The 112,359-nt window shown below is 72.6% G+C and carries 113 protein-coding genes and 2 rRNA genes (2 of these 115 only partly in view); 46 read left to right on the top strand and 69 right to left on the bottom strand.

Going from position 1 to position 112,359, the window contains the following annotated elements; translation table 11 throughout:
- The 5 genes in view from JOF41_RS10665 to JOF41_RS10645 are tightly spaced (at most 44 nt apart) and all read right to left on the bottom strand, a layout consistent with a single transcriptional unit that may run on beyond the window.
- Positions 1-58, bottom strand: partial view of a PAAR domain-containing protein gene (locus JOF41_RS10665; RefSeq protein WP_189226455.1) — the 5' portion only. The gene continues 257 nt to the left of window position 1, outside the view; only the first 58 of its 315 coding nucleotides appear in the window; its start codon is at positions 56-58; the stop codon falls past the left edge of the window.
- A 44-nt stretch (positions 59-102) separates the two neighbouring features.
- Positions 103-1,806, bottom strand: a complete 1,704-nt coding sequence (locus JOF41_RS10660; RefSeq protein ID WP_307867363.1) for a VgrG-related protein — start codon at positions 1,804-1,806, stop codon at positions 103-105.
- On the bottom strand, positions 1,803-2,531 hold the full coding sequence (locus tag JOF41_RS10655; protein ID WP_209618203.1) for a CIS tube protein: 729 nt from the start codon (positions 2,529-2,531) through the stop codon (positions 1,803-1,805). The genes JOF41_RS10660 and JOF41_RS10655 overlap by 4 nt, the downstream gene beginning before the upstream one ends.
- Positions 2,532-2,550: 19 nt before the next feature.
- Positions 2,551-2,976 carry a phage tail protein gene (locus JOF41_RS10650; RefSeq protein ID WP_189226457.1) on the bottom strand — a complete coding sequence of 142 codons (426 nt, stop codon included), beginning with the start codon at positions 2,974-2,976 and terminating at the stop codon, positions 2,551-2,553.
- Positions 2,973-3,968: a hypothetical protein gene (locus JOF41_RS10645; RefSeq protein WP_209618200.1), complete on the bottom strand. Its 996-nt coding sequence runs from the start codon at positions 3,966-3,968 to the stop codon at positions 2,973-2,975. Before JOF41_RS10645 ends, JOF41_RS10650 begins: the two co-directional genes overlap by 4 nt.
- 829 nt (positions 3,969-4,797) lie before the next feature.
- Between JOF41_RS10645 and JOF41_RS10640 the strand changes: the two genes are divergently transcribed.
- A complete protein-coding gene (locus JOF41_RS10640; RefSeq protein WP_209618197.1) occupies positions 4,798-5,241 on the top strand; it encodes a hypothetical protein in 444 nt (147 codons plus the stop codon).
- A gap of 646 nt (positions 5,242-5,887) precedes the next feature.
- Here JOF41_RS10640 and JOF41_RS10635 read toward each other — a convergent pair.
- The 8 genes from JOF41_RS10635 to JOF41_RS10600 all read right to left on the bottom strand — a co-directional run bounded on the left by JOF41_RS10635 (position 5,888) and on the right by JOF41_RS10600 (position 15,306).
- Positions 5,888-6,046: a DUF6760 family protein gene (locus tag JOF41_RS10635; protein WP_189226460.1), complete on the bottom strand. Its 159-nt coding sequence runs from the start codon at positions 6,044-6,046 to the stop codon at positions 5,888-5,890.
- Positions 6,043-6,507: a hypothetical protein gene (locus JOF41_RS10630; RefSeq protein WP_189226461.1), complete on the bottom strand. Its 465-nt coding sequence runs from the start codon at positions 6,505-6,507 to the stop codon at positions 6,043-6,045. Before JOF41_RS10630 ends, JOF41_RS10635 begins: the two co-directional genes overlap by 4 nt.
- On the bottom strand, positions 6,504-6,944 hold the full coding sequence (locus JOF41_RS10625) for a phage tail protein (RefSeq protein WP_189226462.1): 441 nt from the start codon (positions 6,942-6,944) through the stop codon (positions 6,504-6,506). Before JOF41_RS10625 ends, JOF41_RS10630 begins: the two co-directional genes overlap by 4 nt.
- Before the next feature lie 41 nt (positions 6,945-6,985).
- Entirely contained in the window at positions 6,986-8,515 is a 1,530-nt protein-coding gene (locus tag JOF41_RS10620) for a phage tail sheath family protein (protein ID WP_189226463.1), read from the bottom strand.
- Positions 8,516-8,699: 184 nt separating this feature from the next.
- Complete coding sequence (locus JOF41_RS10615) at positions 8,700-10,751, bottom strand: ATP-binding protein (RefSeq protein WP_209618195.1); 2,052 nt, start codon at positions 10,749-10,751, stop codon at positions 8,700-8,702.
- A complete protein-coding gene (locus JOF41_RS10610; RefSeq protein ID WP_189226465.1) occupies positions 10,748-11,449 on the bottom strand; it encodes a Pvc16 family protein in 702 nt (233 codons plus the stop codon). Before JOF41_RS10610 ends, JOF41_RS10615 begins: the two co-directional genes overlap by 4 nt.
- Positions 11,450-11,477: 28 nt before the next feature.
- Positions 11,478-14,570, bottom strand: coding sequence for a hypothetical protein (locus JOF41_RS10605; protein ID WP_307867362.1), 3,093 nt, complete (start codon positions 14,568-14,570; stop codon positions 11,478-11,480).
- 109 nt (positions 14,571-14,679) lie between these two features.
- The gene (locus JOF41_RS10600) at positions 14,680-15,306 is read right to left on the bottom strand and encodes a helix-turn-helix transcriptional regulator (protein ID WP_209618189.1); all 627 of its coding nucleotides are present in this window, start codon (positions 15,304-15,306) and stop codon (positions 14,680-14,682) included.
- A gap of 188 nt (positions 15,307-15,494) precedes the next feature.
- Between JOF41_RS10600 and JOF41_RS10595 the strand changes: the two genes are divergently transcribed.
- On the top strand, positions 15,495-16,799 hold the full coding sequence (locus JOF41_RS10595) for a COG1470 family protein (protein ID WP_209618185.1): 1,305 nt from the start codon (positions 15,495-15,497) through the stop codon (positions 16,797-16,799).
- Between the two features lie 63 nt (positions 16,800-16,862).
- Here JOF41_RS10595 and JOF41_RS10590 read toward each other — a convergent pair whose 3' ends face one another.
- The 5 genes from JOF41_RS10590 to JOF41_RS10570 all read right to left on the bottom strand — a co-directional run bounded on the left by JOF41_RS10590 (position 16,863) and on the right by JOF41_RS10570 (position 20,484).
- Positions 16,863-17,684 carry a carbohydrate ABC transporter permease gene (locus JOF41_RS10590; RefSeq protein WP_209618182.1) on the bottom strand — a complete coding sequence of 274 codons (822 nt, stop codon included), beginning with the start codon at positions 17,682-17,684 and terminating at the stop codon, positions 16,863-16,865.
- Between the two features lie 3 nt (positions 17,685-17,687).
- A complete protein-coding gene (locus JOF41_RS10585; RefSeq protein WP_209618179.1) occupies positions 17,688-18,578 on the bottom strand; it encodes a carbohydrate ABC transporter permease in 891 nt (296 codons plus the stop codon).
- A gap of 10 nt (positions 18,579-18,588) precedes the next feature.
- Complete coding sequence (locus JOF41_RS10580; RefSeq protein WP_209618176.1) at positions 18,589-19,848, bottom strand: extracellular solute-binding protein; 1,260 nt, start codon at positions 19,846-19,848, stop codon at positions 18,589-18,591.
- Positions 19,849-19,972: 124 nt separating this feature from the next.
- Entirely contained in the window at positions 19,973-20,134 is a 162-nt protein-coding gene (locus tag JOF41_RS10575; RefSeq protein WP_189226471.1) for a hypothetical protein, read from the bottom strand.
- Positions 20,131-20,484: a hypothetical protein gene (locus JOF41_RS10570; RefSeq protein ID WP_189226472.1), complete on the bottom strand. Its 354-nt coding sequence runs from the start codon at positions 20,482-20,484 to the stop codon at positions 20,131-20,133. The genes JOF41_RS10575 and JOF41_RS10570 overlap by 4 nt, the downstream gene beginning before the upstream one ends.
- A 221-nt stretch (positions 20,485-20,705) precedes the next feature.
- Between JOF41_RS10570 and JOF41_RS10565 the strand changes: the two genes are divergently transcribed.
- Positions 20,706-24,365 (top strand): ATP-binding protein, encoded by a 3,660-nt coding sequence (locus tag JOF41_RS10565; protein WP_307867361.1) that lies wholly within the window; start codon positions 20,706-20,708, stop codon positions 24,363-24,365.
- 88 nt (positions 24,366-24,453) lie between these two features.
- On the opposite strand, the gene JOF41_RS10560 is transcribed toward JOF41_RS10565, so the two are convergent.
- Positions 24,454-24,591, bottom strand: coding sequence for a hypothetical protein (locus JOF41_RS10560; RefSeq protein WP_209618173.1), 138 nt, complete (start codon positions 24,589-24,591; stop codon positions 24,454-24,456).
- The gene (locus JOF41_RS10555; RefSeq protein WP_189226473.1) at positions 24,588-25,466 is read right to left on the bottom strand and encodes an oxidoreductase; all 879 of its coding nucleotides are present in this window, start codon (positions 25,464-25,466) and stop codon (positions 24,588-24,590) included. The genes JOF41_RS10560 and JOF41_RS10555 overlap by 4 nt, the downstream gene beginning before the upstream one ends.
- A gap of 232 nt (positions 25,467-25,698) precedes the next feature.
- Here JOF41_RS10555 and JOF41_RS10550 point away from each other — a divergent pair, with 232 nt between their 5' ends.
- Positions 25,699-26,568 carry a helix-turn-helix domain-containing protein gene (locus JOF41_RS10550; RefSeq protein ID WP_189226474.1) on the top strand — a complete coding sequence of 290 codons (870 nt, stop codon included), beginning with the start codon at positions 25,699-25,701 and terminating at the stop codon, positions 26,566-26,568.
- A gap of 9 nt (positions 26,569-26,577) precedes the next feature.
- On the opposite strand, the gene JOF41_RS10545 is transcribed toward JOF41_RS10550, so the two are convergent.
- From JOF41_RS10545 to JOF41_RS37710, 7 genes are all read right to left on the bottom strand, one after another.
- Positions 26,578-27,339 (bottom strand): phytanoyl-CoA dioxygenase family protein, encoded by a 762-nt coding sequence (locus tag JOF41_RS10545; protein ID WP_209618169.1) that lies wholly within the window; start codon positions 27,337-27,339, stop codon positions 26,578-26,580.
- Between the two features lie 7 nt (positions 27,340-27,346).
- Complete coding sequence (locus JOF41_RS10540) at positions 27,347-28,405, bottom strand: ABC transporter ATP-binding protein (protein WP_209618166.1); 1,059 nt, start codon at positions 28,403-28,405, stop codon at positions 27,347-27,349.
- Positions 28,405-29,226: a carbohydrate ABC transporter permease gene (locus tag JOF41_RS37715; RefSeq protein ID WP_189226477.1), complete on the bottom strand. Its 822-nt coding sequence runs from the start codon at positions 29,224-29,226 to the stop codon at positions 28,405-28,407. The genes JOF41_RS10540 and JOF41_RS37715 overlap by 1 nt, the downstream gene beginning before the upstream one ends.
- Entirely contained in the window at positions 29,223-30,104 is an 882-nt protein-coding gene (locus tag JOF41_RS10530; RefSeq protein WP_189226478.1) for a carbohydrate ABC transporter permease, read from the bottom strand. The genes JOF41_RS37715 and JOF41_RS10530 overlap by 4 nt, the downstream gene beginning before the upstream one ends.
- Entirely contained in the window at positions 30,091-31,503 is a 1,413-nt protein-coding gene (locus JOF41_RS10525) for an extracellular solute-binding protein (RefSeq protein WP_209618162.1), read from the bottom strand. Before JOF41_RS10525 ends, JOF41_RS10530 begins: the two co-directional genes overlap by 14 nt.
- 108 nt (positions 31,504-31,611) lie before the next feature.
- Positions 31,612-31,815: a DUF2795 domain-containing protein gene (locus JOF41_RS10520; protein WP_189226480.1), complete on the bottom strand. Its 204-nt coding sequence runs from the start codon at positions 31,813-31,815 to the stop codon at positions 31,612-31,614.
- Between the two features lie 17 nt (positions 31,816-31,832).
- Positions 31,833-31,967: a hypothetical protein gene (locus JOF41_RS37710; RefSeq protein ID WP_268248859.1), complete on the bottom strand. Its 135-nt coding sequence runs from the start codon at positions 31,965-31,967 to the stop codon at positions 31,833-31,835.
- 183 nt (positions 31,968-32,150) lie between these two features.
- On the opposite strand from JOF41_RS37710, the gene bla reads away from it, so the two are divergent.
- Positions 32,151-33,074 carry a class A beta-lactamase gene (bla, locus tag JOF41_RS10515; RefSeq protein WP_307867360.1) on the top strand — a complete coding sequence of 308 codons (924 nt, stop codon included), beginning with the start codon at positions 32,151-32,153 and terminating at the stop codon, positions 33,072-33,074.
- 53 nt (positions 33,075-33,127) lie between these two features.
- Here bla and JOF41_RS10510 read toward each other — a convergent pair whose 3' ends face one another.
- Positions 33,128-34,840 (bottom strand): alpha/beta hydrolase, encoded by a 1,713-nt coding sequence (locus JOF41_RS10510; RefSeq protein ID WP_229796175.1) that lies wholly within the window; start codon positions 34,838-34,840, stop codon positions 33,128-33,130.
- A 167-nt stretch (positions 34,841-35,007) separates the two neighbouring features.
- Here JOF41_RS10510 and JOF41_RS10505 point away from each other — a divergent pair, with 167 nt between their 5' ends.
- The 3 genes from JOF41_RS10505 to JOF41_RS10495 are packed head-to-tail and all read left to right on the top strand — an operon-like array spanning position 35,008 to position 37,324.
- Positions 35,008-35,463: a hypothetical protein gene (locus JOF41_RS10505; protein WP_209618157.1), complete on the top strand. Its 456-nt coding sequence runs from the start codon at positions 35,008-35,010 to the stop codon at positions 35,461-35,463.
- Positions 35,464-35,468: 5 nt separating this feature from the next.
- Entirely contained in the window at positions 35,469-36,677 is a 1,209-nt protein-coding gene (locus JOF41_RS10500; RefSeq protein ID WP_209618154.1) for a sensor histidine kinase, read from the top strand.
- Positions 36,678-36,679: 2 nt separating this feature from the next.
- Positions 36,680-37,324 (top strand): response regulator, encoded by a 645-nt coding sequence (locus JOF41_RS10495; protein WP_209618151.1) that lies wholly within the window; start codon positions 36,680-36,682, stop codon positions 37,322-37,324.
- On the opposite strand, the gene JOF41_RS10490 is transcribed toward JOF41_RS10495, so the two are convergent.
- Positions 37,317-37,778, bottom strand: a complete 462-nt coding sequence (locus JOF41_RS10490; protein ID WP_189226485.1) for an RDD family protein — start codon at positions 37,776-37,778, stop codon at positions 37,317-37,319. The two genes, JOF41_RS10495 and JOF41_RS10490, sit on opposite strands and share 8 nt — an antisense overlap.
- 118 nt (positions 37,779-37,896) lie before the next feature.
- A complete protein-coding gene (locus tag JOF41_RS10485) occupies positions 37,897-39,621 on the bottom strand; it encodes a cellulase family glycosylhydrolase (protein WP_307867359.1) in 1,725 nt (574 codons plus the stop codon).
- A 295-nt stretch (positions 39,622-39,916) separates the two neighbouring features.
- Here JOF41_RS10485 and JOF41_RS10480 point away from each other — a divergent pair, with 295 nt between their 5' ends.
- Both JOF41_RS10480 and JOF41_RS10475 read left to right on the top strand, forming a co-directional pair.
- The gene (locus JOF41_RS10480) at positions 39,917-40,306 is read left to right on the top strand and encodes a TerB family tellurite resistance protein (protein WP_189226487.1); all 390 of its coding nucleotides are present in this window, start codon (positions 39,917-39,919) and stop codon (positions 40,304-40,306) included.
- A gap of 32 nt (positions 40,307-40,338) precedes the next feature.
- Positions 40,339-41,349, top strand: coding sequence for an LLM class flavin-dependent oxidoreductase (locus JOF41_RS10475; protein ID WP_209618145.1), 1,011 nt, complete (start codon positions 40,339-40,341; stop codon positions 41,347-41,349).
- 4 nt (positions 41,350-41,353) lie between these two features.
- On the opposite strand, the gene JOF41_RS10470 is transcribed toward JOF41_RS10475, so the two are convergent.
- On the bottom strand, positions 41,354-42,070 hold the full coding sequence (locus JOF41_RS10470; protein ID WP_307867358.1) for an MOSC domain-containing protein: 717 nt from the start codon (positions 42,068-42,070) through the stop codon (positions 41,354-41,356).
- A gap of 223 nt (positions 42,071-42,293) precedes the next feature.
- On the opposite strand from JOF41_RS10470, the gene JOF41_RS10465 reads away from it, so the two are divergent.
- Complete coding sequence (locus JOF41_RS10465; RefSeq protein ID WP_209618138.1) at positions 42,294-43,034, top strand: SDR family NAD(P)-dependent oxidoreductase; 741 nt, start codon at positions 42,294-42,296, stop codon at positions 43,032-43,034.
- Positions 43,035-43,040: 6 nt separating this feature from the next.
- Here JOF41_RS10465 and JOF41_RS10460 read toward each other — a convergent pair whose 3' ends face one another.
- Positions 43,041-44,732 carry a hypothetical protein gene (locus JOF41_RS10460; protein ID WP_209618135.1) on the bottom strand — a complete coding sequence of 564 codons (1,692 nt, stop codon included), beginning with the start codon at positions 44,730-44,732 and terminating at the stop codon, positions 43,041-43,043.
- Positions 44,733-44,992: 260 nt separating this feature from the next.
- On the opposite strand from JOF41_RS10460, the gene JOF41_RS10455 reads away from it, so the two are divergent.
- Positions 44,993-45,181 carry a hypothetical protein gene (locus JOF41_RS10455; RefSeq protein ID WP_189226491.1) on the top strand — a complete coding sequence of 63 codons (189 nt, stop codon included), beginning with the start codon at positions 44,993-44,995 and terminating at the stop codon, positions 45,179-45,181.
- 171 nt (positions 45,182-45,352) lie between these two features.
- Here JOF41_RS10455 and JOF41_RS10450 read toward each other — a convergent pair whose 3' ends face one another.
- Complete coding sequence (locus JOF41_RS10450) at positions 45,353-46,489, bottom strand: AI-2E family transporter (protein ID WP_189226492.1); 1,137 nt, start codon at positions 46,487-46,489, stop codon at positions 45,353-45,355.
- Positions 46,490-46,583: 94 nt separating this feature from the next.
- Entirely contained in the window at positions 46,584-47,324 is a 741-nt protein-coding gene (locus JOF41_RS10445; RefSeq protein ID WP_244989557.1) for a polyprenol monophosphomannose synthase, read from the bottom strand.
- A 119-nt stretch (positions 47,325-47,443) separates the two neighbouring features.
- Between JOF41_RS10445 and JOF41_RS10440 the strand changes: the two genes are divergently transcribed.
- Positions 47,444-47,644, top strand: a complete 201-nt coding sequence (locus JOF41_RS10440; protein WP_209618132.1) for a helix-hairpin-helix domain-containing protein — start codon at positions 47,444-47,446, stop codon at positions 47,642-47,644.
- A gap of 279 nt (positions 47,645-47,923) precedes the next feature.
- On the opposite strand, the gene JOF41_RS10435 is transcribed toward JOF41_RS10440, so the two are convergent.
- From JOF41_RS10435 to JOF41_RS10425, 3 genes are all read right to left on the bottom strand, one after another.
- On the bottom strand, positions 47,924-48,856 hold the full coding sequence (locus tag JOF41_RS10435) for an NADP-dependent oxidoreductase (RefSeq protein WP_189226541.1): 933 nt from the start codon (positions 48,854-48,856) through the stop codon (positions 47,924-47,926).
- A gap of 209 nt (positions 48,857-49,065) precedes the next feature.
- Positions 49,066-49,887 carry a protein phosphatase 2C domain-containing protein gene (locus tag JOF41_RS10430; RefSeq protein WP_189226495.1) on the bottom strand — a complete coding sequence of 274 codons (822 nt, stop codon included), beginning with the start codon at positions 49,885-49,887 and terminating at the stop codon, positions 49,066-49,068.
- Between the two features lie 143 nt (positions 49,888-50,030).
- The gene (locus JOF41_RS10425; RefSeq protein WP_209618128.1) at positions 50,031-50,435 is read right to left on the bottom strand and encodes a VOC family protein; all 405 of its coding nucleotides are present in this window, start codon (positions 50,433-50,435) and stop codon (positions 50,031-50,033) included.
- A gap of 86 nt (positions 50,436-50,521) precedes the next feature.
- Here JOF41_RS10425 and JOF41_RS10420 point away from each other — a divergent pair, with 86 nt between their 5' ends.
- The 4 genes from JOF41_RS10420 (at position 50,522) to JOF41_RS10405 (ending at position 53,283) form a co-directional block, all read left to right on the top strand.
- Positions 50,522-51,463, top strand: a complete 942-nt coding sequence (locus tag JOF41_RS10420; protein WP_209618125.1) for a helix-turn-helix transcriptional regulator — start codon at positions 50,522-50,524, stop codon at positions 51,461-51,463.
- A 287-nt stretch (positions 51,464-51,750) separates the two neighbouring features.
- Positions 51,751-52,518: a transglycosylase SLT domain-containing protein gene (locus tag JOF41_RS10415; RefSeq protein WP_307867357.1), complete on the top strand. Its 768-nt coding sequence runs from the start codon at positions 51,751-51,753 to the stop codon at positions 52,516-52,518.
- 136 nt (positions 52,519-52,654) lie between these two features.
- Positions 52,655-53,011 carry a YidH family protein gene (locus JOF41_RS10410; protein WP_189226498.1) on the top strand — a complete coding sequence of 119 codons (357 nt, stop codon included), beginning with the start codon at positions 52,655-52,657 and terminating at the stop codon, positions 53,009-53,011.
- Positions 53,008-53,283, top strand: coding sequence for a DUF202 domain-containing protein (locus tag JOF41_RS10405; RefSeq protein ID WP_189226499.1), 276 nt, complete (start codon positions 53,008-53,010; stop codon positions 53,281-53,283). The genes JOF41_RS10410 and JOF41_RS10405 overlap by 4 nt, the downstream gene beginning before the upstream one ends.
- A 4-nt stretch (positions 53,284-53,287) precedes the next feature.
- On the opposite strand, the gene JOF41_RS10400 is transcribed toward JOF41_RS10405, so the two are convergent.
- A complete protein-coding gene (locus JOF41_RS10400) occupies positions 53,288-54,448 on the bottom strand; it encodes an SdrD B-like domain-containing protein (protein WP_189226500.1) in 1,161 nt (386 codons plus the stop codon).
- Positions 54,449-54,569: 121 nt separating this feature from the next.
- Between JOF41_RS10400 and JOF41_RS10395 the strand changes: the two genes are divergently transcribed.
- Together JOF41_RS10395 and JOF41_RS10390 are read left to right on the top strand one after the other, a co-directional pair.
- Positions 54,570-54,854 (top strand): Rdx family protein, encoded by a 285-nt coding sequence (locus JOF41_RS10395; RefSeq protein WP_189226501.1) that lies wholly within the window; start codon positions 54,570-54,572, stop codon positions 54,852-54,854.
- Positions 54,855-54,936: 82 nt separating this feature from the next.
- Positions 54,937-55,698, top strand: coding sequence for an SGNH/GDSL hydrolase family protein (locus tag JOF41_RS10390; protein ID WP_189226502.1), 762 nt, complete (start codon positions 54,937-54,939; stop codon positions 55,696-55,698).
- Positions 55,699-55,729: 31 nt separating this feature from the next.
- Here the strand turns inward: JOF41_RS10390 and JOF41_RS38205 are convergent, their stop codons facing one another.
- Positions 55,730-57,337 carry a hypothetical protein gene (locus tag JOF41_RS38205; protein ID WP_209618119.1) on the bottom strand — a complete coding sequence of 536 codons (1,608 nt, stop codon included), beginning with the start codon at positions 57,335-57,337 and terminating at the stop codon, positions 55,730-55,732.
- 200 nt (positions 57,338-57,537) lie between these two features.
- Here JOF41_RS38205 and htpG point away from each other — a divergent pair, with 200 nt between their 5' ends.
- The 5 genes from htpG (at position 57,538) to JOF41_RS10360 (ending at position 63,114) form a co-directional block, all read left to right on the top strand.
- Positions 57,538-59,412 carry a molecular chaperone HtpG gene (htpG, locus tag JOF41_RS10380; RefSeq protein WP_209618117.1) on the top strand — a complete coding sequence of 625 codons (1,875 nt, stop codon included), beginning with the start codon at positions 57,538-57,540 and terminating at the stop codon, positions 59,410-59,412.
- A gap of 214 nt (positions 59,413-59,626) precedes the next feature.
- Positions 59,627-60,277, top strand: coding sequence for an ABC transporter permease (locus tag JOF41_RS10375; RefSeq protein WP_189226505.1), 651 nt, complete (start codon positions 59,627-59,629; stop codon positions 60,275-60,277).
- Positions 60,267-61,379, top strand: a complete 1,113-nt coding sequence (locus JOF41_RS10370) for an ABC transporter ATP-binding protein (protein WP_189226506.1) — start codon at positions 60,267-60,269, stop codon at positions 61,377-61,379. The genes JOF41_RS10375 and JOF41_RS10370 overlap by 11 nt, the downstream gene beginning before the upstream one ends.
- Positions 61,376-62,131, top strand: coding sequence for an ABC transporter permease (locus JOF41_RS10365; protein WP_189226507.1), 756 nt, complete (start codon positions 61,376-61,378; stop codon positions 62,129-62,131). Before JOF41_RS10370 ends, JOF41_RS10365 begins: the two co-directional genes overlap by 4 nt.
- A complete protein-coding gene (locus JOF41_RS10360) occupies positions 62,128-63,114 on the top strand; it encodes a glycine betaine ABC transporter substrate-binding protein (protein ID WP_209618114.1) in 987 nt (328 codons plus the stop codon). The genes JOF41_RS10365 and JOF41_RS10360 overlap by 4 nt, the downstream gene beginning before the upstream one ends.
- A 142-nt stretch (positions 63,115-63,256) precedes the next feature.
- Here the strand turns inward: JOF41_RS10360 and JOF41_RS10355 are convergent, their stop codons facing one another.
- From JOF41_RS10355 to JOF41_RS10330, 6 genes are all read right to left on the bottom strand, one after another.
- Complete coding sequence (locus JOF41_RS10355) at positions 63,257-64,597, bottom strand: sensor histidine kinase (protein WP_189226508.1); 1,341 nt, start codon at positions 64,595-64,597, stop codon at positions 63,257-63,259.
- On the bottom strand, positions 64,594-65,265 hold the full coding sequence (locus JOF41_RS10350; protein WP_209618111.1) for a response regulator transcription factor: 672 nt from the start codon (positions 65,263-65,265) through the stop codon (positions 64,594-64,596). Before JOF41_RS10350 ends, JOF41_RS10355 begins: the two co-directional genes overlap by 4 nt.
- Positions 65,266-65,366: 101 nt before the next feature.
- A complete protein-coding gene (locus tag JOF41_RS10345) occupies positions 65,367-65,714 on the bottom strand; it encodes a hypothetical protein (protein ID WP_189226510.1) in 348 nt (115 codons plus the stop codon).
- 246 nt (positions 65,715-65,960) lie between these two features.
- A complete protein-coding gene (locus JOF41_RS10340; RefSeq protein WP_504739836.1) occupies positions 65,961-68,009 on the bottom strand; it encodes a HelD family protein in 2,049 nt (682 codons plus the stop codon).
- 173 nt (positions 68,010-68,182) lie between these two features.
- Entirely contained in the window at positions 68,183-68,335 is a 153-nt protein-coding gene (locus JOF41_RS10335; protein ID WP_189226511.1) for a hypothetical protein, read from the bottom strand.
- A 147-nt stretch (positions 68,336-68,482) separates the two neighbouring features.
- On the bottom strand, positions 68,483-69,103 hold the full coding sequence (locus JOF41_RS10330) for a TetR/AcrR family transcriptional regulator (RefSeq protein WP_209618108.1): 621 nt from the start codon (positions 69,101-69,103) through the stop codon (positions 68,483-68,485).
- A gap of 108 nt (positions 69,104-69,211) precedes the next feature.
- Here JOF41_RS10330 and JOF41_RS10325 point away from each other — a divergent pair, with 108 nt between their 5' ends.
- The 3 genes from JOF41_RS10325 to JOF41_RS10315 all read left to right on the top strand — a co-directional run bounded on the left by JOF41_RS10325 (position 69,212) and on the right by JOF41_RS10315 (position 72,142).
- The gene (locus JOF41_RS10325; RefSeq protein ID WP_209618105.1) at positions 69,212-70,327 is read left to right on the top strand and encodes an NADH:flavin oxidoreductase; all 1,116 of its coding nucleotides are present in this window, start codon (positions 69,212-69,214) and stop codon (positions 70,325-70,327) included.
- Positions 70,328-70,514: 187 nt separating this feature from the next.
- Positions 70,515-71,306, top strand: coding sequence for a GNAT family N-acetyltransferase (locus JOF41_RS10320; RefSeq protein WP_209618101.1), 792 nt, complete (start codon positions 70,515-70,517; stop codon positions 71,304-71,306).
- A gap of 101 nt (positions 71,307-71,407) precedes the next feature.
- Complete coding sequence (locus JOF41_RS10315; RefSeq protein WP_189226515.1) at positions 71,408-72,142, top strand: GAF and ANTAR domain-containing protein; 735 nt, start codon at positions 71,408-71,410, stop codon at positions 72,140-72,142.
- A gap of 29 nt (positions 72,143-72,171) precedes the next feature.
- On the opposite strand, the gene JOF41_RS10310 is transcribed toward JOF41_RS10315, so the two are convergent.
- Positions 72,172-73,212: a glycosyltransferase family 4 protein gene (locus JOF41_RS10310; RefSeq protein WP_189226516.1), complete on the bottom strand. Its 1,041-nt coding sequence runs from the start codon at positions 73,210-73,212 to the stop codon at positions 72,172-72,174.
- 95 nt (positions 73,213-73,307) lie between these two features.
- On the bottom strand, positions 73,308-73,739 hold the full coding sequence (locus JOF41_RS10305; protein ID WP_189226517.1) for an ATP-binding protein: 432 nt from the start codon (positions 73,737-73,739) through the stop codon (positions 73,308-73,310).
- Between the two features lie 94 nt (positions 73,740-73,833).
- Between JOF41_RS10305 and JOF41_RS10300 the strand changes: the two genes are divergently transcribed.
- From JOF41_RS10300 to JOF41_RS10290, 3 genes are all read left to right on the top strand, one after another.
- A complete protein-coding gene (locus tag JOF41_RS10300) occupies positions 73,834-74,208 on the top strand; it encodes an MmcQ/YjbR family DNA-binding protein (RefSeq protein ID WP_189226518.1) in 375 nt (124 codons plus the stop codon).
- 63 nt (positions 74,209-74,271) lie between these two features.
- Entirely contained in the window at positions 74,272-75,555 is a 1,284-nt protein-coding gene (locus JOF41_RS10295) for an erythromycin esterase family protein (RefSeq protein ID WP_209618099.1), read from the top strand.
- 2 nt (positions 75,556-75,557) lie between these two features.
- Positions 75,558-76,208: a phosphoribosyltransferase gene (locus tag JOF41_RS10290; RefSeq protein ID WP_229796179.1), complete on the top strand. Its 651-nt coding sequence runs from the start codon at positions 75,558-75,560 to the stop codon at positions 76,206-76,208.
- A gap of 7 nt (positions 76,209-76,215) precedes the next feature.
- Here the strand turns inward: JOF41_RS10290 and JOF41_RS10285 are convergent, their stop codons facing one another.
- Positions 76,216-76,758: an SPW repeat protein gene (locus tag JOF41_RS10285; RefSeq protein ID WP_189226520.1), complete on the bottom strand. Its 543-nt coding sequence runs from the start codon at positions 76,756-76,758 to the stop codon at positions 76,216-76,218.
- 105 nt (positions 76,759-76,863) lie between these two features.
- Positions 76,864-77,607: a metal-dependent hydrolase gene (locus JOF41_RS10280; RefSeq protein ID WP_189226521.1), complete on the bottom strand. Its 744-nt coding sequence runs from the start codon at positions 77,605-77,607 to the stop codon at positions 76,864-76,866.
- 129 nt (positions 77,608-77,736) lie between these two features.
- On the opposite strand from JOF41_RS10280, the gene JOF41_RS10275 reads away from it, so the two are divergent.
- Together JOF41_RS10275 and JOF41_RS10270 are read left to right on the top strand one after the other, a co-directional pair.
- Positions 77,737-78,102: an MmcQ/YjbR family DNA-binding protein gene (locus JOF41_RS10275; protein ID WP_189226522.1), complete on the top strand. Its 366-nt coding sequence runs from the start codon at positions 77,737-77,739 to the stop codon at positions 78,100-78,102.
- A 144-nt stretch (positions 78,103-78,246) separates the two neighbouring features.
- Positions 78,247-79,773, top strand: a complete 1,527-nt coding sequence (locus JOF41_RS10270; protein ID WP_209618096.1) for a glycoside hydrolase family 43 protein — start codon at positions 78,247-78,249, stop codon at positions 79,771-79,773.
- Between the two features lie 179 nt (positions 79,774-79,952).
- Here JOF41_RS10270 and JOF41_RS10265 read toward each other — a convergent pair whose 3' ends face one another.
- Entirely contained in the window at positions 79,953-81,068 is a 1,116-nt protein-coding gene (locus tag JOF41_RS10265; protein WP_189226524.1) for an endo-1,4-beta-xylanase, read from the bottom strand.
- Positions 81,069-81,284: 216 nt separating this feature from the next.
- Between JOF41_RS10265 and JOF41_RS10260 the strand changes: the two genes are divergently transcribed.
- Positions 81,285-82,040: a ZIP family metal transporter gene (locus tag JOF41_RS10260; RefSeq protein ID WP_209618092.1), complete on the top strand. Its 756-nt coding sequence runs from the start codon at positions 81,285-81,287 to the stop codon at positions 82,038-82,040.
- 37 nt (positions 82,041-82,077) lie between these two features.
- A complete protein-coding gene (locus JOF41_RS10255) occupies positions 82,078-82,296 on the top strand; it encodes a DUF6343 family protein (protein ID WP_189226526.1) in 219 nt (72 codons plus the stop codon).
- A gap of 5 nt (positions 82,297-82,301) precedes the next feature.
- Here JOF41_RS10255 and JOF41_RS10250 read toward each other — a convergent pair whose 3' ends face one another.
- The 3 genes from JOF41_RS10250 to JOF41_RS10240 form a co-directional block, all read right to left on the bottom strand.
- On the bottom strand, positions 82,302-83,759 hold the full coding sequence (locus tag JOF41_RS10250; protein WP_209618089.1) for a peptide MFS transporter: 1,458 nt from the start codon (positions 83,757-83,759) through the stop codon (positions 82,302-82,304).
- A 139-nt stretch (positions 83,760-83,898) separates the two neighbouring features.
- Complete coding sequence (locus tag JOF41_RS10245; protein WP_229796180.1) at positions 83,899-84,426, bottom strand: general stress protein; 528 nt, start codon at positions 84,424-84,426, stop codon at positions 83,899-83,901.
- 78 nt (positions 84,427-84,504) lie between these two features.
- Positions 84,505-85,818 carry a nucleotide disphospho-sugar-binding domain-containing protein gene (locus JOF41_RS10240; protein ID WP_209618085.1) on the bottom strand — a complete coding sequence of 438 codons (1,314 nt, stop codon included), beginning with the start codon at positions 85,816-85,818 and terminating at the stop codon, positions 84,505-84,507.
- 154 nt (positions 85,819-85,972) lie between these two features.
- Between JOF41_RS10240 and JOF41_RS10235 the strand changes: the two genes are divergently transcribed.
- Positions 85,973-86,788 carry an aminoglycoside 3'-phosphotransferase gene (locus tag JOF41_RS10235; RefSeq protein WP_209618082.1) on the top strand — a complete coding sequence of 272 codons (816 nt, stop codon included), beginning with the start codon at positions 85,973-85,975 and terminating at the stop codon, positions 86,786-86,788.
- 45 nt (positions 86,789-86,833) lie between these two features.
- Here JOF41_RS10235 and JOF41_RS10230 read toward each other — a convergent pair whose 3' ends face one another.
- From JOF41_RS10230 to JOF41_RS10220, 3 genes are all read right to left on the bottom strand, one after another.
- Entirely contained in the window at positions 86,834-87,502 is a 669-nt protein-coding gene (locus JOF41_RS10230) for a TetR/AcrR family transcriptional regulator (protein WP_307867356.1), read from the bottom strand.
- A gap of 137 nt (positions 87,503-87,639) precedes the next feature.
- Positions 87,640-88,992, bottom strand: a complete 1,353-nt coding sequence (locus JOF41_RS10225; protein ID WP_209618079.1) for a glycoside hydrolase family 10 protein — start codon at positions 88,990-88,992, stop codon at positions 87,640-87,642.
- A gap of 230 nt (positions 88,993-89,222) precedes the next feature.
- On the bottom strand, positions 89,223-89,582 hold the full coding sequence (locus JOF41_RS10220) for a winged helix-turn-helix transcriptional regulator (protein ID WP_189227751.1): 360 nt from the start codon (positions 89,580-89,582) through the stop codon (positions 89,223-89,225).
- A 156-nt stretch (positions 89,583-89,738) separates the two neighbouring features.
- Here JOF41_RS10220 and JOF41_RS10215 point away from each other — a divergent pair, with 156 nt between their 5' ends.
- Positions 89,739-90,692: an NADP-dependent oxidoreductase gene (locus JOF41_RS10215; RefSeq protein WP_209624106.1), complete on the top strand. Its 954-nt coding sequence runs from the start codon at positions 89,739-89,741 to the stop codon at positions 90,690-90,692.
- Between the two features lie 51 nt (positions 90,693-90,743).
- On the opposite strand, the gene JOF41_RS10210 is transcribed toward JOF41_RS10215, so the two are convergent.
- Together JOF41_RS10210 and JOF41_RS10205 are read right to left on the bottom strand one after the other, a co-directional pair.
- Entirely contained in the window at positions 90,744-91,820 is a 1,077-nt protein-coding gene (locus tag JOF41_RS10210; protein ID WP_209618075.1) for a peptidoglycan recognition protein family protein, read from the bottom strand.
- Positions 91,821-92,023: 203 nt separating this feature from the next.
- Positions 92,024-92,575: a hypothetical protein gene (locus tag JOF41_RS10205; RefSeq protein ID WP_209618072.1), complete on the bottom strand. Its 552-nt coding sequence runs from the start codon at positions 92,573-92,575 to the stop codon at positions 92,024-92,026.
- Between the two features lie 550 nt (positions 92,576-93,125).
- Here JOF41_RS10205 and JOF41_RS10200 point away from each other — a divergent pair.
- Both JOF41_RS10200 and JOF41_RS10195 read left to right on the top strand, forming a co-directional pair.
- Complete coding sequence (locus JOF41_RS10200) at positions 93,126-94,745, top strand: outer membrane protein assembly factor BamB family protein (protein ID WP_209618069.1); 1,620 nt, start codon at positions 93,126-93,128, stop codon at positions 94,743-94,745.
- A gap of 252 nt (positions 94,746-94,997) precedes the next feature.
- Positions 94,998-96,095, top strand: coding sequence for an RICIN domain-containing protein (locus tag JOF41_RS10195; RefSeq protein WP_209618066.1), 1,098 nt, complete (start codon positions 94,998-95,000; stop codon positions 96,093-96,095).
- Between the two features lie 275 nt (positions 96,096-96,370).
- Here JOF41_RS10195 and JOF41_RS10190 read toward each other — a convergent pair whose 3' ends face one another.
- Together JOF41_RS10190 and JOF41_RS10185 are read right to left on the bottom strand one after the other, a co-directional pair.
- Positions 96,371-96,742 carry a DUF302 domain-containing protein gene (locus JOF41_RS10190; RefSeq protein WP_306344715.1) on the bottom strand — a complete coding sequence of 124 codons (372 nt, stop codon included), beginning with the start codon at positions 96,740-96,742 and terminating at the stop codon, positions 96,371-96,373.
- A gap of 175 nt (positions 96,743-96,917) precedes the next feature.
- Complete coding sequence (locus JOF41_RS10185; protein ID WP_189227745.1) at positions 96,918-97,202, bottom strand: metal-sensitive transcriptional regulator; 285 nt, start codon at positions 97,200-97,202, stop codon at positions 96,918-96,920.
- Between the two features lie 328 nt (positions 97,203-97,530).
- Here JOF41_RS10185 and JOF41_RS10180 point away from each other — a divergent pair, with 328 nt between their 5' ends.
- Genes JOF41_RS10180 through JOF41_RS10170 form a run of 3 tightly spaced genes read left to right on the top strand, consistent with a single transcriptional unit; the run spans position 97,531 to position 100,306 of the window.
- Positions 97,531-98,943: an MBL fold metallo-hydrolase gene (locus tag JOF41_RS10180; protein ID WP_244989554.1), complete on the top strand. Its 1,413-nt coding sequence runs from the start codon at positions 97,531-97,533 to the stop codon at positions 98,941-98,943.
- Positions 98,940-99,533: a rhodanese-like domain-containing protein gene (locus JOF41_RS10175; RefSeq protein WP_209618062.1), complete on the top strand. Its 594-nt coding sequence runs from the start codon at positions 98,940-98,942 to the stop codon at positions 99,531-99,533. The genes JOF41_RS10180 and JOF41_RS10175 overlap by 4 nt, the downstream gene beginning before the upstream one ends.
- Complete coding sequence (locus tag JOF41_RS10170; protein WP_189227742.1) at positions 99,530-100,306, top strand: sulfite exporter TauE/SafE family protein; 777 nt, start codon at positions 99,530-99,532, stop codon at positions 100,304-100,306. The genes JOF41_RS10175 and JOF41_RS10170 overlap by 4 nt, the downstream gene beginning before the upstream one ends.
- 103 nt (positions 100,307-100,409) lie before the next feature.
- Here the strand turns inward: JOF41_RS10170 and JOF41_RS10165 are convergent, their stop codons facing one another.
- On the bottom strand, positions 100,410-100,637 hold the full coding sequence (locus tag JOF41_RS10165) for a helix-turn-helix domain-containing protein (protein ID WP_209618060.1): 228 nt from the start codon (positions 100,635-100,637) through the stop codon (positions 100,410-100,412).
- A 1-nt stretch (position 100,638) separates the two neighbouring features.
- Here JOF41_RS10165 and JOF41_RS10160 point away from each other — a divergent pair, with 1 nt between their 5' ends.
- The gene (locus tag JOF41_RS10160) at positions 100,639-100,875 is read left to right on the top strand and encodes a hypothetical protein (RefSeq protein WP_209618058.1); all 237 of its coding nucleotides are present in this window, start codon (positions 100,639-100,641) and stop codon (positions 100,873-100,875) included.
- A 25-nt stretch (positions 100,876-100,900) separates the two neighbouring features.
- Here the strand turns inward: JOF41_RS10160 and JOF41_RS10155 are convergent, their stop codons facing one another.
- Positions 100,901-101,881 (bottom strand): hypothetical protein, encoded by a 981-nt coding sequence (locus JOF41_RS10155; protein ID WP_209618055.1) that lies wholly within the window; start codon positions 101,879-101,881, stop codon positions 100,901-100,903.
- A gap of 250 nt (positions 101,882-102,131) precedes the next feature.
- Here JOF41_RS10155 and wrbA point away from each other — a divergent pair, with 250 nt between their 5' ends.
- Positions 102,132-102,749: an NAD(P)H:quinone oxidoreductase gene (wrbA, locus tag JOF41_RS10150; protein ID WP_189227739.1), complete on the top strand. Its 618-nt coding sequence runs from the start codon at positions 102,132-102,134 to the stop codon at positions 102,747-102,749.
- Here wrbA and JOF41_RS10145 read toward each other — a convergent pair.
- Positions 102,712-103,236, bottom strand: coding sequence for a MarR family winged helix-turn-helix transcriptional regulator (locus JOF41_RS10145; RefSeq protein WP_189227738.1), 525 nt, complete (start codon positions 103,234-103,236; stop codon positions 102,712-102,714). The genes wrbA and JOF41_RS10145 overlap by 38 nt on opposite strands.
- 98 nt (positions 103,237-103,334) lie before the next feature.
- On the opposite strand from JOF41_RS10145, the gene JOF41_RS10140 reads away from it, so the two are divergent.
- Positions 103,335-104,189 carry an SDR family NAD(P)-dependent oxidoreductase gene (locus JOF41_RS10140; protein ID WP_189227737.1) on the top strand — a complete coding sequence of 285 codons (855 nt, stop codon included), beginning with the start codon at positions 103,335-103,337 and terminating at the stop codon, positions 104,187-104,189.
- Positions 104,190-104,216: 27 nt separating this feature from the next.
- On the opposite strand, the gene JOF41_RS10135 is transcribed toward JOF41_RS10140, so the two are convergent.
- From JOF41_RS10135 to JOF41_RS10120, 4 genes are all read right to left on the bottom strand, one after another.
- The gene (locus JOF41_RS10135) at positions 104,217-104,753 is read right to left on the bottom strand and encodes a hypothetical protein (RefSeq protein ID WP_189227736.1); all 537 of its coding nucleotides are present in this window, start codon (positions 104,751-104,753) and stop codon (positions 104,217-104,219) included.
- Between the two features lie 157 nt (positions 104,754-104,910).
- Complete coding sequence (locus JOF41_RS10130; protein WP_189227735.1) at positions 104,911-105,282, bottom strand: SRPBCC family protein; 372 nt, start codon at positions 105,280-105,282, stop codon at positions 104,911-104,913.
- Between the two features lie 104 nt (positions 105,283-105,386).
- Complete coding sequence (locus tag JOF41_RS10125; protein ID WP_189227734.1) at positions 105,387-105,773, bottom strand: STAS domain-containing protein; 387 nt, start codon at positions 105,771-105,773, stop codon at positions 105,387-105,389.
- Between the two features lie 60 nt (positions 105,774-105,833).
- Entirely contained in the window at positions 105,834-106,730 is an 897-nt protein-coding gene (locus JOF41_RS10120; RefSeq protein ID WP_209618052.1) for a VOC family protein, read from the bottom strand.
- Positions 106,731-106,803: 73 nt separating this feature from the next.
- Here JOF41_RS10120 and JOF41_RS10115 point away from each other — a divergent pair, with 73 nt between their 5' ends.
- Together JOF41_RS10115 and JOF41_RS10110 are read left to right on the top strand one after the other, a co-directional pair.
- Positions 106,804-107,382 carry a TetR family transcriptional regulator gene (locus tag JOF41_RS10115; protein ID WP_189227732.1) on the top strand — a complete coding sequence of 193 codons (579 nt, stop codon included), beginning with the start codon at positions 106,804-106,806 and terminating at the stop codon, positions 107,380-107,382.
- A gap of 401 nt (positions 107,383-107,783) precedes the next feature.
- Positions 107,784-110,963 carry a S8 family serine peptidase gene (locus tag JOF41_RS10110; protein WP_244989553.1) on the top strand — a complete coding sequence of 1,060 codons (3,180 nt, stop codon included), beginning with the start codon at positions 107,784-107,786 and terminating at the stop codon, positions 110,961-110,963.
- A 74-nt stretch (positions 110,964-111,037) separates the two neighbouring features.
- Here JOF41_RS10110 and rrf read toward each other — a convergent pair.
- Together rrf and JOF41_RS10100 are read right to left on the bottom strand one after the other, a co-directional pair.
- Positions 111,038-111,154 (bottom strand): 5S ribosomal RNA (rrf, locus tag JOF41_RS10105).
- A 107-nt stretch (positions 111,155-111,261) separates the two neighbouring features.
- A 23S ribosomal RNA gene (locus tag JOF41_RS10100) occupies positions 111,262-112,359 on the bottom strand (it continues 1,981 nt past the right edge of the window).

The raw sequence follows: 112,359 nt of genomic DNA, 5'->3' as shown, positions 1-112,359 counted from the left end.
GCGGGGCGAGGGTGCCCCCGTGGGAGGTCTTGTCACCCAGGCGGGCGGCGGGGGGCATGGCGGGTTCTCCTGACGTGTCGTGGTGGTCGGGGCGGGCGCGCTTCAGTTGAGCCGGATCAGCCTGCCTTTGATCTGCACCAGGCCGTTCTTGGCGTCGAGGGTGATGCCGGTGCTGTTCATCAGCAGCGAGCTGAGCACCCGGCGACCGCCCGGTCCGCGCACGGTGAGCTCCAGCCTGCCGCGCTTCTCGTCGATGTTGACCTCCAAGCGCTTGTCGCCGCTGACCAGCCGCACGCCCGAGGTCCTGGTGCCGTCGAGCAGCTCCAACCGGTTGCCCTCGCGGGACACCAGCGAGCGGCGGTTGACCTTGCCGCTGCGGCGGTCGACCAGCGGCTGGTCGTGCGGCGACGGCTCGTCCACCCCGTTGTAGAGCCCGCCCAGCACGTAAGGGCGGTCGAGGCTGCCCTGCTCGAAGCCGACCAGCACCTCGTCGTTGACGTCCGGGCTGAACACACCACCACCGCCCACGCCGCCGAGCTGCACGGTGCGGACCCAGTCGGTCACGTACTTGTCGTCCAGCCACGGGAACTTCAACTTCACCCAGCCGCGCTGGCCGCCCGCTTCCTTGATGTCGGTGACGATGCCGGTGGCCAGACCCGGCATCCGGGTGCCGCGCGCGGGCACACTCGCGCCCGCGACGAGGCCGGCCAGCGAGCGGTCGTGGGAGGCGCTGACCACGACGGTGGTCCGGTAGCCCGCGTCGGGTTCGAGCACGTGCGTCACGGCGGTGGCCGTGTAGCGACCGCTGAACGCCGCGCCCACGCCCGCGAGCGCCACCGGCACGCCCGCGCGCAGCATCGGGTTGCCCTCCACCACGGCCTCCAGCTCGCCGAAGCCCGCGCCGACCGACGCCTCCAGCGACCGCGCCGCCGCGAGCACCTCGGCCTGGGTCGCGTACGGCGTGTCCACCACCAGCGCCCGCGCCTTGGTGCGGAAGCTCTTGCTCGCGGTCAGCGCGGACAGACCGGGCTTGACGGTCTTGCTGGCCGTGGTGCTCTGCTTGGCCACGAACGGCTTCTTCTTGGCCACGTCCCAGCCGCGCACCTCGACGCCGTTGGCCTGCTCCGCGCTGCCCAGGGCGGCCCGCAGCACGAACAGGTTCTTGCCGTACTCCAGCACGCGGGGGTCCTGGTCGGAGGAGGTGCTCGGGCTGGGCGCCGTGGCGGCGGGCTTGAGCTTGGTGAACTCCAGCCGCCCCTTGTCGTCGACCCGCACCAGGGCGCCGTGCTCCTGGGCGAGCATCTGCAGGAAGTCCCAGTCCGACACACCGGGCTGGCTCAGGTGCTTGTAGGTGATGCGCGAGGTCTCGACCCGACCGACGGACAGCCCCGCGTTGCGGGCGACCTTGCGCACCACCGCGGAGGCGGACATGTTGGTGAACGCCTCCACCCGCTGGCCCCGGAACAGCCGGTGCGCCCTGCTCGTGGCCCGCACCACGGTGAAGGTGCCGGAGCTGTCCACCTCCATCTCCACCGCGGTCACCTCGCCGCTGAACAGCAGTTCCCTGGCACCGGTCCGCACGGTCGAGGCGTAGACCTTCAGCACGGTGCCGATGGTGATGCCGGTCGAGGACAGCAGCTCGCGGTCGGCGTCGTTGTAGGTCAGCACGGCGGTGTCGGGCACCCCGACGCTCTCGTCCACCACGCAGCTGACCAGCTCCCGGTCCCAGGGCGCGGGCACCTCGTTCGGCGCCATCACCACGGGGGCCGCGGCGAAGGAGCGCCCGGCGGCGCGGGCGGCGCTCACCGGCTGCCCTCCGGCTCCGGCACGCCGTCCTCCAGAACGGGCACGACCAGTCGGGTGCCGGGCCGCAGCACCAGCGGGTCGTCGATGCCGTTGGCCTCGGCGATGACCCGCCACGCGGTCGCGTCCCCGTACTCGCGCCAGGCCAGCTGCGGCAGGCTGTCGCCCGCGACCACGCGGTGCGTGCGGCTGGCCTCCAGCGCGCCGGAGGTCGGGTTCTGGCCGGGTGTGTCGACCCCCGCCTCCTCGATCGACAGCGAGCAGGTGGCGCGCAGCGGTTTGCCGTCCACGTCGAACAGCGAGTAGTCCACCGACAGGCTCGACAGCACGCCGTCGAAGGACACCGACTTGGCGGTGCCCCACTCGAAGCGCACCCACGGGCTGGCGGGCTTCTTCTTCTGGATGCTCTTCTTGGTGGGCACGCAGGCCACCATCAGCTTCTCCACACCCGTTTCCACGGAGTTGTCGTGGGTGGCGGTGGCGTCGAGGAACACGTCCACGCTCAGCGTGCGCGGCCCGCTGCCGACGAACTCCGGCAGCGACGCCTGGCCCGCCATGCGCGAGGGCTTGCGCCGCCACTCAGTGTTCTTGGCCAGCGCCAGGGTGCCGGGGTTGAACTGGAACTGGACGGTGGACAGCTTCGCCCCCGGTTTCGCGCCGACCTTGGCGGGCGGCTCCATGATCACCAGGCGGGCCTTGACCAGGCTCGCCCCCGGTTTCTTCGGCACGAGGTGGTTCTCCTTCCGATCAGGACGCCTGGAGCCCTTCGTGGGCGAACTCCAGGGTCTCCGTGGCGACCTGCGAGCTGCTGGGGTCGAAGCTGGGGCCCTGCCAGCGGATCGGCACGATGCCCAGCACCTGCCACCGCACGATCGGCGTCAGGTCCGGCGCGAGCGCGACGATCTCGCCGTCCTTGCGCTCGACCTGCTGGAGGGTGTCGTTGAACCAGGCGAGGACCTTGGCCGAGTCCGCGGTGACCGGGCGGGTCATGGTGATGTTGGACCAGCTGATCCGCGAGGGCAGCTGCCAGGTGAACCCGTTGTTGCCGCCCTCGGTGAACTGCTCGACCTCCACCTGCGCGCCCAGCCCTTCGCAGGAGTGGAACGCGCCCAGGTCGTTGCCCGCGATGGTGAGCTGGAAGAAGACGCTGCTGGCGAAGACGGTGCTGGTCATCGGGTGCTCCTCCGGTCGTGCGGACGGCCGAAGCGCTCCCGGCCGTGGCGCAGCTCGTCGCGCAGCTGCCTGCTGATCGACTCGTGGAGCCTGCGCGCGAGGGCGTCGACGTCCAGCGAGGCCGTGCCGTCGTTCGGGGTGTCGGTGGCGGACTTGGCCGCTCCCGGCCGTGCTGTGGTGTTCTCCCTCGGTTCCGCCGGGGCCTCCCGGCGCTGCGCGGTGGTCGGGTTGGCGACCCGCAGCGTGCTGGGCGGTCGTGCGGGGGTCCTGTCCATCTGCACGGTCTTCCAGGTCACCGGCACCGCGCCGGTGGGGGTGCGCGGTGCCGGTGGGCTCCGGTGGGCGCCGGGCGGCACCGGGGTGGTGGACGGGCGCGGCGGCACGACCGGCCGGGCCTGCCCCGCACCGCCGCCGAGGGGTCGCGGCGGTGCGGGCTTCACCGATCGCTGGACCGGCGAGTCCTGCTGCCGCGCGCCCGACCAGCGCGGCCGGACCACCGGCTTGGCCGCGCGGTGGACGGGCGCGGGCGCGGTGCTGGGGGTGCTGGTCATCAGCGGGCGGTTCAGCAGCAACGGGGCCACCGAGGCGGTCGGCTGGTCCGGGTTCCCGCGCGGGAACGGTGGGCGGTCCAGCGCGACAACGGGCAGCGCGGCCCGCCGCCCCCCGGTCGGCTCCGGCCTCCCGGTCGGCTCCGGCCTCCCGGTCGGCTCGGGCACCCCGGCCCGAGGCCGCGCCGGGCGTTCCGCCGACACCGCAGGGGAAGCCGGGCGGCGGCGCGGCGGGCCTTGGCCCGCCGGGGCCGCCGTGGCCGGGACCTCCCGGAGCGGTTCTCCGATGCCGAGCACCGCTTTGCGCTGGACGACCGGGTCCGGTCGCCGTGCGACGGGTGCGCCGGGGGTGGCTCCCGGTGCCACGGCGCTCGCGGGCAGCCGCGTCAGCGGCTCGCCCAGGACTGGAGCGGTCCGCGCCCTGGTGTCGGCTTGTCGTTGCACGACCGGTGAGGCACCCGCAGCCCCGACCGCTCGAGCTGGTGGCAGGCCGGTCCCCTCCCTCTCCGGTGGCGTCGTGGTGCCCGACGACCGCACCGCGGGTACCGGGCGGAGTGGCAGGTCGGGCTGTCGGGCCACGGTCATCGGCGACCCGATCTCGTTGAGCCGCACCGGTCGGCCGGGCGCTGCGGGGGGTGGTGCGGGCGCAGCGGGCGTCGAGCGCTGCACCGGCACCACCGGGAGGCGAGTCGGAGGGTTGGTCGAACGCCTCGGGGGCACAGGGGTACCGGGCGATCCGGCCGCGGTCGCCGGAGATGCGGGCGGAGCGACCGGGTTTCCGGCCGGGGCACCCAGAATCGGCCTTGTCGACGTACCCGTCGAACGCTGCACCGGGCCGCTCGCGGCCGACTGGGCCGCGGTTGTCCCCGAGTGCTGCGCCGAAGGCTTCGGAGCACGGCCCGCTGCCGGTCGGGCCGACGGCTCGGGCGCACGCCGCTCCGGGGACGCCGCCGGAGCAATCGTGGAGCCACCTGCCGCTCCAGCCGAAGGCGCTGCCGCACCACTGCCGAGCGATTCCCCCGACGACGTGGGCGAGTGCCGCGCCAGAGGCAACGCCGAGGGCGCGGCGGGCCCGCTCGTCGGTGAACGCCTCGGAGACTCCTGCGAGCGCTGCACCGAGAGCTCCGCCGCAGACCCCACCAGCGGAGCCACCGGAGACGGCACGGACGGCCGCACGGACGACTGTAGAGATGACTGCGCCGATGACTGCGCCGATGACGGCGCCGTGACATCGGTGGCACCGCCTGTGGTCCGCTCAGTCGAAGAACCTCTCGTGCTCGACGCCGAAGACGCAGGCGGAACCGCCGAAGAGGACGCCGCCTCGACCCCGGTCGAAGACCGCGACGAGCGCTGCACCGAGATCCGCTCCGAGGGCACCACCGGCAGTTCCGGTGAACCAGCTGCCGGGGACTCCGGCGGAGACACCGTCGCGTCCTTGACGGAACCACCCGCCGAACGGTTACCTGGAAAGTCCACAGAGGACTGCCTTGAACGCTGCACCAGAGGCGCAGTCGAGGGCCGCGAAGAACCAGCCGCCGGGGAACCCGTCAACGGCACCACCGAAGACGGCGCCGCCGGGATCACCGGAAGCTCGGGAGAACCAGTCGCCACCGGTTCCGCCGAACCCCGCACCGGGGACACCGCTGCTGTTCCGGCTCCGGTGGGCCGCCGCACCCCGGACACCGCATGGGGATCGGCAGCGCTCCGCCCTGCCTGAGGTGGCACCGAGCGCTGCACCGCGAGTTCCGGCGAAGACCCCGGCGGAACGGCCGAGCCCCCGCCCGCCAGGGATTCCGCCGAGCGCTGCACCGAGCGGTGTGGCTCACCGCCCGGAGCGGACACCGGTGAACCGCCTGCCGACGACGCAGCCGACGACCCCACCGAGGGCTTGGTCGAGGATCTCCGCCACGGCAGCCAGGAAGTCCTCCGTGGAGGCCCCGCCGGGACCTGCGGCGAGGACGGTCGCGCGTCCCGCCCGGTCCGCGCCGGGGCGTCCGGGCCGGACGGGGCCGCGGGCTCCTCGCCGTTCCCCCGCCGCAGCGCCACCGGCAGCGGCCCACCGCCGGAGTACTCGCCACGCCGCACCGTGCGCTGCACGGCCACACCGTGCACGAGCCCCGCCGGGGCGGTCGGGCTGACCGAGTGCCCGAGCCCGGTGCCCAGGGTGTGGTCCTGCCAGGAGGCCAGTCCGTCCCGGAACCGCGTCCCGTCACCGACCGCCGGGTTCCCACCCGGCAGCACCCCGCCCCACGGCGCGACCGCGCGCCAGCCGCCGTCCCAGGCGGGCCGCGCCGGGCGCGCGTGCGGCTCGGCCCCGGCGGCGCGACCGCGTCCCAGGAGCCTGTCCCAGAACGGCACACCGATCACCTCCCCTCGTTCACCCTGGTGTTGATCCGCGCTATCTCCCCGACCCACCGCTGGCGCTCGTGGTGCTCCAGGTCGAGGATTTCCTCGCGCGGCCAGTGGAAGTGGTAGGCCACGTACGCGACCTCCTCGAGCAGCCGTTCGGCCGCGTACGTCACGATTCCCCCAGGCGACCACCGGCGAGGTCCACCTCGAACGCGGTGCCGCACGACGGGCAGGTCACGCCCGCGCGGGTGTGGCCCTCGCTGTTGATGCGCCGGTAGAAGTCCTGGAGGAACGCGATGTCGGTGGCGTACATCTGCTCCACCACGCCCGCGTGCACCTCCCCGACCGTGCCCAGCTCGGTGATGACCTGGCTGAGCAGCACCACGCTGAGGTAACCGGGGTTCTCCTTGACCCGCAGGTCGATCTGCGGTCGCAGCTCGTCCCGCGCGGTGGCCAGACGCATCCGGCCACGGCGGTGCACCACGCCGTCGGCGTCGACGTAGCCGCGCGGCAGCTCGAAGTCGAACACCGTGCGCAACCCGCCCGCCGCGACGGCGGCGGGCCGCTCCGGCTGCGGCTTGGTCTCCTCGACCAGTTCGTCGAGCTGGTCGATGCTGATCGCCCGGCGCCTCATTCGACCTTGATCTCCTCGAACACCAGGGTGACCTTCTCGGTGGCCGCGCTGGACTCACCGGCCTTGAGCGAGGGGCCCTCCCACTTGCTGGCCCAGCCGTTGATCAGCTGCATCCGCCGGACCGAGTTGCCCTCGGTGTCCTTGACCTCGATGGTGATGTTCTGCCTGGCCGCGGTGACCGCGCCCTTCTCCAGGGTCTCCTTGAGCCACTTGGTGAACTCCTCGCTCTTGTCGAGCCCCCTGGTGATGGTGACCTCGCCGCCCTTCTGCGCGCCGGGCTGCTTGCGGATCAGCGGCTTGCCGGTGGAGGTCACCTGGAAGACCTCGACCACGTCCTCCTCGACGGTCAGGCCGCTGACCTCCTGCAGCGACTCGACCATGAACCCGCCGAGCTGGACGCCGAAGATGTGTGTGGAGAGGGCATCGCCTTCTGCCATGGGTGCTGTCGCCTTTCTGGTTCACGCGCCCCGCGAGGGGCTCATTCGCTGACGAGGCTGGTGCTGTCGGAGAACTGCGACAGCCGGAAGATCACGAACTCCGCGGGCTTGACCGGCGCCACGCCGATCTCGCAGACGACCTGGCCGAGGTCGATGGACTCCTGGGGGTTGTTGTCCCGGTCGCACTTGACGTAGAACGCCTCCGCCGGGGTGCGGCCGAACAGCGCGCCCTGTCGCCACTGCTCGGTCAGGAAGGCGGTGATGTTGCGCCGGATGCTGGACCACAGGCGGTCGTCGTTGGGCTCGAAGACGACCCACTGGGTGCCGATGAGGATCGACTCCTCCAGGTAGTTGAACAGCCTGCGCACGTTCAGGTAGCGCCAGGCCGGGTCCGAGGACAGCGTGCGGGCGCCCCAGATGCGGATGCCCCGACCGGGGAAGGCGCGCACGCAGTTGACGCCGATCGGGTTGAGCAGGTCCTGCTCGCTCTTGCTCAACCGGTAGTCCAGGTCCACCGCGCCGCGGATGACCTCGTTGGCAGGTGCTTTGTGCACGCCCCGCTCGGTGTCGTTGCGCCCCCACACCCCCGCGATGTGGCCGGAGGGCGGCACGACGGTGTTGCGGCCGGTGGCCGGGTCGAAGACCTTGATCCAGGGGTAGTACAGGGCCGCGTAGCGGGAGTCGTAGCCCGCCTCGTCCATGCGCCATGCGCGCACCTGCTGGGCGGACAGGCCGGGCGGGGCGTCCAGCACGGCGACGCGATCGCCCATCTGCTCGCAGTGGGAGATCATCGCCAGCTGCACGGTCTTGACGCCTTCGAGGTCGATCATGCCGCGCTGGTAGGCGCTCATCAGGTCGGGCGTGACGACCATGGTGACCTCGTCGATGCTCTCCAGACCGCCGAAGCCGGTGCGCGCCTCCGGGTCGCCGAGGTACTCCTGCGCGTCGAGCTTGGCCGGGGCCGCCGCCGCACCGCCCGCGCCCGCCGCGGGCAGCGCGACGGACTGCTTGTCCGGCCGGGCCAGCGCACCGCTGGACTGCTCGGTGACCCCGATCAGCTTGGAGCGCTCGGACACCTGGGTCACGACGTAGTTCTTGGCGTTCTTGCGGGTGGAGACGTCGTAGCTCTCCGCGATCTTGCCGCCTTGGCGGACCAGCAGCTTGAAGCGGTCCTCGGGCGGGTTCTCGCCGTCGGCGTCGGTCACCTCGACCGCGATGTCCGCGCCCGCGCCCGGCAGCGCGGCGATCCTGAGGCCGCCCAGCCGCACCGGCTCGGGAGCGGGCGGCTCGGGCTCGCCGTCGGTCGCCGCGCCGCCCACGCGAACGACGTACGCGGCGCCGCCGCCGTTGGCGAAGTAGCCGTACACCGCGTGCGGCAGGTAGGCGCCTTCGGTGAAGCCGCCGAAGTTCTGCACGTACTGGTTCCAGTTGGCCACCAGCGTCGGCCGGTGGAAGGGACCGTTCTCGGCGAAGCCGACGAAGGCGGCCACCGCCGTGCCGACGCCCTCGATCGGCCGCGCTCCGGACTGGACCTCCTCCACGTACACGCCTGGCGAGAGGTACTGCGGCATGGTCGCTCCTGTCTGGTGTCCGCTGCTGCCTGCACCAGCCTGCTGCCAACCCTCGCGCGCGGGCAGGTCCTGCGGACCTCGACCGGGGGCAGTGCCGTTGCCTCTAGAGGCATCCGCCGCGGCACACGGCGAAGCGCCCCGGTGCCGATGGCACCGGGGCGCTCGGTTCACGGTGTTGTCGGGGTCACCCCGGCACCGCGAACCACGGCCCGAACTCGCTCTCCAGCACGAGCCTGCCGAGCTTGCGGTACTCCTGGCGCACCGAGGTCACCAGGTCGGCCATGGTCACCGGGCGGTCCGCGGCGGCGGCCAGGTACGCCGCGGTCACCGCGCACGCGCGGATCGACCCGCCCGCCAGTTCGAAGCGCTCGGCGCAGAACTCCAGGTCCAGGTCGTCCGCCCTGGGCAGTCCCGGTCCCAGGCAGCGCTCCCACAGCGCCCGGCGCTGCTCGACGTCGGGCATCGGGAAGTCCGCGATGACGTCGATGCGCCGGGTGAACGCCTCGTCCACATTGGAGCGCAGATTAGTGGTCAGCACCGCGATCCCGTCGAAGGACTCCATGCGCTGCAACAGGTAGGCGGACTCGACGTTGGCGTAGCGGTCGTGGGCGCTCTGCACCTCCGATCGCTTCCCGAACACCGCGTCGGCCTCGTCGAACAGCAGCACGCCGTGCACCCCGGCGGCCTCGGTGAAGATCCGCTCCAGGTTCTTCTCCGTCTCACCGACGTACTTGTCCACCACCGTGGACAGGTCCACCACGTACAGGTCCATGCCGACCTCGGCCGCGACGACCTCCGCGGACATGGTCTTGCCGGTGCCGGACTCGCCCGCGAACAGCGCCACCACACCGCGCCCGCGCCCACCGCCGGGGCGCATCCGCCACTGCCCCAGCACCCGCTCCCGGTGACGCGCCCGCACGACCAGTTCGGCGAGCTGGCTGCGGGTCCGCTCGGGCAGCACCACGTCGTCCCAGCCCACCCCCGGCACCACCCGCCTGGCCAGTCGGTCCAGCCCGGCCGCGTTCTGCGCCCGCACCCCGGCCCGCACGTGGTCCAGGCCGACCGGCCTGCCCTCCAGCGTCGCCAGGCGGGTGGCCACCGCCACCGCCCGGTCGATCTCCGCCGAGCCCAGCCGGTAGCCCGCCAGCTCGGCGGAGAAGGCGGGCTCGCCGCCGAGCGCGCGCGCCCACCACGCCGCGCGGGCGGCGGGCGGCGGCGATGCCAGCGGCACCGACAGCACCGGCCGCGCGGTCCACCTCGGATCCCAGTGCTGCCCGCTGTGCAGGACCACCGGCACGTCACCCGCGACCGCGTCGAGCTCGCGCACCAGCCGCACCCGCGCGGGCACCAGCGGTTCCAGCGGGCCGAGCACGATGCCCGCGCCGCGCAGCCTGGCCTCGCGCACGACGGCGGCGAGCACGGCGGGCAGCTCGGCGTCGTCCCGCTCGGCCAGCGCCGCCACGTCCAGCACCACCGCGGCCCGGCCCGCGGCGGCCAGCGCCGCGACCGCCGCGGTCCCCGCGTCGCCGCCGGTGTCGCGCAGGTGCACCGGGGTCACCCCGGCGCGCAGTCCCGCGCCGAGCCGTTCGGGCAGCTCCCCGTCCGGGGGGTGCGCCCGCGGCACGATGCGCGCCAGCCGGGCCACCACCGGGTCGGGGGTGTCGTCCCCCAGCAGGTGCGCCACCACCCGGTCCGGCACGCCCAGCACCCGCGACAGCGCGGGGGCCGTCGGGTCGCGCACCTCGACCAGGCCGCCCGCCACCAGGGGCGCGGTGGCCGCGAGGCGGAAGCGCCCCGGTCCGGCCACCGACGCGCCGCACAGCCGCAGCGCCAGCCCCACCGTCGGGCGTCGTCGGGTCACGTCGTCGTTGAGGTAGCCGTAGAGCTTCTCGAAGCGCGCGTCCACGTCCGGGGCCATCGCCACGAGCAGGAACTCCACGTCGAGGGGGGTGAGGCCGAAGTCGCGGGCGAGCGCGACGAGCCGGGGCTCGGGGCCGCTGTCCGGTCCGGAGCCCGGTTCGGGGTGCTCCAGCGGCGGCTGCCGGGGCTCGGCCAGCACCCCCTGCACCGCTTCGGGCGTGAGGTAGAGCCCGCGGTAGGGATCGCCGGGATCGGGGTCGTCGGCCAGCCGCGCGTCCACCGCCCGCCGCACCCGCGCCTCCACCGCGCCGAGCCGGGCCCACAGGTAGCGCAGGTCGGCCTCGCGCCGCGGATCGGTCCGCTCCGGGTCGGTCATCGGATCGGTCCGCCGCCGCGGGGGCGGCGCCCGGTGGGCAGCGGTCGGGGCCTGGTGACCGCGAACCCCTCGCCCTCGGCGGTGGTCGGCCCCTCGTAGCGCAGCCTGCGCGCCGCCTCTCCCGCCGCGTGCTCGGGCAGCGCCCGCAGCACCACGCCCTCGGTCACCGGCGGACCGGCGGGGGTCCACTCGCCCGCCAGCGGCGAGGTCACCTTCAGGTCGATGGCGGGCTTGAGCTCGCCGCCCAGCGCGGACCACAGGTCGGCGACCGCGCGGCCCTCCGACACCGGTCCGGCCGCCTCCAAGGCCACCGACAGCCCCAGCTCGGCCAGCGAGCCGGTCAGCCACCGGGAGGCCAGCTTCTCCGTGCGCACCAGGCAGGTCAGCGCCTGGGACAGCAGGCGGTGCTCGTCCTGCGGTCGGTTGGTCCACGCGGTGACCAGGTAGGACAGCACGAACCAGCGCGTCGGGCCGCGCCAGCCCAGCAGCACGCCGTCGTCGTCGTGCACCTCCAGCGAGCCGGAGCTGCGGCGGGCCCGGTCCTCGCGGATGTCGTAGAGGAACACGCTGACCGCCGGGGCGGTGCGCCGCGCGGTCCACTCCTTGGTGGGCGGGTCGAACGCCAGCTCGCCACCACCGCCGGGCACGCCCGCGTCCACCAGCAGCCTGCGGATGCCCTCGTCCACCTCGTGGATCACGGGCGCTCCTCCTCCTTCGTCCTCGGGATCACCGGCGGGCCACCATGTCCGGCGGTCCGATGGAGCCGGGCACCACCAGGAACGGCGTGGTGGCGGGGCGGAAGCCGAGGCCGGCGGCGGTGATCGTGCGGGGTCCGGTCTGGTCCTTGGGCAGGATGAGCAGCTGCGCGGTGAACCCGCCGTCCGCGCGCGGGACCGTCGGCGCCGCGGCCGCGGTGATGCCGGGCGACCAGGTCAGCCGGACCGGGACGCCGGGCGGGAAGTCCACGCCGCGCACCGAGGTCACGAAGCCGGGCTCGCCGATCGGCGGCACGGCCACGATGCGCGGCAGCAGCACCCGCATCGGCGCGCTCGCGGCGTTGTCACGGGGGTCGGCGTCGGTGCCGGTGGTGCGCAGCGCGCCGCGCACGGTGGTCTGCAGCGGCGCGTCGGGCGCGAAGAGCACCTGCACCACCAGGGACGCGCCGGGCGCCAGGTCGGGCAGCGCGCAGCCCGCCGCCGAGCACCCCGGCGGCAGCGCCGCCACCGGCACCCGCTCGGGCAGCTGGAAGTCCAGCCGCAGCCCGGTGGCCAGGCCGCCGCCCCCGTTGCGCACGGTGTAGGTGGCGGTGGCCCGCCCGCCGACGTAGGAGGGGTCCGGCTGCACCACCACGGCCACGCCGGGGCCCGCCGCAGGAGGCGGAGGGGGCGGCGGAACGGGTTGGGACGGGGTGGGCTGCGGGGACGGGGAGGGCTGGGGCGGGTCGGTCACCGGTTCGCGCACCGGGACCTCGGTCCGCGCGGCGTTGTCCGAGGGCCGCACGTCCAGCACGCCGCCGGTCACCGACCAGGTGACCCGGTCGCGGCCGGGCACCAGGCCGACCAGGTCCACGGCGACCCGCGCGCTCGCCCCGTCCTCCAGCGCGCCCAGGTCGCAGCGCAGCGCGGTCGCGTCGCAGGAGCCCCGGTCCGGGCGCAGGTCGGCCACGCGGACGCCGCCGGGCACCGCGATGGTCAACGCCGTGCCCGGCGAGGTCGCCGGGCCGCGGTTGAGCACCGTCACGGTGGCGGTGGTGGTGGCCCCGGTCTCCAGCTCGGGCACGGCGGGCGGCGCCTGCACCGCCAGGTCCACCGACGGCTGCCAGGTGGGCTCCTTCTGCCTGCCCGGCAGGGTGCGGGTGATGCTGCCCAGCTCCCCGGTGGTGGGGTCGAGCACGCCCAGCTCCTCCGGGGAGCGCACGTCGCCCACGCGGCGGGCGGTGACCGCCAGCCGGTCGCCGTCCGGGGCGAAGGCCGCGTCCCTGGGCTGGAACGGCCCGGTCGGCGGCGCGGTCTGCGGCGTGGCGCAGGTGCCCGGCCCGGTGGGCAGCACGACCCGGCACGCGCCGTCGGGCAGCGAGACCTCCAGCAGGCCGTCGAACTCCCGGTTGAACACCAGCGCGCCGCCGTCGGGGCGGAACGCCGCGCTGTCGTCGGTGACCTCGCAGTCGAACCCGCACACCTGTCGGGACAGGTCGCGCTGCTGGTCGAGCTCGCCCGCGCGAGCGGTCCAGATGTGGTTGTCGCGGACCTCGCCCTCCGGCCCCTGCGTCACCAGTCCCCTGGTGAAGGCCAGGGTGGTGCCGTCCGGGGACCACGCGGGCTGGGTGTCCTCCAGACCGGCGGCCTCGGGCGGTGGGCGCAGCTGCCCGACCACCGCGCCGGTGGCCACCTCCACCACCACGATCCGGCTGTTCCCGGCGTTGGGCGGCACGCCGCCGGGCGAGCGGCGGGCGAAGGCGATGAACCGGCCGTCCGGCGACCACGCCGGGTCGAACTCCCAGTCCGCGACCTCCCGGTCGGCCACCGGGAGCCTGCGCGGGTCGCCCCCGTCCGCGTCGACCAGCCACAGCCGCTGAACTCGGGTGTCCTCCACGTTCTCGAACCGGGTCACCACGATGCCGCGCCCGTCCGGGGAGTACGCCTGTCGCTGGGTCCACGGGTCGAATCCGGGACGCGGGTGGAACAGCAGGTTGGGGTCGTTGACGCTCTCCGGGTCCTCGCGCAGCACGGGCAGGCCGAGGTCGCGCGGGTCGCCGCCGTCGGGGCGGATGTCCTGCAGGGTGGCCGTGGAGCGGGTGGGCGCGGTGGTGCGGGAGACCAGCAGCCGCGGCGGTGTGCCCGCCAGCCATGCCGGGGAGCCGACCTGCCGGTCCTCGGCCAGCAGCAGGCCGGGCGGGGCGGTCACCGGCAGCCCCGGCGCGGTGTCGGCCAGGTAGACCTTCTCCACGTTCGGGTCGGCCGGGCAGCTGCACACCTGGTCGTGGCTGAGGAACAGCAGCCCCGCGCCGTCGGGCTGCCACACCGGCCAGCGGCTGCGCCACCCGGCCTGGTCGCCGCCCAGCAGCGGGGTGGCGGCGCCGTCGCCGTCGAGCACCCGCACCTGGGCGGGCGCGTCCGCGCCTCGGTCGAGGGTGTAGGCGATGCGGCCGTCGCGCGGGTTCCACGCGGGTTCCACCGCCGCGCCGTCGGGTTCGTCGGTCAGCCGCACCGCCGCGCCGCCCGTGACCGGCTGGCGGTACAGCTCCGGGGCGCCGTCGCGGTCGGCGGAGAAGGCGATCTGCGCGCCGTCGGGCGAGAACGTCGGCCAGGTCTCGTCGGCGGGACCGGTGGTGAGCCTGCGCGGGGCGGTGCCGTCCACGCCCACCAGCCACAGGTCGCGCTGCCCGTCCTCGGCGGAGTCGAACACCACCGTGCGCAGGTCCGGCGACAGCTGCGGGTGGCCCGCGTCGTGGTCCTCGGTGAGCCTGCGCACCGAGCCGTCGGCGGCGCGCAGGTAGACCTGGGGCCGCGGCCCGTCGCGCAGGCTGGTGAACACCACCAGGCCCCCGCGCGCCGAGACGTGGTCGTCGAAGTGCGCGAGTCCGGCGCCCATCAGCGGCTCACTGGGGTCGAGCCGGTCGGGCACCGGATCGGCCACCGCGCCGATGCCGCGGTGGCCGGTGCCCGCGTAGGCGATGCGGCCCGCGACGGCGGGCTCGTCCTGGCGTGCCGCCGCCGGGGCCGGTGCGCTCACGTCGCGCACCACGACCACAGCGCACAGCACGGCCAGCGCGGTGGCCGCGGCGACGCCTCGGGTTCTCGCCCTGATGGACAACTTCACACCTCCGGTGGCGGGTCTGCCCGGAATCGTGGCCGCCGCGCCGGTGCGGTGCCGAGGTCCGCGCGGGCAGCACCGGGGAAAGGCACGGGGGACGTTCGGGCAGGCCGCGTCAGATCAGGCCGTGCCGCATCACGTAGCCCACGGCGTGGGCGCGGTTGCGCAGGTGCAGCCGCGTGGTCACCTCGTGCAGGACGTTCTTGACCGTGCGCTCCGAGAACGACATCTTCACCGCGATCTCGGAGGTGTCGAACCCCTCGGACACCAGTCGCAGCATGTCCGCTTCCCGTGCGGTGAGAGTGGACAGCGTGGGCGCGTCGGGGTCCAGCACGCTGCGCTGTAACCTGCCCACGTGGTCGAGCAGCGTGCCCAGCAGGTCGCCGGGTAGCACCGCTTCTCCTTTGGCCACCGCGACCACGGCGTTGACCAGCCGGTCCTGATCGGCCTCGGCGCGGCGCACCACCGCCGCGACCCCGCAGTCCACCGCCACCTGCAGCGCGTCCTGGTCGAAGCGGCCCGCGACCACTCCAGTGCGGGTGGACGACGAGCGCTGGAGCCTGCGCAGCAGCCGAACCGAGCTCTCGTCCAGCTCGTCGACCACCAGCAGCGCCACCGCCGCGCGCGAGGTCTCGTGCGACAACAGGACTTGCACCTCCGGACGTGGGCGGAGCTGGTGGGTGACGCCGGTGCGCAGGACGGGGTCCTCGGCGTACACCGCGACCGGGATCCTCGTTGTCATGCCAAACCTCCTGGAAACGTCGTCATGCGATACCCCGTAGAACCGAGATTGCGGCAGCCCCTTTAAGAACATCGTGCGTCCAGAGCCGGACCGCATCTGCCGCACGGGTAGTGAGTGCACGGCTTTGCCCGGACGGTGCCCTTTTCTCCCTGCCAGGACAGCACTTGCCCTCCTTACCGTTGGCTGCCGTGACCGCAACGACGGAATTCGGTCTCCCCACGGTGGTCGTCACGCCCGGCCAGGAGACCAGCACGACGATGACGGTGCGCAACGACAGCGACATCGTCGAGGCGTACGAGTTCGAGGTGGTGGGTGAGTGCGCGCCGTGGACCGGTGTGGAGCCGGACCGGCTGTCGCTGTACCCCGGCACGTCCGGCGAGGTGACCGTGCGGCTGCGGCCGCCGCGCTCGCCCTCGGTGCGCGCGGGCGAGGTTCCGCTGGGCGTGCGCGTGCTGCCCGCCGAGCGTCCCGAGTCGGTGACGGTGTCGGAGACGACGGTCGTCATCGAGCCGTTCGCCGAGCAGCGCGCGGAACTGGTGCCCGAACGCCGCCGCGCCTGGCGCAGCGCGCGGTATCAGGTGGAGCAGCACAACCTGGGCAACACACCGATCGCGGCTTCGCTGGTGGCACCGGAAACCGACGACCAGTTGGCGATGACCACGCCGCAGCGGCCGTTGACCGTGGAGCCCGGCGACCGCGCGGAGCTGGAGCTGCGCGTGCGGGTGGCCAAGGTGCTGTGGTTCGGCAAGCCCGTGCACTGGCCGTTGAACGTGGACGCGACGGCTGTCGCGGGCGAGTCCACAACTCAGCACCCGCTGGAGGGCGAGTTCATCCAGCTGCCGGTGTTCCCCCGGTGGTTGCTGGCCGTGCTGGCCGCCTTGCTGGCGCTGCTGCTGGCCTGGCTGCTGCTGGTGCGGCCCGCGGTGCGCAGCGCCGCGCGGGAGGCCGCCGACGACCGGGCGCAGGAGATCGTCGAGGCCGGGGGCCAGGAACAGGCGCCGAACGCCGACCAGCCCGGTGGCGGCGAGAACGGCCAGCAGGGCGGCCAGCAGCCGGGACAGGGACAAGGCCAGGGGCAGGGGCAGGGGCAGGGTCAGGGGCAGCCTCCTGGCGCGGGCGTCGCGGGTGGGGAGCAGAGCTCCAGCACCATCGAGGTGCGCACCAACGGCGGGCAGCAGGGCACCGGCAGCTTCACCGTGCCCGAGGGCAAGGTCTTCCGACTCACCGACCTGGTGCTGACCAACCACCAGGGCGACGAGGGCGTGCTCAGCATCTCCTTCGGCGGACCCACGGTGGTCACGATCGCACTGGAGACCTTCCGCAACCAGGACTACCACTGGGTGACCCCCATCGACATCCCGGAGAACGCCACCGTCACCGCCACTGTCGACTGCACCAGGCCCGGAACCCCCGCCAGCGGGCGGCAAGCGCCCAACTGCTTCCAGCTGCTCAACGTCAGCGGCGCGCTGGGCGACCTGCCGCCGGAGAACTGAGCCGAGGTGGCGCGCGTGGTGGCGGAGGCGGCCTCTCCGGCCGCGCCACCGCCCGCGCCCGGCTCACCGACCGACCGCGCCGCGCCCGAGACCCGCGACGATCCGCTTGGCCGTCAAGGCGAACAGCAGCACCACCGGCAGCGTGCCCAGCACCGCACCGGTCAGCACGAGCGGGTGGTCGGTGTAGTAGCCGCCGGCCAATGTGGACAGTGCGATCTGCACGGTGGGCGTCCGGTGGGGGTCCAGCACCACCAGCGGCCAGAAGAAGTCGTTCCAGGAGGCCAGGAACGTCAGCATCCCCAGCACCACCGCGTGCGGGCGCAAGGCGGGCAGCGCGACGTGCCAGTAGGTGCGCGCCACCGAGCAGCCGTCCACCCGCGCGGCGTCGACCAGTTCGGCGGGCACCGACTCCCGGCACGCCTGGCGCATCCAGAACACGCTGAACGCGCTGACCAGACCGGGCACCACCACCGCTGTCAGCTCGCCGTACCAGCCGAAGTCCCCGACCAGTTCGAACAGCGGGACCACGCCCAGCTGCGCGGGCACCATCGCCGAGGTGACGACCACCGCGAACAGCTTGTCCCGGCCGCGGAAGCGCAGTCGGGCGAAGGCGAACCCGGCCATGGTCGACAGGAGCACGTTCGAGGCGGTGGCGATCCCGGCCACGGCGGCGGAGTTCCCCAGCGCCGCCCAGAAGTCGACCGCTCCGAACACCTCTCGCGCGTTGGCAGGCAGTTCCGCGCCGGGCAGCAGCGGCGGCACCCGCCGGGACAATGCGGCGTTGTCGTGCGAAGCCACCACCACCGACCAGTACAGCGGGAACAGCGAGGCGACCAGCACACCCAGCAACGCCGCGGAGGCCAGCGGACCACGGGCGCGCCGCACCCCTCAGCCCCGCCGGACCAGTCGGCGCAGCAGTGCGGCGTTGCCGAACGCGAGGATCGCGCACAGCGCGAACAGCACCCACGAGACGGCGGCCGCGTAACCGGCGTCGAACCGGTCGAACCCGTTCTCGTACAAGTACATCACCAGGGTCTGGAACTGCCGGTCGTTGCCGCCGGTGCTGGTGCCGCCGAACAACCGCGGCTCGGCGAACAGCTGCAGCCCGCCGATGGTCGACACCACGGCGGTGAACAGGACGGTGGGCCGTATCCAGGGCAGCGTCACCGTCCAGAACACCCTGGCGCGCGAGGCCCCGTCGAGTTCGGCGGCCTCGCGCAGCTGCCTGGGCACGGTCTGCATGGCCGCCAGGTAGAGCAGGGCGTTGTAACCGGTCCACCGCCAGATCACCATGCTCGCCACGCCCAGGTGCGCCGACCAGGCGTGGGCCTGCCAGTCCACCGGTCGCGCGCCGAACCACGACAGCGCCCAGTTGACCAGGCCCTGGTCGCGGCCGAGCAGCTGGGTGAACACCAGCGCGACCGCGACCACCGGCACCACGTTGGGCAGCAGCACCACCGCCCGCAGCGCGGTGCTGCCGCGCGACGGCCGGTCCAGCAGCGCCGCGATGCCCAGCGCCGCCAACAGCTGTGGCACCGTCGCGACCACGAAGATGCTCAAGGTGTTGACCAGCGCGTTGTAGAAGTGCGGATCGGCCAGCAGGGCGGTGTAGTTCTCCGCCCCGGTGAACGCCACCGGCCCGTCGAGCAGGTCCCAGCGGTGCAGGGACATCCACGCGGTCCTCAGCAGCGGGTAGAGCCCGAAGACGAGGAACAGCACGAAGAAGGGGGCGATGAACAGGTACGGGGTGATGCGGTGGTCCCAGCGCGCGAACAGCACCGTGCGGCCCTCAACCGAGGATCGTCTTGGCTTCGCGGACGGCTTGTTCCCACGCCTGGTCGACGGTCTGCGCGCCGTCCTCGACACGGCCGAGCGCCTGGCCGAACACCGGTCGCACGTCCGCGTCGCGCACCCCGCGGTGGTTGGGCCGCACGCTGTCGGACGAGGCGGCGAACAACCGGCCCACGGGCGCGTCGCCGAAGTACGGGTCGCGGTGCTCCAGCACCACCGGGTCCTGGTAGACCTCCGGCTGACTGGGCAGGATGCCCGCTTGCACGAACAGCTTCTTCTGCTGCTGCGGCGCGGTCAGCCACTCGGCGAGCCGGTAGGACTCGCGCTGGTGCGCGCCCTGCGAGGGCACGGTCAGGTAGGAACCGCCCCAGTTGCCCGCACCGCCGGGGATCGCGGTGACGTCCCACCGGCCCGCGCCCTCGGGACCGCCCGCCTGCTCGATCTGGGCCAGCATCCACGCCGGGCAGGTGGTGGTGGCGAAGCGGCCCTGGTTGATCGCGGCGTTCCAGGGCTGGGTGAAGGTGGTGACCCTGGCGGTCCAGCCCTTGGCCCCGATCCCGCCCGCGATCCGGAAGGCGCGCCGCACGTTGGGGTTGGTGTCGCCGATGAAGGAGTCGTCGGACTTGGCGAAGTAGTTCTCCTCCGCCTGGTTGAGCACGGCGGTGTAGATCGCGCCCGCGGAGTCGACGAACTCCGCGTCGTCCACCCGCTGCGCGAAGCGCTCGGCCAGCTCGGCGTAGTGCTCCCAGGTCGGCCACAGGGCGGCGACCTGGTCGCGGTCGGTGGGCAGCCCCGCGCGGGCGAACAGGTCGCGGCGGTAGCACATGGCCAGACCGCCCATGTCGGTCCCCAGGCCCACCACGGTCTCCCCCGACACGCCCTGCGCCCACTTCCACGGCACCCAGCGGTCGCGCAGCTCCCCCGCGCCGAACTGAGCGAGGTCGGCGAACTTGTCGGTGGACTGCCGCAGCCTGGGCATGTACTGCTCCTCCACCGCCACCACGTCCGCGGCGCCCCGGCCCGCCGCGAGCGCGGTGATCAACCCCTTGTGGTGGGAGTCGAAGTCGGCGACCCGGCCGACGACGTCGATCCCCGGGTTCGCCCGCTCGTACTCGGCGAAGAGCGGCTCGTAGCCGAACTCGCCGAAGGTGGCGACGGTGAGCCGTAACTTCCCGTCCTGCCCGGCTCCGGTGCCGCAGCCCGCCAGCACCAGCGCCGCTACCACCAGCAGCGATCGTCCCGCACGCACTCGTCCCACGGTTGCCCCCCCTGCGCAGCGCCATCAGGTGGGTCCATCCTGTTCGCGCCGCGGGTGCCCGCGTGGCCCGCCGCGACCCCGGCTGCCTCTCCTCACCGGATGGTTGCCTGAAGGGGCATGCCGGTCAGGCGCGGCGGCGGTTCCACTCGTCGAGCAGGGCGTCGATCCAGGCGGAGAGCAGCTCGGCGGTCCGGGTGTCGCCGCGGGCGACGTGCAGGCGCTGCTCGTCGCGGGCCGCGTTCAGCTCGTCGGCCAGGTCGACCACCCGCAGGTCGTACGCCTTCACCGCTGGGCCGCCGCGATCCGGAACGCCTGGATGTACTTGGGCAGCTCGACCAGCGCCTGCTCCCAGGTCCCGGCGGCGACCTGCCCCTCGAACGCCGCCTGCACCACCAGCCGGTCCACGTCCGGGGTGATCCCGTCCGCCGCGTCGCGCAGCTTGCGCGACAGCTCCACGCGGCGCAGGTACGCGCGCACCGCGTCCAGCGTCCGCTCCAGCTCCGCGATGACGTGGTCGGCCTGCTCCGACCCCACCACCAGCCAGCCCTCGTTGGCCAAGCGGAGGAAGAGGTCGCCTGCGAATCTCTCGCCGGTCACACCACGCGGCTCGCGGCTCGCGTCCCCATCGGATCGCATACCCACCGCACCTCCGCACGGGAACCAGGGATGTGATCACCAGCCCACCACGCGCGCAGGCCGGCGGCCAAGTGCCCGGATCGCGATCTGCCCGTCCTTACCCCCGTCCCTGCCCAGCACGGCGGATTACTCCGAACGAGTGAACGTGGTGATGTTGGTGAACCCGATCTGCCGTAGGGGGGTTATTCCGGTGTTGTCGAGGCGAGGTCAGGGGGCAACGGGTGTCGACCACCACCGCTGGCACCACCACCGGCGACGGCCTGCGCGTGCAGCTGCTCGGCCCGGTGCGCGCCTGGTCGGGGGAGACCGAGCTGGCGCTGGGCCCGGCCAGGCAGCGGGCGGTGTTCGCGGCGCTGGCGGGCCGGGCCAACCAGCTGGTGTCCCGGCAGGAGCTGATCGACGCCGTCTGGGGCACCTCACCGCCCCGCAACGTGGTCGGCAGCCTGCACACCTACGTCTCCGGGCTGCGCCGCGCGCTGGGTCCGCACCGCACCGACCTGGTGTCCCGCGCCAGCGGCTACTGCCTGCGCCTGGCCGAGAACGCGGTGGACACCGAGGTGTTCGACCGGACCCGCGCGGAAGGCGGCAGGCTGCTCGCCGCGGGCCAGTGGAGCCAGGCCCGCGACGCACTGGGCCGCGCGCTGGCGCTGTGGCACGGCGCCGCATGCTCCGGCGTGCCCGGCCCGTTCGCCGAGCTGGAGCGGCACCGGCTGGCGGAGCTGCGGCTCGGCGCGGCCGAGCTGCACGCCTGCGCCCGGCTGGAGCTGGGCGAGCACGCCGAGGTGGTGGCCGACCTCGCCGGGCTGATCGCCGAGCACCCCTGGCACGAGTCGCTGCGCGAGCTGGTCATGCTCGCGCTGCACCGGTCAGGGCGACGCGCCGAGGCGCTGGAAGCGTTCCAGGAGGCACGCCGCGCGCTGATCTCGCAGCAGGGGGTGGAACCCGGACCGGCGCTGCGCGAGCTGCACCAGCAGATCCTGGCGGGCCCGGCGACTCCCCCACCCGCCGCGCCGCCGCGGCTGCACAGCGTGCCTGCCCCCGTGGCGCAAGCCCTGCGGCAGCCCAACACCACCTTCGTCGGCCGCGTCGAGGAGACCGCCCTGCTGCGCGACCTGGTCGCCGACGTCCTGGCGGGCCGGGGCGCCGCGGTGTGGATCGAGGGCGAAGCGGGCATCGGCAAGTCCGAGCTGCTCCGCGCCGCCCTGGCCGACGCCGCGGACAGGGGCTGCCAGCTGGCCTGGGCCACCGCCGACGAGCTGGGCGGGCGGTTCCCGCTCCAGGTCGTCATGGACTGCCTGGACGTGCACCCCGGCTCCCCCGACCGGCGACGCGCCGAACTGGCCGCCCGGCTGCGCGCCGAACCCGCGCACGGCCGCTGGGGGCCGTCGGACCCGGTGCCCACCGCGGTGGACCAGCTGATGGGCCTGGTCGACCAGGCGTGCGCGACCGCGCCGCTGCTGCTGGTCGTCGACGACCTGCACTGGGCCGACGACGCCAGCGTGCTGCTGTGGCACCGGTTGGCCAACGCGACCCGGCAGCTGCCGCTGCTGCTGGTCGCCGCCACCCGACCCGATCTGGGCAGGCCCGAGCTGACCCAGGTCCGCCGCGGCGTCGAGGCCCGCAACGGGCACGTGCTGGAGCTGCGCCCGCTGGCCCAGACCGAGGCCGAGGAGCTGATCGGCCACGTCGTCGGCGCACCACCCGGCGAGGCCCTGCGCGAGCTGGCCCGCCGCACCGCGGGCAACCCCCTCTACACCAAGGAAGTCGCCCACGCCCTGGTGCGCGGCAACTCCGTGCGCGTGGTGCGCGGCGTCGCCCACGTCGACCTGACCGCCGCCTTGGAGGTGCCGCGTTCGCTGCTGGCCGCGGTGGACCGCACCGTGGAGTCCCTGTCCCACCCGACGCGCGAGGTGCTGCGGTTCGCCGCGCTGCTCGGCGCGGAGTTCCGCGTCGCCGAGCTGACCGCGGTGACCGGGAGGTCACCGCTGGAACTGGCGGGAGTGCTCAGCGAAGCGGTGGCCGCCACCGTCGTCGTCGAGGCGGGCGACGACCTGGCTTTCCGCCACCCCTACCTGCGCCAGGCGCTGCACGAGGCCATCCCGCTCCCGGTGCGGGCGGCACTGCACCGGCACGCCGCCGAGGCGCTGGCCGGTGTGGGCGTGCCGGTGGAGCGGGTCGCCGAGCACCTGGTGGCCGACCCGATCCCGGTGGACGACTGGGTGGTGGGCTGGCTGGTCGAGCACCACGTCGCGGTCACCAACCGCGCCCCCGCCATCGCCACCGACCTGCTGCGCCGCACCCTGGCCACCGACCTGCCCACACCCGCGCAGCGGGCGACCCTGCTCGTCGCCCTGGTCAAGGTGCTGTTCCGGCTGGAGCGCTTCCCCGAGCGGGAGGCCGAGCAGGCGCTGCGGCTGATCACCGACCCCGCCGACGCCGCCGAGATGCGGCACCTGCGCGCGGCCATGCGGCACCGCCTCGGCGACACCGACACCGCCATCGCCATGCTGCGCGAGGCGCTGGAGGCGCCCGACGTGCCCGCGATCTGGCGGACCAGGCACCGGTCCCTGCTGGCCAACTTCCGCCGCGGCGACCTGGCCGACCTGGACCTGGCCGAGCGCACCGCCCGGCGCGCGCGCGCCGAAGCGGTGGCCGAGGGCGAGCCCTACCCCATCGCACAAGCCTCGCAGACGCTGTGGCTGATCCACTCCATCCGGCGCGACCACGAGCGGGCGCTGCGCCACGTCGACGACGCGCTGCGCGTCACGGGCCACCACCCCGGTCTGGCCGAGCTGCGCTTCGACCTGCTGGACAACCGGGTGTTCAGCCTGCAGAACCTCGACCGCCTGGCCGAGGCCGAGCAGGCGCTGCGCTCGGCGGACGCGGTGGCCGACCAGCAGCACCTGCCCACCGCCCTGCAGGTCTCCGCCGCCGTGCACCACTACTGGACCGGCCAGTGGGACCAGGCGCTGGCCGAACTGGACACGGTCACCGAGGACGGGCCCGCCATCACCTTCTTCGGCCTGCGCGAACCCGGTCCGGCGGCACTGCTGATGCACGGCGTGGCCGCGCTGATCGCGGGCCGCCGCCACGACCGGGTCACCGCCGCGGCGCACCTGGAGGCCGCCGAGGCGCACGCGCCCAGCACCGGTGCCGAACGGGAGAGCTGCGACTTCTACCTGGTCGCCACCGCGCTGGCCGCCGAGCGGCGCGGTGCCACCGCCGAAGCGCTTGACCACCTCGCGCCCGTGCTGCGGCCCGACTACGCGCGGATGATGCTGCGCCACCAGTGGCTGCCCTACGCCACCCGCCTGGCGCTCGACGTCGGCGACCACACCGCCGCGCGTGAAGCGCTGGCCGTGTGCCAGGAGGAGGCGGACAAGGAGGTGCGCCCGGCACGGGCGTTCGCCGCCGCCGAGCACTGCCGCGGTCTGGTCGCGGGCGACCCCGAACCGGTGTTGACCGCGGCGTCCCACTACCGGCAGGTCGGCCGGGTGGTGGAGCTGGCCTCGGCGCTGGAGGACGCCGCGGTGCTGCTGGCCGCGCACGACCGCGCCGACGAGGCTTCGGCGGCCTTCGGCGAGGCGGTGGAGCTGTTCGGCGCGGTGCACGCCCGGTGGGACGTCCACCGCGCCGAGAGCCGCAGGCGCGCCGCGGGTGTCCGCCGCGAGCGGGAGCCGGGCGCTTCCGGCCTGCCCGCCCTGTCCCCGCTGGAAGTCCGCATCGCCCGGCTGGTCGCGGCGGGGCTGTCCAACCCCGACATCGCCCAGGAGCTGGCGATGCCCCGCCGCACCGTCCAGTCCCACGTGTCGAGGCTGCTGGACAAGCTGGACTCCCGCTCCCGCGCGGACATCGCCGAGCACGTCAACCCCGCCTGCTGACCCACCCCCACCGCGAGTCGCGCGTCCGGACACCACCAGTCGCGCGTTCACGCACCACGAACCGAGCGTTCGGGACGCCGGGTGGTAGTTATCCACTCTCGCGGGCACGTCGGGTAGTACTTGCCGACGCGGCCTCGGTGGTCGGGGTCGCCGTCGGGAGCCCTTGGTCGCCCAGCCCGGTGGGTCCGACGGCGGACCTGCCCACGTCCGCGCTCGGCTCGGTCATGCGCCGCCGATGCCCTCCAGCTCCGCGAGCGCGTCCGCTGGCAGCTCCAGCTCGGCCGCGGCGAGGTTCTCGCGCAGGTGGGCGAGCTTCGAGGTGCCGGGGATGACGACGACGTTCGGCGCGCGGTGCAGCAGCCAGGCGATCGCCACGGCTTTCGCGCTGCTGCCCAAGCGCTCGGCGACCGCGTCCAGGACGCCCGACTGCAGCGGGGTGAAGCCGCCCAGCGGCCAGAACGCGGTGTAGGCGATGCCCTGCGCGGCGAGCCCGGCGATGAGCTCCTCGTCGCCGCGGTGCGCGACGTTGTACCAGTTCTGCACGGTCACGACCGGGGCGATGGACCGCGCCTCGGCCACCTGCTCGGCGTCCACCACGGACAGGCCGAGGTGCTTGATCTTGCCCTGCTCGCGCAGCTCCGCGAGCGCGCCGAACGGCTCGGCCAGCGAGCCGGGCACCGCCGAGTGGCCGTCGGGACCGCCACCGACGCGCAGGTTCACCACGTCCAGCACCTCGACGCCCAGGGTCCTGAGGTTCGACTCGACCTGCTCGCGCAGCTGCTCGGGACGGCGGGCGTGCAGCCACTCGCGGTTCGCGCCCCGCACGGAGCCGACCTTCGTCACGACGCTCACCCCGGTGTAGGGCGCGAGGGCATCGCGGATGATCTCGTTGGTGACGTGCGGACCGTAGAAGTCGGCGGTGTCGACGTGGTCCACGCCCGCTTCGACGGCGGCGCGCAGCACGCGGACGGCCTCCTCGCGGTCGGCGGGCGGCCCCCACACGCCGGGGCCCGCGAGCTGCATGGCGCCGTAGCCCATGCGCGTGAAGGAGATCCCCTCCGACGTGGTGAACGTTCCGCCGGGGGTGTTCCCGGTGCCCATGTGGTGCGTCCTTTCGCTACTTCGTGACCAGATCCTCGGCGAGGGTGCTGCGCGGCGGCGGGAACGGCCTCCCGGAGCGCGCGGTCGCCAGCCCATGACGCCCGTGACGGGAAAGCGCTGCTGGGTCGTGACCGCAACCATCGGCGCGGTCCCGAGCACCTGCCAGTGCCCCCTCGATCCTGGGGGTGACAGGACCAGTCACACCCGAGGGAGCGCGGGTTACCGTGGAAACGTGGCTGATGAAGAGAACCTGCTGGGCGAGTACCTGCGCGCCCGCCGCGAACTCGTCACGCCCGAGCAGGCGGGGATCACCGTGGTGGGGGTGCGGCGGGTTCCGGGCCTGCGCCGCGAGGAGGTCGCGATGCTCGCGGGCATCAGCGCCGACTACTACCTGCGCCTGGAGCAGGGACGCGACCGCAAGCCGTCGGTCCAGGTCCTGGAGTCGATCGCCAGGGCGCTGCGGCTCGACGAGGAGATGACCGCCTACCTGATCAGCCTCGCCGTCGACAAGCCCCGGCGCAGGCGGCGGCCGATCAGGGAGACCGTCCCGCCCGGCATGGCGAAGCTCGTCCCGACGCTCCAACTGCCCGCGTTCGTGGAGGGGCGCTACCTCGACGTGCTCGCCGCCAACCCCCTGGCCACGGCGCTGTCGCCGAGGCTGGCGGTGGGCGGCAACCGGTTGCGGGACGTGTTCCTCGACCCCGCCGAACGCGCGCTGTTCCCGGACTGGGAGGTGGCCACCGCGGGGCTGGTCGCGGGCTTTCGCCAGTCGGTCGGCACCGACATCGACGATCCCCGCTTCATCGAGCTGGTCGGGGAGCTGTCCCTGGCCAGCCCCCGCTTCCGCGAGCTCTGGGCGCGGCACGACGTCGGGCCCCGGCAGGGCGCGGTCATGCGCTTCGACCACCCCCAGGTCGGCAGGCTGGTGCTGCACCGGGAGAAGCTCCTCGTCACCGGCACCGAGGGGATGATGCTCGTCGTGTACCACGCGGACACGGGCAGCGAGGACGCGGAGAAGCTCGCGCTCCTGGCTTCCACCCTGCCCTGGGCGCCACCCCTCGGCCCGGCCGCCGAGCCCGCGGCCGGGCGGCCGGGGGCGTGACCGGAGAGGTCAGCGGTTGGCGAGCAGCTCCGGGTAGGCCCTGGTCGGATCGGCGTAGACGTTGCCCGCCCGGTCCACCCCCCGCGCCAGGTAGACCTGGTGCCGGTGCCCCACCCGCTCGTGCTTGAAGCGGACCGTCGTGGGCATGTAGCGCATGGTGTAGCCGCAGCGGCGCGCGGAGCTGCGGTTGGGCGGGCTGCCGTGGACGAGCATCGCCGAGTGGACGCTGCACTGCCCGCGCTCCAGCTCCACGTCGACAGCACTGGATTCGTCCACATCGGACGGGACCAGTTCCTGGTCGAAGACGCCCTCCTCGTCGCAGGAGCGCCGGTAGCGACCCGCACCGCGCAGGTGGCTGCCGGGGATCACGCGCATGCAGCCGTTCTCACGCGTGGACGGGTCGATGGCCAGCCACACGGTGACCGCCCGCGCGGCCGGTTCGATGCTGTCCCGCCAGAAGAAGGCGTCCTGGTGCCACGGCACGCCCCTGCCGTCCCCGGAGGGCTTGCAGATGAAGTGCGACGAGAACAGCGCGATGTCCGGTCCGATGATCGGCTCGACCAGGTCCAGCACGTCGGGGTCCAGCAGCCAGCGGAACAGCTCGGGGTCGGTGAAGTGCGGCACGTCCATGTGCTCCGGCCGCTGCCCGTCGGGCAGCGCCGCGAGCTTGCGCTCGAAGTGCTCGGCCAGCGCCTCGAACCGGTCGGGCCGCAGCAGGCGGTCGCGGCGGAGGTACCCGGCCGCGCGGTAGAAGTCCAGGCCCTGTGTCATGTCTTCCTCACCTCGAATCGAGCAGGCGTCCGTCCTCCGCCGCGTAGAGCAGCAACCGGCCCGGTGCCGCGGTCACCGCCATGCTCCGCCCCAACGCGGGCTCGTCCTGTTCCGGCACGGTCAGGCTGACCAGCGCTCCCCCGGCGCACTCCAGCGTCACCAACGAGGTGACGCCGAGGTTCTCCACGATGGACACGCGTCCGGTGATGCCGTGGTCGTCGACGCGCAGGTATTCGGGCCGCACGCCGACGATGACGCCGGTCCCGGACGCCAGGTGCGGCACCCGCGCCAAGCGCGCTCCCGCGCACTCGACGTGACCGTCCCGCACCACGGCGTCGAGCAGGTTCATCGGGGTGGAGCCGATGAAGTTGGCCACGAACGTGTCCGAGGGCCGCTGGAACACCTCGCGCGGGGTGCCGAGCTGGCGCACCCGTCCCGCGTCCATGACCGCGATCCGGTCGGCCAGCGCCAGCGCCTCGGCTTGGTCGTGCGTGACGAAGACCGTGGTGAGCCCCAAGTCGTGCTGCAGGCGCTTGAGGAAGGTCCTGGCCTCCAACCGCAGCCGGGCGTCCAGGTTGGACAGCGGCTCGTCCAGCAGCAGCACGTCGGCTTCCACGGCGAGCGCCCTGGCCAGCGCCGCGCGCTGCTGCTGGCCACCGGACAGCTGCCCCGGCCTGCGGTCCAGCAGCTCCGACAGGCTCAGGCCGGAGGCGACCCGCTCGGCGGTGCTCCGCTGGACCTCGCGGGGAGCGCGGCGCACGCGCAGCGGGTAGCCGACGTTCTCCGCCACCGTCATGTGGGGGAACAGCGCGTAGTCCTGGAACACCATGGCCACCCCGCGCGCACCCGGTGGCAGGCGCGTGACGTCCCGCGAACCGATGGTGACCGAACCCTCGGCGGCGGGTTCCAGGCCCGCGATCGTGCGCAGCAGCGTGGTCTTGCCGCAGCCGGACGGCCCCAGCAGGGCGAACAGCTCGCCGTCGGCGACGCGCAGGTCCAGCCCGTCCACCGCGCGGACCCCGTTCGGGTAGGTGGTGGACACCCCGGCGATGTCGATGGCGGCCATCAGCTCTTGATGCCTCCGTGGAATCGGAACCCGTAGCGCTTGTCGACCAGCACGTACAGCACGACCACCGGGATCGAGTACAGCAGCGAGAACACCGGGATCACCGCCAGGTTGACGCTGCCGCCCTCGTCCTGGAGCGTGCGCAGCAGCACCGCCGCCGGCTGCCTGCCCACGTCGCGCAGCAGCAGGAACGGCAGCAGGAAGTTGCCCCACGCGTTGACGAACGACCACACGAGCACCATCGCGATGCCCGGCCTGGCCACGGGGAGCACCACGTGGCCCAGCACCTGCCCCGCCGACGCGCCGAACACCCGCGCGGACTCCTCGTACGAACGCGGCACCGCGTCCACGAAGTCCTTGAGGATGAAGATCGCCGCGGGCAGCAGGCCGCCCGCGAGCACCAGGGCGGTGCCCAACCGCGAGTCGATCAGCCCCAGCTGGAGCATCAGCACGAAGATCGGGACCATCGCCGCGGTGCCGGTCACCACGCTGGACAGCAGCAGGAGCAGGTACAGCAGCGCGTCGCGGCCGGGGAGGCGCACCCGCGACAGCGCGTACGCGGCCAGCGCGGCGGAGGAGGTGGTCACCGCGCAGGCCACCAGGCACAGCAGCACCGAGTTGGCCAGGGACGTCAGCGCGTACGGGTGGGCGAGGGTGGCCCGCACGTTGGCCAGCGTCCAGTCCGGCCAGCGCAGGCCCAGTCCGGGCCGCGCGTCGAACGGCGCGCCCGCCAGCCACAGCATGGGCACCGCGAAGAACGCCAGCACCACCGCGATCAACGCGGAGGCTGCGATGCGGCGCACCACCCGCCGCGGCGTCACGCCCGCCTCCGCAGCAACCTCAGGTACACCAGCGCCACCAGCAGGTTGCCCACCAGCAGCAGCAGCGATATCGCCGAGGCGTAGCCGAGTTGACCGCTCTCCAGCGCCTGCCGGTAGATCAGCACGGGCAGCACCTCCGACTCGTGGTTCGGGCCGCCCGCGGTGAGCAGGAAGGGGGTGAAGTCGTTGGCCGTCCACAGGCTGATCAGCAGCGTGTTGGTCAGCACGTGCCCCCGGATGTGCGGGAACACCGCGTCGCGGACGGTCTGCCAGCCGTTCGCGCCCAGCAGCCGGGCGGTCTCCACCTGCGACGGCGGCACCGCGGCCAGCGCGGAGGTGTAGAGCAGCAGGGAGAACGCGGTGCCGCGCCAGATGTTGAACACCACCAGGCTGGCCATCGGGTACTCCACCAGCCACGCGGTCGCGGGCCGGTCCAGCAGCAGGCCCAGCGTGCCGCCGTCGCGGCTGAGCACCGCGAACCACAGGTAGGCCACCACCGGGCCGGGCAGGACCCAGGCCAGCAGCACCAGTCCCTCGACGGCGCGCCGCAGTCCGGGGCGCACCGGTCGCAGCAGCCAGGCCAGGGCGAAGCCCAGGACGTTCTGCCCGATCACCGCCGAGCACAGCGCGTACAGCGCGGTCAGCCGCACCGAGTTGCCGAACAGCGGGTCCGCCAGCGCGGTGCGGAAGTTCTCCGCGCCCACCACCTGGGGCTGGACCGCCGCGGGCCCGGTGAGCTGGTAGTCGGTGATGCCGATGTAGAGCGTCCACAGCGCCGGGAAGACCAGGAAGACCCCGATCAGCACCAGGGCCGGGGCGAGGAAGCCGAACGCCCGCACCGGGCCCAGACCGGCCGCGTCGCGGTCAGCCGCCCGCAACGGAGTCCTCGCCGACCGCCTTCACCAGCGCTTCCCGGTACGAGCGCGCGGCCTGCTCCGGTTCTCTCCCGGCCACCACGTCCGCGGTCGCCTGCTGCAGTGCCGCCGACACCTTCGGGTAGTCGGCCAGCGGGGGCCGGTACCGGGTGATCGGCAGTACTCGGTCGGCGATGAAGCCGAGCACCGGATCGCCCGCCAGCACCTCGTCGTTCACGTCCTGGCGCTGGGTGATCTGCGCGGTGCCCGCCAGCGACGACTTCACCGCCTCGGCGGAGTTGAGGAACCGGAGGAACTCCCAGGCCTGCCGGGGGTAGCGGGTGTCGGGGTTGATCACCCGCACGCCGCCGCCGGAGGTGCTGACGAAGTCCTGCCCGCCCACGCCCGCGCCGGGCCGCCGCGCCGGGATCAGCGCCCAGCCCACCGCCGTGTCGCGATCGGCCATCCTGGCCACGCCGCCCACCGGGTCCAGCACCGACCGCCAGAAGTAGTCGCTCTCCAGCAGGATGCCGATCCTGTTCTCGGCGAACAGCGCGAACGAGCGCTCGCGGCCGTTGGCCTCCTGCTGGAGCACCGGGTCGGCCAGGCCGTCGCGGTGGATGCGCCGGTAGAGCCCGAGCACGTCGCGGACGTGCGCCGTGTCGCCCTGCCACTTGCCGTCCTGGTGCACCAGCGCGCCGGTGCCCGCCAGTGCGGGCAGCACGCCCTGCATGGTGGTGGCCTCGCCCATCGCGGTGCCCGCGTTGAGCTGGAGCGGCCAGACGCCGGGCAGCGCCTTGAGCTTGGCCGCGGCGTCGAGCAGGTCGTCCCAGCTGCGCGGCTGCCACTGGACGGGCAGCCCGGCTTGGGCGAACAGCTTCTTGTTGTAGAACAGCACGCGCCCGTCGGTGCCCATCGGCACGCCGTAGCGCCTGCCCTCGAACTCGCCGAGGCCCTGCACCGCGTCGGGGATCTGCCGCCAGCCGTCCCACGCGTCGACCTCCGCCGCGCCGACCACCTCGTCCAGCGGGCGGACCTGCCCTGCCTGGGCGAACTCGCCGAGCCAGATGCCGTCCAGCTCCACCACGTCGGCGCCGCCGCCGGTCTTGAGGTCCAGCGCGACCTTGGTCTTGAAGTCCTCGTCCCCGGCGCCGTTCTGCTCGAACCGGACGGTCATCGCGACGCCCTTGGCCCGCTGCGCCTCGGTGAACCGGGGGATCACCCAGTTGGTGATCCAGTCCGCGCCGCGCGCGTTCTTCCCGCCCGACACCGCGTTGGCCACGATCGTGAGCGTGACCTCCTTGGCGTCGGCGTTGCGCGTCGGGTCCGCCTCCCGGGTCCGGCCGAGGCAGCCGGTCAGCAGGCCGGACACCGCCAGCAGGCAGCACACCACCCGCGGGGCGGTCGTCGTCGTCCGCCGCATGCGCCCTCCCACCCAGGGAGCCGATCGGTAGTCCACGCTCCAACATGGCAGCCGGTCGCGCGGCGCGCAGCGGCCTAACGGGCGATCAGCCGTTCGACACCGGGGGGCTCACGCACCGGGGTCCTCGGCGCTGACGGCCGCGAACACCGCGGACAGGTCGGCGTAGTCCCTCTTGGGGATCTCGCGCAGCGCCTGGACCGCGGTGGGGTCGCCGTGTCCGATGGCCGCGTCGAGCAGCGTGTTCCTGCTCGCCGGGAAGGCGACCTCGGCCAGGCAGTCCCTGAGGTGGTCGCGGACGGTGGGTTCGGGCATCGTCGCTCCTGATCCGGTCAGCCGCGCTCGGGCGTCTCGTCGTCCTGGTCCGGCAGCGAGGAGTCCTCCTCGCCGAGCCCTTCCTCCTGCTCGGTGGCGGGCTTGGCCTCGTCGGAGTCCTCTTCGGGACCGGGAACCGCTGTCTGCTCCATGCCGGTGCGATACCCGCTCCCCCACCCCCGAAACGCCCCGCGCCCCCCTTGAGCGGGGGCCGCCCCCACCGCCTGCCGTATGTCGTTTCAGCATGGAAGCGGCTGTTTCCGTCTTGGACAGCATGGATGGCCGTCCTGAGACTGGGCGTGACGACACCGGAGCACCGAACGAGAGGCACTTTCGTGTCCACCCGACGCATCACGGCCGCCACCATCGCCTTTCTCCTGGCGGCCTTCCTCCTGGCGGGCTGCACCGCGACGCCCACCACCACACCCACCACAGGGGCCACCGCGGCACCCAGCGCCCCATCCAGCACGACAGCCGCCCCCGCCGAGGCGGAGTTCGCACGACTGGAGCGGGAGTTCGACGCGGAACTCGGCGTGTACGCGGTGGAGACCGGCACGGGCAGGGAGGTCGCGCACCGGGCGGACCAGCGGTTCGCCTACGCCTCCACGATCAAGGCCCTGGCCACGGGCGCCGTGCTGCGGCGGCACGCCGTCGGCGAGCTGGAGCAGGTGGTGACGTACGCGCGGAGCGACCTGGTCGAGTACTCCCCCGTCACCGGGGACCGCGTGGGCACCGGCATGACGTTGCGCGAGGTGATGGACGCGGCCGTGCGCTACAGCGACAACACGGCCGGGAACCTGCTCTTCCGCGACCTGGGCGGCCCCGAGGGCCTCAACGCGGCGCTGCGCGCGATCGGTGACACCACGACCAAGGCGGCCAGGGTGGAGACCGAGCTCAACGAGGCCGTTCCGGGCGACGAGCGCGACACCAGCACCCCGCGCGCCCTCGCGGGCAGCCTGCGGGCCTACGCCCTGGGCGACGCCCTGCCCGAGGACCGCCGGGCGGTCCTGGTCGACCTGCTGCGCCGCAACACCACCGGGGCGGAGCTGATCCGGGCAGGCGTCCCGGAAGGCTGGGTCGTGGGCGACAAGACCGGCAGCGGCGGCTACGGCACGCGCAACGACGTCGCCGTGATCTGGCCGCCCGGCCGCGCCCCGATCGTCCTGGCCGTGCTGTCCGACCGCGACACCGCCGACGCCGACCACGACGACGCGCTGATCGCGCGGGCAGCCGCCGCGGCCGTCAACGCCCTGCGCTGACCACGTCTGCAAGTACTACCCGAGGGCCTCGGGTAGTACTTGCAGACGTCGGGTCAGGCGGCGTCGGCCGAGTTGGACTCGGTGATCCGCTCCTGGACCCGGTCGCGCAGCGGCGAGGCGGGCGGCACGGCCTGGCGGGCCGCCCCGCGCCGCTCGACCGGCCCGGCCACCGGGTGGACCTCGTCCTCACCGGGCAGCGGCACGCCGGGGCAGGTCGCGCTGGACGGCCGCGAGTTGTGCAGCAGGAACACGTTGACCATGCCGTCCACGCACGGGTTGCCCCCCACCGCGTACTGCCCGTGGAACGCCGAGTCGTCGACCGAGACCATGCTCACGCCGGGTGCCGCCCGGACCGCCGCGCCTGCCTGCTCGTAGCCGGTCTGCGGGTCGAACTCGCCCTGCACGACCAGCACCTTCCCGGCCACCCGCGCGGGCAGGTCCGGCAGCGCCTGGCGCGGCGCGTCGGACCAGAAGCCGCAGAACTCCGACAGCCCGTAGGCCCAGCCGAACAGCGGGTAGCGCGGCCCCTGCCGGTCGCTCAGCGACCGGTACCAGGCGGCGGAGCGGGTGGGCTGGTCGCCGCAGGCGACGGCGACCCTGGTGCCCGCCAGCCGCGTGTAGTCCTCCTCCAGCGCGGCGGCGATCCTGCGGGTGGTCAGCTGGGCGAGGGGGACGCCGTGCTCGGCGCGCGACCACGCGTCCAGCTCCGCCCGCACCCCGGCGGCCACGGCCGCCTCGGGCGCCTGTCCGCGCATCTCGCCGACCGCGAGGGCGAACAGCGCCGCGCCGAGCACCCAGCGCAGCTCGCTGCCCATGCCGACGAAGACGCCGTCGAAGGCGTCGGGGGCCAGTACGCGCTCGGCCTTGAGGTAGGCGCGGGCCTGCTCCCAGGTCTGCTTGGCCTGAGCGGGCGTGGCGCCGACCAGGTCGGCGAAGTGGCGGGTCATCCACGGCAGGAACACGTCGTCGAACTGGCGCTGGCCGATGACCGGGAAGGCCTCGAAGGCGGCCTGGAGCCTGCCCTGCCAGTTGACGCTGGAGTCCAGCACCACCTTGCCCGCGCTGTCCGGGAACAGCGACGCGTACTTCGCGCCGAGCCACGTGCCGTAGGAGTAGCCCAGGTAGTTCAGGCGCGTCTCGCCGAGCAGCCGCCGGATCAGCTCCATGTCGTGGGCGGTCTGCCAAGTGGTGATGTACGGCGTCAGCGCCTCGCTCTGGCACGCCTCGGCGATGGCGCGCGGCGCCTTCTGGTGCTCGGCGATGCTGTCCGCGGACCGGTCGCGGGCGTCGAGGTCCTGCCGGGTGGACAGCCTGCCGTTGGGGATCTCGCACACCAGGCCGGGGTCCTCGGCCTGCGCGCCTTCGCGCCCGGTGCCGCGGGGGTCCATGCCGATGAACGCGTACCGCTCGCTGACCGCGGGCTGCAGCGCGGCCAGCGCCCCGGCCAGCGAGGAGCCTTGGCCGCCGGGGCCGCCGGGGTTGACCAGCAGGGCGCCCAGGCGCTCGCCGGTGGCCTCCACCCGGCTGATCTGGATCTTCAGGTCCACGCCCGAGGTCGGCGCGGCCCAGTCGCGGGGCACGGTCACCAGCGCGCACTGCGCGGGGCGCGCGTCCTCGGGTGTGTCGAAGGGGCACGCGCCCCAGGTGAGCTGCTGGTCGTCGTAGGTGTCGAACGGATCGTCCGCGGCGTGCGCGACAGCGGTGGTGCCGGTGAGCACCAGCACCGCTGCCAACGTCGTCGCCACGTTCCCGGTGAGGCGGCGCAAGGTGCTGCCCTTTCGAGGGGGGACCTGGGACGGGCCGATCATCACCGACCGGGCCGATCGGCGACCACGGCCGTTCGTTGATCCTCCGAGCACCGGCATCGGCCGAAAGGACTAGGGGGATTCCCGTTGCGTGACAGTCCTTTTCGGTCATTCCGTAAGCTCCGGGCATGGCATCTCCCACTGCGCCTCCGCGCGCCGTCACCGCGGCTTTCCTGGCGTTCCTGACCTACGCGGCGACCGCGCTGGCCTCCGGCGTGGTCGTGCTCGCCGCGCGGCCCGAGTTCGAGGACGCGGTGCGCGCGTCGAACCTGCGCTCCTCACCGCGGCTGACCGAGGACCAGGTCCGGGGGACCGCCTCGGCCGGTCAGGGCGTCCTGCTCGTCCTCACCACCCTGGTCGCGCTGGTCTACCTGTGGCTGGCGGTCAAGTTCCGGGCCGGGCGGAACTGGGCGCGGGTCGTGCTGGCGGTGAGCACGCTGCTGCAGCTGGCCGCCCTGGTGACCGGCGAGCGCAAGCACGCCGTCGAGCGGGCCGGCTTCGTGGTCGCCGTGATCGGCACCGCGCTCGGCTACGCGCCTTCCTCCAACGCCTACATCGCCGCGGTGCGGGCGGCGAGGGACTGACCTGCATGACCGCACCCGGTGTGCAGGCGCGACGAGGAGTGCTCGTGGCCGAGATCGCCGCGCTGGTGGCGACGACCGCCGTGGACAGCGCGCTGGCGGTCCGCTGGCAAGCCCCCTCGGGGGTGGCCACGCCCCTGCTGGCCACCGCGGTGCCGCCGGTGGGCACCGCGGTCGCCGTGCTGGCCGCGCTGCGTCGCCGGTTCCCCCGGCGGATCGGCGGTCTGGGCGCGGCGGTGGTCGGCCTGTCGCTGCTGAGCACCGGTTTCAGCGCCTTGACCGACACCCTGGACTGGGGATCGACCGCCTACCCGGCGACCACCGAGGTGCTCGCCTGCGTCCTGCTGGTCGGCGCCGGGTGCAGGCGCCTGCCACCCGTGGGGGCGGTGGTGCTGGCGGCAGCCGCCGGTGCGGCCGTCGTGGCCGCTCCGGTGGTGCGCCACGGTCTGGACTCCCCCGCCGCGCTGCTGGCCGCGCCCGCCGCCCTGCTGTGGGGCGTGGCGCTGGCGGTCGGCCTGGTCCTGCGCGATGCCGATGCCCGTCATCTGGCCGCGCTCGACCGGGTGCGCACGAACGAACGGCTGCAGCTGGCGAGGGAGCTGCACGACCTGGTCGCGCACCACGTCAGCGGTATCGTCGTGCGCGTGCAGGCCGCACGCGCCCTTTCGGGCAATCCCTCGGTGCCGGAGCAGGAATCCGCCGCGGTCTACGCCGACATCGAGCGAGCGGGGGCGGAAGCACTGGTGGCGATGCGGAGACTGGTGGGCATGTTGCGCAGCACCGAGCACGCCCTTCCCCCACCCGACTCCCGGTTGGGCGACGTGGTGCGCGCCGTGGCCGCCGACCGGGCCGTGGTGGACGTGGCGGAGGAACTGGACGACCTGCCGGTTCCGCCGGAGCTGTCGGGCACCGTCCACCGGGTGCTGCTGGAAGCGCTGACCAACGTCCAGCGGCACTCCCCGGAGGCGACCGAGGTCCGCGTCACCGCGCGGGTCGAGGACGACCACCTGGTGCTCGACGTCGGCAACGACGGTGTGCCCGAGCGGCCCGCCGACCGACACGGGGGTTATGGGATCACCGGCATGACCGAGCGGGTCGCCGCCCTGGGCGGCACGCTGGAGGCCGGGCCCCGGCCGGCCGGGCGGTGGCACACCACCGCGCGGTTGCCGATGGGGCCGGAGGAAACGCCGTTCGGCCACCTGCCGAGGGGGGTGTGACGGTGATCCGCGTGCTCATCGCCGACGACCAGACCCTGGTGCGCACCGGTTTCCGGCTGATCCTCGACGCCGAGCCCGACATCGAGGTGATCAGCGAGGCGCCGGACGGCGAGGCCGCGGTGCGGCTGGCCAGGCAGCTGCGCCCCGACGTCACGCTGATGGACCTGCGGATGCCGAAGCTGGACGGGCTGCGCGCGACCGAGCTGCTGGCCGGGCCGGACGTGCCCGACCCGCTGAAGGTGGTCGTGGTGACCACCTACGACGTGGACGAGAACGTCTACGCCGCGCTGCTGGCCGGGGCCAGCGGGTTCCTGCTCAAGGACGCCGGGCCGCGACTGCTGGTCGAGGCGGTGCACGCCGCGGCCAAGGGCGAGGCGATGGTCTCGCCGTCGGTGACCGTGCGGCTGCTCGCCCACTTCACCGGCCGCGCGCCGCGGGGCGGGCGGTCCGACATCCCCCTGACCGCGCGGGAAGCCGACGTGGTGCGGGCGGTCGCCAGGGGCCGGACGAACGTGGAGGTCTCGGCCGACCTGGGGATCTCGCTGTCCACGGTCAAGACGCACCTGGCGAGCGTGCAGAACAAGCTGGGCGCCCGCAACCGCACCGAGATCGCCGTCTGGGCGTGGGAGAACCGCCTGGTCACCTGACCGCGCGCACGACCAGCGTGCGCGCCACCAGGTCGCCCAGCCGCTGGTGGCGCGGCGTGAGGGCGATGAGCGCGGCGCCCACCAGGCACAGGAAGATGCCGTCCACGGTCATCAGCAGCGACCTCAGCAGGTAGGCGCGCAGCGGCGGCTTCCCGCCCCGCAGGGTGGTGATCCGCAGGCCCAGCCAGCGCATCGCGGGCGTGGCGCCGCCGTGCCGGTGCGGGTACCACACCTCGATCCACACCGAGCCGAGGAACACCGCGGCGATGTAGGTGTAGAGGGGGATGTCGAAGAACAGCCGCGGCGTGCCGCCCAGCTTGACCACGGCGATCCCGACGCCCACGCCCAGCGCCGCGACCAGCAGCGATCCGATGAACAGCAGCAGGCAGTCGAGCGCGTACTGCAGGTACCGGCGCAGCACCACGCCGCCGCCGGTCTCCACGGCATCCGTCACAGCGGTCATCGTCCCACAAGCATGCCTCTGTCCTGTGTGGACTGCTCCGACCTCGTGCCGCACGTCGCCGCGAGTGCCGGTGATGAGCACGCGGAAGGCCCACGACCTCCTGGGGTGATCAGGCCGTGGTGCCGGTGACCGAGTCGCCGGACTTGGTGACGTAGTAGGTGACCGTGGTGCCGCTCCAGTAGTGGAACGTGAGCGTCACGCGAGCGCCGTCGTCGACCTCGGCGAAGAACTCGGCCTTCAGCGCCGTGGTCCCGCCGCTGTAGTCCGGCGCGAAGGTGCGGTCGAACTCCTTGAACGAGGTCCAGTCGTGCGGGCCCGCGTTGCTGCCGTCCGCGTACTTGGCCTCCATGGTGGCCAGCAGGTCGCCGCGGAAGTCCGTCGGGACGGCGAAGGACGCCGTGGTCCCGGTGGCGCTCCGCAACACCGGCGGGTCGTAGGTGATGATGTTGATCCGCCACGGCACACCACGGGAGAAGCGCGCCGACAGCACCGCGTTGGTGCCGTAGGCCCGCGCCCCCGCCAGCCTGGTCAGCGCGGCGGCGGTCAGCGTGAGCTGATCGCCCTGGACGGTGTAGTCGGTGCCGCGCGCCAGGTCGGTCGATCCGTGCCGCAGGCCGACGAACGAGGTGCCGTTGAGGTTGAGCGCGATGGTCTTGGCGGTGATCGCGCTCGCGCGGGCGTTGAAGACCTGGTCGGTCGACGCGGTGCCGGAACGCGTGGTCCAGCTGGACTTGATCTGCGCGATCAGCTCCGGGTCGCGCCACTGGAACGACGTGCGGTCGAAGTGCTGGCCGTTGTCCCAGAGCATGGTGGTGAGCAGGCGGGAGCGCGCGTGGTGGCCGAGGTACTCGAAGAACTTCAGCTTCTCGCCCTGCTGGATGGTGCCGGTGTGGCGGTCGAAGCCCAGCAGCCCGTACTCGCCGATGATGACCGGGATGCCGCGGGCGACGAACGTGCTGTGGACGCGGTCGAAGGCGTCGGTCAGGTCCTTGCGCGCCGTGGCGTCGAAGCGCGTGCCGCCCGCGACGTTGACGCTGAAGGGCCAGTAGCCGTAGTAGTGCACGGTCGCGGCCAGGTTGGGGTCGTCCATCGCTTCGATGGTCGACGCGAGCTCGTCGAGCCGCGCCTGGTCGGCGGAGGTGTGCAGGGTCGGCAGCACCAGCAGGCGGGTGGCGTTGACGCCGCCGGAGCGGCGCACGGCGGTGCGGAAGGAGGTGTTGAGCTCCTCCAGCAGCGCCGCGTTCTGCGCGTCGCCGGAGCTGCCGGTGAACTGCGGCTCGTTGACGCTCTCGAACACCAGCTTCGGCGAGGAGTCGCGGAACTCGGCCGCCAGCCGCGTCCAGATCGCGTTGTAGCGGGCGAGCACGCCCGCGCGGTCGGCGGGCATGGCGGAGATCCACTGCCACGAGTCGTGGTGGACGTTGATCATGACGTGGAAATCGCCCGCCAGTGCCCAGCCGACCACCTCCTTGACGCGGTCGAGGTAGGCCGCCTCGATGGCGTAGTCGGGCGCGCCGCCCTGGTGCTGGCCCCAGGTCACCGGGATGCGGATGCTCCGGAACCCCTGGGCCCGGACATTGGCCAGCAGCTCCCTGGTGATCCGCGGGTTGCCCCACGAGGTCTCGTCCGCGCCGGTGGAGTCCAGCGAGTTGCCCAGGTTCCAACCCGGCTGCATGGCGGCGACCTCGGCCATCGCGTCCCCGGCGAAGGGGTGGCCTGCGGTGGTCGCCGCGGCGCTGTTGGCGGTCACCACGCCCGCGCCCACCAGCAGCGCGGCCGCGCCACCAGCCAGCAGAGCTGTCCACCGGCGGCTGCCGCCCGTTCTCCCGCTCACCCGCGCCATAACGCTCCTCGCGATCACGGCGGCGTTTTCGACGCCACTTCCCGACGATGTTGGCCGCGATCGCGGCAGCCGGGCAAGGGTTTCGACGCGAGCGTTGGGGGAAAGAGAGCTGTTCAGCATTGTTCGACAGCTCTTCGAAAGACGTTCGACGATTGCCCGGTCGAATTCGACCGCACTGTTCGCCGGTCCGCCGCGGCGCAGCGGACCCAGTGCCGCCCGCAGCACCTCCGGCCACTCTCCCCGCCTTCGCGATCAAGCCGGCGGCTGCGCCTCTAGAGTTGTCCACATGAGTCGTTACACGGACCAGGAGGGCCGGACGCTGCGCACGGCCGTCTACGGCGCGATGGTGCTGGTGTCGGTCGCGGAAGAGGGTTCGCTCGACGAGGAGAGCTACGCGGGCGTCAAGGCGATGTCCACTTTGTCGCCCGAACTGCAAGAAGTGATCGGCGCCGAAGCTCCGCGCCTGCCCGCGGGCTCGATGGCCGACGTCGAGCACGGCGTCCTGGCCGCGCTGCGCGACTCGATGGCGATCCTGGGCAGCCGGTCCGCCCAGGAGGCGGACGCGTTCGCCGACGCTGTGCTGGCGATCTGCGCCGAGGTGGCCTCGGCCGACGGAACCGTCGGGCGAGCCGAGCACGCCGCGGTGGGTAGGGTCAGGGCAGCGCTCGGCCGCTGACCGCGCCGGGCCCGCCCACGGGGAGGAGTGCCGTGTCGCCCGCACTGCGCAGACTGGGTTTCCTGACCATCGGCCTGTTCGACGGCGACGACCCCAGGGCTGGTCACGAGGCCACGCTGAAGATCATCGAGCTGGGCGAGCAGCTGGGCTTCGACAGCGCGTGGGTGCGCCACCGACACCTCCAGTACGGCATCTCCTCACCCGTCGCCGTGCTGGCGGCGGCCTCGCAGCGCACCAGCCGCATCCAGCTGGGCACCGCCGTCATCCCGGTGGGCTGGGAGAACCCGCTGCGGCTGGCCGAGGACCTGGCGACGGTGGACGTGCTGTCCGGTGGGCGGCTCAACCCCGGCGTCAGCATCGGAGCACCGATGCACTACGAGCGGGTCAAGGACGCGCTGTACCCGGACACCGCCGAGGTGGAGGACTTCAGCTACGAGCGGGTGCGCAGGCTGCTGGGCTTCGTGCGCGGCGAGCCCGCGACGTCCTTCAGCGGCACCGAGGGCTTCGAGGTCTACTCCGACCGCGTGCAGCCCCACTCCCCCGGCCTGGGCGATCGGATGTGGTACGGCGGCGCGAGCCTGGGCTCGGCGCGGTGGGCAGGCCAGCACGGGATGAACTTCCTGACCAGCAACGTGGTCAAGGCCGAGGAGTCGGAGGACTTCGCCGCCGTCCAGCGCTCGCACGTCGAGGCGTTCCGCGCCCACCACCCCGACGGCGAGCGCGCCCGCGTCTCGCAGGGGCTGGTGGTGGTCCCGACCGACAGCGCCTCGGCCGAGCAGCGCGCCAAGTACGAGGACTACGCGCGCGAGCGGCTGCCGCGCACCGCCACGCCGCAGGGCCCGGCTCGGCTGATGTTCGCGCCGGACCTGGTCGGCACGTCGGCCGAGATCGCCGACCGGCTGCACGCCGATCCCGCGTTCCAACTGGTCGACGAGGTGGCGTTCGCGCTGCCGTTCACCTTCGCGCACGAGGACTACGTGCAGATCCTCACCGACATGGCCACCCGGCTCGGCCCCGCCCTGGGGTGGTCCCCGGCCGCCTGATCCCTCACCCCGAGGCAGCGGCGACTCCCGCCGACCGGTCCGCGCGCAGGACCACCGCGTCGCCGACGGCGACGCGCCCCGGCGACACGACCGACGCGTACACGCCCAGCGTCATGCCGTGCTCACGGGCGATCCGGCGCAGCACACCCGGATCGCGCCGCGCGGTCACCGGGTCGACGCCCACCACCGCGCAGCGCCGGTCCGGCCGGTCCACCCTGATCACGGCCGCGCCGATGGTCAGCACCGAGCCCACCCACGCGTCCTCGGCGAACCCGCCCGCCGCCTCGACCAGCACGTTGGACCGGAACCGGAGGACGTCGGGCGCCCCGACCCCCGCCGCGCTGCCCGTGCTCAGCAGCGACAGGGGCGCCGCGTCGAACACGCCCCGGTCCAGCTTCACCGGCCGCGCGCCCAGCGCCTCGGCCAGCACCGGGGACAGCACGTCGTGCTCGTCCCCGGACGGCGTGCGCACCACCACCGGCGACCGGTCGGCGTCCCGCGGGTCGAGCAGTCGGGGGCGGTGCAGGACCAGGTCGGGCCGCTGGCGCAAGGTCAGCCAGGGGAAGCCGCTGCCCCGCGCGTCGTCGCGGACGAACCCCCACCTGCGGTCGCCGCCGATCCCGTGCCACGACACGTCGGCCCGCTCCAGCGCCTCGCCCGCCATGGACTTGACCGGGTAGCGGTGCAGCGCGACGACTCGACCGACCACTGCGGACGACACAGCGCCTCCTCGGGTGGAGGCGCCCTTGGTGCTCACGACGTAGACCGAGCGTGGCGGAATCGCTTCCGTCGCAGCGCCTCTCGGCCCGTGGCCGGATCGTGGCACACGTCGCGGGAGCGGGCAAACCGACGCCCGCACCGCCGTTTGCCGCTTCGGCAACGAAACTTGGCCCCTCCTGCCCGGTGTCGCAGCATCGCAACCCCCACTTGCGAGGAGCAGCAGCATGAAGATCGACCTGTCCGGATCGTCCGCCCTGGTGACCGGGGCGACCGCGGGCATCGGCCGGGCCACCGCGCTCGCGCTGGCCGAACTCGGCGCACGAGTCGTGGTGCACGGCCGCGACCCCGAACGCGGCGCCGACACCGTCGCCCGCATCGCGGCCGTGGGCGGGCGGGCCCGGTTCGTCACCGCCGACCTCTCCGACGCCGACGCCGTGCGCGGGCTGGCCGCCGACGCGGGCGAGGTCGACATCCTGGTCAACAACGCGGCGGTGTTCCAGTTCACCACGACCCCGGACACCGACACCGCCACCTTCGACCTCCACGTCGAGGTGAACCTGCGCGCACCGTTCCTGCTGGTGCAGGCCCTGGTTCCGGCGATGGTCCGGCGCGGGCGCGGCGCCGTGGTCAACGTCAGCAGCGGAGCGGCCACGGTGCCGGGCCCCGGCGGGGGCATCTACGGCGGCACGAAGGCCGCGCTGGAACTGCTGACCAAGTCCTGGGCCGCCGAGTTCGGCCCCCACGGCGTCCGGGTCAACGCGGTCGCCGCGGGGCCGACCCGCACCGAGGGCACCGCCGCGTTCGGCGCGGGGTTCGAGGAGGTGGGCAGGTTCACGGCGCTGGGACGGCTCGCCGAACCCGAGGAGATCGCCGCCGCCATCACCTTCCTCGCCTCCCCCGCGGCGGGCTACGTCAACGGCGCGGTGCTCCAGGCCATCGGCGGGATGCCCGCCACGGGCGGCTGACCGGGATCACGCGCCCTCGTAGTCCACCTTGTCGTGGAAGCTCCACCGCACTCCCACGCGGATCGCGCCGTCCCAGGCGGCGGCGTAGGGCCACTGGGTCATGCCGCGCATCTCGATCACCCTGCGGTCGAGGCGGTACGCGCCCGAATCGTGCTGACCGGGCAGGCTGTGCACGTACTGCGCGGTGTTCGTCGGCAGGACGAGGACGCCGGTCGCGGTGCCGTAGTAGTCGTCGGCCATCCCGCCGATGATCCCGGAGATCACGATCGCGGCCGCGGCCGCGACCCAGGCGACCACGAACGCGGCGGTGGAGCCCACCAGGCCCGCGATCCAGGAGGCGACGTCGATGCCCGCGTTGACCAACTGCTGGGCGTTCTTCTCGAGGTACTCGTCCAGCTTCTCCTCCAGGTACTCGCGGATGATCCCGTCGATCTCGGGCGTGAGCACCTCCTGGGACAGCTCGGCCATGTCGGCCTGCCACCGGCCGATCGCGTCACCGCTGTCCTCCTCCAGCACCGAGACCACCAGCAGGTAGGTGCGCGGCCAGTTGGGCGCGACCGGGAACCCCAGCGCGAAGTCCTCGTGGACGTGCAGCGCCTTCGACGGCGGCTTGGCGTCGGGGTCGATCGTCACCGACGTGGCGAACTCGGCCTGGGTGGTGCCCTTGGGGCTGCTCAGGGGGCGGATCTCCTGGACGAAGCCCATGAGGTGGAACTCCTCGTCGCCCACCTCGTCCTGCTCTGCCGCCACCTCCAGCGAGTCGAGGTGGCAGGTCAGTCCGGTGTAGACCGCCACCGGCCCGGTGAACTCCGGCGGTGGCCCGCCCGCGACCGCGCTGTGGGTGATGGTGACCGGTTTCGACGCCGGGCCGACCGGCTCGGCCGGGACCTTCTTGCCCGCCATCCCCACGACGTAGGAGGGCAGCACCACCGGATCGCTGTACGGGGTGACCCGCACGACGTACTTCTGGGGCGCCTGGGGCGGGGTGGCGGGCAGGTACTGGCCCAGGTCGATGGACCAGCTCGCCCCCGGCACTCCGGCCAGGCCCTTGCCCAGGTGGACTTCCACACCGCCCGGCTGCACGTGGTAGAGGTCCCAGCGCCCGTGCTCGGCGCCCGCTTCCCCGGTGCCCCAGTGGAACTGGAGCACGGCGGGGGCAGCCAGCACGATCTCGGTCCACGTCCACGAGGCGTCCCCGTTGGAAGTACCGCCCTTGACCCACGTCTTGGGCGCGGTCCCGAGGGTTTCCGGCGTCGTGGACAGGTGGCCGGTGATGTCCTGCGCGATCTCGACGGCGTGGCTGTCCAGGTGCGCCCGCACCGCGCTCTTCAGCAGCGCGCCCAGCTCCGGGTGCAGCCCCGCGCTGCCCGCCCACTCCTCCAGCCGGTCGGTGTGCGGGCCGAAGACGTCGCGGAGCTGGTCGGGTGTTCCGGCGAGGAGCCGGTCGGCCCGGCGACGCACCGCCGCGCGACGGTCCTCAGCCAAACGCGAGTACGCCTCGCGCACCAGGGCGGCGATGCTCCCGGCCTGCGTTGGGCGGTCCACCCCGGCCGCCGCCGCGACGGTGGCGCGGTTCAGCGTCCCCGCGAATGCGGCGGCGAATTCGCGCTGCTCCCGGAACACCGGTCCGGTCGGGTCCAGCGGGCCGTGAGGAGGGGTTCGCGTGCTGGTGATGCGTCGCGCGGGCGACCTGGTCATCTGTCCTCCGCTTCCGTGTTCTCCCGGTCGTCGCCGACCGGGCTGCGCGGAGCGTATGGACGATTCCGGAATGGCGGCACGTCCGGAGGGGAAGGCGAATGGGCGGACGGCGGAAAAGGTGGTGGACGCCCGAGCTTCCCGCACGGGGGCGGACAGCCGCCGACACGGCCGGGCAATTTTCCGCGAGGGGGAGGTGGATTCCGCCGCTGCGCGGGTACACGGGGCGTTCAAGGCACCGACGAGCCGTGGAGGAGGCCACAGTGGAACGCGGCAGCGCGCAACACGGCCCGATGATGGACGACCAGCTCAAGCAGGAGGTCGAGAACGAGCTGCGCGGAGGCGGCCCCAGCCGCGCCGAGGAGTGGCGTGACCCGGAGATGCCCGACGCCGAGGAGGCCGAGGAACTCGGCCTCAACGGGCCGCGGCGCGCCGATCCCTCCGCCGAGTAGCCGTCACCGCGGAAATCGCGCCACCGAGCAGCGGTCCTGCCCGATTCCCCGTCGGGCAGGACCGCCCGGTTTCCGCGAATTGCGCGTTCGAAACACCGCGAATTGCGGATTCGCGAAACCCCGGTAGTAGTCGGCGACGTCCGGGAGTGGGTCGGGTGGTACTTGCCCGCGTCAGGCGGGTTCGGGTTTGGTCGCCGGTTCCGGTGGTTCGGCGGTGGCCCGCTCCTCGGTGTCGTGGTCGATGACCTCGCCCAGGTAGCGCAGCACGACCGCCGCGGCGGCCACCACCGGGACGGCCAGGAACGCGCCGGCGATGCCGTAGAGGCTGCTGCCCGCGGTGACGCCGAGCAGCACGACAGCGGCGTGCAGGCGCAGGCTTCGGGACTGCAGGACGGGCTGGAGCACGTTGCCCTCCACCTGCTGCACCACCACGACGATCACCAGCATGATGACCGCGGCGGTCAGGCCGTTGCTGACCAGTGCCACCAGCACGGCCAGCGCGCCCGCCACGAACGCGCCGACGATCGGCACGAAGCCGCCGAGGAAGGTCAGCGCCGCCAGCGGCACGGCCAGCGGAACCCCCAGCACGACCAGGCCCAGACCGATGAGCACCGCGTCGACCAGGCTAACGATCGCCTGGGTGCGGATGAAGTCGCCCAGGGTGGTCCACACCCGCTCCAGCACCACGGTCACGTGCTTGCCCGCGCGCTCGCCGATGACCCCGCGTAGCCAGGGCGCGAACCGCGGCCCGTCCTTGACGAACAGGAACGCCAGCAGCAGGGCGAGGATGCCGGTGACGATGCCGGAGGTGACCGTGCCCACGCCGGTGAGCAGCCCGTTGGCGATCGACCCGACGCTGGCCTGCAGCTGGTCGGTGCCCTGCTGCAGCAGCTGGTCCAACTGGCTGTCGCCGAGGTTGAGCGGCGGTCCCGCCATCCACTCGCGAGCCTGCTGGAGGGCGCGGGTGGCGCTCTCGGCGATCTCCGGCACACCGGAGGCGATCGAGGTGGAGATCAGCGCCAGCACACCGCCGAGCACGCCCAGCCCGGCCAGCAGCACGGCGGTCGCGGCCAACGCGGGTGGCAGTCCCCGCGCGCGCAGCCAGCGGGCGGGCGGCCACAGCACGGTGGTGATCAGCAGCGCCAGCAGCACCGGCATCACCACGACCCAGAGCTTGCCGATCAGCCACCACACGATGACGAAGCCGACCGCGGCCAGCGCCAGGCGCGTGCTCCAGCGCGCCAACCAGCTCACCCCGTGCCCGATGGCCTCCCCACGATCGGTCCAGCGGCGGTTCCCAGCACTCACGTCTGCCCGTCCCTCCACCGCGACGCGCCGCGCGCCGCCTGTGGGGATCAGCCTGCCAGAACAACCGCCCGCGCACGGGACGTGAGCGGGCGCGTCAGCCGAGGTCCCTGCCGAAGCGCAGCTTCCAGGGCATGGCCGCGGATTCGAGCTGGACCTTCAGCGTCATCTTCGACACGCCCTCGGCGCGCTCCTCGAAGGTGATCGGCACCTCGGCGATCGGGAGGCCGAGCTTGGCCGCGCGGTAGTTCATCTCCACCTGGAACGCGTAGCCGTTGCTGCGCACCGACTGGACGTCGATCCGGCGCAGGGTCTGCGCCCGCCACGCCTTGAACCCCGCTGTCGCGTCCTTGACGCCCAGCCGCAGGATGGTGTCGACGTAGAAGTTCGCCCACAGCGACAGCGCCCGGCGGTGCCACGCCCACTCCCCCGCCGCGGAGCCGCCCGGCACGTAGCGGGAGCCGAGCACCACCGCGGCGTCGGTGGTCAGCAGCGTGTCGACCATGACGGGAATGGTCCCCGCCGGGTGGGACAGGTCGGCGTCCATCTGCACGACGATGTCCGCGCCCTCGTCCAGCGCCCGGCTGATGCCCTCGACGTAGGCTCGGCCCAGACCGTCCTTCTCCACGCGGTGCAGCACGCCCACCAACCCCGGCGACGCCGCGGCCAGCTCGTCGGCCACCGCGCCGGTGCCGTCGGGCGAGTCGTCGTCGACCACCAGCACGCGCAGGTCCAGCGGCAGGGCGAGCAACTGCTCCACGAGCTTGGGCAGGTTGTCCCGCTCGTTGTAGGTCGGGACGACGACCGTGACCTTCGGCGAGTTCTCTTCCACTGTCATTCCTTAGGTTACGGTGTACTCGGCGACCCACGGTAGCTCAACGAGCCCGGGCAGTTGACCGAGGGCGTCCGTCCAAACAGCACTGACGTGATCCGTTGCGCATTCCCTTGGAGGAAGCCATGTCCCTGCCACTGCCACACGGCATCGGCAGGCCCGCCACCGGAGCGCTGACGCTGCGGGGGTGGACCACCCTGGAACAGCTCACCGAGGTCACCGAGCGGGAACTGCTGGCACTGCACGGAGTTGGCCCCAAGGCCGTGCGGGTGCTGCGCGAGACGATGGCCGAGCACGGCCTCTCCTTCGCCCCGGACCGCCGCTAGTTCCGAGTTCCGCCGCGTACCGCTGTTCACCACGACGCCCGCCTACGAGGACGAGCACGGACCCGTGATCGGGGGCATCCACGGACCTGTTGCGGCACAGACGGTTTTCGCGGGGCGCGGACGGGGCGGTCCCCTGCTCGACGGCAACGGGACCGCCCCGGTGTCCAACGGCTTGCCGCACCACGACTTGCTGACGCTGCCGCCCGCCGTCGCAAGCGCTCGGCTCACGGTGCGCGAATGTTCGGTTCGGGGTGCCTGGAGGTTCGACTCGCGGGGGCGTCAGCGCACGACGAGGACGATCTTCCCCGTGGTGCGGCCGGTCTCCGCCTGGGCGTGGGCCTTGGCGGCTTCGGCGAGCGGGAAGCTCGCCTCGATGTGAACGCGGAGCTTGCCCTGCTCGACGAGTTCGGCGATGGCACGCATCCCCGCGTGGTCGGCCTCGACGAGCATCCCCTCGAACCGGACGCCCAGTTCGGCTGCCTTCCGCACATCGGCGTCGTCGTCGCCCGCCAGGATCGAGACCAGGACGCCGCCCTTGCGCAGCACATCCAGGGAGCGGGTGCGCACTTCACCGGCGAGGGTGTCCAGGACCACGTCGACCTCGCCGACGGCCTCCGCGAAGTCCGTGGTCCGGTAGTCGATCAGCTCGTCGGCGCCGAGTTCGCGCAGCAGCTCGTGCTTGCCCTCGCTGGCCGTGCCGATGACGTGCGCGCCGCGCGCCTTGGCGATCTGCACGGCCAGGTGGCCGACCCCGCCCGCGGCGGCGTGGATCAGCACCCGCTGGCCCGGCTGGACGTCCGCGGTGTCGACCAGCGCCTGGTAGGCGGTGAGCGCGGCCAGGGGCAGGGCACCCGCCTGCACGTGGTCGACGTTCGCGGGCTTGCGGGCGAAGGACCGGGCGGTGGCCTTGGCGTACTCGGCGTACGCGCCCGCGGCGTGCGGGTAGGGCAACATGCCGAACACCTCGTCACCCGGCTTGAACAGGGTGACTCCGCGGCCGACCTCCTCGACGACCCCGGAGACGTCCCACCCGAGGACCGGCACGGGCTCGCTCAGCCACGGGAAGCCCCCGCGGTGCTTCCAGTCGGTCGGGTTGACGCCCGCGGCGTGGACGCGGACGACGATCTCGCTGAGGCCGGGAACGGGGCGCGGCCGTTCGACCTCCCGGAGCACTTCGGGACCGCCGAAGGCGTCCTGGCTGATGGCGCGCATGGTGTTGCTCTCACTCATGGTCACCAGCCTGCCGAGCGTCCGTGATCACGGCAACGGAATCGCGCCGTGACTCGCGCACATCGCGTCGCCGTCCTCGCCCTCGACGGGGTGTACCCGTTCGAACTCGGCACCAGGCCTGCCGGCAGCCCGCAGTCGCGTTGGAAGTCGCAGGCCCGACCGGAGATGTACCGCCTCCCGTGAAGCGGCGTTCAGAGACCGTCGACCAGCACCAGCGCTTGGTCGTCGTGCCGCTTGGCGCGCGGCCAGCGCACGCCGCCGGGGTCGGTGGCCTCGGCTTCGCGGACCACGTCGAGCACCGCCCGCGGGCCACGGGAACGGGCGAGGTCGAGCGCTTCCGGCCAGGTCAGCAGCCCGTAGTCGGTCACACCGCAGGACACCCCGTCGGTGGCGAGCAGCAGCGCACCGACCTCCTCACGCGGCCAGCTGGCCCGGCTGGCGTGCCGCGCGGCCTCCGGGTCGGCCTCGGCCACCCAGAAGCCGTCCGGGGTGTTGCGGTAGGTCGCCGTCCTGGTCATGCCCTCGCGCAGGGCCTCCAGGTGAGCCTGGTCGTAGCCGCCGCCGGTGCGCAGCCGCTCGCGGAAGGTGTGCGGGGAGCGCGGCAGCCTGCTCAGGTGCTCGTCGACCAGCACCTGGTAACCGCGCGGGCCGAACGCCGCGATCGGGCTGTCGGCCAGCACCAGGGCGTCCACCCGGTCCGGCGTCCAGCGCGCCACGGCCACCGTGCTCGACGGCGACCGGCCCGGCACCAGCCCCTCGGCCTCGACCACCGCCCGGATCGCCTCGGCCAGCAGGTCGGCCAGGTCGGCTTCGGGGGCGGCGCGCAGCAACTCGCCCAGCCGGTGCGCGAGCACGCCCGCGTACCAGCCGCCGCTGGGCAGGCCGGGGGTCAGGTTGGTCGCCCCGTCCAGCACCGCGACCGCGTTGTCGAGCACCACGACGTGGTCCTCGGTGGGCCGCTCCCGCCCCGTCACCCCGACACCGGCCTGCTCGGCCACGCGGATCTCGACCACGAACGCATCGTAGGTGCTTGCCGGTCCGGCGGCGGGAACCGGTGAGCCGGGTCCGTTCCACGACTCCGGCGCGCTCGATGCCGGAAGCGGCTCGGTGGTCGGGGTGAGCGCGCACCGCACTCCCCCGACCACCTGAGCGACCCTCACCCGCCGAGGACGTCCAGGTAGTGCTGGTTGAACATCACGCCGAGGACGTTGCCGAACGGGTCGACCACGGAGGCGGTGACGAAGCCCGGTCCGCGCTCGACCGGCTCGTCGTGCACCGCGGCGCCCAGTGACAGCAGCCGCTGGAAAGCGGCCCGGACGTCGTCCACGTGCCAGTAGGCGATCGCCCCGCCCGGCTTCCCCGACCCGCCGTGCGGGGCGAACCGGCTGTCGACGATGCCGAACTCGTGCTGGTAGTCGCCGACGCGGAACTCGACGTACGCGGGCGGTCCCTCGACCGGGCGGGCGAAGTACGCCTCGACGCCGAACACCTCGGCGTACCAGTCCCGCGCGGCCGCGACGTCGTCGGCGAAGAAGCTGACGTTGGCGAGTCCTCGCATCACGGTGATCCCCTCTCCTCGGTGGTCGAGACCCATCTTCCGAGCCAAAGCGCTCACCTCCTGAGCGCTTTTCCGGCGAAACTGGGCGCATGCGCGCTGATCGGCTCGTCGCCGCCCTCCTGCTCCTCCAGGCCAGGGGCCGGGTGACCGCCGCCGACCTGGCCGTCGAACTGGAGGTGTCGTTGGCCACCGCTCGGCGCGACCTGGAGGCGCTGTCCGCGGCGGGCATCCCGGTGTACCCGCAGCCGGGACGCGGCGGCGGGTGGTCGCTGGTCGGCGGCGCCCGCACCGACCTCAGCGGCCTGTCGGCGACCGAGGCCCAGTCGCTGTTCCTGCTCGTGGGGCCCGCGGCGGCCGGGTCCGCCGAAGCCAGGGCCGCGCTGCGCAAGCTCGTGCGCGCGCTGCCGCCGACCTTCCGCGCCGACGCCGAGGCGGCCGCGGGCGCGACGGTGGTCGACCCGGCCCGGTGGGGCGAGCGCGAGCGGCACCGGCCGGGGGTGGTCGACCTGCTGCGCACCGCAGTGGTGCGCGGGCGGCAAGTCCGACTGCGCTACCGGGACGGGACCGAGGAGCGGCTGGTGGACCCGTGGGGACTGGTGGACAAGGACGACACCTGGTACCTGCTGGCGGGCACCGAGCGCGGGCGGCGCACCTTCCGCGTCGACCGGATCACCTCGGCGGAGCTGACCGAGCGGCCCGCCCCGCGCCCGGACGACTTCGCACTGGCCGAGGCGTGGCGGCAGGTCGTCGGTGAGGTGGAGCGGCTGCGTTCGCGCACTTGGGCGACGGTGCTCGTGGAGACGCGGTTCGTCCCGGTGCTGCGCGACCAGTTCGGCAGGCACTGCGAGACCGGGGAGGAGGTCGGGGAGCGCACCCGCGTCCGCCTCGGCGCGCCGACGCCGTTGGACATCGCCCGCCACCTCGCGGGCTGGGGAGCCCTGATCGAGGTGGTGGAGCCGCCGTCGGTGCGGGAGGAGTTGGCGCGCATAGGGGCCGAGCTCACCGCCCGCTACGCGGGCTCTGGCCGGTGAGCGGTCGGTGATCGCTTCCCGAGCGCTCGGTTCGCGGCTTCGCGATGTTCGCCCCATTTAGGGGGCGAATGACCCTCTGTGAGCGCCTGCGCCACAAAACGTGACTCATGTCACCCATTAGCGTGAAGGCTTGTCCCCGTTGGGCGCTCTTGGTTACGTTCGCCGCCGCAGATCACGGAACGGTCACCGGACGGACACGCGCACGCCTACTCCGGCGGGGGCCGATCGCTCACGCGGGAGGCTGTTCGTTGGCTCGGCACAGGAGGGCGCACGATACCGGGGCGCCCGTGGTCGTTCCCGTCCTCGAAGGACCTCCAGGAGCCCACCGCGCCGAATCCGAGCGTGCTCCCCTCGGCCGCCGCGTGTCGGTGGTCGCCATGGCGCTGGGCGTGGTGACCGGTGCGGGCGGCGCGGCCGCGTACGCGGTCAGCGGCGCCACCTTCACCCCGGTCGCGGGCGGCGCGGACTTCGGCGGCCTGCCCGACCCGAAGGCGCCCCCGGCCACCGACAAGATCCAGACCGTGCACGCCGTGGACGTCGGCGGCGAGGCCGCCCGCCTGCTGCGCCACGAGCAGCTGGTGGCCCGCCAGGCGGTGCAGCAGGCCAGCGAGGCGGCCAGGTCGGGCTACGAGGCGCGGAAGAAGGCCGAGGCCGAGCGGATCGCCGCCGAGATCGAGGCGCGCAAGCCGGCCAAGCAGCGGCAGGTCGAGGCGTGGATCAAGGAGGCCATCGGGGTCCTCCAGGCCAACGGCACGCCGGTCACCAACGACGACGTCCAGGCCATCTGGACGGTGATCGAGAAGGAGTCCGGCGGCAACCCCAACGCCGTCAACAACTGGGACTCCAACGCCGTGCGCGGCACCCCGTCCAAGGGCCTGATGCAGGTCATCGACCCGACCTTCCAGGCCTACAAGCTCCCCGGCTACGACGACATCATGCGGCCGGTGGACAACATCATCGCGGGTGTCCGCTACACCTACGCCCGCTACGGCGGCTTCCACGCGCACCCCGGCCTCGTCGGGATCAGCGCGGGCACCGGCTACCAGGGGTACTGACCGGCGGTGGTCCCCGGCACGCGGCGCGGCGCGGGACACGGCATCCTGGTCCGGCACGCATCCGACGAGTTCCACGAGGACGTGACGGGATGACCCGAGCCGCCACCGACCCACCGCACGGGACCGTTCACGCGCCGTGAGCCCGAAGTGGTACGAGGAGGGCGAGGAGCCGGACTACCGGTTCACCCTCGCCAACGAGCGGACTTTCCTGGCCTGGCTGCGCACCGCACTGGCCCTGCTGGCCGGTGCGGTGGCGCTGACCCAACTGGTCCCCGCCTTCTCGGTGACGGGCCTGCGCACCGCCCTGGCGGTGCTGCTGGCGGTCACCGGCACCGCGCTGGCCGCGTTCGCCTACCGCCGGTGGGCACGGGTGCAGCGGGCGATGCGGCACGGCGAACCGCTGCCGATGACGTGGCTGCCGTTCGTCATCGGCTGGATCGCCGCCGTGGCGGGTGTGGTCGTGGTGGTCGCGCTGCTGCCGCACGTCCGGTGAGCGACCGCGGGTTGCAGCGCGAGCGCACCGCGCTGGCGTGGCAGCGCACGGCGCTGTCGGCCGCCGTGGCGGCGTTGCTGTTGCTGCGCAGGGGGATCACCCGTGACGCGCCCCTGGACGTGGTCGCCGGGGCGCTGCTGGTCGGCGTGCTCGCGCTGGCGGCCGTGGCCTCGCGCGTGCGGCCCGCGGGCTCGGCGCGGTGGTTCCTGCGGCTCAGCGCGGGCGCGGTGGTCGCCGCCGGGGCGTTGACCACCGCGCGACTGCTGCTGTGACCGGTCAGCGCCAGGACTTCCAGTACCAGGTCTGGTTCTGCCCACCGTTGCAGGGCCACGCGCCGACTTCGTAGCTCATCGAGCCGTTGGGGTACTCCTGGTCGAGGCACCAGCCGCTGGCCTCGTTGACCAGCGTCGCGTAGTTGTCGCGGGGCCGGTAGTCGATCCGCCAGCGCTGGTTCGCGCCCCCGTTGCACGGGTAGGCGCCCACTCCGGTGGTCGCCGAGCCGTGGGGGTACTCCTGGTCCAGGCACCAGCCGCTCATCCGGTCGACCACCACGGCGGTGTCCACCCCCACCCAGCGCGGCGACCATCGCTGGTTGTCGCCGTTGTTGCAGTCGTGGGCGTTGACGGCCGTGGTGGCGACGCCACCGGGGTAGGCCTGGTCCAGGCACTTGAACGACTGGCGGTTGACCAGCATCGGGTCGGTCCCGGCGCCGGGGGCCAAGCCGAGGTCGATGTGCCAGTTGTCGTGGTTGGCCGCCTCGACGCGGAACGGCGGGGTGGACGCCGGGACACCGGTCGCGTGCGAGTCGTCGGAGAACAGCCCACCGCCGATCGCGGTGGGGCTGTAACCCTCGGGGACGGTGGGGACCACCCGGTAGGTGCCCGCGGGCAGGTCGCTGAAGCCGTAGTACCCCCCTGGGTTGTCGGACTGGCTGGTCGCCGTCCGGTCGACCCGTTCCCCGGAGTCGCCGCGGCCGATCAGCGCGACCGCGGTGGCGATACCCGCCTCCGCCTCGGCCCGACGTCCGTCGCGGTCGGCGTCGTCCCACACGAACCCGGTCACCGCGCTGCCGAGCATCCCGAAGTGGCCCGCCTTGGACACCGGGGACGCTTCGTCCACCGCGGTCCGCACGGTGGTCGCCGTGGTGGGCCGGTACCCCCTGGCGTCGACCGACAGCTCGTACTCGCCGAAGGGCAGCCCGGTGAGGTGGAACTCGCCGCGCTCGTCGGTGGTGATCCGGCGGGTCTGCCCGGTGGTCAGGTGGACCACCGTGACCGGGGCCCCGGCCCGCACGGGCTCCCACGCCTCGCGGCCGCCGTCGTCGACGTGGTCGAACCACACCGCGCCCAGCAGTTCACCGGTTCCGGCGTGCGCGGGCGCGGTGCCCGCGAGCACCAGCCCGGCCGCGAGCACCGCGGCGGACGCGCGTCTGACCACTGTCGACATCTCGGGCGACATCTCGGGTTCTCCCCCCATGAGCACTGCGCTGGAGCTGAGCGCTGACCGGGGAGGAGGGTAGCCCCCGCGTCAGCTCCACTCCCCGGCGATACTGGACCGCGTGACGACGAAGCGGCCCCGGCTGGAGATCGAGTACTGCACGCAGTGCCGGTGGCTGCTGCGCGCCGGGTGGACCGCGCAGGAGCTGCTGACGACGTTCACCACCGAGCTGGGCGAGGTCGCGCTCGTCCCCGGCACCGGTGGCGTCTTCGACATCCGGGTGGACGGCGAGGTGATCTGGTCGCGCGAGGAGCGCGGCGGCTTCCCCGAGCTGGCCGCGCTCAAGCGGTTGGTGCGCGACCGCATCGCCCCCGACCGGGACCTCGGGCACAGCGACCGGCGCTGAGCGCGCCCGCCACGCCCGAGGCGGGCGGCGGACCGGGGCCCACCTATCCTGGACGCCACGTCCAGCGGGGGAGGCACCAGCAGTGCGATACGTGGCCATCGGCGACAGCTTCACCGAGGGGGTCGGCGACGAACTGCCCGACGGCTCGCCCCGAGGCTGGGCGGACCTGGTCGCGGCGGGGCTGGCGAGCGCGCTGGGGCAGACCGTGCAGTACGCCAACCTCGCCATCCGGGGCAGGCTGCTCGAACCCATCGTCACCGAGCAGCTCGACGCGGCGCTGGCGCTGTCCCCCGCGCCGACGCTGATCTCGCTCAACGGCGGTGGCAACGACATGATGCGCCCCGGCATGGACGAGCGGCAGCTGGTGGCGCTGACCGAGCGGGCGGTGCGGCGGTGCGCCGACGCGGGTGTGCGGCTGCTGCTGCTCAGCGGCGCCGACCCCTCGGCCAGGCTGCCGTTCGGGCGCACCGTGCACCGCCGGGGCGCCGCGCTGACCAAGGCGGTCGCCGAGCTGGCGGACCGCCACGACCTGCTGTTCGTGGACATGTTCAACGACGTCGAGATCCGGCGGGCCGCCTACTGGTCGCCGGACCGGCTGCACCTCAACGCCGCGGGCCACCAGCGGGTCGCCTCGCGGGTGCTCGACGCCCTCGGGCACCCCACGACCGCGCACGCCATCGCCCCCGGACCGGTCGACCGGCGCACGCTGTCCGCCGAGGCCCGGTACTACCGCGAGCACGTGCTGCCCTGGCTGACCCGCAGGCTGCGCCGCCGCTCGTCGGGGGACGGCCGGACGGGCAAGCACGTCACCTGGACGCCGGTCGAGGCCCTGCCGCGGGTCTGAGCCCTCCGCTCGCGGCTGCCGCACCGCGGACCTAATCCTCGTCCTCCGCCAACCACGGTGGCCGGAACTCGCCCGTGCGAGGTCCCACCAGCCGCCGCATCAGGTCCCGGACCTCCGCCTCGCTCCGCGCGGCCTCGGCCATCAGGTCCCGCCAGTAGTTCGCCACCTGGCGCAGGTAGTCCTGCCAGCCGACGTCCCCGCTGTCGAAGTCCCGCAGGTCGATCAGGCGCTGGTTGTCGGCCAGCGCGCCCTCGCCGATCTTGTCGTGCTTCATGCCGTAGGCGCTGGACTCGGGATTCGCGGTCTTCTCGGAGGAGAACATGTCGTGCTTGTAGCCGATCGCGTTCTCACCCCACGGCTTCGTGGTCTCCAACCCGAACTGCATGTCGCCGTCGTGGTCCAGCCCCGGCGGTTTGAAGTGGATGAACAGGTGGCCGTGGGCGCCGTCCGGCTTGATCACGTCACCCTCGTGGTGCATCTCCCCCCAGCCGCCCAGCGCCAGGTTGAGGCCGTAGAGCCGGGAACCGTCCGGGGACAGGTGCGCCTTGTCCAGCAACTGCTTGACGATGTTGCGCGCCCCGATGAGGGTACCGCCCTGCTCCTCGAAGGCGCCGAGGGTGCCGTCGGCCCGGTTCTTGCCGATCTTCTGGTCGTGCGTGCCGTACAAGCGGCGCTCCTTGGGGTTCACGTCCTTCCCCGAACCGCCCGGCTCCATCACGCCCACCCACTCGGGCAGGGCGAACTTGTTCTCGTCCCTGGCTTTGAGCTGGGGGATGCGGACGGTGACCCGGCCACCGTGCGCCAGCGCCCTGGCCACGTCCCCTTCGATGTAGTCCACGTGCGCGCCCTGCTCCTTGTTGTAGACCTTCAGGCCGTTCTGCATGAGCAGGAAGATGCGGCCCAGGACCTCCTGCGAGCGCTTGACCCTGTCGGCGTGGGACGGCTTGCTGCCCGGCAGCGGCGCGTTGGGCACCAGCGTTCTCACGAAGGCGTCGCTGATCTGGGTGTTCTGCTCCGTCGTGACACGTTCGCGCTCCTCCGCGCTCAACCCGGCGGGGTGGCGCAGGCGCAGCGACCTGCCCAGGACGTAGGCGGGGGACCTGCGCACCTTCTCGGGCTGCCCCGGCGTGCCGTGGGTGTCCCACGCGATGGTCGCGACCAGCAGCCGCTTGCCCGCCCCCTGGTGCAGCCAGCCGCTGTAGTCCTCGGCGGCGTAGTAGGCCCGCGCGGCGTCGTAGCCGCCCACTTCGACGGTGTCGAGCCACTGCGGGTCGCAGCGGCGGATCGCGCTCAGCTCGCTGTCGCTGAACAGCGGTCCGTTCTTGACCCGCGCCCGCAGCGCTTCGCGGATGCGGTGGTCGGCGACGAACCCGGACTCGTTCGCACCGATCAGCGACCGGGTCAGCGCCGTCCGCGCCCGCGTCTGATCGAGCCGGTCCGGGGGCTCACCGCCCTCGGCGACCCGCTGGACGAACCGGGTGGCGGCCAGGTTGCCCGCGCTGCGCTGCAGGTCGAGCAGCCTGGCGGCGGTCGGGCCCGCGGACGGCGACGAGCCAGGGTCGTCCCGGTCCGGCGGCCTGCGGACCGGTGTCCGCGGGGGCCGTTCCCCCTCACCCGCGCGGTCCTGCCTCGAATGCACCGGCACCACCCTCCCGGTCGTCGCGGTCCCCCGGTCCGACGCTAGGACCGCGCGGCCGCGCGGGCAGCGGCGGTGGGGGCAGCGTCGGGGCGGACCGGTTGCCCGCCCGCACCGCTCGGCCCGCCCGCGTCCTCGACCGGGCAACGGACCGCCGCTGGATACGATGTGGGGTCGACGAGGGCCGGACAGAGAGGAAGAACGTGGAAACGCTCGAGTTCCAGTCAGAGGCGCGTCAGCTGCTCCAGCTGATGATCCACTCGATCTACTCGAACAAGGACACGTTCCTGCGCGAACTGGTGTCCAACGCCTCCGACGCGCTGGACAAGCTCAGGCTGGAGACCTTCCGCGACAAGGACCTGACCGCGGACACCTCCGACCTGCACATCGCCATCGACGTCGACCGCGAGCAGCGCACCCTGACCGTGCGCGACAACGGCATCGGCATGACCCGCGACGAGGTGATCGGGCTGATCGGCACCATCGCCAAGTCCGGCACCGCGGAGTTCCTGCGCAAGCTGCGGGAGTCCCAGGACGCGGCGGGCTCGCAGGACCTCATCGGCCAGTTCGGCATCGGCTTCTACTCCACGTTCATGGTCGCCGACCGGGTCACCCTGGTGACCAGGCACCCGCGCTCGGCCGAGGGCGTGCGGTGGGAGTCCACCGGCGAGAGCACCTACACCATCGAGGACGTCGCCGACGCGCCGCAGGGCACCTCGGTCACCCTGCACCTCAAGCCCGCCGACGCCGAGGACAACCTCCCCGACTACACCTCGACGGCGAAGATCACCGAGATCGTCAAGCGCTACGCCGACTTCATCACCTGGCCGATCAGGCTGCTGCCCGAGCGGGGCGAGGACGGCGAGCCGAAGACGGTCAACTCCCGCAAGGCGCTGTGGGCCCGGCCCTCCAGCGAGGTCACCGAGGACGAGTACGCCGAGTTCTACCGGCACGTCAGCCACGACTGGAACAAGCCGCTGGAAACCATCCGGATGCAGGCGGAGGGGACCTTCGAGTACCAGGCGCTGCTGTTCATCCCCTCCCAGGCGCCGATCGACCTGTTCATGCGGGACGCCAAGCGCGGTGTGCAGCTCTACGTCAAGCGCGTCTTCATCATGGACGACTGCGAAGAGCTGATGCCGGAGTACCTGCGCTTCGTCAAGGGCGTGGTGGACGCGCAGGACCTGTCGCTGAACGTGTCGCGGGAGATCCTCCAGCAGGACCGCCAGATCCAGCTGATGCGCCGCAGGCTGGTGAAGAAGGTGCTGTCCACGGTCAAGACCATGATGACCGAGCGCCCGGAGGACTACGCGACGTTCTGGCGCGAGTTCGGCCGCGCGGTCAAGGAGGGTCTGCTCAACGACGTCGAGAACCGCGACGCGATCCTCGCCGTGTGCTCGTTCCACTCCACTCACGACGCCGAGGGGCAGACCACGCTCGCGCAGTACGTGGAGCGGATGAAGCAGGACCAGCAGCACATCTACTACATGACCGGCGAGTCGCGCGCCGCCGTGGAGAACTCGCCGCACCTGGAGGCGCTGCGCGCCAAGGGTTACGAGGTGCTGGTGCTGACCGACCCGGTGGACGAGATGTGGGTCGACGCGGTGCCGGAGTTCGACGGCAAGCAGTTCCAGTCGGTCGCCAAGGGCCAGGTCGACCTGGAGACCGAGGAGGAGAAGGCGCAGGCGCAGGAACGCGAGAAGGACTACGCCGACCTGCTGGCGTGGATGACCACGGCGCTGGAGGAGAAGGTCAAGCAGGTGCGGCTGTCCTCCCGGCTGACCACCTCCCCCGCCTGCGTGGTCGGCGACGCCCACGACCTGACCCCGACGCTGGAGAAGATGTACCGCGCGATGGGGCAGGAACTCCCGCCGGTCAAGCGCATCCTGGAGCTGAACCCGACCCACCCGCTGGTGACCGGGCTGCACAAGGCCTTCACCGAGCGCGAGGACCGCGCCGGGCTGGCCGAGACCGTCGAACTGCTGCACGGCATGGCACTGCTGGCCGAGGGCGGCGAGCTGACCGACCCGTCCCGGTTCGTGCGGGTGCTGTCGGAGCACCTGCAGCGCTCGCTCTGACTTCGGGACCGCGTGGAGCCCTCGCCTGCCATGAGGGCTCCACGCCGGACTCTTCCTGTGATCTGGCGCACGTTGAGATTACCTGACATCTGGTCGGAAAATTCCCGCCCGATCGACTCCTCGGGTATACACCTCGGGTGAACAGGGCGGGGACGCCGACCACAGTGGAGCGTCGTCCCCGCCTCCGGTTCTCGTCCGAGGGGGCTTTCGCGGCATGAGCTTCTGGGAGTTCGTGGCCGACCGGTGGGACCGGTTGCTCGCCGAATCCCTGCTGCACCTCAGCGCCGTGGTGCAGTGCACGCTGCTGGCCGCGCTGATCGGCGTGGCGATCGGTCTGGTGGTCTACCGCAGTCCGCTGGGCTCGGCCGCCGCGACCGCGTTGACCAGCGCGATCCTGACCATCCCGTCGTTCGCGCTGCTGGGTCTGCTGATCCCGGTGCTGGGCTTGGGCGCGCCGCCGACGGTGGTCGCGCTGGTGCTCTACGGACTGCTGCCGATCGTGCGCAACACCATCGTGGGACTGGGCGGGGTCGACGCCGCGGTGCGCGACGCCGCGCGCGGTGTGGGCATGAGCAGGCTCGGCGTGCTGACCAGGGTCGAGCTGCGGCTGGCCTGGCCCGCGATCCTGACCGGGATGCGGGTGGCCGCGCAGATGCTGATGGGCATCGCCGCGATCGCCGCCTACGCCCGCGGCCCCGGCCTGGGCGTGGAGATCTTCGCGGGCCTGACCAGGGCGGGCAGCGCCAACGCCACCAACCAGGCGATCGCCGGGACGCTCGGCGTCGTCGTCCTCGCGCTGGCCCTGGACGGGGTCTTCGCGCTGATCGGCCGCTACACCATCGCTAGGGGGATCCGTGGCCAGTGAGATCGAGCTCGTCGACGTGACCAAGCACTACCCCGGCGCCCCCGCGCCCGCGGTGGAGTCGGTGAGCATGACCATCCCGGCGGGCGAGACCGTGGTGTTCGTCGGTCCGTCCGGCTGCGGCAAGACCACCACCATGCGGATGATCAACCGGCTGATCGAGCCGACGTCGGGCCGCATCACCATCGACGGCGAGGACACCCGGTCGCTGGACCCCGACCGGCTGCGCCGCGGCATCGGCTACGCCATCCAGCAGGCCGGGCTGTTCCCGCACATGACGGTCGGGCAGAACGTGGCGACCGTGCCCGGCCTGCTGGGCTGGAGCCGCGCCAAGGTGGCCGAGCGGGTCGACGAGATGCTCGACCTGGTCGGGCTGGACCCGGCCGAACACCGCGACCGCTACCCGCGCCAGCTCTCCGGCGGGCAGCAGCAGCGGGTCGGCGTGGCCCGCGCGCTGGCCGCGGACCCGCCGGTGCTGCTGATGGACGAACCGTTCGGCGCGGTCGACCCGATCACCCGCGGCAACCTCCAGGACGAGCTGATGCGGCTGCAGGCCGAGCTGCGCAAGACGATCGTGTTCGTCACGCACGACTTCGACGAGGCGGTCAAGCTCGGCGACCGGATCGCCGTGCTCGGCGACCGGTCGCGGGTGCTGCAGTACGACACGCCGGAGGCGATCCTGGCCAACCCGGCCGACGACACCGTGGCGGGCTTCGTCGGCGCGGGCGCCTCGCTCAAGCAGCTGACGCTGCTGCGGGTGCGGGAGGTCGAACTCGGCCAGGTGACGACCGCGTCGGTGACCGACGACGCCGCCGAGCTGGAGCGCAAGCTGGCCGGGGCCCGGCGCGGGTTCGCACTGCTGCTCGACGCGCGCGGCAGGCCGGTGAGCTGGGTGCACGCGCGCAACCCCCGGCAGCCGCGCCCGGTCGGCGACTCGGTCTCGCTGCGCTCGACGCTGCGCGACGCCTTGGAGGCCATCCTCACCGAGGGCGGCACCGCGGTCGTCACCGGCGGCCGCGGCGAGTACGTCGGCGTGGTCGAGATCGGCACCGTCATGGCGGCCGTGCAGCAGCTGCGCGAGGAGCACACGGGGGTGGCGGGGTGACCGCGGCGGTGACCCGGCGGGACCGCGCCGACCGGCTCCGGCTGCTGGCCCAGCCCATCGCCGTGGTCGTGCTCGTCGGCGGGGTGCTGGCCTGGGCGTTCAGCACCGACCTCGACTCGATCGAGGCGCAGAGCATCAACGCCTCGACCCTGCTGTCAGTCACCTGGGACCACCTGCTGATCAGCTTCGCGGTGACCGGGCTGGTGCTGGTGGTGGCCGTGCCGCTGGGGGTGCTGCTGACCCGGCGCTGGGCCCGCCGCGCGGCACCGGTGTTCCTCGGCATCGCCACGATCGGCCAGGCATCCCCCGCCATCGGCGTGCTGGTGCTGTTCTTCCTGGCCTCGGGCATGGAGGGGATGTGGGCGGCGGTGCTGCCGATCGCCTTCTACACGCTGCTGCCGGTGCTGCGCAACACCGTGGTGGGCCTGCAGGGCGTGGACCCGGCGCTGGTCGACGCCGGGCGCGGCATCGGCATGTCCAGCGCGGCCGTGCTGCGCCGCGTCGAGCTGCCGCTGGCCGTGCCGATGATCCTGGCCGGGCTGCGCACCGCGCTGGTGCACGCGGTCGGCGTGGCGACCCTGGCGGTGTTCGTCAACGGCGGCGGGCTCGGCCTGCTCATAGACACCGGTTACAAGCTCGCGCGAGTGCCCGTGCTGGTCACCGGCGCGGTGCTGGCCGTGGGCCTGGCGCTGCTGGTGGACTGGCTGGGCGCGGTCGCCGAGACCTACCTGGGACCGAAGGGGCTGCGATGAGCGCACGTCTTCGGCGGCGGCTGGCCGCGCTCGGCGCCGCCGCCTGCTGCCTGCTGGCCTCGGGCTGCGGCCTGGAGAGCTCGTTCGCGCTGCCGTTCGAGGTGGCGCCCGGCTCCATCGGGCCGGTACCGGAGCTGGCCGGGGTGGAGATCTCGGTGGGGTCCAAGGACTTCACCGAGAACCAGGTCCTGGGCTACCTCGCCGAGGTGGCGCTGTCCGCCGCCGGGGCCGAGGTCCGGGACATGACCAACATCCAGGGCTCCATGAGCTCCCGCCAGGCGCTGCTCACCGACGACATCGACCTGTCGTGGGACTACACCGGCACGGGCTGGATCAGCTACCTGGGCAACACCGACCCGATCCCCGAGGAGCGCGCCCAGTACGAGGCCGTGCGCGACGCCGACCTGGCCCGCAACGGCCTGGTGTGGCTGGACTACTCGGCGGTGAACAACACCTACGCCTTCGCCGTCACCAGGGCCTTCGCCGAGGCCAACGGCCTGCGCACCACCTCGGACATGGTGCGGCTGGTCCAGCAGGACCCGAGCAAGGGCGTGTTCTGCCTGGAGACGGAGTTCGCCAGCCGCAACGACGGCTTCCCCGGCGTGGCGCGGGCCTACGGGTTCGACACCGGGGCCGCGCAGGTGAAGACCTTCGGCATCGGCACCATCTACACCGCGACCGCGCAGGGGCTGTGCAACTTCGGCGAGGTGTTCACCACCGACGGCCGGATCGTCGCCCTGGACCTGGTGGTGCTGGAGGACGACCGGAAGTTCTTCCCCCAGTACAACGCCGCGATCGTGCTGCGCCAGGACTTCCACGACGCCCACCCGCAGGTGGCCGAGGTGATGGCGCCGGTGGTCGACGAGCTGGACAACGACACCATCCGGGCGCTCAACGCCGAGGTCGACGTCCTGGGCCGCGACCCCGCGGTGGTCGCCCGCGACTGGATGGTCCGCAAGGGGTTCGTGTCGCAGGCGGAGTGACCACCCGGCCGGGGTGGGGTTCCCGCCCCGGCCGGGCCACCTGGTCAGCCCCGGAACTCCGGCTGCACCCCGGCGGTGTCGCCGTCGAAGGGTGGACGTGCCGCCGACTTCGCGGACCGCTCGAGCGGTCCGCTCGCTCGGGTCAATCCCGGAGGACCGGCAAGCGCAGGCGCATCCGAGTGCCGGGGGTGAGGGATTCAGCGGCCACCTGGCCGCCGTGGGTCTCCACCACTTGGCGCACGATGGCCAGGCCGAGCCCCGATCCGGGCAGCGACCGCGCCTGCGCCGACCGGTAGAAGCGGTCGAAGACGAACGGCAGGTCCGCCGCCGGGATGCCGGGGCCCTCGTCGGTCACCGCCAGTTCGCCGTCGGCCACGGTGACCAGCACCCGGCCGCCGGGCGGGCTCCACTTCACCGCGTTGTCGACCAGGTTCCCGACGGCCCGCTCGATCCCGTCGGGGTCGACGTGCACCAGGCACGGCGACAGCGCCGACTCGAACCGCACCCCGGCCGAGCGCGCCGCGGCCTTGGCCACCACCCGCGCGGCCACCAGGTCCAGCCGGGTGTCCTCGGCCCGCGCGGTGCCCTCGCCGTAGCGGGCGAGGTCGATCAGGTCGTTGACCAGGGTGCGCAGCTCACCCGCCTGCCGGATCGCCTCGCGCACCATCACCGGCGCCTCGGGGTCGCCCAGGCCCTCGCCGTCGGCGAGCAGTTCGAGGTTCGTGGTCAGGCTGGTCAGCGGGGTGCGCAGCTCGTGCGACGCGTCGGCCACCAGCTGGCGCTGCGCCTGCACGGAGATGTCCAGCGCCGTCATCATGGTGGCGAACGACCGCCCGAGGCGGCCGATCTCGTCGCTTCCGGTGAGGTCGACGCGGGAGCTGAGGTCCTGGGTCGCGGTCACGTGCTCGACCGCGTCGGTCAGCACCCGCACCGGCCGCAGCACCCGGCGGGCCATCAGCCTGCCCGCCAGCGCGGCGATCGCACCGCCGACCGCGGTCAGCGCGACCAGCAGCACCGCCAGCGGCCTGAGCACGTCAGACTCGGCCGACAGCGGCCGGGCGACCCGGACCAGCGTGATCGTCGTCTCCGGCATCGGCGCGGTGTAGACGCGGTAGGCGACGCCCTCGTGGACGGCGTCCTGGTAGTAGGGGGGCTCGGTGCCGCGGAGCACGGCGAGGTCCCGATCGGTCACCGGGATGAACTGCCTGCCCGGTCTCGGATCCTCCGGCACGATGACCAGTTGCAGCAGCGTGCTGCCCAGGTCGATCGGGGTTTCGAACGAGAGGGTGTCCTTCGACTCGATGACGTCCTGCTTGAGCCGGATGGCGATGGCCGGGGTCTGCGGCACGACGTCGGCCAGCGAGGTGTCCACCTGGCGGCGCAGGTTGTCGCGCACGGTCGAGTAGACCGCCACCGAGGCCAGTGCCAGGGCCAGCAGCACCACCAGGCCGGCGGCGACCCCGACCCTGGTGCGCAGCGTCACGGCCGTTCCCGCAGCACGTACCCCAGTCCGCGCACGGTCTGGATCAGGCGCGGTTCGCCCGCCGACTCCAGCTTCCCGCGCAGGTAGCTGATGTAGACCCACAGCGCGTTGGACGCGGGGCCGAAGTCGTAGCCCCAGACCGACTCGAAGATCAGCTCGCGGCCGAGCACCCGGTCCGGGTTGCGCAGGAACAGCTCCAGCAGCGCGTGCTCGGTGCGGGTCAGCTCGATCTCCCGGCCTGCGCGGTGCACCCGACGGGTGGCCGTGTCCATCTCCACGTCGGCGAACCGCAGCACCTCCAGGTCGGCCCCGGTGCGCCGCAGCAGGGCGCGCAGCCGGGCCCGCAGCTCGTCCAGCGCGAACGGCTTGACCAGGTAGTCGTCGGCCCCGGCGTCGAGCCCGGCCACCCGGTCCTCGACCAGGTCGCGCGCGGTGAGCATGAGGATCGGCGTGCGGTCGCCGCGGCGGCGCAGCCTGCGGCAGATCTCCAGCCCGTTGGGCTCGGGCAGCAGGACGTCCAGCACGATCACCTCGGGCCGGACCCTGCCCACCTCGTCGAGGGCCTGCGCCCCGTCGACCGCGACCGACACCTGGTAGCCGTCCCGGCGCAGCGCTTGGGTCAGGGAGCGGCGGACCGCTTCGTCGTCGTCGACCACCAGGACTCGCACGCCTCCCAGTATGGATGATCACCGCGGACGGCCCGTCCGCCGCGGTCGGGACCACCGGCCCCGACCGCGGCGGACGGATCACCTGATCGATGAACTTCCGATCAGAGCTTCATCTTCACCGCGGTGAGGGCGTCACTGAGCCGCTGGGGGCTGACGCCGAGGTCCTTGGCGATGATGATGAACCTCGGGTCGTCGGTGATCGCGCCCTCCGGCACGACCCTCTCCAGGACGCGGAGCACCTGCAGCGCCCGCTCACCGGAGATGCCCAGCTCGACGGCCAGCAGCCTGGCGGCCTTGTGCAGGTTGTCCTCCTGCCCGGCGCCCGCGGCGGCGGCGCTCTGCGTCGCCGGGGGCTGGCTCGCCAGGGCCGTCGACACGTTCGCCGAGACCACCGCGGTCAGCGCCCCCGCCGTCAGGACGGCGGCGATGAGCTTGCCTCGAATACCCATTCACGTGCTCCAGTCGTTCTGCGGCGCCGGTCGTTCCGGCACCTGGGACCAGCAGACCAAGCGGAGCTCAGCGGAACTTTCGCCCAACCTTGGAATCACCTTAGGAACCACTGGGGGCACGACCCCCGGCAAGGCGCCCGCTTCCCGCCCGCTCGACGGCGTGGGCCACTCCTGTTTCGCGCTCGGCCGGGTGGCGCCTGCCGAGGCCGCCTGGCGGAAGGCCCTGGCACCTACCGGGAGAGGTGGTCACCGCTCCCGCACGGCCGCCAGTTCCGCCGGTGGCGGGCCGGGGTGCACGATGCCCAGCCGGTGCGTGGCCCTGGTCATCGCGACGTAGAGGTCGTTGTGCCCCAACGGTCCCGCACCGAGGATCGCCGCCGGGTCGGCGATCAGGACCGCGTCGAACTCCAGCCCCTTGGCCTGGCGAGGAGTCAGCAGCACCACCTCGGCGGACGGATCGTGCGCGGCGCCGGGGGACAACGCCTCCGCCAAGCGGTCGACGTGCTCCCGCGGGGCGATGACCGCGACCCTGCCGTTGAGCGACGGCGCCAGTCGGGCGACGACCGCGGGGAAGTCGGCGGGGGTGGTGCGCACGCGCCACGGCGTCTCACCGGTCGAGCGGATCGCCTTCGGGGGCCGTGTTCCGGGGTGGTGGGCGGCGAGCAGGTCGGCGGTGGCATCCACGACCTCCGCCGGGGTGCGGTAGCCCACGGTGAGCCGCGCGAGCCGCCAGCGGTCGGCCACGTGCGGGGCCAGCACGTGCTCCCACGACCGGGCTCCCGCCGGGTTCCCGGTCTGGGCCAGGTCGCCGACGACCGTCATGGACCTGGTGGGGCACCGGCGCATCAGCATCCGCCAGGCCATTTCGGACAGTTCCTGCGCCTCGTCCACGACGACGTGCCCGAAGGTCGGGCAGCTCTCACCGAGCAGCGCGGCGGCCTCGTCCAGCAGCGGGACGTCCGCCGCGCTCCAGTCGGCCGCGCTCCAGTCGGCCGCGCTCCGGTCCGCCACGCCGAGCAGGTCCGCCACCACGCCTTCCGCCGTCAGCCGCGGCCACAGGTCGTCGAGCGCGGCGCGGACGCCGGGATCGGCGAGCAACGAGTCCCGCAGGGCGGTCCGGTCGGTGTCGTCCAGCAGCTCCTTGGGGCCGTCGTCCTGCCCGACCACGACACCCGCGGCGGCCAGCGCCCGCAGGTCGGCCTCGCTGAGCCGCCCGTCGGCGCTGCCGCCGTCGATGGCCTCACCGGTGTCGGTGAGCACGACCGATTCCAGCCGGTCGGCCAGGTGCCGGGCCAGCGCGTCCACCAGGTCCCGCTGGAAGACCAGCCCGGCCTGGTTGTGCGGCAGTCCGGTCCGCCTGGCCCTGCGCACCGCCCGACGGCACGCGGCCGGGTCCAGGCGCAGCACCTGCCCCTCGAAGTCGATGTCGACCGGACCGTCGGGCATCCGGACCTTCGAGCGCACGGCGGCGGCCAACCGGTCGGCCATCACCGCCCGGCCCTTCTCCACCTCGGTCTCCGGCGGGTCGACCCGGCTGACGGCGACGCCGGGACGCAGGTCGGCGACGGTCGAGGTCACCACGCTGTGCTCGCCGAGGCCGGGCAGCACCTGGCCGATGTAGTCGAGGAAGATCCGGCTCGGCCCGATGACCAGGACACCGCGGGTGCGCAGGTGCTGGTGGGTGTAGAGCAGGTAGGCCACCCGGTGCAGCGCGACGGCCGTCTTGCCGGTCCCCGGCCCGCCCTGCACCACCAGCACGCCGCGGTGGTCCTCGCGGATGATCCGGTCCTGCTCGGCTTGCAGGGTCGTGACGATGTCGCGCATCCGGCCGGTGCGGCCCGCGGTCACCGCCGCCAGCAGCGCGGCCTCCCCCACCAGGCCGCCGTCCGCGCCGTCCAGGTCGAGCAGTTCGTCGTCCAGCGCCACGACCACCCGGTCCCGCGTGGTGATGTGCCTGCGCCGCCGGACGCCTCGGGGGACGGCCGCGGTGGCGGTGTAGAAGGCGCGGGCGGCGGGTGCCCGCCAGTCGAGCAGCAGGGGCTCGTCATCCTCGTCGAAGAGGCTCAGCCGTCCTATGTAGACAGAACCGCTGTCGCGCATGTCCAAGCGGCCGAAGCACATGCCCTGCCGCACGGCGTCCAGGCGGGTCACCTCCGCCCGCCACACGGCGACCGATCCGCCGTCGCTGCCCCGCGTGCCCGCCAAGCGCTTCACCGCCTCTTGGCGCATGGCGTCGACGCGGGCGTGCAAGGCCGTCAGGTACTGCTGCTCGATGGCGATCTCATCGCTGGTCAAACCGCTGCGCTCCCCCACGGGTCGGTGATCGGTGGCACCGAGGGTGCCCGGCCGACCTGCGGAAGAACAGTCTTGTTCTTCCGATGCGGTTTCAATCGCCCCGGGAAGCCGCACGGGACACCGACCACTGCCCGGTGTCCCGAACGCTCGGTTCGCGGCCGCCTGAGCGTGGGTCAGAAGATCAGCACGAGCAGCAGGATCACGGCCAGCACGACGGCGATGACGGTGGGGGCGGTGGCGGGCGACTTGCGGTAGTGCCGCTCCACCGTGGTGGTGCGGAACCAGGCGCCCGGCAGCCGACGCCGGTGTCGTTCAACCCAGGGCATGTCCCCTCCAGATTCGTCGGCGCGCCGGCGGACCGGCGCGCGATCGCGGTTGTCATACCCCCGCGCTCCGGCCACGACACCAGATTGCTGCGACAGGACCACCCCACTCGGCCGGGCGGAGGCCGGTGGACGCGCTCGTCCGGTGGTTCAGTGCCGCTCGGTCACCGGGAGGGGTGCGGCGTGCTCGCAGTTGAGCCCGTCGAGGCAGACGCGCAGCTGGCGCCGCCACAGCCACGGCTTGTCCACCGGGGTCATCTGCACGGTCTGGCTCAACGCGGCCAGCAGCAGCGCGAGGTCGTCGGTGGTGATGTCGGGTCGCAGCTTCCCGGCCCGCTGGGCCCGCTCGCGCAGCTCGTCGATGATGCGCACGAGCGGCTGCCCGCAGGTCTGCGCGGGGTGGCGCCAGTTCTCGCAGTAGCGCTCCACGACGGCGCGGTGGTGCGCCTGGTTGACCAGCGCCTGCTCGAAGAACTCCTCCAACGCCGCGCGCGGGTCCTCGGTGGCCGCCGCCGCCTGCCTGGCCTCGCTGGTCCAGGTCGCGAACTCCCGCTCCAGGACCGTGCCCAGCAGGTCCTCCTTGGTCGGGAAGTGCCGGTAGAGCGTGCCCATGCCCACGCCGCTGCGCTGGGCGATCTCCCGGACGTCGACGGTGCAGCCCTGCTCGGCCAGCACTCCCGCGGCCGCCTCGATGATCGCGGCGCGGTTGCGCTCGGCGTCCGCTCGGCGGACGCGCTTGGGGGAGGTGGCGGAGTGCTCGGCGCGCGTCACGACCTCATCATACGACTCCCCCTTCAACCGGAGCACTTGCTCCACTAGGCTGTGGAAACGAAAAGGAGCAACTGCTCCCCTTGACTTCGCCAACGCCGAGGAACCCCGATGACCGAGCCTTCCGTGGCACCGCTGTTCCGCCCCTTCCGACTGGGGACGCTGGACCTGCCCAACCGCGTCGTCATGGCACCCATGACCCGCGAGTTCTCGCCCGGCGGCGTGCCCGGCCACGACGTGGCCGACTACTACGCGCGCCGCGCCGAGGGCGGCGTCGGCCTGATCGTCACCGAGGGCACCTACGTCGACCACCCCAGCGCGGGCGGCAGCGACCGCGTTCCGCGCTTCTACGGCGAGGACGCGCTGGCAGGCTGGGCGCGCGTGGTGGAGGCGGTGCACGCGCGGGGCGGGCGCATCATGCCGCAGCTGTGGCACGTCGGCCCCGCCCGCGAGCCCGGAACCCCGCCCGTGCCCGACGCCCCCGTGCTGTCCCCCTCGGGCGTGGCGCTGGACGGCACGCCGCTGGGCGAGGCGGCCCCGGTGCCCACCGCGAGCGACCTGGACTCCGTCGTCGAGGCCTTCGCCGGCGCCGCGGCCTCCGCCCAGCGCCTCGGCTTCGACGGCGTGGAGCTGCACGGCGCGCACGGCTACCTGCTCGACAGCTTCCTGTGGGAGAACACCAACCGGCGCACCGACGCCTACGGCGGCGACCCGGTGGCCCGCACCCGCCTCGTGGCCGACGTGGTCACCGCCGTGCGCAAGGCCACCGGCCCCGACTTCCCCGTCGTCCTGCGCCTGTCGCAGTGGAAGCCCACCGACTACCAGGCCCGCCTGGCGGCCACGCCGCAGGAGCTGGAGTCGATCCTCGCGCCGCTGACCGAGGCGGGCGTGGACGCCTTCCACGCCTCCACCCGACGCTACTGGCTGCCCGAGTTCGAGGGTTCCGAGCTGAACCTGGCGGGCTGGGTCAAGAAGATCACCGGGCTGCCCACCATCACGGTCGGCTCGGTCGGCCTGGACGGCGAGTTCATGGCCACCTTCACGGGCGAGATGCCCTCCCCTGCGGGCATCGAGAAGCTGCTGGAGCGCATGGCGGCCGACGAGTTCGACCTCGTCGCGGTGGGCCGCGCCCTGCTCGCCGACCCGGCCTGGGCCGAGAAGGTGCGCACCGGCCGCGCGCAGGAGATCGCCCACTTCACCCGCGAGGCGCTGACCACGCTCGTCTGAGCGGACCTGGCCGGCGGGCGCTCAGCGGCGGCGCACGCACCGGCCGCGCAGGACCACCGCGATCGGATCGGCGGGCAGGCGCGGGTCCGATCGCGGGTCCTCGGCACGGGTGGGCGTGTCCGCGAATCCGGATGACCACCCGCGAAATCACGTGAACCACGTGGCCTCCCCCGAGTAGCGTGCCCCGGTGCCCAATCCCACCGCCCTGCTGGCCGTTTACGACGACCAGGTGCGCACAGCCGAGATCACGAACCTGTCGCCCGGCGCGCACGCCGAACGCGACGGGCCGGTGGTGCGGGTCGTCGGGCAGCACCGGCGCGGCTTCGTCAGCGGCCCGCGCGACCTCGGCCTGGACGGCGCGGAGCTGGACGCGCTGATCGCGCGGCAGCGGGACTTCTTCGCCGCACGAGGCGAGGCCGTGGAGTGGAAGACGCGCGGACACGACCTGCCCGCGGACCTGCCGCGCAGGCTCGTGGCCGCGGGTTTCACGGCCGAGCAGCCGGAGACGGTGCTCATCGGGGAAACCGGGGAACTGGCCGCGGCGGACCCCGCCCCCATCAGCGGCGTCACCGTCCGGGAAGCGCGGTCCGAGTCGGACATGCTCCGGATCGCCGAGATGGCCTCCGAGGTCTGGGGCGACGACCGGAGCTGGCTGGCCGCGGAGCTGGTCGACCGGGTGCGCGACGGGACGGGGCGGACCGTCGTGGTCCTCGCCGAAGCGGACGGCCGGGTCGTCTCCTCGGCCAGGCTGGAGTTCGAGCCGGGCACGGAATTCGCGGGCCTGTGGGGTGGCGCCACGCTGGCCGGGTGGCGGGGACGGGGCGTCTACCGCGCCCTGGTCGCCCACCGCGCCCTGGTCGCGGCGCGGCGGGGTACCCGGTACCTCCAGGTCGACGCGACCGAGGACAGCCGCCCCATCCTGGAGCGGATGGGGTTCACCGCCGTCACGACCACCACGCCCTACGTGTGGAGCCCGTGACACCGCATCGGGTGCGCGGGCGGGTGTTCGGGGCGCGATCGCGGATGAATCGCACCCCGAGTGGCTACCCCGACCGAGTACTACCGGAGGAAGGGGTGCTCATGGCCGACGGGACGACCGGACGAACCGCGTCAGCGGACGACCGCGGGGTCGACCTGGCGGCCCAGCTGACCGAGGTGGCGCGCACCCTCCAGCAGCAGGAGGACGCGCAGGACACCCTGGACGAGATCGTGCGGGGCGCGGTGGGGACCATCCCCGGCGCCTGGCAGGCCGGGATCATCACGGTCACCGGCAGGCGCGAGGTGGACACCGTGTCGATGACCGGCGACGTCGTCGGTGAGGTCGACCAGATCCAGTACGACACCGGGCAGGGCCCCTGCCTGGAGGCGCTCTACGCCCACAAGATCGTCAACGTGCCCGACCTGGCCCACGAGACGCGCTGGCCGGAGTTCGCCGACCGCGCGCACCGGCTGGGGGTCTCCAGCATGCTGTCGCTGCAGTTGTTCGTGCGCGACGACGACCTCGGCGCGCTCAACCTCTACTCCCCCGACGCGCACGCCTTCGGCGAGGAGGCCGAGCACGTGGGGTCGTTGTTCGCCGGGCACGCCGCGGTGGCGCTGGCCAACGCCCGGCAGCGGGACAACCTGGTCCAGGCGGTGCAGACCCGCGACCTGATCGGCCAGGCCAAGGGCATCCTGATGGAGCGCCACAAGATCACCGGCGACCAGGCGTTCACCGTGCTGATGCGCACCAGCCAGCGGACCAACGTCAAGCTGCGCGACCTCGCCGAGGTGCTGGTGCGCACGGGTGAGCTCGCCCCGTCCGCCGCCCGGTAACCCCGCCCGGTCATCCCGCCCGGTCATCCTCAGCCGCGCAGCGGGAGCGGTCGGCGCACCGCCTGGGCGAGCACGGCCGCCGTGCGCGCGGCCATCATGCGCACGTCGAACGCGCGCAACGCCCGCGCCCGCGCGCGTGCGCCGAGGTGGGCGCGCAGCGCGGGGTCGTCCACCAGCGCCCGCAGCGCGGCCGTCAGCGCGGGCCCGTCGTCCGCCGGGACGATCGACGCCGCGCCGGTCAACACCTCCGCCACGTCGCCCACCGCCGTGCTCACGCACGGCAGGCCGTGGGCCGCGGCCTCCAGCAGCGCCAGCGGCAGCGCCTCCCGCCGGGACGGCAGGCAGAACACGTCCAGCTCGCGCAGGAACGCCGGGACGTCCAGGCACTGCCCGGTGAACCGCACCGGCAACCCGGCCGCCCGCCCGCGCAGCGCGTCCTCCTCGTCCCCGGCGCCCGCGATCCGCACTTCCAGCGAGCAGCCGTCCGCGACCAGTTCGCGTGCCGCCTCCAGCAGCAGGTCGAGCCCCTTGCGCGCGGTCAGCCGCGCCACCGCACCGACCACCACCGGGATGGCCACCGCCCGCGCGGTGACCGGGTGCGCAGGCGGTTCCACGCCGTGGCGCACCCGCACCACCCGCGACGGCGGCACCATCAGCTCCCGCCGCAACTGCGCCGCCACCGAGGCCGACGGCGCGATCGCGTACGCGACGGGCGGGAACGGCCCTGCGGGCGGCGAGCCGGGCAGGTGCAGGGTGACCACGGTGGGCGCGGCGCGCACGGCGGCTTCCAGGCACGCCAGGCCGCTCGCCGGATCGGACAGGTTGACCTGCACCACGTCCGGCCGCAACCGGGCCAGCGCGTCGGCCGCCCCCGCCGCGCCGCCGCCCTCGGGCAGCGGCACGACCTCGACCGCGTCGCGGACTCGGGCGAAGTGCTCGACCACCGGCTCGCTGACCAGCAGGGCGCACCGGCACCACGACGGCAGCCACCGCAGCAAGTTGCGCGCGTAGGCCCCGGTGCTGCCGAAAGTCCCGCTCTCCACGACGACGGCCACCCGCAACCGCATCATGCCCGTGTCAGCTCCTCGCGGACGTCCATGGCCGGCTTCGCGTCCATGCTCCTACGTCCGCGCGCGGGTGCGTCCGGCGCGCGACGGCCGTCCCGCTACTGGCCGTCCCCCGCGGCGGGTTCGCAGGGGATCTCCGCCCACACGGTCTTGCCCCGCGCGTGCCGCCGCACGCCCCAGGCGCGGGACAGGTTGTCGACGATCACCAGGCCGCGACCGCGGTGCGACGTCGCCCCCGGCTGCCCCAGGACGACCTCCCCACCACCGGTGTCCTCCACCTCCACGCGCACGGAGCACGGGGCCGGCGACCGCTCCAGCCGCACCCGGCGCGGACCGCTGCCGTGGTCGTAGGCGTTGGCCACCAGTTCGGTCACCACCAGCAGGCAGTCGCCGAGCTCGTCGTCGGTCAGGTCGGCCAGGGCCGCACCTGCCCACCGCCGGACCTGCACCAGCGGCGGCACCCCCTCACCGAGCTCGAACGCCAGTGGTCCGGGAGAGCCTTCGCTCTCCTCGGTGGTGACCACGCTCATCGGGCCCTCCCCTGTTGAGACACCCCTGACCCGATGCCGTGGTACCCGCCCCTCGGGGGGAACAATCCCGATCGGCCCCCACTAAGGTGGGTGAGTGACCCCCGCCGCACTCCGCGAGGCGTGCCTGGCACTGCCGGGCGCCCGTGAGGAATTCCCCTTCGACGAGCACTCCAGCGTGTTCAAGGTGGCCGGGAAGATGTTCGCGCTCAGCGCGCTGCGGGCCGTCCCGCTGCGGGTCAGCCTCAAGTGCGACCCCGACCTGGCCGTGCAGCTGCGGTTGGCGCACCCGGCGATCACCGGCGGCTACCACCTGAACAAGCGGCACTGGAACACCGTGGTCCTGGACGGCTCGGTGCCCGAGCGGCTGGTGCTGGACATGATCGAGGACTCCTACGACCTGGTCGTCGCGGGCCTGCCGAAGCGGGAGCGGGAGAAGCTGCGCTGGAAGGCGCTGGCCCAGGAGGGGTAGCCGGTTTGCCGCGCTCCCCGCCGGGTAGGCCGGGTGGACACCGACTGCCCGGTGGGAGGTGCCATGACCCGGTACGGGGACGAGGTCGCGGCGCTGGCGGCGCCGCTGCTCGACGCGGGCGACCTGGACGTGCTGCTGGACCGCGTGGGCGACGCGCGGGTGGTGATGCTGGGCGAGGCCACCCACGGCACGCACGAGTTCTACCACTGGCGCGCGCTGCTGACCCGGCGGCTGATCACCGAGCTCGGCTTCTCGTTCGTCGCGGTGGAGGGCGACTGGCCGGACTGCGAACGGGTCGACGGCAGCGTCCGGGGCCTGCCGCACGCGCCGGAGGACCCCCGCGAGGCGCTGACCGCCTTCGACCGCTGGCCGACCTGGATGTGGGCCAACGAGGAGGTCGTCGACTTCACCCGGTGGCTGCGCGCCCACAACGCCGGGCTGGACCCCGCGCACCGGGTCGGCTTCCACGGCCTGGACGTCTACTCGCTGTGGGAGTCGCTGCGCGAGATCCTGTCCCACCTGCGCGAGCACGACCCCGGCGAGGTGCCGGTGGCACTGGCGGCCTACCGCTGCTTCGAGCCCTACGGCGAACAGGCCCACGACTACGCCAGGGCGACCCGCCTGGTGCCGACGGGCTGCCAGAACGAGGTCGTCGACCTGCTGGTCAGGTTGCGACAGCGCGCGGCGGACCGCGCGGGCGCGTTCGGCGCGTGGCAGAACGCCGAGGTGGTCGCCGGTGCCGAGCGCTACTACCGGGCGCTGGTCCGCGGCGGTCCCGACTCGTGGAACGTCCGCGACCGGCACATGGACGACACGCTGGACCGGCTGCTGACCCGCTACGGGCCGGGTTCGAAAGCGGTGGTCTGGGCGCACAACACCCACGTCGGCGACTCGCTGGCCACGGACATGGCCGCGAGCGGCGCGGTGAACATCGGCAGGCTCGCCCGCGAGCGCCACAGGGCCGAGCGGGTGGTCCTGGTCGGTTTCGGCACGCACCGCGGCACCGTCGTCGCGGGCGATTCGTGGGGCGCGCCCATGCGGGAGCTGCCGGTCCCGCCCGCCCGCGCGGGTTCGCTGGAGGACGTGCTGCACCACGCCGCGCCCTCGCCTGCCCTGTTCGTCCCTCCCCTCGAGGAGCGCACGGGCCTGCTGGGCGACCGGTTGGACCACCGCGCGATCGGGGTGGTCTACCGCCCGGAGCACGAGCGCTGGGCCAACTACGTGCCCACCACCCTGGGCGAGCGCTACGACGCGTTCCTGTGGATCGACCGGACGAGCGCGGTGCGCCCGCTGCGCGTCCAGCAGGTCGACCTGCTGGAACCCGACACCTACCCCAGCGGGGTCTGACCGTGGCCCTCGGCACCGCCCTGTTCGCCGACCGCGCCGCGGCGGGCCGGGCACTGGCCGAGCGGGTCGCCGCCCACCTGGCCGGGGACGAGCGGCCGCTGGTGCTGGCGCTGCCGCGCGGCGGGGTGCCGGTCGCCGTGGAGGTGGCCCGCCGCACGGGCGGCGACCTCGACGTCGCGGTGGCCCGCAAGGTGGCCGCGCCGGGCAGGCCGGAGGTGGGTGTGGGGGCGGTCGCCGAGGACGGGCCGCCGGTGTTCGACCGCCGGGCGCTGGCCCGCTGGGGTCTCACCGAGGACGGCCTCGCCGAGGTCGTCGAGCGGGAGCGCGCCGAGGTCCGGCGACGGGTCCGGCGCTACCGCGGCGACCGTCCGGTGCGGGCGGTGGCGGGCCGGGTGGTCGTCGTGGTGGACGACGGCCTGGCCACCGGCGTCACCGCGCGCGCCGCGCTGCGGTGGCTGCGCGGCCTGGGGCCGCGACGGCTGCTGCTGGCCGTGCCCGTCTGCTCGCCACCCGCGGCCGAGGACCTCGCCGGGGACGCCGACACCGTCGTCCGCGTGCACGCGCCCGCCGGGTTCCGGGCGGTCAGCCAGTGGTACGCGGACTTCACCCAGCTCACCGACGCCGACGTGGACCGGGCGCTGGGCGGGCGCTGATGGCCGGTCAGCGGCCGCCCCGGTCCTGCCGGGGGATGGCGTGGCGGTGCCGACCGCGGCCCGCGACGGCGCTCAGCACCGCCGTCACGACCACCAGCGCGCCCACCGCGATGCTGTTGACGGCCGCCGTGGCCGACCCCGACCACTCCTGGTAGCCCAGCACCAGCGGCGCGAGCACCAACCACAGACCCAGCACCACGCTGACCACGCCCAGCCACCGCACGCGGTCCGGGGCGAGGGAGCGGGCCAGCGCCAGCACCGCCACGGCCCCGCCCAGCACGATGTCGTGCCAGTAGCCCTCGAAGCCCTCGCCTGGGTGGGCGTAGTGCAGCGCGAACGGGGCGATGGCCAGCCACACGCCCGCCAGGAAGGCGATCGCGCCCGCCGCGCTGGCCAGGGCGGGCTCCTGCGGCACGTGGTACATCGGCCCGTAGTACATCGGCGCGCCGAGCGGGTAGACCTGCGGTGTGCCCGCCTCCGGCGACAGCGGGTCGGGAGCGAGGGGCGCCTCGTCGGGCCGGGACGGCGAGGTGGGCCTGGGCGAGGTCATGCGATCCTCCAGCGGCCGCACGGACGGTGGTGTCGCTGCTCGGTTTCCCGTGGCGCCGAACCCAAACCCGGTGTCACCCGACCGTGTCAACTCCGGCGCGCCCCGTCAGTTGACCGCGCCGACCAGCGCGGGCCACACCCCCGGCAGCAGCAGCACGCCCGCGACCACGCAGCCGGGCCAGATCAGCAGCGTCTCCACCGGGCCACCGGTGCGGAACCGCAGCAGCTTGGGCGGCCGCAGCTCGTACCAGGTCTCCCCGGCGATGGGCAGCGGCCACAGGAACGGGCAACCCGACCGGGTCAGCGCGTCGCCCAGGCAGTGCACCATGCAGCCCACGGCCACCGCCCACCCGATCCACCCGGACACCGCGGCCAGCTGCTGCCCCGGCTCGCCCTGCCAGATCCACCACCCCGCCACGCCGAGCAGCACCAGGACCAGCCAGTCGCCCAGCACGTCAACGGCCAGCAGCACGGCCACCCCGAGCACGACCACGACCGACCAGACGTCGGTGCGGGCGGTCCACCAGTTGATCCACAAGCCCAGCACCACCGCGAACAGCACGGTGTGCGTGGCGTGCCGGTGCCCGCCGGACACGCGCTCGTCGCGGCTGCCCTTGGTGATCTGGTACAGGCCGCGGGACAGGAACCGCACGACGGAGGACAGGGCGCCGGTGAGGGGGCCCGCGAAGCGGGAAGCGCTGGAGGAGGGGTGGTCGAGGTCGGGCAGCAGCGCCGCCCCGGCCGTGACGGTGGCGACGACGAGGGCCTGCGGCAGCGTCGGCGCGCCGAGGCCGGGGGCGAGGGCGAGGCCGGCGCACCAGCCGGTGGCCGCGTGGGTCCTGCCGAGCATCGGGCTCCTCCCTGGTCGGGTCGATCACCTACGTAGTAGCCCCATCGAGCCGATCTTGAACGCGCGGGCCGGGCAGCCGCGTGGGAGCCGCCTCCTATACTGCGTTGCCTGGACTTGCGGGGGGCTGCGGTGGCTGTGCGTGGTGACGAGTTCTTTCGACTGCTGGGCGCGCTCGTCGAGGTGGAGCGCGCGGAGAACGAGCAGTACAGCTCCTTCAGCGTGCGCGGCAAGCGGTTCGGCTACTACTGGCCGCGCACCCAGACCGTGGGCTTGAAGCAGACGCTGTCCGAGCAGCGGGCGCTGGTGGCCGAGCGGCCGGAGGTCTTCGAGGAGCAGTTCACCGCGGGCGGCTTCGGCTGGGTGGTGGTCCACCTCGACGGCATCGAGGCCGACGAGCTGGCCGAGCTGCTCTTCGAGGCGTGGCGGTTGTCGGCGCCGGAGGAGCTGGTCGCCTCGGTGCCGGACTGGGCGGAGCGCTCCCCGGTCGCGGGCTGAGCCGCGCTGCGATCATCCGGGCCGCTCGCCCCGCGAGCTCTGGACAGTCCCGCTCGGGCGTGCTGGGATCGACGAACAGCAATTTACAACGTTGCAAATCTCACGCGACCACCCGTCCCGGCGACCGCAGATTGGACGAGCAAGGTGACTGCGAACAGGCGTGGCAGGACCACCGCCGCGGCGTTGACCGCGTTGGTGATCGGCGGCCTCCTCACGGCCCCACCCGTCGGGGCCTCCCCCGCCCCGACCGTTCCCGACCACTCGACGGCCCCTGACTACTCGACGGCCGAGGCGGGCAACCCCTTCGTGGACGGCTGGTACGCCGACCCCGACGTCGCGGTCTACGACAACCGGTACTGGGTCTTCCCGACCTCGTCCCGGCCCTACGCGGAGCAGACCTACCTGGACGCGTTCTCCTCCCCGGACCTGGTGCACTGGACCAAGCACCCGAACGTGCTCACCACCGCGGCCGTGTCGTGGGCGACGAAGGCGGTCTGGGCGCCCGCGCCCGTCCAGCGCAACGGCAAGTACTACCTCTACTTCGCCGCCAACGACATCCAGAGCAACGCCGAACTGGGCGGCATCGGCGTTGCGGTCGCCGACCGACCCGAGGGGCCGTACACCGACGCCATCGGCAAGCCGCTGATCAGCCAGTTCGTCAACGGCGCGCAGCCCATCGACCAGGACGTGTTCATCGACTCCGACGGGCAGGCGTACATGTACTACGGCGGCTGGGACCACGCCAACGTGGTCAAGCTCAACAGCGACATGACCAGCCTGGGCACCTTCGAAGACGGCAGCACCTACAAGGAGATCACGCCGTCGAACTACAAGGAGGGCCCGCAGATGTTCAAGCGGGCGGGCAAGTACTACCTCATGTGGTCCGAGGACTACTGGGGCGGCCCGAACTACTCGGTGTCCTACGCCATGTCCGACTCGCCGACCGGGCCGTTCACCAAGCTGAGCAAGGTGCTCGGCCAGGACCCCGCGGTGGCCCGCGGTTCCGGCCACAACTCGGTGCTCAACGTCCCCGGCACGGACATCTGGTACATCGTCTACCACCGCAGGCCGTTGAGCAGGACCGACATCAACCACCGGCAGATCAGCTACGACCGGTTGAACTTCAACGTCGACGGCACCATCCAGCCGGTCACGATGAAGGTCAAGGACAACTTCGGCGACGGCAACGCCGTGGGCTGGACGACCTACGGCGGTTCGTGGTCGGCCTCCGGCGGCCGGTACGACGCCGCCTCGTCGCCGGGCGGCAAGGCGCTGCTCGACACGAACTTCGCGAACTTCACCTACGACGCCGACGTCACCCCCCGGTCCGCGCGTGGCGATGCCGGGGTGGTGTTCAGGGTGAGCCAACCCGCCAACGGAACGGACAGCTACCGGGGCTACTACGCCGGGATCAGCGCGGCGGGTCGCGTCGTGCTCGGCAAGGCGGACAACGGCTGGACACCGCTGGCCTCGGCTCCGCTGACCGTGCGACCGGGGACGCGGCACCACCTGCGCGTCCAAGCCGTCGGTTCGACGATCGAGGTGTACGTCGACGACCTGTCCGAACCCAGGATCACCGTCACCGACACCAGTTTCACCAGCGGCGCCAACGGTGTCCGGGTGTTCAACACCGCCGCCGGCTTCGACAACGTCTCCGTCTCCCACCGGTAGCCGCCCACCGCGAACCGAGCACCCGGACACCGCGAACCGAGCGTTCGCGTACGTCGGGTAGTAGTTACCGGCCCCACGGGCCACCTCGGGTGGTACTTGCCGACGTGGTGGGGCATGGGGAGCTGATGCGGTCAGGGAGGCGAACCGGCGGTTCGCCTCCCTGACCGATCGCGGGCGCTTCAGCGCTTGGCGAGGGTGGAGCGCAGTGCGTAGTAGGCGGGCTTGCGGCCGAAGTCGTCCCACATGACCGTCGCCGCGCCCTCACCCTCGAAGAACACCGGGACCCACGAGTACTTGTCGGTGAAGCCCCAGATGGTGAAGGAGTCGCAGCCGTCTACGTTCAGGCACGCGGTCAGCGTGCGCTGGTAGTAGTCCGCCTGCTGGGCCAGCTGCTCGGCGGTGGGCACGCCGCTCTCCGGCAGGTCCATCCGCACGTCCAGCTCGGTGATGGCGGTTTCCAGGCCGAGGGCGGAGAACCGCTTCAGGTTGGTCTCCAGGTCGCCGGGGAAGCCGTACCGCGTGCTCAGGTGCGCCTGCGCGGAGAACCCGTGCACCGGCACCCCTTCGGCGCGCAGCTGCTTGATCAGGGCGTAGTAGGCGTCGCTCTTGGCGTTGACGCTCTCCACGCCGAAGTCGTTGAAGAACAGCTTCGCCTTGGGGTCGGCCTTGTGCGCCCAGCGGAACGCGTCCGCCACGATGCCGGGGCCCAGCTCGCGGATCCAGATGTTCTCGCTGCGCAGCGCGCCCGTATCGGTGAAGATCTCGTTGGCCACGTCCCACTGCTGGATGCGACCCGCGTAGCGCTTGACCACGGTGGTGATGTGCTCGCGCAGGATCTCGCGCAGCTGCTCGGGGGTGAAGTCGCCCTGCTCCAGCCACTCCGGGTTCTGGCTGTGCCACAGCAGCGTGTGCCCGCGCACGACCTGCCGGTTCTGCTTGGCGAACCGGACGATCGCGTCGGCCGCGGCGAAGTTGTAGCGGTCGCGCTCGGGGTGGATGTACTCCCACTTCATCTGGTTCTCGGGCGAGACGGAGCTGAACTCCGCGGCGAGCACCTCGCGGTACGGGCGGTCGGAGCTGAAGGGGTCGGGGTAGGGCTGCTCCTCGTGGTGACCGCCGCCCGCGACGGCGGTTCCGATGTAGAAGCCCTTGGGCGCGGCCGAGCGCAGGGTTTCCTTCTTGGCGTGGCCCGGCCGGTCACCGAGCTGCTGGGGCGCGGCCGAAGCCACCAGTGTCAACGGCACTGTCAACGCCACCGCGGCGATCGCGGCGGTGGCCAGGCGGGTCGGCTTCATCAAGGATCTCGCTTCCTCGCGACGACGGATCTCGAAACTTTCGGTTAGAAATGTAAAATTTTCGAGATGCCGGACCTTAAAATGGTCGCGGAGGCAACGTCAAGAGCGCGATCAGCACTCGTCGTGGCGCCGGACCCCGCGCGGGCCGTCCACCGGGTGGGAAACGGCTGCCCACGGGTACCTCTGACCTGGGACGAGCACCAGGGAGGTTCCCGGATGCCGGAAGTCGTCGAGGCAGGCCTGTGGGGGTTGTTGGCCGGGTCCGCGCTGGTCGTCGGCGCGTTGGTGGGCTACCTGACGCGCGTGCCGCCCAAGGTGCTGGCGGGGGTGATGGCGTTCGGCAGCGGCGTGCTGCTGTCCGCCGTGTCGTTCGAACTGATCGCGGAAGCCGAGGACCGCGGCGGCTTGACCGCGACGGCGGCGGGGGCGGTCGCGGGGGCCCTGGCCTACACCGGCGCCAACGTCCTGCTGGCCCGCCGGGGCGCCCGCCACCGCAAGCGGTCGCGCGACCGGCAGCCCTCCGAGCAGGAGAAGCCGGGCTCCGGCACGGCCATCGCGCTGGGGGCCCTGCTGGACGGGATACCCGAGTCGATCGTCATCGGCGTCAGCCTGCTCGGCGGCGGCGCGGTGAGCGCGGTGACCGTGGCCGCGGTGTTCATCAGCAACGTCCCCGAGGGCCTGTCCAGCGCCTCCGGGATGCGGCGCGCGGGGCGGGGCAAGGGCTACGTGCTGGGCCTGTGGAGCGGCATCGGCGTGGTCAGCGGCCTGGCGGCGCTGTTCGGGTACGGCGTGCTGGGCGGCGCCTCCCCCGCCGTGCTCGCGGCGATCACCGCGCTGGCAGGCGGCGCCATACTGGCGATGATCGCCGACACGATGATCCCCGAGGCGTTCGAGGAGGCCCACCTGCTGGTCGGGCTGATCACCGTGCTCGGGTTCCTGCTCGCCTTCGGCCTGTCGCGGGCGGGTGGCTGACGCGTGTCGACGCCGCCCGCCGGGGAAGCCCACCACCATGACCGACGACCTCCCCCCGCCCGCGCCACCGCGCAGCGCGCTGACCCTGCGCCTGTGGCTGGCCTCCTTCGGCATCGTGTTCTGCGGCGTCGCCGCCGTGCTGGCGCTGCGCGCCGACCTGGTCGTGCTCGCCGTGGTCATGGCCGTGCTCGTGGTCGTGCTGATCGTCGACCTCGGCCGCGTGATCCAGCGCAAGATGCGCGGCGAGCCGGGCTGAGCCCCTCAGTGGACACCGCTCATGAGCCTGCGGATGTAGGGGCTCGCCAGGGCGAGCAGGACGCCGAACAGCACGGCCCCGCCGCCGACGAGGGCGAAGTACGGCGTCTCGTTCTCCGCGCTGTAGTACTCGGCCAGCGAGCCCGCCGTGGCCGTGCCCAGCGCGACGGAGAGGAAGTTCAGCGCCACCATCTGGGTGTGGAACGCCTTGGGCGCGAGCTTGGTCGACAGCGACAGCCCCACCGGTGACAGCAGCAGCTCCGCGACGCTGAACACGAGCAGGATGACGACCAGCACCAGCAGCGGCGTGCTGTTGCCCCGGCCGCCCGCGGTGGGCAGGAACATCAGGAAGGCCACCCCCATCAGGACCGTGCCCAGCGCGAACTTGGCCGGGGACGACGGCTGCCGCGAACCCAGCTTCGTCCACAGCGCCGCGAAGACGCCCGCCAGCACGATGATGAACACCGGGTTGATGGAGTTCGCCCAGGCCACCGGCATCTCCCAGCCGAAGAAGGTGCGGTCCAGCCGCTGGTCGACGTAGATGGCCACCACGGTGAACTGCTGCTGGAACAGCGCGAAGAACACGAAGCTGGCCACGAACATCGGGATGAAGCTGAGCACCCTGCGCCGCTCCACCGCGGTGATCCTCCCGCTGGAGAGGATGACCGCGAAGTAGGCCACCGCGGCGGCCAGGATGACCACCACGGTCACGTTGGCCAGGTTGGCGGGCCGGATCACCCCGGTCAGCACCAGCACGACCACCACGGCCACCGCGGCCAGCGCCGCAGCGGCCACCAGCGGCCTGCGCCCGGCGGACAGCGGGTTCGGCACGGCGTTGACCTCGTCGGGGAGCTTCCGGCGGCCGAACGAGTACTGGACCAGCCCGGCGGCCATGCCGATCGCGGCCAGCCCGAAGCCGTAGTGGAAGCCCAGCTCCTCCTGGGCCAGGCCGGTCAGCAGCGGCCCGACGAAGGCGCCCAGGTTCACGCCGAGGTAGAACAGGGAGAAACCGGCGTCGCGGCGCTCGTCGCCCTCGGCGTACAGGGAGCCGACGATGGCGGTCGCGTTGGCCTTGAGCCCGCCGCTGCCCAGGGCGACCGCGCACAGGCCCACGCCGACACCCGCGAAACCCGGCAGCAGCGCCAGCGCGAGGTGGCCCACCATGATCAGGATGGCGCTGGCGAACAGCACCCGCTCGGAGCCCACCAGCCGGTCGGCCACCCACGCGCCCACGATCGTGGACAGGTAGACCAGTCCGCCGTACGCGCCGACGATGCTGGCCGCGGTGGCCTCGGGCAGGCCCAGTCCCCCTTCCGCGGCGGAGTAGTAGAGGTAGATCGTCAGGATGCCCTGCATCCCGTAGAAGGAGAACCGCTCCCACATCTCCACGCCGAACAGGTGGGCCAGGCTCCTGGGGTGTCCGAAGAAGGTCCCCTCACGGGTCCGGCCTGAGACCGCGTCCATGACTCCGCCTCCAGGTGGTGATCCGCGCACCGCTGGTGATTACCGCGTCACCACGGGTACCCGCGCGCAAACGCCTGCCGGGACCGTGGCGCCGGTCCCGGCAGGCGGATCGGGTGGCACTGGCGGACACGTCCGGTCGTCAGGCCGCGGGCACCGCGTGGCCGCGCCCCGGAGCGCCCGGAGCGTCGAGCAGCTGCGCCGCTCGCGCGGCGTGGTCGGTGTCGACCAGCACGTCGTAGCTGTCGGCGCGCATCCCCGCCACCGACGAGAAGTCGCGCCTGCCGCCGGTCATCGCGTGGCCGATGAGGCCGAACAACGCGCCCAGGATCGCGCCGAAGACCGCCCCGTACAGCGCCAGCAGCAGTCCGGAGATCAGCGGGTTGATCCAGTCGAACAGGCCGAACAGCCACCCGAACAGCGCACCCAGCAGCGCGCCGGACAGCGCCGACTGAGCCGCCGCCCGCCACGTGGTCAGCCGACCGGTGACCTGCTCGAAGCTGCTCAGCCCACGACCCACGATCGCCGTGCGCTCCACCGGGAACCGCTGGTCGGACAGGTGGTCCACCGCGCGCTCGGCCTCGGCGTAGGTCTGGTAGGAGGCCACCACCACCTGGCCGGTGGCCGCGGGCGCGTGTCCGCCTGGTTGGTAGGACTGCGGTCGAGTCACCGCTACCACTTCCTCGCCCATCGCGTCATCTGCCGTCGCCCACGGGTTCCCGCCCGCGCACGGCTCAACCGCTCCCGGTCACCTGCCGGGCGTCGACGCCGACGCGGCGACCAGCTCCAGGACCGACTCCTCGATCGCGTCGAACGGGTCGTGGCGGGCGTACTCCTCGGCCAGCCGCGCGGCCCGGTACCGGTACGACGGGTCGGTCAGCACGGTGCGCACCGCGCGGGCGATGTCCGCGCGGGCCGGGCGCTGGACGGCCAGGTCGATGGCCGCGCCGGTCCACGCCGCGCGGGCGTTGACCTCCATCTTGTCCTCGGTCAGCCCGGCCAGCACCAGCGGCACGCCCGAGCTCAGCGCCTGCTGCACCCCGCCGAACCCGCCGTTGCTGACCAGTACGTCGGCGTGCGGGAGGAGTTCACCGAACGGGATGAACTCGGCGACCCTGGCATTGGCGGGCACGCGGTCGAGCCGGGCCGGGCGGCCGAGCGTGGCGACGACCAGCGCGTCCAGGTCGGCCAGCGCGTCCAGGGTGGGCTGCACGAGGTCGTCGAAGTCCTTGTTGGCCGCCGTCCCCTGGGATACGACGACCACCGTCCGCGCGTCCAGCACGTCCTGCCACCACTCGGGCAGCGGCCCCTTCCGCGTGGTGACCGGGGGCGGGGCGCCGACGTAGCGGACCGAGGGGGGCAGGTCGCCGCGCGGGTAGTCCACGCCCTGGACCGACAGCTGCAGGAACCGGTCGGGCAGGGTCACCAGCCCGTCGATCACGAACGGCGGCTCGCGCGTCGCGCCGACCGAGGCCAGCACGTCGACCAGGTACTGCTGGGTGGTGGCGAAGACCTCCTCCCGGAAGAACCGGTTGGCGGCGCGGTTGCGGACCTTGCCCTCCGGCGAGTCGTCCGGCGGTTGCCCGAGGCCGAACGGGGCGAGATCCTCACTGCTCAGCGACAGCGGCACCACGCCGAGGCCGATGACGGCCGCCGGGCTCAGCCCCGGCGCGCCCAGCCGCACCGGCCATGCGCCCATGAAGGCCAGTTCGTGCACCAGCGCCACCGGCTCGTCGCCCGCTTCGGCCAGCAGCGCTTGGAGCGTGCGGTGCTGGTCGGGCATGGGCCGGACGAACGTGTTGCGGACGCCGAAACCCAACCGCTCCGGACCGGGCGGGATGTCCGCCATCTCCGGGAAGTTCTTCTCCTCGTCATCGGCCGCGAAATCGGCGATGCCGTGCAGCGGGACGAAACGGGCGCCGGTCGCCTCGGCGGCGGCCCCGAACTGCGAACCGCTGGTCAGCGTCACGTCGTGGCCGCGGTTGACCAGGTCTTGCGCGACGGCGCGCACCGGGGTGAAGTGGCCGGTCGCGGGCGCGGCCGCGACTATGATCTTCGTCATGGCGGGCGAAGGTAGCGGCTGCCCGGTGGACCGGTCGTCGATCGGGACGAGAACTGCCCGATCTGCCCTCAGTCGCCGATCGGGGAATATCCGCGGTGGGTGAGCCGGAAAGCCGCTTGGCGCCCTGGCCGTCGCCTGGCACGGTCGTGCTCTTGTGAGCAGCCTCCCCACCACCGCCGAGGTCCCGTTCGACCCGCTGCCCGTCCCCCGCGCCGTCACCGCGCTCGCGGGCGACGCCGCCATCACCCCGGTGTGGCGCAACGAACTCGGCGGTCTGACCTTCCGCCTCGACGGTGCGGACGGCGGCGCCAGGTACCTCAAGTGGGTCGCCGCGGGCACCCCCGAGATCGACCTGGCGGGCGAAGCCGAGCGCCTGACCTGGGCGCGGCCCTGGGCGCGCGTCCCACCCGTGGTCGACCAGGGCGCCGACGCCGAGGGCGCGTGGCTGGTCACCGCCGCCGTGCCGGGACGCTCGGCGGTGGAACCCCGGTGGCGGGACCGCCCGGCCGTGGCGGCGGCCGCCATCGGGAGCGGGCTGCGCCTGCTCCACGACGCCCTGCCCGTGGACCGGTGCCCGTTCGACTGGGGTGTCCAGCGGCGGCTCGCGCGCGCCGACGAGCGGTTCGCCGAAGGCGGAGGACCGGCCGACTGGGCTCCCGAGCACCGGCACCTGTCACCGGCCGAGGCGCGAGCCCTGCTCGGCGCACCGCCCGCGATCGACCGCCTCGTGGTCTGCCACGGCGACGCCTGCGTGCCCAACACGCTGCTGCACGACGACGGCACCTTCGCCGCGCACGTCGACCTGGGGTCGCTCGGCGTGGCCGACCGGTGGGCCGATCTCGCGGTCGCGACGTGGAGCCTGGCCTGGGACTACGGCCCCGGTTTCGAGGACGTCCTGTACGACGCGTACGGGGTTGCCCCGGACCCCGAGCGCATCGCCTACTACCGGTTGCTCTACGACCTGGCGTGAGCGCGGAGCGCCGCACACCTGCCGTGGCGGTGGGGCGGGGCTCGGTCAGGAACGCCGCGTCACGGGCGCGGTCCACAGGCCGGTGATGGCGTCGACCAGCCCGGTCGCCGTCTCGTCCCACGTCGACCTCGTGGGGGTCGCGCCCTCGGCGAGGGCGCGCTCGCGTTCGGCGCACACGTGCACCATCAGGTGGCGGACCATGTCAGCGCGCTCGGCCCGCACCTGTGCGGGCAGGTCCGGCAGGCAGCGGTCGAGCCCGTCGACCACCCGCCGCAGCGAGGACGTGGCCAGCGCCTCCTCGGCGAGGATCCGCCTGGACGCCGGGTCGGTCATCACCTGCGCGCTGAACCGGGCGAACCAGGTGGGGCCGCCCAGCGACGCCAGGTGCGCGGTGACCGGCCGGACCAGGCAGGCCACCCAGTCCCGCACCTCCCGCGAGCTCTCGGCGTCGGCGGCCATCTCCAGCCGCAACGCCTCCATCGGCGCGGTGCGCCTGCGCACGATAGCCCGCACCAGATCCGCCTTGGTGCCGAAGTGGTAGCCCACGGCGGCGTTGTTGCCCTGCCCCGCCGCGGCGCTGATCTGCCGGTTCGACACCGCGTACAGCCCGTGCTCGGCGAACAACCGCTCCGCTGTGGTCAGGATCCGCGACCGCGTCGCACCGACCTGTTCGGCCCGTGTCGTCCTGCCGACGCCGGTCACCGCGATCACCACCGTCCAGACACCACGCGCTCCTCCGACCGCCGGGCGCTCGTCGCGGTCGAGCCTATAGCGCGGACTCCCGGAACCGCGTCGACCACGACCGCGCCGCCCGGTGCGGGGACGGTCCCGCACCGGGCGGTCGACGGCGCTCAGCCGGTGGCGCAGCTGGGCGTGATGCCCTCGGCGGTGCCGCTGCCCTGGAAGCCGAACTCGGTGGACTGGCCCGCCGCGACGCTGCCGTTGTGGCCCACGTTCGTCCAGTCGACAGTGCCGGAGTCACCGCTGCGCTCGGCGTTCCACGCGCCGACGACGGTCGTGCCCGGCGGCAGGGTGAGCGTCACCCGCCACCCGCTGATGGCCGACGACCCGGCGGTGACCTTGACCGTGGCGACGAAGCCGCCGTTCCAGGAGTTCACCGACGCCGCGGCGGTGCAGCCGGTCGGTCCACCCGGCGTGGTCGTGGTGGTCGTGGGGGGCGTCGTGCCGCCCGCGTTGAGGGCTTCGAGGACGGCGTTGTAGGCGGCCTTCTTGTTGCCGCCGCTGTCGAACAGCAGCGGGGTGCCCGAGGCGCGCCAGGAGTCGCTGTCGCGGATGCCCCACACCGTGATACCCGCGCAGCGCGCCACGGCCAGGCAGGCCTGGGTGACCCGCCGGAAGTTCTCCGCCTGGGTCTGCCCCGAGCCCTCGATGTCCAGCTCGGTGATCTGCACCTCCACGCCCAGGTCGGCGAAGCGCTGCAGGGTGGTCTGGTAGTTGCCCGGCACCGGGCTGGCGCTGTTGAAGTGCGACTGCAACCCCACGCAGTCGATCGGCACACCGCGGGACTTGAAGTCCTGCACCATCCGGTACACGCCCTGGGTCTTGGCGTGCGACCAGTCGTCGGTGTTGTAGTCGTTGTAGCACAGCTTCGCGCCCGGATCGGCGGCCCGCGCCGCCCGGAACGCCGCCTCGATCCAGTCGTTGCCCGTGCGCTGCAGGTTGGAGTCCCGCCGCGCGCCGCTGCTGCCGTCGGCGAAGGCCTCGTTGACCACGTCCCAGGCGTAGATCTTGCCCCGGTAGTAGGTCGCCACCTGGGTGACGTGGTTGAGCATCGCCTGCCGCAGCCCCGAACCCTCCATGCGCTGCATCCACGGCGGCTGCTGGGAGTGCCAGGCCAGCGCGTGCCCGCGCACCCGCTTGCCCTGCGCCCGTGCCTGGTTGACGATCCGGTCGGCGTTGCCGTAGCTGAACTGGCCCTGGTTGGGCTCGGTCGCGTCCATCTTCATCTCGTTCTCGGCCGTGACCATGTCGAACTCACGGTTGAGAATGTTCACGTAGGTCGAGTCCGAGAGCTTGTGCGCCGCCACCGCCGTCCCGAAGTACCGACCGGTCTGAGCGGCCGACGCGGCCAGCGTGGTCGCCGCGTTGGCGGATGTCGCCGCGAGCACGGCGGCTCCTGTGCCCGCGGCCACCAGGGTCGACACGAGGGCGATTCGTAACACTGACGTCGATGTCAGTTTCATGGTAGGCACCTCTGGGGGAGCACCTGCGGTTTCAGCAGGTGGGAGGGCGATCCGGTCCTGAAACGTTTAGCAGTATTGACCGAAACAGATCGCCCCGGCAAGCCTGCATCCTGCCGCAATCGAGCACAGCCACCCGCTCAGCAAGCCCGTCAACCGCTTGGCGTGCCGGAAAAACAGCCTTCAGAGAGCAAAGACTTCGCCCGAACAGCTCTTCGAAACTTTCGGTCGACTCAGCCCTCCAGGGCGTCGATGTTGTCCTCCACCCACTCGCGCAGGGACCGCAGCGGCCGCGCCGCGCCGCGCCCCAGCTCGGTGAGCTCGTACTCGACGTGCAGCGGCACCGCCGGGATCACGGTGCGCTCCACCAAGCCCACCTCCTCCAGCCTGCGCAGGGTCTGGGTCAGCACTTTCGGGCTCACCCCCTGCAGGACGCGGCGCAGCTCGCCGAACCGCTGGGGTCCGCGCTCCATGGCCCCGATCGCCAGCGCCGACCACTTGTTGGCCAGCAGGTCCAACATCGCCCGGCACGGGCACTGGGCCGCGTACACGTCGTGCTGGTCGTGCTTGCCCGTCACGCAGGTCGCGGCCATGAACACGCTCCCATCAGGGTAGTTCCCGTCGGGAACCAATGAACCTTGCGGGTAACTATATGCCGCGGGTTAGCGTCGTGGAGCACCGCGGACAACGCGGTGCGGGCAAGTCAGCGCACGTCGTTTCCTCGGGAGAGAAGCATGTCCACACCTCGTATGCGCGCGGTCGTCCAGCACGCCCTCGGCGGGCCGGAAGTGCTGCGCGTGGAGGAGGTGCCGCGCCCGCGGCCGCTGCCGACGGAGGTACTGGTCCGCGTCCGCGCCGCCGGGGTCAACCCGGTGGACTGGCAGACCCGCACCGGTTCCGGCATGGCCTCGGTGCTGGGCGAGCCGCCGTTCACCGTCGGCTGGGACGTCTCCGGCGTGGTGGAGGAGGTCGGCTTCGGCGTCACCACCCTGGCACCCGGCGACGAGGTGTACGGGATGCCGTGGTTCCCGCGCGCCGCCGGGGCCTACGCCGAGTACGTCACCGCCCCGGCCAGGCAGTTCGCCCGCAAGCCCGGCACCCTCGACCACGAGCACGCCGCCGCCGTCCCGTTGGCGGGTCTGACCGCGTGGCAGGCCCTGGTGGACACCGCGCGCGTGAGCGCGGGGGACCGGGTCCTCGTGCACGCCGCAGCGGGCGGGGTCGGCCACCTCGCGGTCCAGTTCGCCAAGTACCTCGGCGCCCACGTCATCGGCACCGCCAGCGCCCCTCGGCACGCCTGGCTCGGGCAGCTGGGCGCGGACGAACTGGTGGACTACACCAGTCAGCGGTTCGAGGAGGTGGTGCGGGACGTCGACGTCGTCCTGGACACCATCGGTGACCGGCGCGGCGACGACACCGGCCGCCGCTCGCTGTCGGTGCTGCGCCCCGGAGGCCAGTACGTGTCGATCGTCGGCGTGCCGCCGGAGCTCGCCGCCGAGGCGGCCGAAGCGGGTCTGCGCACCCACGCGGTCCTGGTCGAGCCGGACGGTTCGGCGCTGGCCGCCATCGCCGAGTTGATCGAGGGCGGGCGGGTCGCCGTGGAGGTCGAGGAGGTGTTCGACCTCGCCGAGGCCGCCGAGGCGCACCGGCACGGCGAGGCGGGCCACACCCGCGGCAAGCTCGTCCTGCGGGTCGCTCCCTGACCGGTTCGCCGCGGTGGGGTCACCCCGGTCGGGTGACCCCACCGCGGGTCGTCAGGCCCGCAGCAGTGCCGCGACGCGAGCGCGGATGTCGGGCAGGTCCGGGTGGAAGGTGTTGCCGGGGCACTCGGTGGACATCCAGTCGCGGTGCCCCGAGATGGTGTCGACGGTCGCCGTCGCACCGCTGATGGGGTTGACGTAGTCGGTCTTGCCCAGCGGGTCCAGCCCGCAGACCTCGGACAGGATCGCGAGCACCCCCACCAGCGCGTCGCGCGCCCGCGCCGTCGGGCCCGCGGAGGTGAAGTCGCCCAGCAGGCACACGCCGACGTTGCCCGCGTTGAAGCCCGCCACGTGCGCGGCGTTGGACATCTGCGGAACCCCGCCCACCAGCTCGGGGCCGAACACCGGGGCGCCGTCGGAGCCCGACCAGCGCCCCTCGTAGACCCGCCCCGCCGGGTCGATCAGCAGGTGGTAGCCGATGTCGCCGAACTCGCGCGTGATCGTGTGGTCGTAGTAGATCGCCCGCACGTCCGCGGCCGGGTCCGGGCCCAGTTCCAGCGCCGAGTGGTGCACCGTCAGCGTCTGCACCGGGAAGTAGGCGGCCGGGTAGCGCTCGGAGCCGTCCTGGGCGAAGCGCAGCGACTCGTCCGCTCCCCACGCCGCCCGCGACAGGTAGGGGCCGCTGAGCCTGCGCCCCGCGACCGAGCACGCGTCGGCCCTCGGGGACAGCACGCCCACCGCGCGCCCGCCCACGGTGTTCAGCTCCGAGACCGCGCCGGGAGCCGCCAGTTCCAGCTCGTACTCCACGGCGCCTTCGGGCACGCGGACGAACGCCGTCGCGGACTGCTCGCTCCGGCCGCCGGGGCAGGTCGCGATGGCGCGCCACTGACCCCACCCGGCCGCGGTGCGCGCCCGGAACCTGCCGGTCGCCGAGCTGACGCCCAGGTGGGTCGGCGCCACCGCACCGGTGCTCACCCGGTGCACACCCGCCCCGAGCGCCTTGGTGCGGCTGAGGGTCTCCGGCAGCGGCTGCCCGGTCGCGGCGGCCGAGCCCGGCTGCCCCGTCGCGAGCCCCACCGCCGCCGCCCCCACGGCTCCCTTGAGCGCCGCTCGACGTGAGATCGAAGCCATGTCGTCCTCTCGTTCGCATCCACCAGCCCGGCATGAGCACCGCGCAGTGCCCATATGGCGTACACGGCAACGCCGAGATGATCAACACCATTGAGCCGATCGGCGGTAGACGCTGCCCCTTCGGACACGCTCGCAGGCGACCAGCCGGACTACGCGGTGAAGAGCCGGATGGCGCTCGCCCGCGCATACCGCGCCGCGGCGGTTCAGACGAGCAGGGACCGCATCCGCTGGAGATGGACCGCGCTCTCCTGCTGCGCCCGGAACAGCAGGGCGCGGTAGGCGTCCGGCAGGTCGAACCCCTCCGGACGGGACAGCTCCCTGGCGTCGCGCAGCAGTTGTCCGTAGTGGACCCGCGAGTCGTCACCCCACGCGGCGTCGACCGCGAGCGCGGTGACCACCGCTTGGCAGCACCCCTCGACGGAGGGCGACTTCCAGCTGTTCAGCACCAGCACGACAGCGCTGATCACCTCCGCGACCATCGATTCGGCGACGTCGGGCCGGGTGCGCCACCGGACGACCCCGAGGTCGCGCGACGCGCCCGCCAGTGCGATCTCGACCTTGCGGGCCACCCGTCCGCGAGTGACGCCCGGTAAGCGTCGCGGCAGCTGCGGGATCGCCGCCAGGGCGTCGTGGGCGGCCTCGTGACCGCGGATATCCGGGTGGACTTCGCCATAGATCCGGTACACGGGCAGGACGCGGTGGACCGCCGCGACCGCGAACGCGGTGAGGCTGACCACGTCCAGTTCGCCGCACACCTTCCTGATGAGACCGATCCGATCGACGGAAAGCACAGTGATCCGAACCCTCCCGACCACCGCTGGGGTGCCTTGGTCCGACGCGCCGCCCGGCAGCGGCCGCAGCAGCGTCGCACAACCTCCCACCAGGCAAAAGTTGCGATTAGAATTTCGAAAATTTTCGATAATGTCGCCTTGCCCGCGAGTCCGGAAAGGACCCCCGCGAGAATCGATCAAGTCACCCGCGCCGTCTCGACTGGAAGACCGCCAGGATGCCGAACGACAGCACGAGGAAGACCCGAAGAGCGGACACCGCTCGATGTTCGATAACCGAACATCGGCTATCGCTTGTTACCTATCGAGTGTCAATAGGATGCTGCGGAGCCACGCATCGCTCCCCCGTCCCGGGGCCGCGCGCGACCTCGCTGTGTCTCGAATGGCCGGTGGGATCAACCGATCGGCCCGCCCCCGATCGAAGTCCTCGCGCCCGCATTGCTCGCTTCGCCCTCTCGCGTCGGGGAGGTCACCGCTGCCACGGTGGCATCGACCCATCGTCGGCCAGGGGAGGGACATGGCACGCAAGCGAAGGACGACGGCCTTGCTCGCGGTCGCCTCGGCGATCGTGGTGCTGGGTGCGGGGGTCACCGCTGCCGCGCCGCTCGGCGGGCGCGGTGGTGACTGGCCCACGTGGCAGAAGGACCTGTCGGGCAGCAGGCACAACGCGGCCGAGCGGCGGCTGACCCCGCGCAACGTCGACGGGCTGCGGCTGAAGTGGGCGTTCGCCTACCCCAGGACCGACAGCCCGCTACCGGTGCGCAGCCAGCCCGCCGTGGTGGGCGGCACCGTCTACTTCGGCGGACCGGACGGCAAGTTCTACGCCCGCGACGCCAAGACCGGCCAGGAGCGCTGGAGCTTCGACTTGGGCGCGGTGGACCCCGGCGCCAAGCCGCGCCCGGCCGTCCCGTGGGACGGGCCGTCGGTGTCGGGCGGGAAGGTCTACTTCGGCGACGTCCGCGGCTACGTCTACGCGCTGGAGCAGCGCACGGGACGACTGGTGTGGGCCAAGGACATCGACACGCACGGGGCGGGCACGGTGACCAGTTCGCCGCTGGTCTACGACGGTCGCGTCTACGTGGGCATCTCCAGCGGGGAGAACTCGCTCAACAGCCCGGACGGCACCAGCGACGACCCGAACTACCCCTGCTGCACCTTCCGCGGCCACCTCGACGCGCTGGACGCCGAGACCGGCGAGCTGGTGTGGCGGCACTACACGGTGCCCGAGCCGCAGGCGGTGGGCACCTGGCCCAGCGGCGCGACCCGGTACGAGCCCTCGGGGGCGGGGGTGTGGAGCTCGCCGGTGATCGACCCGCGCAGCGGCACCCTGTACGTGGGCACCGGACAGCTCTACACCGGCACCACGGGCGATTTCGACACCCTGCTGGCGCTGGACCACCGCACCGGCGCGGTGAAGTGGCGCAACCAGGTCACCAGGGCCGACACCTGGCGGTTGCTGTGCAACCAGCCGAACCAGGAGGGCTACTGCCCCGGACTGCAGGACGGCTCGGCGCTGGACTACGACATCGGCGCCACGCCCAACCTGTTCAGCGTGAACGGGCGCGCGCTGGTCGGGGTCGGGCAGAAGCTCGGCGTCTACCACGTCTTCGACGCGACCACCGGCGAGGTGGTGTGGCGCAGGCAGCTGGGCCTGCCGATTCCCGGTTCGGGGTTCGGCGGCATCCAGTGGGGGTCCAGCTTCGACGGCCACCGGCTCTACATCGCCACCTACTTCGCCGATCCGGGCAAGGTCTTCGCGCTGGACCCGGCCGACGGGGACGTGCTGTGGGAGACGCCCAACCCGGCGGACGGGTGCACCACCGGCGGCGCGGCGGAGCACCCGGACCTGTGCACGCTGGCCCACGGTCCTGGCGTGACCAGCAGTCCCGGTGTCGTGTACGAGGGCAGCAACGACGGCAAGCTGCGGGCCTACTCCGCCCGCGACGGCCAGGTGCTGTGGACCTACGACACGCTCCGGGACTTCACCGGCGTCAACGGCCTGCCCGGCCGCGGCGGGGCTATCGGCGGCACCGGCGGTGGCGCGGTGGTCTCCGACGGGATGGTGTACGTGCAGGCGGGCTACTGGCCCACCTACCCCAATCCGCACGGCAGCGTCCTGCTGGCGTTCGGACTGTGACGCCCTGTGGTGGAGGGGCGCTCCACGCCCCTCCACCACGGGTCGCGGCTGCCCTAGCGAGCCGACGCCGCCGAAGCTCTCACGGGGCAACGAGTTCTGCTCCCGGTAACCGACCGGTCAGGCCCGGCACCACCGGGGTGCTCCGGACGCGCGTCAGTGGTACATCCCTTGACACGAGGCCCGGTCCGGGCCGACCTTGGCGGAGGGCTCCCCCGACTCCGACACCGCTGTCACCGCCGAGGAGGGAAAGCCGTGCCCGAGCTCATCCGGCTGCTCTTCACCCTGGTCACCGCGCTGGTCACCGCACTGCCCAGCACCGCGCCCTCGACCCCGGCGCCCACCGGCGAGGTCCGGGTGATGCCACTCGGCGACTCGATCACCGACGGGTACAACGTCCCCGGCGGCTACCGGATCGGGCTGTGGCAGCGCCTGGTCGCCGACGGCCGGGACGTCGACTTCGTCGGGTCCGGGTCCAACGGGCCGCCGAGCCTGGGCGACCACGACCACGAGGGCCACTCCGGATGGCGCGTCGACCAGCTCGACGCCGCCGTCGCGGGGTGGCTGCGCGAGGCCAACCCGCGCACCGTCCTGCTGCACATCGGAACCAACGACGTCAACCAGGACCACGACCTGGCCAACGCGCCCGCCCGCCTGTCCGCGCTCATCGACCGGATCCGCACCCTCGCGCCGGTCGCCGAGCTGTTCGTCGCCCAGATCACGCCGCTGAGCGACCCGGCGCGCGACGCTCGGGTGCGGGCCTACAACGCCGCGATTCCCGGCATCGTGGCCCAGAAGGGGCCGCGCACGCACGTGGTGGACATGCACACCGGGTTCACCGACGCCGACATCGCCGACGGCACCCACCCCAGCGCCGCGGGCTACGACAAGATGGCCGAGCGCTGGTTCGCGGCGCTGCGGTCGGTTCCCGGCAGCCTCACCCCGGTCGTCGTCCCACCCGTGGGCACCACCGTGCTGCTGTCCAACCCGCAGTCCAACCGCTGCCTCGACGTCACCGGCCGCCAGACCGACAACGGCACCGGCGTGCTGATCTGGGACTGCCACGGCGAGGACAACCAGCGCTGGACCCGCACCGCCGCAGGCGAGCTGCGCGGGATCGGTGACCGGTGCCTGGACGTGCACGGCAACGGCACCGCGAACGGCACGCGGGTGCAGATCTGGGAGTGCAACGGCAGCACGGCGCAGCGGTTCTCGTTCACCGACGGCGGCGAGGTCGTGGGCGCCGGGTCGGGCAAGTGCGTCGACGTCACCGGGGGCGGCACGGCCAACGGCGTGCCGGTCCAGTTGTTCGAGTGCAACGGCGGCGGCGCGCAGCGCTGGGCGGTCCGCTAGGCAGGACACCGCTTGGTCGGCCTGCGGGTGGTCCACCGAGGCAGGCGCGAGCGCGACGGAGTCCTGTTGGAACGGTGGCGATCAAGATCACTGGAGTGCGGGAGCCCGTTCGAGGACCGACGCGTCATCACCCCGTGCCCGACTGCGGCCGGAACGGCCATGGGTGTGGGCAGAAGCAGCATTGACCTGACCACTGACCACGGCCCGCTGGACGACCGACGCCGCCTCCACCGAGCGGCACGGGGAGTGAAGGACGTGTGAGCGGGCCTGCCGTGTCAGGTCCGGAGGGAGGCGAGGGCGGCGTCCAGCCGTTGGGCGGCGTCCCTGGCGACTGGACCGAGCTCTTGCCGCCCGGTGACCTGCACCATTGTGATCGGGTCGAGGATTTCGACGAGGGTGGCACTTCCCTGGGCGCGCACAACGACGTTGCACGGCAGCAGCAGGCCGATCGAGCGGTCCACCTCCAGGGCCCGGTGAGCCAACGGCGGATTGCAGGCGCCGAGGATGAGGTAGGGCTCGATGTCCTGGTCGAGCTTGGCCTTGAGGGTGGCGGTGACGTCGATTTCGGTGAGGACTCCGAAGCCCGCGTCGGCCAAGGCCTGCCGCACAGCTGCCACCGAGGTGGGGAAGTCGGAGTGGAGGGTCACCGCATGGGCGTAACTCATCGCTGTGCTCCTTTGTCGGCGCGGTCGCTCCGAGATCGGAGTACCCAGGAGATCCGGGCAAGCACTGCACAGCACCGGGGCGTTCACTACCGTGACGGCAGCTGCGGAGGGACACCGCGGCGCGTCGGCCGCTCTTCCCGCACCGACGCGGGCGGTCTCAGGCCAGGGACAGGAACAGTTTTTCCAAGCGCTGACGCATCGCGTCCCGGTTGGCGTTCCCGCCCTCCGAGGCATCGTCCACCATGCACCGCTGCAACCCGGTGGCGATGATCGCGAACCCGGCTTTGTCCAACGCCCGCGCGGCTGCCGCCAACTGCGTGACCACATCCTCGCAGTCGCGTCCCTCCTCGATCATCCGGATGATCCCGGCTATCTGCCCCTGGGCGCGCTTGAGCCGGTTCACCACCGCGCGCAGCTCCTCACCCACCAACGCCAGCTCCACTCGCGCACCTCGCCTCACAGCTGCCGGACTATACCCTCCGGGGTATTGTACCAGCGGAAAGGACCAAGGTGGCCGCTACGGCGATCGGGTCACCTCCGCAACAAGCCGTCCACGCACCGGGCAGCACCATTCGGGGTTCCTCGCTCCCGGGATCGTTCGCGACTCCACCCGCTCGACAGGGGACTCCCCCGACGGTGGCGCACCTTGCCCACCAGGGAGCACTGCGCACCGGAATACCCCCGGGGGTATTCTCGTTGAGAGTGGTGTCATGGCGGGCCGACAGCCGCGCTCGTCAACGATGCCGACCACGGAACACCGGGAGAAATCGATGAGTGACATCGATGTGCGGGTCGTGCAGACCTCGTCACTGGGTGATCGCAGCTACCTCGCCTCCGACGGGCGGACGGCGGTGGTGGTGGACCCGCAACGCGACATCGACCGCGTCCTAGCGCTGGCCGGTCGGCTCGGCGTGCGCATCACGCACGTGGTGGAGACGCACTTGCACAACGACTACGTCTCCGGCGGCCTCGCGCTGGCCAGGCTGACCGGCGCTCGGTACCTGGTCGCCGCCGATGATGACGTGGACTTCGACCGGGTGCCGGTGGCCGATGGCGACGCGGTCACGATCTCGGACCGGATGCGCCTGGCCGTGGTGGCCACCCCCGGCCACACCTTCCACCACCTTTCCTACGTGCTGCACGGCGCCGGTGGGCCGGTGGGGGTGTTCACCGGGGGGTCGCTGCTGTTCGGTACCACCGGGCGCACCGACCTGCTCGGAAAGCAGCACGCCCACGTCTTGGCCGAGCATCAGCACGCCTCGGCTCACCGGCTCGCCGACCTGCTGCCCGACGGGACGCAGGTGTGGCCCACCCACGGCTTCGGCAGCTTCTGCTCGGCGACCCAGTCCGACGCCCCCGCCTCGACCATCGGGCGGGAGCGCACGGCCAACCCCGCGTTGCGACTGGAAGCCAACGACTTCGTCGCCCACACCCTGGACGGGCTGGACGCCTACCCCGCCTACTACGCGCACATGGGCGCCCGCAACGCCGCGGGTGCCGACCTGATCGACCTGACACCGGTGCGGCCCGCCACCCCCGCCGAGCTGCGGACCCGCGTCGACGCGGGCGAGTGGGTGGTGGACTTGCGCTCGCGCAAGGCGTTCGCGCACCGGCACCTCGCGGGCACGCTGAGCTTCGGCTTGGACGGACCGATGTCAACCTGGCTGGGCTGGATGGCCCCGTGGGGTGCACCGATCACGCTGCTGGGCGAGTCGGTCGAGCAGGTCGCCGACGCGCAACGGGAACTGGCCCGCATCGGCATCGACCGGCCCGCCGCCACCACCGCGGGCACCCCGGAACAGTGGGCCGACGACGACCCCACCCGACTGGGACGGCTGGACACCGCCACGTTCGCCGACCTGGCCGCCGCCCGCGCAGGCGCTCCGCCGCACGGACTGCCCAAACCCGATGTGGTGCTCGATGTGCGCATGAGCAACGAGTGGCACGCCAGCCACATCGAAGGCGCGGTGCACGTTCCCCTGCCCGACCTGCCGGCCCGGCTGCGCGACGTGCCCACCGGAGCGGTGTGGGTCCACTGCGGCTCCGGTTACCGGGCCGCCGCCGCGACCAGCCTGCTCGCCCGAACGGGCCGCACCGCGGTGCACATCGACGATTCCTACACCGCCGCCGCAGAGGCCGGCCTGACCACCGTGCCCGGCACCGACGAGGAGACCACCGCGTGAGCACCCCTCCCCGCACCAGCAGCCCCACCACCATCGACACCCCCGCACTGCGCCACCTCCTGGAGTCCGGCACCGCGCCACGCCTGGTCGACGTGCGGACCCCCGGCGAGTTCGAGGCAGCCCACATCCCCGGCTCCTACAACGTCCCCCTGGACCTGCTGCGGGAGCATCGCGAGGAGCTGCGTAGGCACCTCGACGACCAAGTCGTGCTGGTCTGCCGCTCCGGCCAGCGCGCCACCGCCGCCGAACAGGCGTTGGCCGATGCGGGCCTGCCCAACGTGCGGGTGCTGCGGGGCGGCATCGCCGCCTGGAGGCTCGCGGGCGCGCCGGTCCGGATCGGCGCGCCCCGCTGGGAGCTGGAACGCCAGGTCCGCCTGGTCGCGGGCTCCGTCGTCCTCAGCGCCATCCTGGCCAGCATGCTGTTCCCACCGCTGAAGTGGGTTGCCGCCGCCATCGGCGCGGGTCTGACCTTCGCCGCGGTCTCCAACACCTGCGCGATGGGCCTGCTGCTGGCCAAGCTTCCCTACAACCGCGGCCCCCGCGCACAGCTCGACGCCGTTGCCGCGGCCCTGGCCACCAGCCGGCCGTGACCACGGCTGTGGTCCTGGGCGCCGCGATCGGTGTCCTGCTCGGGCTGCTCGGCGGTGGTGGCTCGATCCTGGCCGTGCCCGCCCTGGTCCACGGCACCGGTATGCCGCTGAGCGCAGCCGTCCCGACGTCGCTGCTCGTGGTCGGGATTTCCTCGATCACCGCCGTGCTGCCCCGGATACGCGTCGGGCAAGTCCGATGGCGCGTCGCGGCCGTGGTCGGCGTCACCGGCGCGGTGGCGGCGTTCGGCGGCGCGGCGGTCAACCGGCTGCTCGACCCTCGGACCGTACTCGTGGGCTTCGCCGGACTCATGGTCGTCGCAGGTGTGCGGATGCTGCGCGGCGACGGTGGTGCGGGCGGCGATTGCGCCCTGCCCGGCGGAGGTGTGAACTGGCGAGGATGCCTGCCCAAGTCGATCGGCGTCGGCATCGCCGTCGGATTCCTCACCGGCCTGTTCGGCGTCGGTGGGGGCTTCCTGCTCATCCCCGCCATGGTGCTGCTGCTCGGCCTGCCCGCCCCCGTCGCCACCGGCACGTCCCTGGTGGTCATCGCGCTCAACTCCACCGCGGGATTCGCCGCCCACTCCGGCGACACCGCCCTGGACTACCGGATCGCCGGTGCGTTCACCGCCGCCGCGGTCGTCGGCTCCCTCGTCGCCGGACGGCTGGCCACCCGACTGCCCGCCGAACGGCTCCGCGGCGGATTCGCCTACCTCGTGTTCATCATCGCCGCCTTCGTCGCCGTCCAAGCCGTGGCCGCCCCCGCCACGACATGACCGCTTCCGGTGATTGGTCCTCTACCCGCGCTTCGAGTCCGACATCCCCGAGCCGGAGGGCAGGCACTGGACTTGACCACGGGCACCGGGTCAAGCACAGGACTCACCAGCCACCCCGGAGCGCACTCGTCCAGGCTGACGAGTCGGCCACCTGCAACCGGATCCGCTTCTGGAACCGGATCGGGCTCATCGTGGTGATGGCCTGGAAGTCGCGGTAGAAGGCGGACATGCTCATGCCCGCCAACCGGGCCGCCTTCTCGACGTCCTGTTCCCCGGTCGCCTCCACGCACTCGACGCGCTGTGCCCGCAGCGCGATTGTCGCTGGCGGCACGTTGGGCAGTGGGCGGCGCACGCGCTGTCGGGCCGAGGCCGCCCCCTGGCCACCAGCGCTGGCACGGCGGGCCTGGTGCGCCTTCGGTACGCCCGCCGGGTCGTGCGCGACACACACCCCCTCGCCGTCGATCGCGCGGTGGTCGAACGCGCTGGAGTACGCGGTGCCGATCTCCGTGGTCCCGATCGCCGGATCGGTGCTGGGCGTGTACCAGGCGGTGCTCGACGCGGTCGGCTGAGCCGCATCCGCGAGGACGCTCCCGCTCAGCGGTCGGATCGCATCGTCGGGTGGCAGCGCTCGCACAGTTCGCGCCCAGGGCGGATGAGCAAGAGGTCCTGCCCGCACCGCTTGCACTCCAGGCAAGGCGACGCCCCCTCCTGCCGGGCGGGGACCGGGACCGCCGCGTGCGGATCAGGCCCTGGCACGTAGAGACCGCTTCTCCCGGTCAACTCCTGGTACCGGTCCAGGCTCTCCCTCGGGACGACGTACACCAGCCCCCTGGACGTCGACAGCGCGACCGCCCGGCCCGCGGGCACCATGGCCGCCACCTGGTCGACCGTGACGCCCCGCCACGGCTTCAAGTCCGGGTGGAACTCACCGCAGTGCAGCCTCTTCCCGGCGGGGCACCGGTCGAAGGCGCGGATCGTGCACTTGACCGGCTCCACCTCCTTCAGGCCGGTCGCGGTCGCGGCGCGCCGGGGCGGCAGGGCGTCCCACGAGATCCGGTTGTACCCGACGGAGGGAATGCGGTGGAACCACGACGGCGCGTGGTCCGCGTCGGCGAACCACAGCGACAACCAGCCCGCCCGGTGCGCTTTGGCGGTGCGGTCCGCCGCCACCCGCGCGTTGGTGTGCGCCCGCCGGAGTTCGACGCCGGTCCGCACGGCTGCGTGGATGGCCACGTCCAGCACGGTTCCCCGGCGCGTGCTGTACTGGACCTGCGCCGAGTGCCCGGCGTCCTCGGCCGCGCGGTACCAGTACTCCTTCTGCCACTTGTGCTCATCGCTCTCCCGCGACACGAGGTGCGCGCGGCCGCCGTCGAAGTGGACGGCGTAGCAGTTCCCCCCACTCTCCTGGACGAACAGTTCGTCCTGCCCCGGTTCGACCGGCTCCAGGCACAGCAGCACCCGGTCACCGCGGTGCAGCCGCCCGCGCAGGGACCGGATCAACCGGTAGTCGGAGGCCGACAGCTCCGACAGGTCGAGTTCGCGGTTCTGCGGGCAGTACAGCGCACGAGTCGTCACGGCAGCCCCACCCGAGTCCGGCCCATCACCCACCCGCCGAACACGGTAGGCGCCGTCGAGGACCGGGTGGACGCCTCCGCGCCCGATTCACGCGATCAGCCTCGCCGGGTTCACACAGGTGGCCCACCGGCGGACGCGCGCCGGCGGGCCGTGCCCTGATCAGGCAGGTCCTGGCCGATTCGGCGTGATCTCCCGTCCTGCGGGTACGCCTGCGGTGATCCCCGACCACTTGAGAACAACGGGAGAGCCGATGCCAGAGGTCAAGACCGCCGTCATCTACTACTCCGCCACCGGCAGCGTTTATGCCATGGCGCAGGCCGCGGCCAAGGCCGCCGAGGCCGCGGGCGCGGAGGTGCGGCTGCGGAAGGTGCGCGAGCTGGCGCCGGAAGAGGCCATCGCCAGCAACGAGGGGTGGGCCGCCCACGCGCGGCAGACCCAGGACGTCCCGGAAGCGGCGCTGGACGACCTGGAGTGGGCCGACCTGCTGGTCTTCGGCGCGCCCACCCGCTTCGGGATGCCCGCGGCGCAGCTCAAGCAGTTCCTCGACACCACCGGCCCGCTGTGGGCGGCGGGCAAGCTGGTGAACAAGACCGCGACCTCGTTCACCTCCGCGGCGACCCACCACGGCGGGCAGGAGACCACCATCACCGCCCTGAACAACACCTTCTACCACTGGGGTTGCGTCATCGTCCCGCCCGGCTACGCCGACCCCATCCAGTTCCAGGCGGGCAACCCCTACGGCTCCAGCCACGTCTCCAACAACGGCCAGGTGCCGCCGGGGCAGGTCGAGCTGGACGCGGTGTCCTTCCAGGCACGCCGCGCGGTGGAGCTCACCCGCGCGCTGAAGGCGGGTCTGGCCTCGGCGTAGCGGCGGGCCACCCCATGCGGTCGAGCCGCGCCGGGTCGAGCACGCCGGTGGCCAGCACCGTGCTCACCTCCCGCAGCGACTCCTGCTGCTCCCGGCTCAAGCGGTCGAACAGGAGCGACCGGACCAGCTCCACGTGACCGGGAGCGGACTCGCGGACCTGCCGCGCGCCTTCGTCGGTGAGCTCCGCCAGTTGGCCCCGCGCGTCCGACGTGCTCGGCACCCGGCGGACCCAGCCCGAGCGGACCAAGCGGTCGATCGCGTGGCTCAACCTGCTGCGGTCGAACACGCACGCCGCGGCGAGGTCAGCCATGCGCATCGAGCGTCCGGGGCTCTCCGAGAGCCTGGCCAGGATCTCGTATGTCGCGAACGACAGGTTCGAGTTCTGCTTCAGCTCCTTCTCCAGCCGGTCGAACAGCAGTCGGCTCGCGATCAGGAAGCTCCGCCACGTCCGCTGCTCGTCGTCGGTCAGCCAGCGCGCTTCCGCCATGTGAGTCGCTCCGCGAGACGAGTAGTTGAAATTTCAGCACCTGATGCTAGCGTAGGTCGCAGTGCTGAAATTTCAACTACTTTGAGCGGAGACCCTTCATGGGACGGTTGGCGGGCAAGGTGGCGATCGCCACCGGCGCGGCGGGCGGCTTGGGTTTGGCGGGCGTGCGGGCGATGGCCGCGCAAGGCGCGCACGTGGTGATGATGGACGTGTCGTCGGCCGTGCGCGAACGCGCGCGGGAACTCGCGGCCGAGGGCTTCGAGGTCGTGCCGTACACCGGCGACGTCAGCGTCGAGGAGGACGTCGCCGGTGTCGTGGAACTGGCCCAGCGGTCCTACGGCCGCCTGGACGTCCTGTGGAACAACGCCGCGCTGCTGTCCCCCGAGTGGATGCTCCAGGACACCGACGTCCTCCACGTCAGCCGCGACCACCTGATGCGGACCTTGGAGGTGAACGTGGGTGGTGTGTTCCTCGGCAGCAAGCACGCCGTGCCGGTCATGGCGGCTTCGGGAGGCGGCTCGATCATCAACACCTCGTCGGTGCAGGCCGCGGGTGGTGATCTCACGCTGGTCTCCTACGGCACGAGCAAAGCGGCGATCGAGCACCTCACGAGGTCGGTGGCCACGTCCTACGGCCACCTTGGCATCCGCTGCAACGCCGTGGTGCCGGGTCTGATCGCACCGCCGTCGAGCCCGGCCGCGGCGGAGCGGCCGCACCGACTGGAGGACATCGCCCCGGCGAGGCTGATCCGGGACTCCCAGATGCTCGACCTGCCCGGCGACCAGGCCGACGTCGCCAACACCGTGGTCTTCCTGGCGTCCGACGAGTCGAAGTTCATCACCGGTCAACTGATCCGCGTGGACGGTGGCGTGACCGGGCACCTGCCGACGCTCGCCGACCGCCGACGACTGGCAGGCGCCGCTCCCACGCCCCTCAAGGCAGGACTGGGCTGACCCGGCCGCGTCGGTCTCGTGCGGTGGTCACCTGGCCGCCGCGGCCGCGGCGCGGGGCAGCGGGCCGACGTCGGGGCGGCGGCCCTGGCTGAGCGCGGCGTGCCGCTGGCCGGGGCCGGGGCCTCGGCGTGCGGCGAAGGCGTCGGCCACGACGCCGGTCGCGAAGGCGTAGACGCTCTTGTGCAGCAGGTCGACCAGCAGCTCGGACCGGGGCCACGTCTGCGGTGGGGCGCCGACGCCGGTGGCGTTCTCCAGGATCTGGTCGTTGCTCAGCCGCACCACGGCGAACATCGCCGAGGCCACCGGTCCGCGCAGGCCCGCGTTGGCCATCAGCGACCGCACCACCCCGGCCAGCGCGCCCTGCCCGAAGTGCATGGCCAGGTTCACCGCCCACGGCTGCCGCCCCGGCCGCTCGGGCATCCCCAGCAGCCGCTCCAGCACCCTGGCGGGCACGTGCGAATCGGGTCGCCCGGTGACCCGCTGCTCCAGCTTCTCCCCGACCGTCATCACCGCCGCGCCGACGGTTCCGGCCACCAGCCCTTGCCACAACGCGCGCTTCACCATGCCCTCCGGCTACCCCGACGGCGCGCCGTTACCCCCTCGGGACTCACAGCAGGACGTTGAGCAGCACCGTCAGCACGACGGAAGCGGCGATCGAGAACAGGATCATCAGCAGGCAGCCGAGGCGGCCGCCCAGGGGACGGATCTCCACAGCGGCTCCTCAGCTGACGTTGAAGTTCTGCTCGACCTCGGCGGCCAGTCCGCGCAACGCCCGGTCCAGCGCCGCGCGCACGTCGTCCTCCGCGACACCCGCGCCCGCCTCGACCTGGAGCTCCACCTCGCTGGCACCCGCACCTCCCTCGACCACCCGCAGGTGGCCCGGCCAGCCGTCGTGGTCGACCGGCCGCCACTCCAGCCGGTGCTCGTCGGCGTCCAGCCGCACCTGGTAGCGGTGGGTGCTGCCATCCGGTGTCCAGCCCACGTCGACCGTGCCGTCCCCGCTGCCCACCACGTGCAGGGGCGCGGGCAGCCACGCCTGGGCGCGGGTCAGGTCCGCGGCGGTGTTGAGCACGATGTCGGCGACCGCGGCCATCGCACGACTGCTCCGGTGGGCGTTCTTCCCGGCATCTGGCACAGACCGGTAGTACCCCGGCCGGGCCGAAAGATGCCTCCGCGCCGGGGCGGGGCCGGACCGGGTCAGTCCGGGGCACCGACCTTGGCGAGGGCTTCCTCCACCGAGTCGGTGACGTTCACGACCTGCGTCAACGCGGTCAGCCACAGCAGTCGGGCGAGCTTGTGCTCGGGGGCGAGGATGACGGCCATGCCGCGCTTCTGGTCCACGGCGTGGTTGTGCGCCCGGATCAGCACGGACAGGCCGACCGAGGCCAGGAAGCCGACCTCGTCCAGGTCCACCGCCAGCAACCGCGCGCCGAGGGACTCGGCCTGGACCAGTGCCTGGGCCAGCCCCTTCTCCAAGACCTCCACCGTCTTCTGGTCGATGTCACCGCCGACGCGCAACTGGACCACCTGGCCGTCGGCCAGCACCTCGATCCGCGTCCACGGGTCGGTTCCCTCTGTCGTCACCGGTCCACTGAACCACGCCTGCCGCAGGTCGGCTCGTTGCGCGGGGTGTGATCCTGCTCCTCAGCGGCCCTGGCGGAAGGCGATCGAGACGCCGAGCGCGGCGGAGGAGGGCACGAGCACCTCCTCCGGACCGGTGCGGGTGGCCGGGACGCCGTTGCCGCGCAGCAACCGCTCGGTGGCGGCGAGGTCGCGCACGGCGACCGCGTAGCAGGCGAAGGCGGGCAGCGCGGCCGGGCTCTCGCCGGGCAGCAGGTCGGCGAGAGCCGACTCGGCCACCACGTCCACGCCCGCCCGCGCCTCGCCGAAGCAGGCGCGGTAGCGGCGCGTCACCTCGGACAACGCCGGGTCGGCCACGCACAGCACGCACCCCACCAGCCCGACCGCCCCGTTGGGGTGGTCGACCCGCTGGTCCCGGACCGGCGCGTTCTGGGCGAACCCGAGCCTGCCCTCCGGCACGCCGGAGAGCTCCAGGTAGCGCGCGGGCTCCATCCTCGTGCCCGCGCGGGTGTCGACGGGGCGTTGCACGGCGTGCACGCCGCCGTGGCCGATGCCCTCGGCCGTCAGCCGCGACGCGACGCGGTCGATGTCGGGTGTGTCGGCCATCACGATGTGGACGCCCTGGAAGCGCTGGAGGAAGGACCTGATGTCCGCGGCGGCGGCGCGGATGGCCGCCGCCAGTCGCGCCCGCTTGTCCCAGGGCACGTCCAGCACCATCGGCCGCGTGCCCGAGGGCACGTTCTCACCCAGGACGGTGACCAGTTCGAGGAAGTTGCCGGGGAAGTGCACGTGGGCGTTGGCGACCCCGAACAGGTCGTCCGATCCCCCTGCGGGATCGGGCAGCACCGGGTAGGCGGGTGCCGACACGGTGAAACCCAGCAGGCGGTACCGCTCCATCGCCTGGGCCATGTCCCGCACGACGTGACCCACGTGGTGCAGCCCGTTGACGTCGCTCCCCATGCTCCCCCCAAACTGGCAGTCAACCATCTTTTGACAGCAGACTATCAGTTTTGCGACGGGTAAGGTCCCGATCATGGGCGAGGGCGGGCTGCGCGAGCGCAAGAAGGCCATGACCAGGGAGGCGATCCTGCGCGAGGCGTTCCGGCTCTTCCGCGAGCGCGGCTACCACGCCACGACCGTCGACCAGATCGCCGAAGCGGCCGAGGTCTCCCCCGCGACCTTCTTCCGCTACTTCCCGGCCAAGGAGGACCTGGTCGTGCTCGACCGCTTCCCGCCGCTGGTCGACGCCCTGCGGGCACAGCAGGCCGGTCCACCGGTGACGGTCCTGCGCGGCGCGTTCCGCGCGGCGTTCGCCTCCCTCTCGGCGGAGCAGATCGCCGCGGGGCGCGAGCGGGAGGTCTTCGCCGCCACGGTGCCCGAACTGCTGGCGGCCAACCTGCGCAGGAGTCCCGGCTTGCTGCGCGAGGTCCGCCAGGCCGTGGCGGACCGGGCCGGGTGCGAAGCGGACGACCCGAGGATCGGCAACGCCGTCGGTGCGGTCTTCGGGGTCGTGGCCGTGGTCTGGCTGCGCTGGGCCCAAGACCCCGACCTGGACGGACCGGCCGAGATCGACCGGGCACTGGCGCACCTGGAGGCCGGCCTCGGCCTGTGAGCCGGACCTCCCGCGCCACGACCGACCCACGACCGCACCTGCCGCGTCAACCGCGATCTTCACCTTCGACCTCTCCTCGCAGGCCCTCGCACTCCAGGCCCGGCCAACCGAGCCGACCAGTCTGAGTCAAGCGACTGCCTTAAACCGTGCCGCGAGGTACCACAAAGCGGATAAGTCCTGCAGATTTATTCCGGATGCAATTCATAGCACTGCGGCGATCAATGCCCCTAGCATCCGTCGCAGGGCATCGGCGCCTTCCGTATTCCACGCCGCCGGATATCGCACGGTCGCCCGATGTGGAGCTGAAACGATCAGGAGGGCTATTCGTGTCGGTTTCCAGATTACGCAGGCCAGGGGCCGCACTGGCGGCGTTAGGGCTGCTAGCAGCCACAGCGGCCCCGTTGTCCGCAGCCCCGGCGACACCTGCGGCGGCCGCGGAGGAGCAGGCGACGAGGAGTTATTCGGTCACCCTCGTCACCGGTGACCGCGTACTGCTCAACGGTGACCGCGTCGTGTCGATCACCGGGGGCGCGGGCCGGGAGAAGACGGCTTTCCGCACCTTCCAGCGCGATGGCCGCACCCACGTCCTGCCGCTCGACGCGATTCGCCCCCTCGCCGAGGGCAGGCTGGACCTGCGGCTGTTCGACGTCACCGGGTTGGTCGAGGCTGGCTACGACGACGCGCGCCGCGACGACGTGCCGCTGCTGGTCACCCGCTCCGACGCGCGGTCACCCGAGCTGTCGGGACTGCGGATGACCCGCGAGCTGCCCGCCGTGGGCGCCTTCGCCGCCACGACCCCGAAGGCGACCGCCGCGGCGACCTGGCCGTCGCTGCTGGCCGACGCGGGCGTGGCCAAGGTGTGGCTGGACGGCGTGCGGCATCCCGTGCTGGACCGCAGCACCGCCCAGATCGGCGCCCCCACCGCGTGGGAGGCCGGGTACACCGGTCGGGGCGTGAAGGTCGCCGTGATCGACAGCGGCGTGGACGGCGCGCACCCCGACCTGGTGGGCCGCGAGATCGCCGAGGCGAACTTCAGCGACGAACCGGACAACACCGACACCGTCGGCCACGGCACGCACGTGGCCGCCATCGTCGCCAGCGCGGGTGCGCAGTACCGCGGCGTCGCGCCGGAGGCCCAACTGCTCGACGCCAAGGTCTGCGGGCTGCGGGCCTGCCAGGAGTCGGGGATCATCGCCGGGATGCAGTGGGCCGCCGAGCAGGGTGCCGACGTGGCCAACATCAGCCTGGGCGGCACCGACACACCGGGGACCGACCCGCTGGAGAAAGCGCTCAACACCCTGTCCGCGCAGTACGGCGTGGTGTTCGTGGTGTCGGCGGGCAACTCCGGCCGCGCGGAGTCCGTCGGCTCGCCGGGCAGCGCGGACGCCGCGCTGACCGTTGGCGCGGTCGACCGCGACGACAGCATCGCCCCCTTCTCCAGCCGCGGCCCGCGCGTGGGCGACGGCGCGGTCAAGCCCGACATCACCGCCCCAGGCGTCGACATCGTGGCCGCCAAGTCCTCCACCGGCGTCATCGGCACCCCGGTCGGCGAGCGGCACGTGGCCGTGTCCGGCACCTCCATGTCCGCACCGCACGTGGCGGGCGCGGCGGCGCTGCTGGCGCAGCAGCACCCGGACTGGACCGGCGCGCAGCTCAAGGCCGCGCTGATGGCCTCGGCGAAGCACAACCCCGCCTTGACCGTGCTCGACCAGGGCACCGGCCGCGTGGACGTGGCCGAGGCGATCAGCACCGCGGTCACCGCGGACCCACCCAGCCTCAACCTCGGCGTCCAGCAGTGGCCGCACGAGGACGACGTCCCGGTCACCGCGGACTTCACGCTGCGCAACACGGGCAGCGCCCCGGCGACCTTCACCCTCACCGTCGAGTCCAAGGGCCCCGACGGCCAGCCCGCCCCTGCGGGCCTGTTCACCGTCAGCCCGGCGGAGGTCACCGTCCCGGCGGGCGGCGAGGCGAAGGCGACCGCCACCGCCGACACGCGGCTCGGCTCGCTCGACGGCGTCTACGCGGGCACGGTCGTGGCCACCTCGGAGTCAGACGCGCTGCGCGTGCCGTTCGCGGTCACCCGCGAGGTGGAGAGCTACGACGTGGCCATCCAGCACATCAGCCGCGAGGGCGAACCCGAGGACGAGTACGACACGCTCATCATCGGCTTGGACAACGACCGCGTGATCTTCCTCTCGGGCCCGGACGAGACCGGAACCGTCCGGTTGCCCAAGGGCCGCTACACCGCCATGTCCGAATTCCGCTTCGGCCACGACGACAACACCCTGCTCCTGCGGCCCGACCTCGACGTGTCGACGGCGACGACGGTCGTCTTCGACGCGCGGACGGCGGGTCCCCTCCGGATCGACCCGCCGGACCCGGCCGCCACGGCCGAGTTCGGCTCCATCGCGACCAGCCGGTTCTACCGGGGACTGGGCATCGGGTTCGGCAGCACCTACCCCGGTGGCTTCCCTCCGGGGATGACGATCGGCCACAGCGGCCCGGCGCTGCCCGCCGACGAGTACGAAGTCGTCATCGGCACGGAGTTCAGCCAGCCGCGGGAGGAAGGCACACCGGTGTGGTACCGGTCGCTCTGGATCGAGAAGGGCCGCGCGCCCACCGGTTTCACGCGCACGCCCGCCGTGGACGAGATGGCGAAGGTGGAGACGAAGTTCGGGCCAGCCAGAGAGGGCAGGCAGTACTGGCACTACAGCTCGCCCATCACCGCGAGCGGCACGCCCGGTTTCACCGCGGGCCGCCCGGTGCCACCGCTGAGCAGCACGATCGACTACGTCTCGGCCGAGGGCTTCTCCTGGGGGTGGACGAGCTTCCAGGAGACTGCCGAGGACACGGAGGCGGTGCAGATCGCACAGCTCACCTCCTACCTCGCGGGACGCACCTACTCGGAAGCGTTCCACTTCCCCGTATTCGGCGTCACCGCACCGCACAAGGACGACCCCTACCCGTACCTGTTCCGCTCCGGCGACCGGGTCGTCGCGGACGTCTGGCTGTTCGGCGACCAGGCGAACCACCGCGGCGACACCATCGCCCTCGACCACGCGCGCACGACGCTGTTCCGCGACGGGGAGAAGGTCGGTGAGACCACACTGCCCGGCGTCGGCAACTTCGCGGTGGCTCCAGGGGCCGCCGAGTACCGCGTGGAAGCCGAGGCGTCCCGCCCCGCGACCGTCTCGGAGTTCGGGACCACGGTCAGCGGGAGCTGGACGTTCCGCTCCGACACGACGCCAGAGGACCGGCGCACGCTGCTGCCGCTGACCGTCGTCCGCTTCGCTCCCACCCTGGACGAGACCGGCGCGGCCCCGGCGAACCGCCTGCTGCGGGTGCCGCTGGTGGTCGGCCAGCAGCCGGACGCAGGCAGCGGGCACGTCCGCCGACTGCGCGCCGAGGTGTCGTTCGACGAGGGCAAGACCTGGTCGGCGGTACCGGTGACCGGGCGGACCGCACTGGTCCGCAACACCGCCGCGGCGGGGTCCTACGCTTCGCTGCGGGTCCAGACGACCGACAGCAAGGGCAACTCGTCCCAGCAAACGGTGATCCGCGCGTACCGGATCAGCTGACCGCCCCAGTGCGGTAGAAGCACAAAAGCCCTGTGGGGCACCCGGAAAAACCGGGTGCCCCACAGGGAAAGAATGTTCGGCGGCGTCCTACTCTCCCACACCCTCACGAGTGCAGTACCATCGGCGCTGGAAGGCTTAACTACCGGGTTCGGAATGGGACCGGGTGTTTCCCCTCCGCCATGACCACCGAAACACTATGAAGATAACCAACCCACAGCACCCCATCGCCTCCCACAGGAGGACGACCGGATGGTCGGTTCGGTTCCTTCAGAACCGCACAGTGGATGCGTAGCGTCTTCGTGACAAGTCCTCGGCCTATTAGTACCGGTCAACTCCAGCCGTTACCGACCTTCCATCTCCGGCCTATCAACCCAATCGTCTCTTGGGGGCCTTAACCCACAAAGGGTGGGATACCTCATCTAGGAACGAGCTTCCCGCTTAGATGCTTTCAGCGGTTATCCCTTCCGAACGTAGCCAACCAGCAATGCCCCTGGCGGGACAACTGGCACACCAGAGGTCCGTCCGTCCCGGTCCTCTCGTACTAGGGACAGCCTTCCGCAAGTATCCTACGCGCGCGGCGGATAGGGACCGAACTGTCTCACGACGTTCTAAACCCAGCTCGCGTACCGCTTTAATGGGCGAACAGCCCAACCCTTGGGACCTACTCCAGCCCCAGGATGCGACGAGCCGACATCGAGGTGCCAAACCATGCCGTCGATATGGACTCTTGGGCAAGATCAGCCTGTTATCCCCGGGGTACCTTTTATCCGTTGAGCGACCACGCTTCCACAAGCCATGGCCGGATCACTAGTTCCGACTTTCGTCCCTGCTCGACCCGTCGGTCTCACAGTCAAGCCCCCTTGTGCACTTGCACTCGACACCTGATTGCCAACCAGGCTGAGGGAACCTTTGAGCGCCTCCGTTACCCTTTGGGAGGCAACCGCCCCAGTTAAACTACCCACCAGGCACTGTCCCTGATCCGGATCACGGACCGAGGTTAGACATCCAGTACGACCAGAGTGGTATTTCAACGACGACTCCACAACCACTGGCGTGGCCGCTTCACAGTCTCCCACCTATCCTACACAAGCCGAACCGAACACCAATACCAAGCTATAGTAAAGGTCCCGGGGTCTTTCCGTCCTGCCGCGCGTAACGAGCATCTTTACTCGTAATGCAATTTCGCCGGGCCTGTGGTTGAGACAGTCGAGAAGTCGTTACGCCATTCGTGCAGGTCGGAACTTACCCGACAAGGAATTTCGCTACCTTAGGATGGTTATAGTTACCACCGCCGTTTACTGGCGCTTAAGTTCTCAGCTTCGCCCCGAAGAGCTAACCGGTCCCCTTAACGTTCCAGCACCGGGCAGGCGTCAGTCCGTATACATCGTCTTGCGAC

Source organism: Saccharothrix coeruleofusca, assembly GCF_017876325.1.
Lineage (GTDB): Bacteria > Actinomycetota > Actinomycetes > Mycobacteriales > Pseudonocardiaceae > Actinosynnema > Actinosynnema coeruleofuscum.
The sequence above is the reverse complement of the archived record's forward strand: the minus strand, read 5'-3'. Positions and strand labels throughout refer to the sequence as shown.

Excerpts from the sequence above, each read along its gene's own strand:
- JOF41_RS10650 (WP_189226457.1), bottom strand. The coding sequence starts at position 2,976 with ATGACCAGCACCGTCTTCGCCAGCAGCGTCTTCTTCCAGCTCACCATC.
- JOF41_RS10630 (WP_189226461.1), bottom strand. The coding sequence starts at position 6,507 with ATGAGGCGCCGGGCGATCAGCATCGACCAGCTCGACGAACTGGTCGAG.
- JOF41_RS10625 (WP_189226462.1), bottom strand. The coding sequence starts at position 6,944 with ATGGCAGAAGGCGATGCCCTCTCCACACACATCTTCGGCGTCCAGCTC.
- JOF41_RS10620 (WP_189226463.1), bottom strand. The coding sequence starts at position 8,515 with ATGCCGCAGTACCTCTCGCCAGGCGTGTACGTGGAGGAGGTCCAGTCC.
- JOF41_RS10615 (WP_209618195.1), bottom strand. The coding sequence starts at position 10,751 with ATGACCGACCCGGAGCGGACCGATCCGCGGCGCGAGGCCGACCTGCGC.
- JOF41_RS10600 (WP_209618189.1), bottom strand. The coding sequence starts at position 15,306 with ATGACAACGAGGATCCCGGTCGCGGTGTACGCCGAGGACCCCGTCCTG.
- JOF41_RS10570 (WP_189226472.1), bottom strand. The coding sequence starts at position 20,484 with ATGCGATCCGATGGGGACGCGAGCCGCGAGCCGCGTGGTGTGACCGGC.
- JOF41_RS10560 (WP_209618173.1), bottom strand. The coding sequence starts at position 24,591 with ATGACCGAGCCGAGCGCGGACGTGGGCAGGTCCGCCGTCGGACCCACC.
- JOF41_RS10555 (WP_189226473.1), bottom strand. The coding sequence starts at position 25,466 with ATGGGCACCGGGAACACCCCCGGCGGAACGTTCACCACGTCGGAGGGG.
- JOF41_RS10545 (WP_209618169.1), bottom strand. The coding sequence starts at position 27,339 with ATGACACAGGGCCTGGACTTCTACCGCGCGGCCGGGTACCTCCGCCGC.
- JOF41_RS10540 (WP_209618166.1), bottom strand. The coding sequence starts at position 28,405 with ATGGCCGCCATCGACATCGCCGGGGTGTCCACCACCTACCCGAACGGG.
- JOF41_RS10525 (WP_209618162.1), bottom strand. The coding sequence starts at position 31,503 with ATGCGGCGGACGACGACGACCGCCCCGCGGGTGGTGTGCTGCCTGCTG.
- JOF41_RS10520 (WP_189226480.1), bottom strand. The coding sequence starts at position 31,815 with ATGCCCGAACCCACCGTCCGCGACCACCTCAGGGACTGCCTGGCCGAG.
- JOF41_RS37710 (WP_268248859.1), bottom strand. The coding sequence starts at position 31,967 with ATGGAGCAGACAGCGGTTCCCGGTCCCGAAGAGGACTCCGACGAGGCC.
- JOF41_RS10505 (WP_209618157.1), top strand. The coding sequence starts at position 35,008 with ATGGCATCTCCCACTGCGCCTCCGCGCGCCGTCACCGCGGCTTTCCTG.
- JOF41_RS10500 (WP_209618154.1), top strand. The coding sequence starts at position 35,469 with ATGACCGCACCCGGTGTGCAGGCGCGACGAGGAGTGCTCGTGGCCGAG.
- JOF41_RS10480 (WP_189226487.1), top strand. The coding sequence starts at position 39,917 with ATGAGTCGTTACACGGACCAGGAGGGCCGGACGCTGCGCACGGCCGTC.
- JOF41_RS10465 (WP_209618138.1), top strand. The coding sequence starts at position 42,294 with ATGAAGATCGACCTGTCCGGATCGTCCGCCCTGGTGACCGGGGCGACC.
- JOF41_RS10460 (WP_209618135.1), bottom strand. The coding sequence starts at position 44,732 with ATGACCAGGTCGCCCGCGCGACGCATCACCAGCACGCGAACCCCTCCT.
- JOF41_RS10445 (WP_244989557.1), bottom strand. The coding sequence starts at position 47,324 with ATGACAGTGGAAGAGAACTCGCCGAAGGTCACGGTCGTCGTCCCGACC.
- JOF41_RS10440 (WP_209618132.1), top strand. The coding sequence starts at position 47,444 with ATGTCCCTGCCACTGCCACACGGCATCGGCAGGCCCGCCACCGGAGCG.
- JOF41_RS10435 (WP_189226541.1), bottom strand. The coding sequence starts at position 48,856 with ATGCGCGCCATCAGCCAGGACGCCTTCGGCGGTCCCGAAGTGCTCCGG.
- JOF41_RS10420 (WP_209618125.1), top strand. The coding sequence starts at position 50,522 with ATGCGCGCTGATCGGCTCGTCGCCGCCCTCCTGCTCCTCCAGGCCAGG.
- JOF41_RS10375 (WP_189226505.1), top strand. The coding sequence starts at position 59,627 with ATGAGCTTCTGGGAGTTCGTGGCCGACCGGTGGGACCGGTTGCTCGCC.
- JOF41_RS10360 (WP_209618114.1), top strand. The coding sequence starts at position 62,128 with ATGAGCGCACGTCTTCGGCGGCGGCTGGCCGCGCTCGGCGCCGCCGCC.
- JOF41_RS10345 (WP_189226510.1), bottom strand. The coding sequence starts at position 65,714 with ATGGGTATTCGAGGCAAGCTCATCGCCGCCGTCCTGACGGCGGGGGCG.
- JOF41_RS10335 (WP_189226511.1), bottom strand. The coding sequence starts at position 68,335 with ATGCCCTGGGTTGAACGACACCGGCGTCGGCTGCCGGGCGCCTGGTTC.
- JOF41_RS10325 (WP_209618105.1), top strand. The coding sequence starts at position 69,212 with ATGACCGAGCCTTCCGTGGCACCGCTGTTCCGCCCCTTCCGACTGGGG.
- JOF41_RS10315 (WP_189226515.1), top strand. The coding sequence starts at position 71,408 with ATGGCCGACGGGACGACCGGACGAACCGCGTCAGCGGACGACCGCGGG.
- JOF41_RS10310 (WP_189226516.1), bottom strand. The coding sequence starts at position 73,212 with ATGATGCGGTTGCGGGTGGCCGTCGTCGTGGAGAGCGGGACTTTCGGC.
- JOF41_RS10305 (WP_189226517.1), bottom strand. The coding sequence starts at position 73,739 with ATGAGCGTGGTCACCACCGAGGAGAGCGAAGGCTCTCCCGGACCACTG.
- JOF41_RS10295 (WP_209618099.1), top strand. The coding sequence starts at position 74,272 with ATGACCCGGTACGGGGACGAGGTCGCGGCGCTGGCGGCGCCGCTGCTC.
- JOF41_RS10285 (WP_189226520.1), bottom strand. The coding sequence starts at position 76,758 with ATGACCTCGCCCAGGCCCACCTCGCCGTCCCGGCCCGACGAGGCGCCC.
- JOF41_RS10280 (WP_189226521.1), bottom strand. The coding sequence starts at position 77,607 with ATGCTCGGCAGGACCCACGCGGCCACCGGCTGGTGCGCCGGCCTCGCC.
- JOF41_RS10265 (WP_189226524.1), bottom strand. The coding sequence starts at position 81,068 with ATGAAGCCGACCCGCCTGGCCACCGCCGCGATCGCCGCGGTGGCGTTG.
- JOF41_RS10260 (WP_209618092.1), top strand. The coding sequence starts at position 81,285 with ATGCCGGAAGTCGTCGAGGCAGGCCTGTGGGGGTTGTTGGCCGGGTCC.
- JOF41_RS10255 (WP_189226526.1), top strand. The coding sequence starts at position 82,078 with ATGACCGACGACCTCCCCCCGCCCGCGCCACCGCGCAGCGCGCTGACC.
- JOF41_RS10250 (WP_209618089.1), bottom strand. The coding sequence starts at position 83,759 with ATGGACGCGGTCTCAGGCCGGACCCGTGAGGGGACCTTCTTCGGACAC.
- JOF41_RS10240 (WP_209618085.1), bottom strand. The coding sequence starts at position 85,818 with ATGACGAAGATCATAGTCGCGGCCGCGCCCGCGACCGGCCACTTCACC.
- JOF41_RS10225 (WP_209618079.1), bottom strand. The coding sequence starts at position 88,992 with ATGAAACTGACATCGACGTCAGTGTTACGAATCGCCCTCGTGTCGACC.
- JOF41_RS10220 (WP_189227751.1), bottom strand. The coding sequence starts at position 89,582 with ATGGCCGCGACCTGCGTGACGGGCAAGCACGACCAGCACGACGTGTAC.
- JOF41_RS10215 (WP_209624106.1), top strand. The coding sequence starts at position 89,739 with ATGCGCGCGGTCGTCCAGCACGCCCTCGGCGGGCCGGAAGTGCTGCGC.
- JOF41_RS10210 (WP_209618075.1), bottom strand. The coding sequence starts at position 91,820 with ATGGCTTCGATCTCACGTCGAGCGGCGCTCAAGGGAGCCGTGGGGGCG.
- JOF41_RS10200 (WP_209618069.1), top strand. The coding sequence starts at position 93,126 with ATGGCACGCAAGCGAAGGACGACGGCCTTGCTCGCGGTCGCCTCGGCG.
- JOF41_RS10180 (WP_244989554.1), top strand. The coding sequence starts at position 97,531 with ATGAGTGACATCGATGTGCGGGTCGTGCAGACCTCGTCACTGGGTGAT.
- wrbA (WP_189227739.1), top strand. The coding sequence starts at position 102,132 with ATGCCAGAGGTCAAGACCGCCGTCATCTACTACTCCGCCACCGGCAGC.
- JOF41_RS10145 (WP_189227738.1), bottom strand. The coding sequence starts at position 103,236 with ATGGCGGAAGCGCGCTGGCTGACCGACGACGAGCAGCGGACGTGGCGG.
- JOF41_RS10140 (WP_189227737.1), top strand. The coding sequence starts at position 103,335 with ATGGGACGGTTGGCGGGCAAGGTGGCGATCGCCACCGGCGCGGCGGGC.
- JOF41_RS10135 (WP_189227736.1), bottom strand. The coding sequence starts at position 104,753 with ATGGTGAAGCGCGCGTTGTGGCAAGGGCTGGTGGCCGGAACCGTCGGC.
- JOF41_RS10130 (WP_189227735.1), bottom strand. The coding sequence starts at position 105,282 with ATGGCCGCGGTCGCCGACATCGTGCTCAACACCGCCGCGGACCTGACC.
- JOF41_RS10120 (WP_209618052.1), bottom strand. The coding sequence starts at position 106,730 with ATGGGGAGCGACGTCAACGGGCTGCACCACGTGGGTCACGTCGTGCGG.
- JOF41_RS10115 (WP_189227732.1), top strand. The coding sequence starts at position 106,804 with ATGGGCGAGGGCGGGCTGCGCGAGCGCAAGAAGGCCATGACCAGGGAG.